General features: G+C 71.3%; 112 protein-coding genes and 1 riboswitch (2 of these 113 only partly in view). Of the genes, 55 read left to right on the top strand and 57 right to left on the bottom strand.

What is annotated here, in order from left to right; all coding sequences use genetic code 11:
• The 8 genes in view from DX116_RS17645 to glpX are tightly spaced (at most 57 nt apart) and all read right to left on the bottom strand, a layout consistent with a single transcriptional unit that may run on beyond the window.
• Positions 1-591 carry the 5' portion of a redoxin domain-containing protein gene (locus DX116_RS17645; RefSeq protein ID WP_158592027.1) on the bottom strand. 576 nt of this gene lie to the left of the window's left edge, so only the first 591 of its 1,167 coding nucleotides appear in the window; it begins with the start codon at positions 589-591; its stop codon lies beyond the left edge, outside the window.
• 28 nt (positions 592-619) lie between these two features.
• Positions 620-1,666, bottom strand: coding sequence for a sulfate/molybdate ABC transporter ATP-binding protein (locus DX116_RS17640; protein WP_119705486.1), 1,047 nt, complete (start codon positions 1,664-1,666; stop codon positions 620-622).
• Complete coding sequence (locus DX116_RS17635) at positions 1,663-2,451, bottom strand: ABC transporter permease (RefSeq protein ID WP_119705485.1); 789 nt, start codon at positions 2,449-2,451, stop codon at positions 1,663-1,665. Before DX116_RS17635 ends, DX116_RS17640 begins: the two co-directional genes overlap by 4 nt.
• Before the next feature lie 9 nt (positions 2,452-2,460).
• Positions 2,461-3,234 (bottom strand): molybdate ABC transporter substrate-binding protein, encoded by a 774-nt coding sequence (gene modA, locus DX116_RS17630; RefSeq protein ID WP_233556877.1) that lies wholly within the window; start codon positions 3,232-3,234, stop codon positions 2,461-2,463.
• Between the two features lie 11 nt (positions 3,235-3,245).
• Positions 3,246-3,650 (bottom strand): TOBE domain-containing protein, encoded by a 405-nt coding sequence (locus DX116_RS17625; protein WP_119705483.1) that lies wholly within the window; start codon positions 3,648-3,650, stop codon positions 3,246-3,248.
• A 42-nt stretch (positions 3,651-3,692) separates the two neighbouring features.
• The gene (locus tag DX116_RS17620; RefSeq protein WP_119705482.1) at positions 3,693-4,328 is read right to left on the bottom strand and encodes an FMN-binding negative transcriptional regulator; all 636 of its coding nucleotides are present in this window, start codon (positions 4,326-4,328) and stop codon (positions 3,693-3,695) included.
• A 2-nt stretch (positions 4,329-4,330) separates the two neighbouring features.
• The gene (locus tag DX116_RS17615; RefSeq protein WP_119705481.1) at positions 4,331-5,260 is read right to left on the bottom strand and encodes an alpha/beta fold hydrolase; all 930 of its coding nucleotides are present in this window, start codon (positions 5,258-5,260) and stop codon (positions 4,331-4,333) included.
• Positions 5,261-5,317: 57 nt separating this feature from the next.
• Complete coding sequence (gene glpX / locus DX116_RS17610) at positions 5,318-6,325, bottom strand: class II fructose-bisphosphatase (RefSeq protein ID WP_119705480.1); 1,008 nt, start codon at positions 6,323-6,325, stop codon at positions 5,318-5,320.
• 108 nt (positions 6,326-6,433) lie between these two features.
• Here glpX and DX116_RS17605 point away from each other — a divergent pair, with 108 nt between their 5' ends.
• Positions 6,434-6,958, top strand: a complete 525-nt coding sequence (locus tag DX116_RS17605) for a DUF4245 domain-containing protein (RefSeq protein ID WP_119705479.1) — start codon at positions 6,434-6,436, stop codon at positions 6,956-6,958.
• Here DX116_RS17605 and DX116_RS17600 read toward each other — a convergent pair.
• From DX116_RS17600 to DX116_RS17590, 3 genes are read right to left on the bottom strand one after another with little or no spacing between them, the layout of a single operon-like run.
• Entirely contained in the window at positions 6,931-7,170 is a 240-nt protein-coding gene (locus tag DX116_RS17600; RefSeq protein WP_119705478.1) for an exodeoxyribonuclease VII small subunit, read from the bottom strand. The genes DX116_RS17605 and DX116_RS17600 overlap by 28 nt on opposite strands.
• Positions 7,163-8,419 (bottom strand): exodeoxyribonuclease VII large subunit, encoded by a 1,257-nt coding sequence (gene xseA / locus DX116_RS17595; RefSeq protein WP_119705477.1) that lies wholly within the window; start codon positions 8,417-8,419, stop codon positions 7,163-7,165. Before xseA ends, DX116_RS17600 begins: the two co-directional genes overlap by 8 nt.
• 35 nt (positions 8,420-8,454) lie before the next feature.
• Complete coding sequence (locus DX116_RS17590) at positions 8,455-8,955, bottom strand: C40 family peptidase (protein WP_199716116.1); 501 nt, start codon at positions 8,953-8,955, stop codon at positions 8,455-8,457.
• Between the two features lie 11 nt (positions 8,956-8,966).
• Positions 8,967-9,117: riboswitch (cyclic di-AMP (ydaO/yuaA leader) on the bottom strand.
• 171 nt (positions 9,118-9,288) lie between these two features.
• On the opposite strand from DX116_RS17590, the gene DX116_RS17585 reads away from it, so the two are divergent.
• Positions 9,289-10,284, top strand: coding sequence for a 4-hydroxy-3-methylbut-2-enyl diphosphate reductase (locus tag DX116_RS17585; protein ID WP_119705475.1), 996 nt, complete (start codon positions 9,289-9,291; stop codon positions 10,282-10,284).
• Between the two features lie 99 nt (positions 10,285-10,383).
• Here the strand turns inward: DX116_RS17585 and lon are convergent, their stop codons facing one another.
• Entirely contained in the window at positions 10,384-12,654 is a 2,271-nt protein-coding gene (lon, locus tag DX116_RS17580) for an endopeptidase La (RefSeq protein ID WP_233556924.1), read from the bottom strand.
• 158 nt (positions 12,655-12,812) lie between these two features.
• A complete protein-coding gene (locus DX116_RS17575) occupies positions 12,813-13,391 on the bottom strand; it encodes a uridine kinase family protein (RefSeq protein WP_119705719.1) in 579 nt (192 codons plus the stop codon).
• Positions 13,392-13,573: 182 nt separating this feature from the next.
• Here DX116_RS17575 and DX116_RS17570 point away from each other — a divergent pair, with 182 nt between their 5' ends.
• Positions 13,574-16,372 carry a 5'-nucleotidase C-terminal domain-containing protein gene (locus DX116_RS17570; protein ID WP_158592025.1) on the top strand — a complete coding sequence of 933 codons (2,799 nt, stop codon included), beginning with the start codon at positions 13,574-13,576 and terminating at the stop codon, positions 16,370-16,372.
• A gap of 112 nt (positions 16,373-16,484) precedes the next feature.
• Entirely contained in the window at positions 16,485-19,817 is a 3,333-nt protein-coding gene (locus DX116_RS17565; protein WP_119705472.1) for an ExeM/NucH family extracellular endonuclease, read from the top strand.
• 84 nt (positions 19,818-19,901) lie between these two features.
• Here the strand turns inward: DX116_RS17565 and DX116_RS17560 are convergent, their stop codons facing one another.
• The 4 genes from DX116_RS17560 to DX116_RS17545 are packed head-to-tail and all read right to left on the bottom strand — an operon-like array spanning position 19,902 to position 23,633.
• Positions 19,902-20,408, bottom strand: a complete 507-nt coding sequence (locus DX116_RS17560; protein ID WP_119705471.1) for a hypothetical protein — start codon at positions 20,406-20,408, stop codon at positions 19,902-19,904.
• A gap of 2 nt (positions 20,409-20,410) precedes the next feature.
• Positions 20,411-22,045, bottom strand: coding sequence for a phospho-sugar mutase (locus DX116_RS17555; protein ID WP_119705470.1), 1,635 nt, complete (start codon positions 22,043-22,045; stop codon positions 20,411-20,413).
• Between the two features lie 11 nt (positions 22,046-22,056).
• The gene (locus DX116_RS17550; RefSeq protein ID WP_119705469.1) at positions 22,057-22,842 is read right to left on the bottom strand and encodes an NAD-dependent epimerase/dehydratase family protein; all 786 of its coding nucleotides are present in this window, start codon (positions 22,840-22,842) and stop codon (positions 22,057-22,059) included.
• Positions 22,842-23,633 (bottom strand): purine-nucleoside phosphorylase, encoded by a 792-nt coding sequence (locus DX116_RS17545; RefSeq protein WP_119705468.1) that lies wholly within the window; start codon positions 23,631-23,633, stop codon positions 22,842-22,844. Before DX116_RS17545 ends, DX116_RS17550 begins: the two co-directional genes overlap by 1 nt.
• 18 nt (positions 23,634-23,651) lie before the next feature.
• Here DX116_RS17545 and DX116_RS17540 point away from each other — a divergent pair, with 18 nt between their 5' ends.
• Positions 23,652-24,212 (top strand): TetR/AcrR family transcriptional regulator, encoded by a 561-nt coding sequence (locus DX116_RS17540; protein ID WP_119705467.1) that lies wholly within the window; start codon positions 23,652-23,654, stop codon positions 24,210-24,212.
• Between the two features lie 187 nt (positions 24,213-24,399).
• On the opposite strand, the gene DX116_RS17535 is transcribed toward DX116_RS17540, so the two are convergent.
• The 7 genes from DX116_RS17535 to DX116_RS17505 all read right to left on the bottom strand — a co-directional run bounded on the left by DX116_RS17535 (position 24,400) and on the right by DX116_RS17505 (position 32,305).
• Positions 24,400-25,458 carry an HtaA domain-containing protein gene (locus DX116_RS17535; RefSeq protein ID WP_119705466.1) on the bottom strand — a complete coding sequence of 353 codons (1,059 nt, stop codon included), beginning with the start codon at positions 25,456-25,458 and terminating at the stop codon, positions 24,400-24,402.
• A gap of 61 nt (positions 25,459-25,519) precedes the next feature.
• Positions 25,520-26,803, bottom strand: coding sequence for an Ig-like domain repeat protein (locus DX116_RS17530; protein ID WP_119705465.1), 1,284 nt, complete (start codon positions 26,801-26,803; stop codon positions 25,520-25,522).
• A gap of 2 nt (positions 26,804-26,805) precedes the next feature.
• A complete protein-coding gene (locus DX116_RS17525; RefSeq protein ID WP_119705464.1) occupies positions 26,806-28,167 on the bottom strand; it encodes a hypothetical protein in 1,362 nt (453 codons plus the stop codon).
• A complete protein-coding gene (locus tag DX116_RS17520) occupies positions 28,157-29,293 on the bottom strand; it encodes a hypothetical protein (RefSeq protein ID WP_199716115.1) in 1,137 nt (378 codons plus the stop codon). The genes DX116_RS17525 and DX116_RS17520 overlap by 11 nt, the downstream gene beginning before the upstream one ends.
• Positions 29,272-30,102 (bottom strand): heme ABC transporter ATP-binding protein, encoded by an 831-nt coding sequence (locus DX116_RS17515; RefSeq protein ID WP_119705718.1) that lies wholly within the window; start codon positions 30,100-30,102, stop codon positions 29,272-29,274. The genes DX116_RS17520 and DX116_RS17515 overlap by 22 nt, the downstream gene beginning before the upstream one ends.
• Positions 30,099-31,199, bottom strand: coding sequence for a FecCD family ABC transporter permease (locus DX116_RS17510; RefSeq protein ID WP_119705463.1), 1,101 nt, complete (start codon positions 31,197-31,199; stop codon positions 30,099-30,101). The genes DX116_RS17515 and DX116_RS17510 overlap by 4 nt, the downstream gene beginning before the upstream one ends.
• Entirely contained in the window at positions 31,196-32,305 is a 1,110-nt protein-coding gene (locus DX116_RS17505; protein WP_119705462.1) for a heme/hemin ABC transporter substrate-binding protein, read from the bottom strand. The genes DX116_RS17510 and DX116_RS17505 overlap by 4 nt, the downstream gene beginning before the upstream one ends.
• Positions 32,306-32,478: 173 nt before the next feature.
• Between DX116_RS17505 and DX116_RS17500 the strand changes: the two genes are divergently transcribed.
• The 5 genes from DX116_RS17500 (at position 32,479) to DX116_RS17480 (ending at position 40,022) form a co-directional block, all read left to right on the top strand.
• Positions 32,479-33,135: a biliverdin-producing heme oxygenase gene (locus DX116_RS17500; protein ID WP_119705461.1), complete on the top strand. Its 657-nt coding sequence runs from the start codon at positions 32,479-32,481 to the stop codon at positions 33,133-33,135.
• Positions 33,136-33,283: 148 nt separating this feature from the next.
• A complete protein-coding gene (locus DX116_RS17495) occupies positions 33,284-34,654 on the top strand; it encodes an NAD(P)H-quinone dehydrogenase (RefSeq protein ID WP_119705460.1) in 1,371 nt (456 codons plus the stop codon).
• Positions 34,655-34,836: 182 nt separating this feature from the next.
• Positions 34,837-38,004, top strand: coding sequence for a SpoIID/LytB domain-containing protein (locus tag DX116_RS17490; protein ID WP_119705459.1), 3,168 nt, complete (start codon positions 34,837-34,839; stop codon positions 38,002-38,004).
• 9 nt (positions 38,005-38,013) lie between these two features.
• The gene (locus tag DX116_RS17485) at positions 38,014-39,648 is read left to right on the top strand and encodes an N-acetylmuramoyl-L-alanine amidase (protein ID WP_119705458.1); all 1,635 of its coding nucleotides are present in this window, start codon (positions 38,014-38,016) and stop codon (positions 39,646-39,648) included.
• Complete coding sequence (locus DX116_RS17480) at positions 39,645-40,022, top strand: phage holin family protein (RefSeq protein ID WP_119705457.1); 378 nt, start codon at positions 39,645-39,647, stop codon at positions 40,020-40,022. The genes DX116_RS17485 and DX116_RS17480 overlap by 4 nt, the downstream gene beginning before the upstream one ends.
• Positions 40,023-40,096: 74 nt before the next feature.
• Here DX116_RS17480 and DX116_RS17475 read toward each other — a convergent pair whose 3' ends face one another.
• Positions 40,097-41,872, bottom strand: a complete 1,776-nt coding sequence (locus DX116_RS17475) for an acetyl/propionyl/methylcrotonyl-CoA carboxylase subunit alpha (protein WP_233556875.1) — start codon at positions 41,870-41,872, stop codon at positions 40,097-40,099.
• A 121-nt stretch (positions 41,873-41,993) separates the two neighbouring features.
• Between DX116_RS17475 and DX116_RS17470 the strand changes: the two genes are divergently transcribed.
• The 6 genes from DX116_RS17470 (at position 41,994) to DX116_RS17445 (ending at position 47,362) form a co-directional block, all read left to right on the top strand.
• Positions 41,994-43,160: an acyl-CoA dehydrogenase family protein gene (locus DX116_RS17470; protein ID WP_119705456.1), complete on the top strand. Its 1,167-nt coding sequence runs from the start codon at positions 41,994-41,996 to the stop codon at positions 43,158-43,160.
• A 32-nt stretch (positions 43,161-43,192) separates the two neighbouring features.
• A complete protein-coding gene (locus DX116_RS17465; protein WP_119705455.1) occupies positions 43,193-43,453 on the top strand; it encodes a hypothetical protein in 261 nt (86 codons plus the stop codon).
• Between the two features lie 178 nt (positions 43,454-43,631).
• Positions 43,632-44,891 (top strand): class I SAM-dependent methyltransferase, encoded by a 1,260-nt coding sequence (locus tag DX116_RS17460; protein ID WP_119705454.1) that lies wholly within the window; start codon positions 43,632-43,634, stop codon positions 44,889-44,891.
• Positions 44,888-45,676: a glycosyltransferase family protein gene (locus tag DX116_RS17455; RefSeq protein WP_119705453.1), complete on the top strand. Its 789-nt coding sequence runs from the start codon at positions 44,888-44,890 to the stop codon at positions 45,674-45,676. Before DX116_RS17460 ends, DX116_RS17455 begins: the two co-directional genes overlap by 4 nt.
• On the top strand, positions 45,673-46,335 hold the full coding sequence (locus DX116_RS17450; protein WP_119705452.1) for a PIG-L deacetylase family protein: 663 nt from the start codon (positions 45,673-45,675) through the stop codon (positions 46,333-46,335). The genes DX116_RS17455 and DX116_RS17450 overlap by 4 nt, the downstream gene beginning before the upstream one ends.
• A 1-nt stretch (position 46,336) precedes the next feature.
• Positions 46,337-47,362: an NAD-dependent epimerase/dehydratase family protein gene (locus tag DX116_RS17445; RefSeq protein ID WP_119705451.1), complete on the top strand. Its 1,026-nt coding sequence runs from the start codon at positions 46,337-46,339 to the stop codon at positions 47,360-47,362.
• Positions 47,363-47,379: 17 nt separating this feature from the next.
• Here DX116_RS17445 and DX116_RS17440 read toward each other — a convergent pair whose 3' ends face one another.
• Entirely contained in the window at positions 47,380-47,943 is a 564-nt protein-coding gene (locus DX116_RS17440) for a dTDP-4-dehydrorhamnose 3,5-epimerase family protein (RefSeq protein ID WP_119705450.1), read from the bottom strand.
• A gap of 14 nt (positions 47,944-47,957) precedes the next feature.
• Between DX116_RS17440 and DX116_RS17435 the strand changes: the two genes are divergently transcribed.
• Entirely contained in the window at positions 47,958-49,055 is a 1,098-nt protein-coding gene (locus DX116_RS17435) for a transferase (RefSeq protein ID WP_199716114.1), read from the top strand.
• 10 nt (positions 49,056-49,065) lie between these two features.
• Here the strand turns inward: DX116_RS17435 and DX116_RS17430 are convergent, their stop codons facing one another.
• Positions 49,066-49,524, bottom strand: a complete 459-nt coding sequence (locus DX116_RS17430; RefSeq protein WP_147393707.1) for a hypothetical protein — start codon at positions 49,522-49,524, stop codon at positions 49,066-49,068.
• A gap of 42 nt (positions 49,525-49,566) precedes the next feature.
• Between DX116_RS17430 and DX116_RS17425 the strand changes: the two genes are divergently transcribed.
• Positions 49,567-50,679 (top strand): glycosyltransferase family 4 protein, encoded by a 1,113-nt coding sequence (locus DX116_RS17425; RefSeq protein WP_119705448.1) that lies wholly within the window; start codon positions 49,567-49,569, stop codon positions 50,677-50,679.
• On the opposite strand, the gene DX116_RS17420 is transcribed toward DX116_RS17425, so the two are convergent.
• The 3 genes from DX116_RS17420 to DX116_RS17410 are packed head-to-tail and all read right to left on the bottom strand — an operon-like array spanning position 50,636 to position 55,001.
• Positions 50,636-51,667, bottom strand: coding sequence for a glycosyltransferase family 4 protein (locus tag DX116_RS17420; RefSeq protein ID WP_199716113.1), 1,032 nt, complete (start codon positions 51,665-51,667; stop codon positions 50,636-50,638). The two genes, DX116_RS17425 and DX116_RS17420, sit on opposite strands and share 44 nt — an antisense overlap.
• Positions 51,664-53,565 carry a glycosyltransferase gene (locus DX116_RS17415; RefSeq protein ID WP_119705446.1) on the bottom strand — a complete coding sequence of 634 codons (1,902 nt, stop codon included), beginning with the start codon at positions 53,563-53,565 and terminating at the stop codon, positions 51,664-51,666. The genes DX116_RS17420 and DX116_RS17415 overlap by 4 nt, the downstream gene beginning before the upstream one ends.
• Positions 53,562-55,001, bottom strand: coding sequence for a flippase (locus tag DX116_RS17410; protein WP_119705445.1), 1,440 nt, complete (start codon positions 54,999-55,001; stop codon positions 53,562-53,564). The genes DX116_RS17415 and DX116_RS17410 overlap by 4 nt, the downstream gene beginning before the upstream one ends.
• 101 nt (positions 55,002-55,102) lie before the next feature.
• Between DX116_RS17410 and DX116_RS17405 the strand changes: the two genes are divergently transcribed.
• The gene (locus DX116_RS17405) at positions 55,103-56,170 is read left to right on the top strand and encodes a glycosyltransferase family 4 protein (RefSeq protein WP_119705444.1); all 1,068 of its coding nucleotides are present in this window, start codon (positions 55,103-55,105) and stop codon (positions 56,168-56,170) included.
• On the opposite strand, the gene DX116_RS17400 is transcribed toward DX116_RS17405, so the two are convergent.
• Entirely contained in the window at positions 56,167-56,865 is a 699-nt protein-coding gene (locus DX116_RS17400; RefSeq protein ID WP_147393706.1) for a GNAT family N-acetyltransferase, read from the bottom strand. The genes DX116_RS17405 and DX116_RS17400 overlap by 4 nt on opposite strands.
• 68 nt (positions 56,866-56,933) lie before the next feature.
• On the opposite strand from DX116_RS17400, the gene DX116_RS17395 reads away from it, so the two are divergent.
• From DX116_RS17395 to DX116_RS17385, 3 genes are read left to right on the top strand one after another with little or no spacing between them, the layout of a single operon-like run.
• Entirely contained in the window at positions 56,934-57,797 is an 864-nt protein-coding gene (locus DX116_RS17395; RefSeq protein ID WP_147393705.1) for a hypothetical protein, read from the top strand.
• Positions 57,790-59,139 carry an O-antigen ligase family protein gene (locus tag DX116_RS17390; protein WP_119705441.1) on the top strand — a complete coding sequence of 450 codons (1,350 nt, stop codon included), beginning with the start codon at positions 57,790-57,792 and terminating at the stop codon, positions 59,137-59,139. The genes DX116_RS17395 and DX116_RS17390 overlap by 8 nt, the downstream gene beginning before the upstream one ends.
• Positions 59,136-60,464 (top strand): glutamate-1-semialdehyde 2,1-aminomutase, encoded by a 1,329-nt coding sequence (locus DX116_RS17385; RefSeq protein WP_119705440.1) that lies wholly within the window; start codon positions 59,136-59,138, stop codon positions 60,462-60,464. Before DX116_RS17390 ends, DX116_RS17385 begins: the two co-directional genes overlap by 4 nt.
• Before the next feature lie 38 nt (positions 60,465-60,502).
• On the opposite strand, the gene DX116_RS17380 is transcribed toward DX116_RS17385, so the two are convergent.
• From DX116_RS17380 to DX116_RS17360, 5 genes are read right to left on the bottom strand one after another with little or no spacing between them, the layout of a single operon-like run.
• Entirely contained in the window at positions 60,503-60,724 is a 222-nt protein-coding gene (locus DX116_RS17380) for a hypothetical protein (protein WP_119705439.1), read from the bottom strand.
• 47 nt (positions 60,725-60,771) lie between these two features.
• Complete coding sequence (locus DX116_RS17375) at positions 60,772-61,365, bottom strand: Maf family protein (RefSeq protein WP_119705438.1); 594 nt, start codon at positions 61,363-61,365, stop codon at positions 60,772-60,774.
• A complete protein-coding gene (locus tag DX116_RS17370) occupies positions 61,362-62,027 on the bottom strand; it encodes a hypothetical protein (RefSeq protein WP_119705437.1) in 666 nt (221 codons plus the stop codon). The genes DX116_RS17375 and DX116_RS17370 overlap by 4 nt, the downstream gene beginning before the upstream one ends.
• Before the next feature lie 19 nt (positions 62,028-62,046).
• Positions 62,047-62,304 carry an acyl-CoA carboxylase subunit epsilon gene (locus tag DX116_RS17365; protein WP_119705436.1) on the bottom strand — a complete coding sequence of 86 codons (258 nt, stop codon included), beginning with the start codon at positions 62,302-62,304 and terminating at the stop codon, positions 62,047-62,049.
• Positions 62,301-63,893: an acyl-CoA carboxylase subunit beta gene (locus DX116_RS17360; RefSeq protein ID WP_233556873.1), complete on the bottom strand. Its 1,593-nt coding sequence runs from the start codon at positions 63,891-63,893 to the stop codon at positions 62,301-62,303. The genes DX116_RS17365 and DX116_RS17360 overlap by 4 nt, the downstream gene beginning before the upstream one ends.
• Positions 63,894-63,944: 51 nt before the next feature.
• Between DX116_RS17360 and DX116_RS17355 the strand changes: the two genes are divergently transcribed.
• The 5 genes from DX116_RS17355 to purE all read left to right on the top strand — a co-directional run bounded on the left by DX116_RS17355 (position 63,945) and on the right by purE (position 68,049).
• Positions 63,945-64,751 carry a biotin--[acetyl-CoA-carboxylase] ligase gene (locus DX116_RS17355; RefSeq protein ID WP_119705435.1) on the top strand — a complete coding sequence of 269 codons (807 nt, stop codon included), beginning with the start codon at positions 63,945-63,947 and terminating at the stop codon, positions 64,749-64,751.
• Between the two features lie 16 nt (positions 64,752-64,767).
• Positions 64,768-65,280 (top strand): PH domain-containing protein, encoded by a 513-nt coding sequence (locus tag DX116_RS17350; protein WP_119705434.1) that lies wholly within the window; start codon positions 64,768-64,770, stop codon positions 65,278-65,280.
• Positions 65,267-66,271 carry an adenylate/guanylate cyclase domain-containing protein gene (locus DX116_RS17345; RefSeq protein ID WP_119705433.1) on the top strand — a complete coding sequence of 335 codons (1,005 nt, stop codon included), beginning with the start codon at positions 65,267-65,269 and terminating at the stop codon, positions 66,269-66,271. Before DX116_RS17350 ends, DX116_RS17345 begins: the two co-directional genes overlap by 14 nt.
• Positions 66,272-66,281: 10 nt before the next feature.
• Positions 66,282-67,397 (top strand): 5-(carboxyamino)imidazole ribonucleotide synthase, encoded by a 1,116-nt coding sequence (locus DX116_RS17340; protein ID WP_119705432.1) that lies wholly within the window; start codon positions 66,282-66,284, stop codon positions 67,395-67,397.
• A gap of 133 nt (positions 67,398-67,530) precedes the next feature.
• Positions 67,531-68,049, top strand: coding sequence for a 5-(carboxyamino)imidazole ribonucleotide mutase (gene purE, locus DX116_RS17335; RefSeq protein WP_119705431.1), 519 nt, complete (start codon positions 67,531-67,533; stop codon positions 68,047-68,049).
• A gap of 60 nt (positions 68,050-68,109) precedes the next feature.
• Here the strand turns inward: purE and mqo are convergent, their stop codons facing one another.
• Together mqo and DX116_RS17325 are read right to left on the bottom strand one after the other, a co-directional pair.
• A complete protein-coding gene (gene mqo, locus DX116_RS17330; protein ID WP_199716112.1) occupies positions 68,110-69,642 on the bottom strand; it encodes a malate dehydrogenase (quinone) in 1,533 nt (510 codons plus the stop codon).
• Between the two features lie 144 nt (positions 69,643-69,786).
• Positions 69,787-70,383, bottom strand: a complete 597-nt coding sequence (locus tag DX116_RS17325; RefSeq protein WP_119705430.1) for a hypothetical protein — start codon at positions 70,381-70,383, stop codon at positions 69,787-69,789.
• An 84-nt stretch (positions 70,384-70,467) separates the two neighbouring features.
• Here DX116_RS17325 and DX116_RS17320 point away from each other — a divergent pair, with 84 nt between their 5' ends.
• The 6 genes from DX116_RS17320 to DX116_RS17295 all read left to right on the top strand — a co-directional run bounded on the left by DX116_RS17320 (position 70,468) and on the right by DX116_RS17295 (position 75,132).
• Positions 70,468-71,367, top strand: a complete 900-nt coding sequence (locus DX116_RS17320; protein WP_233556872.1) for an aminoglycoside phosphotransferase family protein — start codon at positions 70,468-70,470, stop codon at positions 71,365-71,367.
• A gap of 40 nt (positions 71,368-71,407) precedes the next feature.
• On the top strand, positions 71,408-72,100 hold the full coding sequence (locus tag DX116_RS17315) for a VOC family protein (RefSeq protein WP_119705712.1): 693 nt from the start codon (positions 71,408-71,410) through the stop codon (positions 72,098-72,100).
• 4 nt (positions 72,101-72,104) lie between these two features.
• The gene (gene dapE, locus DX116_RS17310; protein ID WP_119705429.1) at positions 72,105-73,166 is read left to right on the top strand and encodes a succinyl-diaminopimelate desuccinylase; all 1,062 of its coding nucleotides are present in this window, start codon (positions 72,105-72,107) and stop codon (positions 73,164-73,166) included.
• Positions 73,163-73,894, top strand: a complete 732-nt coding sequence (locus tag DX116_RS17305; RefSeq protein WP_233556870.1) for an LOG family protein — start codon at positions 73,163-73,165, stop codon at positions 73,892-73,894. Before dapE ends, DX116_RS17305 begins: the two co-directional genes overlap by 4 nt.
• 3 nt (positions 73,895-73,897) lie before the next feature.
• A complete protein-coding gene (locus tag DX116_RS17300) occupies positions 73,898-74,461 on the top strand; it encodes a DNA-3-methyladenine glycosylase I (protein WP_325048625.1) in 564 nt (187 codons plus the stop codon).
• A 77-nt stretch (positions 74,462-74,538) separates the two neighbouring features.
• A complete protein-coding gene (locus DX116_RS17295) occupies positions 74,539-75,132 on the top strand; it encodes a hypothetical protein (protein WP_147393704.1) in 594 nt (197 codons plus the stop codon).
• 33 nt (positions 75,133-75,165) lie between these two features.
• Here DX116_RS17295 and DX116_RS17290 read toward each other — a convergent pair whose 3' ends face one another.
• On the bottom strand, positions 75,166-75,960 hold the full coding sequence (locus tag DX116_RS17290) for an enoyl-CoA hydratase-related protein (RefSeq protein ID WP_119705425.1): 795 nt from the start codon (positions 75,958-75,960) through the stop codon (positions 75,166-75,168).
• A 103-nt stretch (positions 75,961-76,063) separates the two neighbouring features.
• Between DX116_RS17290 and DX116_RS17285 the strand changes: the two genes are divergently transcribed.
• A complete protein-coding gene (locus DX116_RS17285; protein WP_119705424.1) occupies positions 76,064-76,225 on the top strand; it encodes a DUF3117 domain-containing protein in 162 nt (53 codons plus the stop codon).
• A 13-nt stretch (positions 76,226-76,238) separates the two neighbouring features.
• Positions 76,239-76,598, top strand: coding sequence for a hypothetical protein (locus tag DX116_RS17280; RefSeq protein WP_119705423.1), 360 nt, complete (start codon positions 76,239-76,241; stop codon positions 76,596-76,598).
• 48 nt (positions 76,599-76,646) lie between these two features.
• Here DX116_RS17280 and DX116_RS17275 read toward each other — a convergent pair whose 3' ends face one another.
• Positions 76,647-77,174, bottom strand: coding sequence for an O-methyltransferase (locus DX116_RS17275; protein ID WP_325048628.1), 528 nt, complete (start codon positions 77,172-77,174; stop codon positions 76,647-76,649).
• A 236-nt stretch (positions 77,175-77,410) separates the two neighbouring features.
• Between DX116_RS17275 and sigE the strand changes: the two genes are divergently transcribed.
• Positions 77,411-78,007, top strand: a complete 597-nt coding sequence (gene sigE, locus DX116_RS17270; RefSeq protein WP_119705421.1) for an RNA polymerase sigma factor SigE — start codon at positions 77,411-77,413, stop codon at positions 78,005-78,007.
• Positions 78,007-78,855, top strand: coding sequence for an anti-sigma factor family protein (locus DX116_RS17265; protein WP_119705420.1), 849 nt, complete (start codon positions 78,007-78,009; stop codon positions 78,853-78,855). The genes sigE and DX116_RS17265 overlap by 1 nt, the downstream gene beginning before the upstream one ends.
• A gap of 4 nt (positions 78,856-78,859) precedes the next feature.
• On the opposite strand, the gene DX116_RS17260 is transcribed toward DX116_RS17265, so the two are convergent.
• Together DX116_RS17260 and DX116_RS17255 are read right to left on the bottom strand one after the other, a co-directional pair.
• Positions 78,860-79,168, bottom strand: a complete 309-nt coding sequence (locus DX116_RS17260) for a sec-independent translocase (RefSeq protein ID WP_233556868.1) — start codon at positions 79,166-79,168, stop codon at positions 78,860-78,862.
• Between the two features lie 18 nt (positions 79,169-79,186).
• Positions 79,187-80,326, bottom strand: a complete 1,140-nt coding sequence (locus DX116_RS17255; RefSeq protein ID WP_119705418.1) for an Mrp/NBP35 family ATP-binding protein — start codon at positions 80,324-80,326, stop codon at positions 79,187-79,189.
• Positions 80,327-80,420: 94 nt separating this feature from the next.
• Here DX116_RS17255 and DX116_RS17250 point away from each other — a divergent pair, with 94 nt between their 5' ends.
• Together DX116_RS17250 and DX116_RS17245 are read left to right on the top strand one after the other, a co-directional pair.
• Complete coding sequence (locus DX116_RS17250) at positions 80,421-82,124, top strand: ABC-F family ATP-binding cassette domain-containing protein (protein ID WP_119705417.1); 1,704 nt, start codon at positions 80,421-80,423, stop codon at positions 82,122-82,124.
• Positions 82,121-82,744 carry an SAM-dependent methyltransferase gene (locus DX116_RS17245; protein WP_119705416.1) on the top strand — a complete coding sequence of 208 codons (624 nt, stop codon included), beginning with the start codon at positions 82,121-82,123 and terminating at the stop codon, positions 82,742-82,744. The genes DX116_RS17250 and DX116_RS17245 overlap by 4 nt, the downstream gene beginning before the upstream one ends.
• A gap of 52 nt (positions 82,745-82,796) precedes the next feature.
• Here the strand turns inward: DX116_RS17245 and DX116_RS17240 are convergent, their stop codons facing one another.
• Both DX116_RS17240 and DX116_RS17235 read right to left on the bottom strand, forming a co-directional pair.
• Entirely contained in the window at positions 82,797-83,303 is a 507-nt protein-coding gene (locus DX116_RS17240) for a DUF1003 domain-containing protein (RefSeq protein WP_119705415.1), read from the bottom strand.
• Positions 83,296-84,558, bottom strand: coding sequence for a magnesium transporter MgtE N-terminal domain-containing protein (locus DX116_RS17235; RefSeq protein ID WP_199716111.1), 1,263 nt, complete (start codon positions 84,556-84,558; stop codon positions 83,296-83,298). The genes DX116_RS17240 and DX116_RS17235 overlap by 8 nt, the downstream gene beginning before the upstream one ends.
• 104 nt (positions 84,559-84,662) lie before the next feature.
• On the opposite strand from DX116_RS17235, the gene DX116_RS17230 reads away from it, so the two are divergent.
• Positions 84,663-86,180: an OFA family MFS transporter gene (locus tag DX116_RS17230; protein WP_119705414.1), complete on the top strand. Its 1,518-nt coding sequence runs from the start codon at positions 84,663-84,665 to the stop codon at positions 86,178-86,180.
• Positions 86,181-86,259: 79 nt separating this feature from the next.
• Here the strand turns inward: DX116_RS17230 and DX116_RS17225 are convergent, their stop codons facing one another.
• A complete protein-coding gene (locus DX116_RS17225; protein WP_147393703.1) occupies positions 86,260-87,090 on the bottom strand; it encodes a hypothetical protein in 831 nt (276 codons plus the stop codon).
• Between the two features lie 311 nt (positions 87,091-87,401).
• Here DX116_RS17225 and DX116_RS17220 point away from each other — a divergent pair, with 311 nt between their 5' ends.
• Complete coding sequence (locus DX116_RS17220) at positions 87,402-90,461, top strand: amidase family protein (RefSeq protein WP_119705412.1); 3,060 nt, start codon at positions 87,402-87,404, stop codon at positions 90,459-90,461.
• Between the two features lie 133 nt (positions 90,462-90,594).
• Here DX116_RS17220 and DX116_RS17215 read toward each other — a convergent pair whose 3' ends face one another.
• The 4 genes from DX116_RS17215 to DX116_RS17200 form a co-directional block, all read right to left on the bottom strand.
• Entirely contained in the window at positions 90,595-91,041 is a 447-nt protein-coding gene (locus DX116_RS17215) for a DUF1810 domain-containing protein (protein WP_119705411.1), read from the bottom strand.
• Entirely contained in the window at positions 91,038-93,428 is a 2,391-nt protein-coding gene (locus tag DX116_RS17210; protein WP_119705410.1) for an FdhF/YdeP family oxidoreductase, read from the bottom strand. The genes DX116_RS17215 and DX116_RS17210 overlap by 4 nt, the downstream gene beginning before the upstream one ends.
• Before the next feature lie 65 nt (positions 93,429-93,493).
• On the bottom strand, positions 93,494-93,931 hold the full coding sequence (locus tag DX116_RS17205; RefSeq protein ID WP_119705409.1) for a hypothetical protein: 438 nt from the start codon (positions 93,929-93,931) through the stop codon (positions 93,494-93,496).
• A gap of 19 nt (positions 93,932-93,950) precedes the next feature.
• A complete protein-coding gene (locus DX116_RS17200; RefSeq protein ID WP_119705408.1) occupies positions 93,951-95,009 on the bottom strand; it encodes an alpha/beta hydrolase in 1,059 nt (352 codons plus the stop codon).
• A 144-nt stretch (positions 95,010-95,153) separates the two neighbouring features.
• Between DX116_RS17200 and DX116_RS17195 the strand changes: the two genes are divergently transcribed.
• On the top strand, positions 95,154-96,530 hold the full coding sequence (locus DX116_RS17195; protein ID WP_119705407.1) for a WS/DGAT/MGAT family O-acyltransferase: 1,377 nt from the start codon (positions 95,154-95,156) through the stop codon (positions 96,528-96,530).
• 70 nt (positions 96,531-96,600) lie between these two features.
• On the opposite strand, the gene DX116_RS17190 is transcribed toward DX116_RS17195, so the two are convergent.
• The gene (locus tag DX116_RS17190; RefSeq protein ID WP_119705406.1) at positions 96,601-96,972 is read right to left on the bottom strand and encodes a DUF3592 domain-containing protein; all 372 of its coding nucleotides are present in this window, start codon (positions 96,970-96,972) and stop codon (positions 96,601-96,603) included.
• A gap of 107 nt (positions 96,973-97,079) precedes the next feature.
• Here DX116_RS17190 and DX116_RS17185 point away from each other — a divergent pair, with 107 nt between their 5' ends.
• From DX116_RS17185 to DX116_RS17155, 7 genes are all read left to right on the top strand, one after another.
• A complete protein-coding gene (locus DX116_RS17185) occupies positions 97,080-98,015 on the top strand; it encodes a TIGR01777 family oxidoreductase (RefSeq protein ID WP_119705405.1) in 936 nt (311 codons plus the stop codon).
• 97 nt (positions 98,016-98,112) lie between these two features.
• A complete protein-coding gene (locus DX116_RS17180; protein ID WP_119705404.1) occupies positions 98,113-98,985 on the top strand; it encodes a DMT family transporter in 873 nt (290 codons plus the stop codon).
• 122 nt (positions 98,986-99,107) lie between these two features.
• Entirely contained in the window at positions 99,108-100,301 is a 1,194-nt protein-coding gene (locus DX116_RS17175; protein WP_119705403.1) for an acyl-CoA dehydrogenase family protein, read from the top strand.
• 38 nt (positions 100,302-100,339) lie between these two features.
• A complete protein-coding gene (locus DX116_RS17170; RefSeq protein WP_119705402.1) occupies positions 100,340-100,825 on the top strand; it encodes a general stress protein in 486 nt (161 codons plus the stop codon).
• Positions 100,822-101,856, top strand: a complete 1,035-nt coding sequence (locus DX116_RS17165; RefSeq protein ID WP_119705401.1) for a MaoC family dehydratase — start codon at positions 100,822-100,824, stop codon at positions 101,854-101,856. Before DX116_RS17170 ends, DX116_RS17165 begins: the two co-directional genes overlap by 4 nt.
• Positions 101,853-102,437 (top strand): histidine phosphatase family protein, encoded by a 585-nt coding sequence (locus tag DX116_RS17160; protein ID WP_119705400.1) that lies wholly within the window; start codon positions 101,853-101,855, stop codon positions 102,435-102,437. The genes DX116_RS17165 and DX116_RS17160 overlap by 4 nt, the downstream gene beginning before the upstream one ends.
• 9 nt (positions 102,438-102,446) lie before the next feature.
• Complete coding sequence (locus DX116_RS17155) at positions 102,447-103,274, top strand: PHP domain-containing protein (RefSeq protein WP_119705399.1); 828 nt, start codon at positions 102,447-102,449, stop codon at positions 103,272-103,274.
• Positions 103,275-103,376: 102 nt separating this feature from the next.
• Here the strand turns inward: DX116_RS17155 and DX116_RS17150 are convergent, their stop codons facing one another.
• From DX116_RS17150 to DX116_RS17135, 4 genes are read right to left on the bottom strand one after another with little or no spacing between them, the layout of a single operon-like run.
• Complete coding sequence (locus tag DX116_RS17150; RefSeq protein ID WP_119705398.1) at positions 103,377-104,114, bottom strand: FAD-binding oxidoreductase; 738 nt, start codon at positions 104,112-104,114, stop codon at positions 103,377-103,379.
• Entirely contained in the window at positions 104,111-104,722 is a 612-nt protein-coding gene (locus DX116_RS17145; RefSeq protein ID WP_233556866.1) for a sulfite oxidase-like oxidoreductase, read from the bottom strand. Before DX116_RS17145 ends, DX116_RS17150 begins: the two co-directional genes overlap by 4 nt.
• Complete coding sequence (locus DX116_RS17140; protein WP_119705396.1) at positions 104,722-105,558, bottom strand: alpha/beta fold hydrolase; 837 nt, start codon at positions 105,556-105,558, stop codon at positions 104,722-104,724. Before DX116_RS17140 ends, DX116_RS17145 begins: the two co-directional genes overlap by 1 nt.
• 18 nt (positions 105,559-105,576) lie before the next feature.
• Entirely contained in the window at positions 105,577-106,335 is a 759-nt protein-coding gene (locus DX116_RS17135) for an SDR family NAD(P)-dependent oxidoreductase (protein WP_119705395.1), read from the bottom strand.
• A 68-nt stretch (positions 106,336-106,403) separates the two neighbouring features.
• Here DX116_RS17135 and DX116_RS17130 point away from each other — a divergent pair, with 68 nt between their 5' ends.
• The gene (locus tag DX116_RS17130) at positions 106,404-107,171 is read left to right on the top strand and encodes a ParA family protein (RefSeq protein WP_119705394.1); all 768 of its coding nucleotides are present in this window, start codon (positions 106,404-106,406) and stop codon (positions 107,169-107,171) included.
• A gap of 29 nt (positions 107,172-107,200) precedes the next feature.
• Positions 107,201-107,878 carry a L,D-transpeptidase gene (locus DX116_RS17125; protein ID WP_158592024.1) on the top strand — a complete coding sequence of 226 codons (678 nt, stop codon included), beginning with the start codon at positions 107,201-107,203 and terminating at the stop codon, positions 107,876-107,878.
• A gap of 62 nt (positions 107,879-107,940) precedes the next feature.
• On the opposite strand, the gene DX116_RS17120 is transcribed toward DX116_RS17125, so the two are convergent.
• A complete protein-coding gene (locus DX116_RS17120; RefSeq protein ID WP_119705393.1) occupies positions 107,941-109,437 on the bottom strand; it encodes a DEAD/DEAH box helicase in 1,497 nt (498 codons plus the stop codon).
• A gap of 136 nt (positions 109,438-109,573) precedes the next feature.
• On the opposite strand from DX116_RS17120, the gene DX116_RS17115 reads away from it, so the two are divergent.
• Entirely contained in the window at positions 109,574-110,272 is a 699-nt protein-coding gene (locus tag DX116_RS17115; protein WP_119705392.1) for a ferritin-like fold-containing protein, read from the top strand.
• 86 nt (positions 110,273-110,358) lie between these two features.
• On the opposite strand, the gene DX116_RS17110 is transcribed toward DX116_RS17115, so the two are convergent.
• Complete coding sequence (locus tag DX116_RS17110; protein ID WP_233556864.1) at positions 110,359-110,616, bottom strand: DUF3107 domain-containing protein; 258 nt, start codon at positions 110,614-110,616, stop codon at positions 110,359-110,361.
• The gene (locus tag DX116_RS17105; RefSeq protein WP_233556862.1) at positions 110,613-111,272 is read right to left on the bottom strand and encodes a TetR/AcrR family transcriptional regulator; all 660 of its coding nucleotides are present in this window, start codon (positions 111,270-111,272) and stop codon (positions 110,613-110,615) included. The genes DX116_RS17110 and DX116_RS17105 overlap by 4 nt, the downstream gene beginning before the upstream one ends.
• Before the next feature lie 127 nt (positions 111,273-111,399).
• Between DX116_RS17105 and moeZ the strand changes: the two genes are divergently transcribed.
• The 3 genes in view from moeZ to DX116_RS17090 are tightly spaced (at most 29 nt apart) and all read left to right on the top strand, a layout consistent with a single transcriptional unit that may run on beyond the window.
• Positions 111,400-112,572 carry an adenylyltransferase/sulfurtransferase MoeZ gene (gene moeZ, locus DX116_RS17100; RefSeq protein WP_119705391.1) on the top strand — a complete coding sequence of 391 codons (1,173 nt, stop codon included), beginning with the start codon at positions 111,400-111,402 and terminating at the stop codon, positions 112,570-112,572.
• A 10-nt stretch (positions 112,573-112,582) separates the two neighbouring features.
• A complete protein-coding gene (locus tag DX116_RS17095) occupies positions 112,583-112,882 on the top strand; it encodes an MGMT family protein (protein WP_119705390.1) in 300 nt (99 codons plus the stop codon).
• A gap of 29 nt (positions 112,883-112,911) precedes the next feature.
• Positions 112,912-112,921, top strand: partial view of an ATP-dependent helicase gene (locus DX116_RS17090; RefSeq protein ID WP_119705389.1) — the start only. It continues 3,215 nt past the right edge of the window; only the first 10 of its 3,225 coding nucleotides appear in the window; the start codon lies at positions 112,912-112,914; its stop codon lies beyond the right edge, outside the window.

Raw genomic sequence — 112,921 nt, 5'->3', positions numbered from 1 at the left:
GCTCCGGTAGTCGGTCAGGGTCGCGAACCCCTCGTCCTGCAGCACCGGGAAGGTGATCCCGAGCTCGTCGAGCGTGGCCGCGAGCTGCTGCTCGTCCGTCTCGAACGAGAACTGCGGCGAGTGGACGCCGACGACACGCAGGCCGGCGTCGCGGTAGCGCGTCTGCCACGCCGTGAGGTAGCGGGCGGCGCGACGACAGGCGATGCACGAGGCCGAGAAGATCTCGACGAGCACGACGGAGCCCCGAAGGTCGTCCAGGCTCACGGGCGCGCCGCCCGGAGTGCCCAGCCACGTCCCTCGACCGAGCGGCGGGGCCTGCCCGCACCGCGCCAGCTGCGCGCGTCCGGGGGTGCAGCGGTCGAGCTGCTCGTTGACGGACGTCGTCAGGCTGCTGAGCCCTCCGGCACCGACGGTGGCGGTCGGCGACGGTCGTGCCGTGGGCTCGGCCGGCGCGTAGGAGGGGGCGAGGGCCGAGAGGCGACCGGGGACGTCGGCGACGGTGGCGACGACCATGGCCACGACGACGGCGGCCAGCACGAGGGCGCGGCGAGACCGTCGAAACCTCTCGAGCAGCTCGCGGGGCGTGGGCACGGGGTCAAGCATGACCCCGGGACGGCCATCACGCCGAGTAGATCGCGACCTCGCTGGCCTTCACGGCGAGGAAGACCTCGACACCGGGCGCGAGGCCGAGCTCGGCGACGACCGGTACCGTCACGTCGGCCGCCAGCTCGTCGGTGCGGACGCGCACCTGCGACCCGCGTGGCTCGAGCTCGCGGACCGTGGCCGCGTAGACGTTGCGGGGGCTGCCGCCGGGCCGCTCGAGGTGCACGCTGACAGCAGCCGGCGAGAACACCCCGACCGCGGTGACGCCCTCGTGCACGGTCTCGTCGTCAGGCATGCCGGCCACGAGCAGGCCGCCGGGCGTGCGGACACCGGAGCCCTCGGCACGGCCGCGGACGAGGTTGAGCCCGGCGATGCCGGCGGCGAAGGTGCTGCGCGGACGGGCGAGGATGTCGCGGGTCGCGCCCTGCTCGACGATGCGGCCGCCGTCCATCACCACGACGTGGTCGGCCAGGAGCAGCGCGTCGAGCACGTCGTGGGTGACGATGACGGCAGTGCGGCCGTCGAGCACCCGACGGAGGGTCTGGCGCATCGCGGGGACCACCGTGACGTCGAGCGCGGCCATCGGCTCGTCGAGCAGCATCAGCCGCGGCTCCGCCGCGAGCGCCCGTGCGATCGCCACCCGTTGGGCCTGGCCGCCCGACAGCGCGGACGGTCGACGGTCGGCCAGGTCGGCGGCGTCGACCTGCCGCAGCCAGGTCATGGCCGTGTCGCGGGCGCGGGCGCGACTCGCACCGGTGCTCCGTGGGCCGAAGGCGACGTTGTCGAGCACGTCCAGGTGGGGGAACAGCAGGGCGTCCTGGGCGAGCAGGCCGGTGCCGCGCTGGTGCGGCGGCGTCCACGTGCCGCCGGCGAGGTCGAACAGCGTCGCGCCGTCGAGCGTCGCCCGACCCGCGTCGGGGCGCAGGATGCCGGCCACGACCGACAGCACCGTCGACTTGCCCGAGCCGTTGGGCCCCAGCAGAGCAACGGTGCAGCCGTCGGCGACGTCGAACGAGACGTCGACGTCGCGGTCGGCCACGGTGGCGGTCAGGTGCAGGCTCACAGCGCGTTGCTCCTGCCCCGCACCAGGCCGATGACCAGCACCGCGACGACGACCAGCACCAGCGAGAGGGCCACGGCGGCATCGGGATCGGTCTCGCGCTGCAGGTAGATCTCGAGCGGCAGGGTGCGGGTGACGCCCTCGAGGCTGCCGGCGAAGGTGATCGTGGCGCCGAACTCGCCCAGGGCGCGCGCGAACGACAGCACCGCACCCGCGGCCAGCCCGGGCAGCACGAGGGGGAGGGTGACGCGTCGCAGGACGGTCGTGGGCCGCGCACCCAGCGTCGAGGCGACGACCTCGTACCGCTGCCCGGCGGTGCGCAGCGTGCCCTCCAGGCTGACCACGAGGAACGGCAGCGACACGAACGTCTGCGCGATGACGACGGCGGTGGTCGAGAAGGCGATCTGCAGGCCGAGCACGTCGATCGTCTCGCCGAGCAGCCCCTGGCGGCCGAAGGTGTAGAGCAGTGCGATGCCGCCGACGACGGGCGGCAGCACCAGCGGCAGCAGCACCAGCGAGCGGATGAGCGCCTGCCCGCGAAAGGACGTCCGGGCCAGCACCAGCGCCATCGGCACGCCCAGGACGACGCACAGCACCGTCGCCGTGCCGGACGTCCGCAGGCTCAGCAGCAACGCCTCGCGGGACGAGTCGGACGTGACGAGCGACCAGAAGCTGCCCCACTGCACGCGCGACGCCAGGGCGACGAGCGGCAGGACGATGAACAGCGCGCCTGCCGCCGCTGGGACGAGGACCCAGCGCGGCAGCCCTGACGTGCGCGCGGAGGCCATGACCCGACCCTACGGCGCGCCGAAGCCTGCGGCGGCCAGGACGGCCTGGCCCTGGTCGCCGGCGACGAAGTCGGCGAACGCCTTCGCGACGTCCGGGTGCTTGCTGCCGGTGAGCGCGGCGATCGGGTAGGTGTTGACCACGCGGGACGACTCGGGGAAGGTGACGCCGCGGACCTTGTCGCCCGCGGCCTTGACGTCGGTGACGTACACCAGCCCGGCGTCGGCCTCGCCCGAGACGACCTTGCCCAGCACGTCGGTGACGGACTGCTCCTCGCTGACCGGCGAGATGCTGATGCCTGCCGCCTTCTCCACACCGGCCGCCGCGGCACCGCACGGCACCTCGGGGGCGCACAGCACGACCTTGACATCGGGGTCGGCCAGGTCGTCGATCGAGTCGACGCCGGCGGGGTTGCCCGGTGGGGTCGCGATCTCGAGGGTGTTGGTCGCGACATCGGTGGGAGACCCGGCGACGAGGTCGTCGGCGGTCGCCTTGTCCATGTTCGTGGTGTCGGCGGACGCGAACACGTCGGCCGGTGCGCCCTGCTGGATCTGAGCCACGAGGTCGGAGGAGCCGGCGAAGTTGAAGGTCACGGTGACGCCGGGATTGGCCTTCTCGAAGGCCGAGCCGAGCTCGGTGAACGAGCTCTTGAGCGAAGCCGCGGCGAAGACCGTGATGCTCGTGTCCTGCGGCGCGGACGAGGTGGCGGCGTCATCTGAGCCGTTGTCGTCGGACGTCCCGCACGCCGTCGTGGTCGCGAGCAGAAGGATGGATGCGGCTGACACGACGATACTTCTCATGAGTGGCCCTCCAGGGACTCGACGATGACGTTGGTGGACTTGATGACGGCCACGGCAACGGAACCGGGCTCGAGCCCCAGCTCGTCGACGGCCTCGCTGCTCATCAGCGACACGACGCGGAACGGTCCGCACTGCAGCTCGACCTGCGCCATGACGGTGTCGGTCTTGACCGCGGTGACGAGTCCCACGAAGCGGTTGCGCGCCGAGCTGGAGGTGCCCGACGTGTCGGCGGCGGCGCGGGCCTGCTGCTGCGAGAACGCCGCCAGCTCGCGCCCCTCGACGGCCATGCGGCCGGACGCGTCGGTGGTGGAGGTGAGCGATCCGGCGCTGATCCAACGTCGGACGGTGTCGTCACTGACGCCGAGGAAGCGAGCAGCATCGGAGATCCGGACATGCGTCATGGATCCGACTCTAGATCATCACCTGCGGCACTGCTGAGCCAGTCAGCCCGCAGATGCGTCTTTGATCCGCGTGGTGCGGGCACGCTCCATGTCGTCCGCCAGCTCGGGCTGCCGGTAGGGGCCAGGCGCCCGCAGGTGGTCGATGACGCTCTGCACCGACGCCGGCGGCTTGTCCTGGCTCATCTTGACCTTGCAGGTGAACCGCGCGACCGGGATGCGCAGCCCGACGGTGCCGCGGGCCAGTGGGGCGGCAGCGACGGGGTCGAGCCACATCGGCTCGTCGACGTGCTGCTCGAAGTGCGCCGTGAGCCGGGTCAGGACGGCGAGGTTCTCGTCGGCGTCGAGCACCTGCGGGACGCCCCAGCAGTGGACGGCGGTGAAGTTCCAGGTGGGCGCCACGCTCGTGCCCGGCTCGTACCAGCTCGGCGAGACGTAGCCGTGCGCTCCTTGGAACACCACGAGCACCTCACCGTCCTCGAAGTCGTGCAGCCGGTCGTCGGGTCGCCCGACGTGGGTGACGAGGGCGAGCTCGTCGGTCGAGTCGTCGAGCAGGACCGGGTAGTGCGAGGCCACGGGCACGCCGTCGCGCTGGCTGACCAGCAGGGCCCACGGGTGGTCGGCGATGATGCGCCGGACGGTCTGCTCGTCGGTCGTCGCGTGCTGCGGGTTGTGCCGCACCGTCAGGCGCCGTCGGCCGTGGTGACGCGCGCCGCGGTGCGCACGATGGCATCGATGTAGGTGGAGTAGAGCTGGGCCGGCATGTCGTGGGCCATGCCGGCGATCTCGAGGTGCTCGGCGCCGGGGATCGCGTCGGCCGTCGCCTTGCCGCCCGACTTGTGCACCAGGGGGTCGTTGAGGCCGTGGATCACGAGGGCCGGCAGCTCGAGCTCGCCCAGCGCCTGGGTGCGGTCGCCCTGCGTGAGCACGGCGAGCATCTGCCGGGTCACCCCGCTCGCGGTCCATCCGCGGTCGTAGGTCTCGTAGGCACGGTCGCGGGCCATGACGTCGTCGGACGGGAACGCGGGGGAGCCGATGACCTTCGAGCCCTTGAGCGAGCGGGCGACGTACGAGTCGCGTGTGCGTCCGGCCGACGACAGCATCACCGGCAGCACCTTGGGGTGCTGGAACCCGACCGTGCGGCGTCCGGTCGTCGACATGATCGACGTCAGGCTGAGCGCACGGCCGGGGTGCTCGATCGCGATGGTCTGGGCGATCATGCCGCCCATCGAGACGCCCACGACGTGCGCGCGCTCGATGCCGAGGTGGTCGAGCAGGCCCGTGGCGTCGCCCGCCATGTCGCTCAGCGAGTAGGGCGCCCGCACCCGTCCGACGACCGGCAGGCCGGTGAACGCCCGCACGATCGCGCCGCGGCCGACCTGGTGCTGACGCAGCTTGGTCGACCGGCCGGTGTCGCGGTTGTCGTAGCGGATGACGAAGAAGCCGCGCTCGGCCAGCTGCTCGCAGAACGGCGTCGACCACCAGCCCATGGGCCCGCCGAGCCCCATGATCAGCAGGATCGTGGGATCAGTGGGCTCGCCGAACGTCTGGTGGCAGATGTCGATGCCGGACGGCAGCGAGGCGAAGAGCTCGTCGGAGATCGTGACTGGCATGTCCTCGATCGTACGACCCGGCAGGACCGGTTGCCGCCCGTGCGGGCGTGAGGGGCGTCAGCGCTCGTAGTCGATGGCGGAGTAGGCCTTGAGCTTGCCGAGCTGGTGCTCGCTGGTGATCTTGCGGATCGTGCCGCTGCGCGAGCGCATGACCAGCGACTCGGTGTAGGCCTTGCCGGCGCCGTAGCGCACGCCGTTCATCAGCTCGCCGTCGGTGATGCCGGTCGCCACGAAGAAGCAGTCGTCGGCGTCGACCAGGTCGCCCGTGTGCAGCACGCGGTCGAGGTCGTGACCGGCGTCGATGGCCCGCTGGCGCTCGTCGTCGTCGACGGGCCACAGCTTGCCCTGGATCGTGCCGCCGATGGCCTTGATCGCGCACGCCGTGATGATGCCCTCGGGAGTGCCGCCGATGCCGACCAGCAGGTCGACGCCGGTGTCGGGACGGGCCGCGGTGATGCCGCCGGCGACGTCGCCGTCGATGATGAACTTGATGCGGGCGCCGGCCGCGCGGATCTCGTCGACCAGGCCGGCGTGGCGCGGACGGTCGAGCACGCACACCGTGACGTCGCTGTGCGAGATGCCCTTGGCCTTGGCGACGAGGGCGATGTTCTCGGCGACCGGCAGGCGGATGTCGACCACGTCGGCGGCCTCGGGCCCGGCGATGAGCTTCTCCATGTAGAACACGGCCGACGGGTCGTACATCGAGCCACGCGGCGCGACGGCCATGACCGAGACGGCGTTGGGCAGGCTCTTGGCGGTCAGCGTGGTGCCGTCGATCGGGTCGACCGCGACGTCGCAGGCCGGCCCGGTGCCGTCGCCGACCTCTTCGCCGTTGAACAGCATCGGGGCCTCGTCCTTCTCGCCCTCGCCGATCACGACGACTCCGCTCATCTGCACGGTGTTGATGAGCGAGCGCATGGCGTTGACCGCGACGCCGTCGGCGCCGTTCTTGTCACCGCGACCGACCCACCGGCCGGCGGCCATGGCTCCTGCCTCGGTCACGCGGACCAGGTCGAGGGCGAGGTTGCGGTCGGGCGCCTGGGCGGCGGGCTTGAGGCTGTCCACGGGGTCAGCCTAGCGGTCGGGTGCTGCGGCAGGGACACCCCGAAGGTCGGCACCGTAAAGTGGCCTCGCAGCGTCGCCCGGGCGCCGACGAGGTGAGGACGTACTGGCATGAGCTCGACCGGATCGTCTCGCGGCAATCCCGCGATCGGCGACATCATCCGATCGGTCGTCGTGATCGGGGCCGTCATCGTGGGTCTCTACGGCATCGGTCAGCTGTTCACCGCCAAGCCCGAGGCGACGGTCAAGCCGATCGACTACGCCTCGGTCGTCGCGCAGGCCCGGCCCGCGGCGACGTTCCCGCTGCTGGCTCCCGCCGACCTGCCGAAGGGATGGCGGGCCACGTCCGCCCGCTTCCAGGAGAACGGCTGGCACCTCGGGGTGCTGACCGATTCCGACGACTACGTCGGCCTCGAGCAGCTCAAGTCGACCCCGGCGCGCGCGATCGACCGGTTCGCCGCCGACAGCAAGAGCGCCGGCACCGCCGACGTCGCGGGGCAGACCTGGGACGTCCGCACGGGCCCGGACGGACGACTCACGTACGTCCGCGACGAGGACGGTCTCACGACGCTGCTCAACACCTCGGCGTCGCGCCGGGTGCTCGAGGGCTACATCGCGTCGCTGTCGACGTCCTGACCGGCCGCGGTCGCCGCGGCGAGGCGAGCCCGCGCGCCGTCCAGCCACTGCTGGCAGATGCCGGCCAGGTGCTCGCCGCGCTCCCACAGCGTCAGCGACTCGTCGAGGCTCGTGCCGCCCTGCTCGAGGCGGGCGACGACGGCGATGAGCTCGTCGCGGGCCTGCTCGTAGGGGATCTCGGGTGTCTCGGGGGTGGTCGTGGCGTCAGGCATGGGAGTCCTCGGTGGGGTCGGTGGTCGACGTGGTCTCGGCGGTCGCCGTGGTGACGACCCGGGTGGCGACGGTGCCGTCGGCGACGCGGATGGTCAGCTCGTCGCCGACGGCGACCTGGCGCACCGACGTGACGACGGTGCCGCCGGGCAGCTGGGCGACGCCGTAGCCGCGCTCGAGCGTCGCCAAGGGCGACAGCCCCCGCACGCGGGCCAGGTGGTGGACGATCTCGTCGCCCGCGCGGTCGAGCCGGTGGCCCAACGAGCGACGGGAGCGGTCGCGCCAGTCGTGCACGAGCGACTGCTGGGCGTCGACGAGCGTCGACGGCTGCGACAGCACCGGGCGCGAGCGGATGTCGTCGAGCCCGCGGACCTCACGATCGAGGATCGAGCGGATCGCCACCGAGGCGCGCTCGCGCATCATCGCGACACCGGCGAGCTCTTCGCGGACGTCGGGGACGATGCGCTTGGCGGCGTCGGTCGGGGTGGACGCCCGCAGATCGGCCACCAGGTCGAGGATCGGGGTGTCGGGCTCGTGACCGATGGCACTGACGACCGGCAGCGTGCAGGCGTGGACGGCGCGGACGAGGGCCTCGTCGGAGAACGGCAGCAGGTCCTCGACCGATCCGCCGCCGCGGGCGATGACGATCAGGTCGATCGACCGGTCGGCCGACAGCTCCGCGAGCGCGGTCATGACGTCGCGGGCGGAGTCGTTGCCCTGCATCAGGGCGTGGCGCACGACGAAGCGGACGTCGGGCCAGCGCAGCCGCGCGTTCTCGAGGATGTCGCGCTCGGCAGCGGAGGCGCGTCCGGTGATCAGGCCGATGCCGCGGGGCAGCAGGGGCAACGGCTTCTTGAGGCGGGGGTCGAACAGGCCCTCGGCGGCCAGCAGCTGTCGCCGCCGCTCGAGCTGGGCCAACAGCTCGCCCTCGCCCTGCGGACGGATCTCGCGCAGGTCGAGCGAGAGGCTGCCGCGCGGCGCGTAGAAGGCGGGCTTGGCGTGCACCACGACGCGCGAGCCCTCGGTCACGGGGATCGGCGACGCGTCGAGGATGCTCACGTGGCACTTGGCGTCGATCGAGATCTTGGCGCCGAGGTCGCGCAGGGTCAGGAAGCAGATGCCCTGCCTGCGGGTCAGCTGGGCGATCTCGGCCTCGACCCAGACGGCGCCGAGGCGGCCGATGTAGCCGTCGAGCAGCTGCGAGATCTGTCGCAGTGGTGCGGGGGAGTCCGCACTGGTGTCGAGAGCCATGCCCCCAGCCTAGGGGCCAGGGGCATGGCCCCGGACTAGTTGGCCAGGCCGGCCGTGGCGGTCGAGACCGTCAGCCCACCGGCGGGGCGACGGACGACGTAGCCGTCCGACCAGATGCCGTGCTTGCCGACCGGGACGCCGGTCTTCTGGGCTTCCCACATCTTGCCGTCACCGGCGTAGATCGCCGAGTGGTAGGCGGTGCTGCCGTGCATGAAGATCAAGATGTCGCCGGGCTTCTTCTTGCTCTTCGGGACGCTCTTGCCCGAGAGCTGTGCTCCCGACGTGCGGCCGATCTTCTTGCCGGCTTCCTTGTAGACGTACTGGACGTAGCCGGAGCAGTCGAAGCCGCTGGGCGTCGCGCCGCCGTAGCGGTACGGCTTGCCCTTGAGCTTCTTGGCCTGGTCGATGATCTTGTCCGAGCGATCGACCGTCGTGGTCTTGACCTTGACCGAGTCGTCAGCCAGGGCCGGAGCCGAGAGGCCGGTCAGGACGAGGGCCGAGCCTGCAAAGAGGCTCGCAGAAACGCGTGCGTACATGCGCATAAGAGGGGTTCCTTCGTGCACGCCTGTGAAAGATGACCTGTCGGGTTCAGGCGCGAAGGATGCCTGTCGGTTGGTGCCGATTAACCCCAAGACTCCGTGGGAGTCGCACTGCTGGGTCTTCCATGCCCGTCGCGATTGTTTCGGTGACTGCGGACGTGACGGGCCTCGGCGCGTACGCAGTGCCGGCCTGGTGAGGCCAACGCCGCAGAACGTTACAGACCGATGTCGAATCATGCGCGCCCGGGTGGTGTGAGGTTGATCGCCCTGCGGTCCCAGGACCTTTGGCAGTTTCGGGCCGCCATGGCCCCATCGCCTACCATGGCAACCATGTCCTCCCAGGTCACTCTCGGCATGCCCTCCGTCGGCGGCAGCGTGCTGCTCGCCGACCCGCGCGGCTACTGCGCAGGCGTCGACCGGGCCGTCATCACGGTCGAGAAGGCGCTGGACCTCTACGGGGCGCCGGTCTACGTGCGCAAGCAGATCGTGCACAACAAGCACGTCGTCAACAACCTGGCGGCCCGTGGCGCCGTGTTCGTCGAAGAGCTGGACGAGGTCCCCGAGGGGGCCACCGTCGTGTTCTCGGCCCACGGCGTCTCGCCGATGGTGCATGCCGAGGCCGCCGAGCGCAGCCTCAAGACCATCGACGCCACCTGCCCGCTGGTCACGAAGGTCCATCACGAGGCCAAGCGCTTCGCGAGCGAGGGCAAGCACATCCTGCTGATCGGGCACATCGGCCACGAAGAGGTCGAGGGCACCGCCGGAGAGGCGCCCGACGACATCACGATCGTGCAGACGCCCGACGACGTCGACGACCTCGAGTTCCCCGAGGGCGCGCGGCTGTCGTGGCTGTCGCAGACCACGCTGAGCGTCGACGAGACGATGGAGACCGTCAGGCGCCTGCGCGAGAAGTTTCCCCAGCTCGAGGACCCGCCGAGTGACGACATCTGCTACGCCACCCAGAACCGTCAGGTCGCGGTCAAGGAGATCGCCAAGGACGCCGACCTGGTGATCGTCGTGGGCTCGGCCAACTCGTCCAACTCCGTGCGTCTGGTCGAGGTCGCCCTCGAGGCCGGCGCCAAGGCGTCCTACCGCATCGACGACATCTCCGAGATCGACGAGGCGTGGCTCGTCGGCGTCGAGAAGGTCGGCGTCACGTCGGGCGCCTCGGTGCCCGACGACCTCGTGCAGGACGTGCTGGGGTACCTCAGCGAGCACGGCCACCCCGATGCCGACGCCGTCCGCACGGCCGACGAGAGCCTGATCTTCGCGCTGCCCCCCGAGCTGCGCAAGGACATGAAGGCCGCCGGCGTCCCGTACAAGTAGGCCCTCGCCGATCGAGCAACGGACCGATCGGACGAGCAACGCGCAACGAGCCCCGAGACCTGGTTGGTCTCGGGGCTCGCTCGTGCGTGGCGCGACACGTCAGCCGGCGAGGCGCATTTCGTCGGTCGTCGCGTCCTCGAGGGCGTAGGCCAAGATGTCGGCGACGTCGGCGACCGGACGCACGTCCAGCTCGGCCAGCACCTCGCCCGGCACGTCGGCGAGGTCGACCTCGTTGCGGGCGGGGATGAAGACGGTCTTCAGCCCGGCACGCTGCGCTGCCATGAGCTTCTGCTTGACGCCGCCGATCGGCAGCACCCGGCCGTTGAGGGTCACCTCACCGGTCATGCCCACGTCGGCCCGTACGTTGCGGCCGAGCGCCAGCGACGTGAGTGCCGTGACCATCGTGACGCCCGCGGAGGGGCCGTCCTTGGGCACGGCGCCCGCCGGCACGTGCAGGTGGATCGACCGCTCGAGCGTCGCCGGGTCGATGCCGATCTCGGCGGCGTGCGAGCGGACGTACGTCAGCGCGATGTGTGCCGACTCCTTCATGACGTCGCCGAGCTGCCCCGTGATCGCCAGGTTGCGCTCGCCGTCGTAGGCGCTGGCCTCGATGAACAGCACGTCGCCGCCGAGGCCCGTCACCGCGAGACCCGTCGAGACGCCCGGCACCGCCGTGCGCTCCTCGACCTCGGGGATGAACCGGGGACGTCCGACGAAGTCGACGAGGGTGGACTCGTCCACCACGACGGGCCGGGCGACCTCGGGATCGGCGAGCCTGGTGGTGACCTTGCGGAACACCTTGGCCAGCAGGCGCTCCATCTGCCGCACGCCCGCCTCACGGGTGTACGACGCGGCGATCTGGCGCAGGGCCTCGTCGGTGACCGTGACCTCGTCGGCGGTCAGCGCAGCGCGCTCGAGCTGGCGGGGTGCCAGGTACTTCTTCGCGATCTGCACCTTGTCGTCCTCGGTGTAGCCGTCGAGCTGGACGAGCTCCATGCGGTCGAGCAGGGCCTCGGGGATCTGCTCGACGACGTTGGCCGTCGCGAGGAACAGCACGTCGGACAGGTCGAGGTCGAGATCGAGGTAGTGGTCGCGGAAGGTGTGGTTCTGCGCCGGGTCGAGCACCTCGAGCAGGGCGGCCGCGGGGTCGCCGCGGTAGTCGGCGCCGACCTTGTCGATCTCGTCGAGCAGCACGACCGGGTTCATCGAGCCGGCCTCGCCGATCGCGCGCACCAGGCGTCCGGGCAGCGCGCCGACGTACGTGCGACGGTGGCCGCGGATCTCGGCCTCGTCGCGCACGCCGCCCAGGGCGACGCGGACGAAATTGCGCCCGAGCGCGCGGGCGACGCTCTCGCCGAGCGACGTCTTGCCGACGCCGGGAGGGCCGACCAGGGCCATGACGGCGCCCGATCCACGACCGCCGACGACCTCCATGCCGCGCTCGCTGCGCCGGGCCCGGACGGCCAGGTACTCCACGATGCGGTCCTTGACGTCGTCGAGGCCGTGGTGGTCGGCGTCGAGCACGGCACGGGCGGCCGCGATGTCGGCGCTGTCGTCGGTCGTCACGCCCCACGGCAGCTCGAGCACCGTGTCGAGCCACGTGCGGATGTAGCCCGCCTCGGGGTTCTGGTCGCTGCCGCGCTCGAGCTTGCCGACCTCGCGCAGCGCGGCCTTGCGGACGTCGTCGGGCAGATCGGCCTCCTCGACGCGCTCGCGGTAGTCCTTGGTGTCCTCGGGCTCGTCGTCGCCGAGCTCCTTGCGGATCGCGGCGAGCTGCTGGCGCAGCACGAACTCGCGCTGGTTCTTGTCGATGCTCTCCTGCACCGACTCCGAGATCTTCTCGTTGACGTCGGCCTCGGCGAGGTAGTCGCGGGCCCAGCCGATCAGCAGGGTCAGGCGCTCGCCGACGTCCTCGGTCTCGAGCAGCTGACGCTTCTGCTCGTTCTCGAGGTACGAGGCGTAGCCGGCGGTGTCGGCGAGCTGGCCGGGGTCGGTCAGCCGCTGCACCGAGTCGATGACCTGCCAGGCGTTGCGCTTCTGCAGGATCGTGACGAGCAGGCCCTTGTAGTCGCGTCCGAGGTCGAGGACGTCCTCGGTGGGCTCGACGTCCTGGACGAGCTCGGCCTCGACCCAGAGCGCAGCACCGGGACCCGTGACGCCGCCCTGGATGTGAGCGCGCTGCTCGGCGCGCAGCACGGCCCCGGGCCCGCCGCCGGGGAGCCGGCCGACCTGCTGGATCGTCGCGATGACGCCGTGCGTGGCGTAGCGGTCCTCGAGGCGCGGGGCCACGAGGAGGCGGTCGTCGTTGCTGGTGCGTGCGGCGTCGACGGCGGCGCGTGCGGCGTCGTCGAGCTCGATCGGGACGACCATGCCCGGCAGGACGACGACGTCCTCGAGGGCCAGGACGGGGAACTGCTGCAGTGTGCTCACGATGCTTCCTCCAAGTTGAGTCTGATGGGCTCAACCCGGTGGACGAGGGCCTTGTTCCGCCGGTTGCGTGCTGTTCGCTGAGGGCGGACGAGCGGACGTCAGGCGGTCAGTCGGGCGCGCGCCTGCCGCGGCGTGACGGGGGCGCACCCGTGCGCGACGGCCTCGGCGACGATGCGGGGCTCGTCCTGCATCAGTCGCCAGCCGCGGCGCACCAGCACCCACGGCGACTTGCGTCCCTCGCGCAGGTCGCGGAACAGCCGCAGCCCGAACGTCACGACGCGGTGGCGACGCAGGCAGATGGCCACGTCGAGCAGCCCGGCCTCCCGACAGGCGTCGACGATGACGGGCGCGAACAGGCCCTCGGCGATGAACCGCCCCGACGGGACGTCCAGCACGTGCGACCCCGTGCGCCGGCTCGTCGCGATGTCGTACACGGGCACCTCGGCGGTGCCGGACGCGCACAGCTCGGCGATGGCACCGACCGCGGCCACGGCGTCCCACGAGCCGGGGTGGTCCCAGTCGACGATGCCGAGGCTCGACCGCGGCATGTCGGGGGCGTCGGCGTCGCGATAGAAGTCGTCGAGACGCAGCACCGGCCAGCCGAGGCGCGCGGCGAGGTGGGACTTGCCCGAGCCCGACGGCCCGGCGACGATCACGACTCCCGAGGATGCGGCCACCGGACGAGGATAGTCGTGGCAGAACTTCACCGACTCGTCACATGGTGTCCTCGCGAACGGCATTGACTTCGTCCGGATCACGAGATGTGCTGTGCTCACGACTTCCTGAGAGCTCTCTCAGGTGGCACACCATCGGGGGTGAGCCGTGAGCGGTGCCTCCGACATTCTCGGAGGTAACCTGCGTGAGCTCACCGTCCCGCCGCCTTCTGGCCGTCGCCACCGCGACGCTGCTGGGGGCACCCCTGCTGACCGTCACCCCGGCCGTCGCCGCCGACGACGTCACCGTCAACCTGGTCGGCATCAACGACTTCCACGGTCGCATCGACGAGAACACGGTGCAGTGGGCAGGCACGATCAAGCAGCTCGAGGGCGAGGCGCCGGGCAACTCGTTGCTGGTCTCGGCCGGCGACAACATCGGTGCGTCCCTGTTCACCTCGGCCGTCGACGACGACAACCCCACGATCGACGTGCTCAACTCGGTCGGGCTCGACGCCACCGCGACCGGCAACCACGAGTTCGACAAGGGCTACGACGACCTGGTCGGCCGCGTCATCCCGAGGGCGGACTTCCCGATCCTCGGCGCCAACGTCAAGAAGTCCGACGGGTCAGCCGCGCTCGACGCCTCGGCGACCTTCGACATCGACGGGGTCAAGATCGCTGTGATCGGCGCGGTCACGCAGGAGACGCCGGCGCTGGTCAGCCCCGCCGGTATCGAGGGCCTCACGTTCGGCGACCCCGTCGCGGGCATCAACGCCGAGGCCACCCGCCTCAAGGGCCTGCCCGAGGCCCAACGCCCCGACGTCATGGTCGCCTCGTTCCACGAGGGAGCCCCCGACGGTGCCCTCACCCTGCCGCAGGCCATCGAGGGAAGCATGGTGTTCCGTCACCTCGTCGAGGACACCTCGGCCGACGTCGACGCCATCTTCATGGGCCACACGCACCAGAAGTACGCCTACTCGGCTCCGGTGCCGGGTGCCTCGGGCAAGACCCGGCCGATCATCCAGACCGGCAACTACGGAGAGAACGTCGGCCAGATCAAGCTGAAGGTCAACCCCGACACGGGCGACGTCACGAGCTTCACGCTCAAGAACACCGCACGGCTGACGACGCCCGACGCCGACCTGATCAAGCTCTACCCCGAGCTGGCCGAGGTCAAGACGATCCGCGACGACGCCGTGACCGCCGCCGACAAGGTCGGCAGCGTGCCCAAGGGCACGATCACGGCCGACATCACCAGGGCCTTCGTCGACGGCACCACCGAGGACCGCGCGTCGGAGTCGACCGCCGGCGGACTGGTCGCCGATGCGCTGCTCGAGACGGTGGCGGGCCAGCCCGCCGGTGCCGACCTCGGCATCGTCAACCCCGGAGGCCTGCGTCCGCCGGACCTCACCTACAAGGGCGTGGCGGGCAGCCAGACCAACACCGACGGCGTCGTGACGTTCGCCGAGCTCAACTCGGTGCTCCCGTTCGCCAACAACCTCAACTCGGTGCGGCTGTCGGGTGCGTCGCTCAAGAAGGTGCTCGAGCAGCAGTGGCAGCGTGACGCGTCGGGCAACGTCCCGACACGTCCGTACCTCCAGCTCGGTGTGTCGAAGAACGTCCACGTCACGTACGACGCGACGCGGCCAGAGGGTCGTCGGGTCACCTCGGTGACGATCGACGGCAAGCCGCTGCAGGCCGACCAGCAGTACAAGGTCGCCACGTTCTCGTTCCTGGCCACCGGCGGCGACAACTTCCGCGCGTTCAAGGAGGGCGTCAACACCGACACCGGCCTGGTCGACCGTGACGGGTGGATCACCTACTTCGAGAAGAACAGCCCGATCTCGCCCGACTTCGCACGGCGCACCGTCGAGACCCGAGGCCTCGAGGACGCCTACGAGCAGGGCGAGCGCGTGTCCGCGACGTTCCCGAAGCTCGACCTCACCTCCCTCGGCAGCCCCAAGAACACCACCGTGACCGCGACCCTCACGTCCGGCGGCACGACCACCGCGCTGGGCTCGTTCCCGGTCTCGAACGGGTCGGCGACCGTCGGGTTCGACGTGCCGGCGGGAGCCACGGGCTCGGCGACGCTGTCGGTCACGGCAGCACCGACGGGCACCACGGCGTCGGTGCCCTTCGCGATCAAGATCCCGTCGACTGTCACCGGCACGGTGCCGGCCAAGGCTCGCACCGGCACCTCCTTCACGGTCGACGCCGTGGTCGACTCCGCGGCCGAGGCAGCTCCGTCGGGCACCGTCTCGGTCAAGGACGGCGACACCGTCGTCGGCACCGGCACGCTCTCCGGTGGCACGGCCACCGTCTCGGTCGACGCCAGCAAGCTCACGGTCGGAGAGCGGGCACTCACGCTGTCGTACTCCGGCGACGACGACACCGCGTCGTCCAGCAGCGCGGCCGGCACGATCGAGATCGTCAAGGGCAGCTCGGGCATCGCCGCGTCGCCGGCGTCCGGCACCTACGGCAAGGCCACCACGATCAGGCTGACGGCCGACTCCGAGGCGTCCGGCCTGGTCTACGTCACCCAGGACGGGCGGATGGTCGGTCTGGGCTTCTTGTACGCCGGTGCCGGTGGGGTCACGCTCGACGGCGTGGCGCTGGCACCCGGCTCGTACGGCCTCGAGGTGTACTACGGCGGCGACGAGAAGTTCGATCCGACGACCGTCACCACGTCGGCGACGATCGCCAAGGGCGCCACGTCGCTGCGCAAGGCCTCGGTCAGTCCCGCCAAGATCGTCCGCAACCGCACCAAGCCGTTCGTGACGGTGTCGGTCAGGGGTGACGGATTCACCGTCGACGGCGGCACGGTCACGCTGCGCCAGGGCGGCAAGAGCTACCGCGCGACCGTCAACGACGGCAAGGCCCGTGTGCGTCTCGGCCGGTTCACCAGCTCGGGCGCCAAGAAGAAGGTCACGGCGAGCTACTCCGGCAACAGCGTGGCCAACGGGTCCTCGAGCACCTTCACGGTCAAGGTCCTCAAGAAGTAGGGGCCGGCGATCCGGGGTGACGGCGATCAGCTGATCGCCCCGGGCCTGGCCGCGTCCCGCACGACCTCCAGCACGTCCACCGCACCGCTTCCACCATGAACTCGGGGACCACATGAAGAAGTCGATCGTCATCCGTTGGGCGGCCGCCGCGGCCGTGTCCGCTGCCTCGCTCGTGGCCCTGCCGTCAGGCCCGGCCTCGGCCGCCGCCGGTGGCGTCGTCATCAACGAGGTCTACCTCAACGGCGGCTCGTCGGGCGCCAGCTACACGAACAAGTTCGTCGAGCTGTACAACCCGTCGACCGATCCGGTCGACCTGTCGGGCTGGTCGGTGCAGTACAAGGCGGCCACGAGCACGACGATCACGGCGACCAACATCGCCGAGCTGGGCGACCGGACGATCCAGCCCGGCGGCACGCTGCTCGTCAAGGGCGCCAGCAACGGCGCCGGGGGCCAGCCGCTGCCGGCCTTCGACGTCGAGTCGACGATCAACCCGAGCGGCAGTGCCGGGGGAGTGGTCGCCCTCGCCAGGTCGACCTCCGCGCTCGACAGCGCGAGCCCGACGGCGATGCTCGCCGACACCGACCTGGTCGACCTGGTCGGCTACGGCACGGGCGACACCTTCGAGAAGACGGCCGAGCCCGCCGGCGGGTACGGCCTGACGGCATCGCTCGCGCGCGCAGCCGGTGGCATCGACACCGACGACAACGCCGCAGACTTCGCGCCGCTGTCGCCGCCCACGCCGCTGGCCTGCGGGGAGGCGTGTGCCCTCGACGACACCCCGGCCGACCCGGTGGTCAAGACCATCGCCGAGGTGCAGGGCACCGGCACCACCAGCCCGCTCGTCGGCACGAACGTGACGGTCGAGGGCGTCGTGACGGCCTCCTACGCGTCGGGCGGCTTCGACGGCGCCTACATCCAGACCGAGGGCACGGGCGACGTCGACATCGCCGGCCACACGGCGTCCGACGGGGTCTTCGTGTCGTCGGCGGCCTTCGCGAAGAACGTGACCACGGGCGACTTCGTCTCGGTCACCGGCATCGTGTCGGAGTCGTTCGGGCTGACGCAGATCGCGACGCCCACCGGCGGTTGGTCCGTCATCGACGGACAGCAGCACGACCCTGTCGAGCCGGCGACGGTCACGTTCCCCCTGACAACGGCCCAGCGCGAGTCGCTCGAGGGGATGCTGCTCGACGTGCGGGGCACGTACACCGTCACCAACAACTACACGACCGACCGCTTCGGCGACATCGGTCTGGTCGACGGGACGAAGCCGCTCGACTCGCCCACCAACGTGGTGTCGCCCGGAGCCGAGGCGGCCGCGCTCCAGGCCAGCAACCAGGCCCGGCTGATCACGCTCGACGACGGTGCCGACGTCGACCGCTTCACGGCCGACAAGGACGTCGACCTGCCGTGGCTGACCAAGGACAACCAGGTGCGTGTCGGCGACACGGCGACGGTGACCGAGCCCGTCGTGCTCGACTTCCGCCGCAGCCTGTGGCGCCTGCAGCCGACCGGTCGCATGGTGGCGGGTCAGGAGACCGCGACCTTCTCGGGCTCGAGGCCCGCCCGGCCGGTCGACGTCGGCGGAGGCGTGAAGATCGGCACCTTCAACGTCCTCAACTACTTCACCCTCACGGGCGAGGCCTACGACGCCCAGCCCGGCACGACGTGCGAGTTCTTCCGCGACCGCGCCGGCACCCCGATCGCCGTCGACGACTGCGGTCCCGGGCCGCGCGGGGCCGCCACGGACGCCAGCCTGGCCCGCCAGCAGGCCAAGATCGTCACGGCGATCAACCGGCTCGGGGCCGACGTCGTCTCGCTCGAGGAGGTCGAGAACTCCGCGACCCTGGGGCGTCCGCGCGACACGGCCCTCAGCGCGCTGGTCGAGGCGCTCAACGCTGAGGCCGGAGCAGGCACGTGGGCGTTCGTCCCGAGCCCGGCGCAGGTGCCGACGGGTGAGGACGTCATCCGCACGGCCTTCATCTACCAGCCGGCCGCGGTGCAGACCGTCGGTGCGCCGAAGATCCTGGTCGGCAGCTCGGCGTTCGACAACGCCCGCGAGCCCTTGGCCCAGGCGTTCAAGGTCGCCGGTGGCTCGGGTGCCTCGACGTTCGCGGTCATCGTCAACCACTTCAAGTCCAAGTCGCCCGGCTCGGGCCTCGACGCCGACCAGAAGGACGGGCAGAGCGGCTCCAACGCGTCGCGCAAGGCGCAGGCCACGGCCCTGGTCAGCTTCGCCGACACGTTCGCGCAGGACGCGGGCACCGACCGGCTCTTCCTGACCGGCGACTTCAACTCGTACGACAAGGAGGACCCGGTCGACATCATCGAGAAGGCCGGCTTCGTCAACATCACGGCGCAGAAGACCGACAAGGAGACGTACCAGTTCGAGGGGCAGGTCGGCTCGCTCGACCACGTGTTCGCCTCGCCGGCCGCGTACTCCGACGTCACCGGCGCGGATGTCTGGAACATCAACGCGTACGAGTCGCCGGGGCGCGAGTACAGCCGCTACAACTACAACTCGGTCGACCTGTTCGACGGCACGACGCCGTTCAGGGCCAGCGACCACGATCCCGAGATCATCGGCTTCGACGCCGAGCAGGGTGAGAGCACGTCCACCGCGATCGACACCCGCCGCTCGATCCGCGACGGCGAGGACCTGACCGTGAAGGTCTCGGTGACCGGCGACGGAACGACTCCGACGGGGCCGGTGACGGTGTCGGACGATGGACGGGTGCTCGCCTCGGGCGAGCTGACGGCTGGGGCCGCGACGCTCACGGTGCGGGGCCTCGGCATCGGGACCCACGAGCTGACCGTCGCCTATGCGGGCGATGCGACGCATGCCTCGTCGAGCGCATCGGCGACGACGACCGTGCTGAGGGCCGTCGCGGGTCTGACCGCCTCGGTCACGCCCGGCACCTACGGACGCGGCGCCCTGCTCACCGTGACGGGCGCGCCGGGGGCCGCGGGCGTGGTGTACGTCGAGGCAGGCGGACAGCTGGTCGGGATGGGTCTGATGTCGGCCGGCACGGCCACCATCTCGCTCTCGAGCACGCTCCCGGTCGGCACCACGCCCCTGACGGTGCACTACGCCGGCAGCCAGTCGTTCGACCCGACCTCGACGACGACGTCGGTGACGGTGGGCAAGGCTGCGACCGTGACCAGGAAGATCGCGATCAAGCCGTCGACGATCGTCCGCGGGCGCACCAAGCCGTTCGTGACGGTGTCGGTCAAGGGCAGCGGCTTCGTGGTCGACGGCGGCACCGTGACCGTCCGAGCCGGCGGCAGGACGTCGACCGGGACGGTCAGGGACGGCAAGGCTCGCGTACGTCTCGGCACTTTCTCGACGTCCGGTCCTCGCAAGAAGGTGACGGTGACGTACGCGGGCAACGCCGTCGCGGAGGGCTCGTCGACGTCGTTCACCGTGAAGGTGCGGCGGCGGTAGCGGTTCACGCCGCATCTGGCGGTGAGCCAGCGACGTATCCGGGCCGCTGACAGGTCGCCAGGTCACCGGCCCAGAAGGAGCGGGTCAGCCGGTCGTGGGCCTGCGGCGCAGCGCCGTCACCAGGGCGAGGGTGAACGCGGTCAGCACGAGCAGCACGGCGGTGCCGCCCAGTGCCACGCCGAGCACGACGTAGCGCGTCAGCCGAGGGTTGTCGGCCGTCCCGATCGCGAGCCTCGACTCAGCGGTGCACGAGAGCCGGTGCTTCGATCCGGAGCGCCCCTCGACGACGCCGACCCGCTTCCACGAGCCGCCGCCTGTCGTCACCGACAGCGAGGCCCGTCCCGACGAGAGCGATTCCCGCCCGGAGCCGACCTGCCGCGACGTGCAGTAGGTCGTCGCGGTCGACGGCCGCACCCACACCGCGAGCGGACGGTCGCCGACCGTGACGGACGCGCTGGTGGGGTCGGCGACGGGCGTGATGTCGTAGCCGGCGATCGCGCGCGAGACCACGAGCCCGAAGATCGCGCCGAGCGCCACCGCGACCACCACGAGCCCTCCGGCGAGGACGTAGCGCCGCTGGGACGTGCCCACCCTCAGAGGCCGAGGGTCTCGGCGAGATCGGCCTTGATGCCGGCGAGCTGCTCGTCGGCGGCGTGGCGTGCCACCTCGATCGAGTCGGTCACCTCGATGACGACCTCGATGTAGCACTTCAGCTTGGGCTCGGTGCCCGACGGCCGCGCGATGATGCGGGCCCCACCGTCGAGCCCGAGCCGGATGCCGTCGGTGGGGGGCAGCCCGTGGTAGCCGCTCGCGAGGTCGTCGACCGACGTCACGGCGAGTCCGGCGAGCTCGGTCGGCGGCGACGTGCGCAGGACGTCCATGGCCCGGGCGATGATCGACAGGTCGTCGACCCGCACCGACAGCTGACCGGTGCCGTGCAGGCCGTGCTCGCGGTAGATGTCGTCGAGCCGGTCGAGCAGCGAACGACCCTCGGCCTTGAGCTCGGCGGCCATCTCGAGCACCGTGACGATCGCCGAGACGCCGTCCTTGTCGCGCGCGATGTCGGGCGCGACGCTGTAGCCCAGTGCCTCCTCGTAGCCGAAGACCAGCGTCGGGATCTTGCCGAGCCACTTGAAGCCGGTCAGCGTCTGCTCCCACGGCTGTCCGAAGGCCGCAGCCTGGCGACCGAGCAGGTCGGACGACACGATCGACGATCCGTACGTGCCCTCGACACCGCGGCGCAGCAGGAAGTCGGCCAGCAGTACACCGACCTGGTCGCCCGTCAGCATGCGGTACGACTCGCCCTCGCGGACGCCGACGGCGCACCGGTCGGCGTCGGGGTCGTTGGCGACGATGACGTCGGCCGCGACCTCGGATGCCAGCTTGAGCGCGAGGTCCATCGCGCCGGGCTCCTCGGGGTTGGGGAAGGCGACGGTCGGGAAGTCTGGATCGGGGTCGCCCTGCTCGCGGACGACGTGCAGCGGCGGGAACCCGATGCGCGCCACCGCCTCGACGAGGGTGTCGCGACCCACGCCGTGCATCGGCGTGTAGACCGCCACGACGTCGCGGGGGCCGTCGCCGGGCAGGGCGACGACCGCGTCGACGTAGGCGCGCGCGACGTCGTCGCCCAGCACCTCGTAGGCGTCGCTGCGGGGCATCTGGTCGACCCGGCCGACGGCGTCGATCGCCGCCGAGATGTCGGCGTCGGCGGGCGGCACGATCTGGCTCGAGTCGTCGAGGTAGACCTTGTAGCCGTTGTCCTCCGGCGGGTTGTGCGAGGCCGTGACCATGACGCCGGCGCTGCACCCGAGGTGGCGGATCGCGAAGGCCAGCACGGGCGTCGGCAGGTGGGTCGGCAGAAGGAAGGCGTGCACGCCGGCGGCCTCCATGATCTCGGCCGTGTCACGGGCGAACACGTCGGAGTTGTGGCGGGCGTCGTAGCCGACCACGACGCTCGGCCTGCCGGTGTCGCCGCGCGTGCCGTGCTCGAGCAGGTAGGCGGCCAGCCCGGCCGCGGCCTGCGCGACGATCACGCGGTTCATGCGGTTGGGACCTGCGCCCAGCGCGCCGCGGAGCCCGGCGGTGCCGAACTGCAGACGCTGCGAGAAGCGGTCCTGCAGGGCGTCGGTGTCGCCCGCGTCGATGAGCGCCTGGAGCTCGTCGCGCGTGACCGGGTCGGGGTCCTGGCTCAGCCAGTCCTGCGCTCGGGTGAGGAGGTCGTCGGTCACGGTGGGTCCCTTCAGAAGGCGGATCGGACAAAGTCGGACGTCACGTGCGGACCGCCGACGAAGGCGTTCTCCACGTCGTCCTCGGGGCGGGTCTGGATCGACGTGGCGTAGCCCTCGGCGTCGTCCTGGGGGTCGAAGCCGATCGACCGGCCGGGCGTGAGGTCCCACCAGCCCCGGGTGTTGGCACTGATGCCGTTGACGACCGTGTACCCCGGAGCAGGATGGTTGATCGCGGCGTCGACCATCCGCACCGCGTCGTCGGGCGAGAGCCAGGTCGAGAGCTGTCGGACGGTCTCGGGGGCGTCGGCGAACGTGCCGATGCGCATCGCCACGGCACCGAGGTCGAAGCGGTCGACGTAGAGGCTCAGCAGAGCCTCGGCGGCGACCTTCGCGGTGCCGTAGAACGTGTCGGGCCGAGGCCGGACCGCCGTCGTGAGCTCGCTGCCGCTGGGCGTGCGCCCGACCGCGTGGTTGCTGCTGGCGTAGGCGATGCGCCCGACACCGTGCGCGAGCATCGCCTCGAGCAGACGGGCGGTGGTGTGCACGTGCGACTCGAGGGCCGCGGGCAGCGAGTCCTCGTCGGGATTGCCCGCGAGGTGCACCACCGCGTCGACACCCTGGACGGCGGCATCGGCGGTGCTCGGGTCGAGGCAGTCGCCGACGACCCAGTCGTGCTCGTAGCCCGCCGCGGGCTCGCTCACGAGGTCGAGGCCGCGCAGCTCGTGCCCGAGGCCGGGCAGCCCACGTCCGAGCGCGCGACCGATCGAGCCCGCGGCACCCGTGACGAGCACCTTCATCAGATGCGCGGCAGGATGTCGCCGAGGAGGCTGCCCATGCGGGTGGCCGCCGACCGTCCGGCCTCGAGCACCTCCTCGTGGTTGAGGGGCTCGCCGGTCATGCCGGCCGCGGCGTTGGTGACCAGCGAGATGCCGAGCACCTCCAGGCCCGCGGCGCGGGCGGCGATGGCCTCGAGCGTCGTGGACATGCCGACCAGGTCGCCGCCGATGGCGCGGACCATGCCGATCTCGGCGGGCGTCTCGTAGTGGGGCCCCGGAAGCTGCACGTAGACGCCCTCGTCGAGGCTGGGGTCGGCCTGCTTGCACAGTGCGCGGAGACGGCTGGAGTACAGGTCGGTGAGGTCGACGAAGTGCGCTCCCTCGAGCGGCGAGGTGGCGGTCATGTTGATGTGGTCGCTGATCAGCACCGGGGTGCCGGGCGACCAGGCCGGGTTGAGCCCGCCGCAGCCGTTGGTGAGCACGAGGGTCTTGACGCCGGCAGCGGCGGCGGTGCGCACGCCGTGCACGACGGCGGCCACGCCCTTGCCCTCGTAGAAGTGCGTGCGGCCGAGGAAGATCAGCAGGCGCTTGTCGCCGAGTCGCACCGAGCGGACGGTGCCGCCATGGCCTTGGACGGCGGGGGCGCTGAAGCCGGGCAGCTCGGCGAGGGGGACCTCGTGCTCGGCCGTGCCCAGCGCGTCGGCGGCAGGCAGCCATCCGGACCCCATCACGAGAGCGATGTCGTGATCGCCACCGCCGGTGCGTTCACGGAGGGCGTCGGCGGCCTGTCGGGCAAGTTCGGAGGAGGTCACCTGCCGTACATTACGACAATGCCGAAGATCATTGGTGGCTCGCTCGAGCAGCACCGCGAGCAGACCCGCCGCCGGGTCTTCGACGCCCTCACGTCGCTGCTGGCGGAGCGGTCGTTCGACGCCCTGTCGATGGCCGACCTGGCCGCGCAGGCCGGCATCGGTCGCACCGCGATCTACAACCACTTCGCCGACAAGGACGCCGTCGTCGTCGCGTTCGCGAGCGCCGAGACCGACCGCTACCTCGACCGGCTCGGCCAGGCGCTCGCGGGTGCCACGGGGCCGGCCGACGCGATGCGCATCTACATCCGCGAGCACGTCAGCTCGTCGGACGAGTTCCACTTCGGCTTCGGGCCCGAGCTGTACGCGATGCTGTCGCGCGAGTCGATCGCCGAGATCCGCGAGCACGTCGTGGCGGTCGAGTCGGTGCTCCGCACGATCATCGACGACGGGATCGCGGCGGGGGAGTTCGCGATCGACGACGTCGCCTCGACGATGGCCCTGGTGCACTCGTCGCTGGCCACGCGTCGCGCCACCCCCACCGCGGTCGAGCAGTACGTCCTGCGTGCCCTCGGCGCCTGACCCCGCCCGCCGCCCGCCAGCGCCGCCCACCCCCGCCCGCCCCGCGAGTGGCGCAGTTCCGCGATTCTGGGACGGCGTGTCGCGCAGGACTGCGCCACTCGCGACCCGGTTCGCGCCACTCGGGTGGCCGTCGGACGCACGACGGCCCGACCACGTCGTCGTGGTCGGGCCGCTGCGTGCGTTGGTGTTACTTGATGACGCGGAACGCTCCGGCGTCGACCGTGGCGGTGCGCGCGAAGGCCGCGTTGCCGAGGTACTTGACGGAGACCGTCCACTTGCCCCTGGCGAGCTTCGGGACCGTGAGGACGCGCGTGCCGGCCGACAGGTAGGCGGTCTTCGTCTTGGTCTTCTGGCCCTTCTGCTTGAACGTGACCTTGACCTGGCCGGTGACGGCGGCGCCGGTCGACGACGTCACGGTGACAGTGGTCGTGCCGGTCTTCCTGGTCGTCGGCTTCGTGGTGCTGACGCGCTTGATCGACGCGATCTTGACCGGCTTGGCGGCCGGCTTCGGGGCGATCTTGGCCTCGGCGGTCGCCGTGAACGGCGACGGCGCCTTGGTGTCGTTGGTGTTCGACGTCTGGTAGAAGAACGCGCCTGCTCCGGACGGCTTGAGCAGGGCGACGAAGGCCGGGTCCCAGCTCTTGCCCTCGGTCGGCCGACCGGCGGTGGTGCCGTATCCCGCTGCGTCCGACGCCGCGGTGTCGGTGAACGGCGTCTGCACGCCGGCCCATCGGGGCGTCTTGGTCAGTGAGCGCAGGGCGCCGCTGGTCGTCCAGTCGGCGCCGGCAGCGGCGGTGTCGAACGTCGTGAGGTTGACGCGGGTGGGGCCACCAGCGGTGGGGGTGGGCACGCTGAGCGTCCACGACACGTCGGCGGAGATGGTTCCCTTGCCGGCCGCGTCGACCGACACCGTCGGCTTGGCGATCGTGATGGCGTACTGGTCGTGGCCGCCCATCGTGATGGAGCCGGCGTAGGTCACCGAGGCGATGCCGGTCGTCGGGTCGACCGAGCCGACGCCGTTCGGGAACGTCACGGTGCGGTCCGTCTCGACGGCCCCTCCTGCGACGGAGTGGTCGGCGAGCTGGCCGCGGTCGCCCTCGACGGCGGCATAGCTCGAGATCTTCCAGGTCAGCGACGGTGTGGCGACGTCTGCGGCCTGAGCCGGGGCGGCCAGGGCGAGCCCCGACGTGACGACGGCCGCGGAGACGAGGCCGGCTGCGGCGCGCCGCGCGATGGTGATGGACATGTGGTGCCTTTCAGGAAGCCCGGCGGGTGACCGGGGTGGGGGGAAATCAGGGAGTCGCGACCTAGGAGGACTTGACCTTGTAGGTCTTGGACGTCGCGGGGGCCTGCGTCGTGCTGCCGGCGTAGGCGATGCGCAGCTTCCAGGTCCCCTTCTTGAGCTTGGGAAGCTTGACCGTGGCCTTGCCGTTCTTGATGGTCACCGTGACGGTCTTCTTGCTCTTGCCCTTCGTGATCGTCACCCGGGCCCGACCGGACGGCTTGGTGCCCGATGCCGTGGACCTCACGGTGATCGTCGCCTTGCCTGCCTTCTTGCTCGTCGGGCGCTTCGAGACCTTGACGACGGGCTTGGCTGTGCCGGCCTTGACCGCCGGCGCGGGCGCCGGAGCGGGAGCGGGCGTCGGGGTCGGCGTGGGGGTGACGACGATCGGCGCGGTGTCGGCCGGCAGGGGCTCCGGGGTGCCGAAGGTGACGGAGACCGGGCCTGCCGGCTTGGCTGCGTCACGCGGACCGCCCGAGCTGTACCAGTAGGACGACTGGCCGGTCTGCTTCTGGAAGTCGACGAACTGCTGGGGGAACGAGCCCCAGCCGGAGACGGTCGTGTTCTGCGCGGTGCCGGTGCCGGTCTCGACCGGCACGCCCCGGTAGGCGGTCGTGCCCGTGAAGCCGTTCGCGGTGATGTTGGCCTCGGTGAACGTGGCCAGCGTGACGGTGCGGGGTGCGAGCGTCTCCCATTTGGTGGGGTCGGCGCCCGGGTCCTGGCTGGAGGCGGCGCCGTAGCCGCTCAGGTCGGCCGTCAGCGTCGCGGTGTCGTTCGGAAGGACGACCAGCTTCGGGTTGGTCGCCGTCCAGTAGGTCATGCCGCCGTAGAACGCCGAGGTGAAGGAGCCCGTCCAGCTGATCGTGCCCGATCCGTCCGAAGCGTCGAAGGAGCCCGTTCCGGCGGAGAGACGAACGCGGTTCTCGGTCTTCGATGCGGCGTTCGACGCCGAGACGGCCGTGCCGTTCCTGTCGAGGCACTTGGTTTGCCAGATGGGGGTGACCCACGGGCTCGTCCGTCCGGGCTTCTCGATGCGGACGTTGCCGTCGATGGCCTTGTAGAAGCCGTCGGCGGCGGTCCACATCCGGCTCGACTGGGTGTTGCCGGCCGTGCCGGCCGACAAGAAGTTGCAGCCGCCGGCGAATGCGCCACCGCCCTGCTCGTCGTTGAGGTTCCAGACCAGCGAGGCGTCGGTGACGTCCTGCGGGGCCGCCTGCGAGGGTGAGGCGAGGGCGATGAGACCGCTGGAGGCGAGGACGGTCGCGATCGCGCCAGCGAGCCCGCGACGGGTTCGAGTGGTGAGGGACATGACTACCTTTCGGTTCGGGTGGCGGAGTAGACGAAGGGTGCGACGCCCACGAGGGCGGAGGCGGCGAGCAGAGCACCGCCGAGGATCCAGACGCCGGTGGTGTCGGTCGACCGGTCGGGAGCGGCTCGCAGTCCGTGGACGGCCGAGACGGGCCGGGTCTGGAGCACCGGCGCGGCGCCCAGCACCGCCTCGGGGGCCACCGGGGCAGGCAGCGCAAGCGGCGACGCGGGCGCGGTGGCCGGCTGCACGGGCTGGGCCAGCGGACGGTCGGCGCCGGGGCCCGAGCCGGACGACTTCTTGCGCTGAGTGACCGGCGGCTTGACCGTGAGGGGTGAGCCCGCGGCGTAGCTGACGGTCACCGGCTTGGCGACCTTGTGGGCGTCGGCGGCGCCGCCGCTGGAGTACCAGTACGAGCCGGTGCCGGACGCGTTCTGGAAGGCGACGAACGTCTTCGGGAACGACCCCCAGTCGGGCGAGCTCTTGGTCTGGACGGAGCCTTCAGGGGCGTCGACTCCCCTGTATTCGGGGGTCACCGAGAACCCGAGGTCAGCCGAGAGATCGACTGTGCGGAGGTCGGCGAGGACGACGCCGGGCTGGGGCGCGACCGGTTTCCACTGTGAGAGGTCGTCCATCGACGAGCCGTAGCCGCTGAGCGTGGCGGTGAGGGTGCCGATGCCGTTCGCGACGGTGAGCTGCGGATCGGTCACGTAGAAGAAGCTGTAGCCCGAGTAGTAGAGCACCGTGAACGAGCCGCTCCACCGGATCGTCGCCGACCCCTTCGTCGGATCGACCGTGCCGGTACCGCCGCCGATGACGACCTCGTGACCGCTGAACGGGCCGTTGGTGCTGGTCATGGTCCTGCCCTCGGTGTCGGTCTGCAGCCCCGCCCACGTCGCCGGCGTCCAGGAGCCCTTCAGGTACTTCTTGATGGCGACGTGTCCGTCGGTCTGCTTCCAGCCCGCCGACGTGAGCTTGGTGTTGCCCTTGCCCGGGTCGGCGATCTTGCCGGCCGAGAAGAAGTTGAACGTGCCGGGCGCGAAGGCCTTGTTGTTGGACTCGTCGTTGAGCCCCCAGCGCAGCTGCGCATCGGAGACGGAGAACGCGCCGGTCGGTACCGGTGGGGTGGTCGGCGCAGGAGTCGTCGGCGTGTCTGTCGGCTCGGACGTCGGGGCGTCTGTCGGCTCGGACGATGGCGAGGGCGTCGGCTCGGAGGTAGGGGCCGACGTGGAGGGGCTGGCGGGCTCCGACGCGATCGGGCCGGGCGTACCGGGATCGCCATCGGCGGCCAGCGCCATCGTGGCCGAGCCCAGGAGCACGGCGGAGGTGACGAGCACCGCCAGGGCGGTGCGGATCTCAGACCGCATGGGCTGCTCCTGCCGTCGGTGCGGCGTCGACCGACGACCTGCGCGTGCGGCGGATCGCGCGCACCCGCATCGTCGCGAACGTCACCGCGATCAGCAGGGCGATGACGGCCAGGGCCAGGAAGGCCCAGGGCAGCCAGGCCGCCGGTCCGTCGTCGTCCGAGGCGTCCGCCGCCGCGGCCGGATCGGCGGCGATCGGGAAGTTGACCTTCGGAGTGGCGCCGGAGGCCGCCCCCGTCAGGCGCAGCACGTGGGTGCCCGCCGCGGTGCCGGCCGGCAGCTGCAGGACGCCGGCGATCTCGCCGGACGGGCCCGCGCTGAGGGGGCCGACCGCGGCGCGTCCGTCGTCGAGGGTCGCCACGACCTGCTCGCCCGGGCTGAAGCCGGCTCCGGTGAACGACAGGACACGGCCCACGACCGCGGTGCCGGGGTCGACGGCGGCGGCCGCGTCGGCCGCCTTGGTGACCGGAGCCGTCGGGCTCGGGGCGGGCGCCTGGGCCGAGGGGGCCGCGACGGCACCGCTGCCGGTCGCGGGGGCCGCCGTGCTCGGCTGCGCGGCGGGCGCCTGGCCGGTCGCCGCGGCCTTGAACGACACGGGCGTGAAGGTCTCGTTCCTCGCGTTCTTGACCCCGTGGGCGCCGATCGTCATGACGCCGCAGGTGACCTTGGTGCAGTCGATCGTCACCGACCTGCCCGCGCGGTCGACGGTCTTGAACAGTGCGCCGGGCACGGTCATCTCGGTCGACCACGTGCCGTCGGCCTTGATCGTCCCGCCGTTGGCGGCGTCGGCGGTGTCGCTGCCGGGAAAGGCCACGAACCGCTGGTAGCCCTGGTTGTTCTTGCTCTCGCTGTCAGGCACATAGCTGTAGTTGTTGCCGACCTGGCCGCCCTTGCTGGGCTGCCAGGTGCCCTTGACGGTGCCGAAGAAGACGTAGATGCCGCCATGGCCGCCCTTGATCGACTGGAAGCCCGAGCCGCTGACCCGGATGGTGGTGGCACCGCTCGGGTCGACCGTGGCGGAGCCCTGGGCGTTCGTGACGCTGACGCGTGCCGCGGCCTGGGCGGGCGCGGGGACGAGCAGGGCGCCGGCCGTGAGAGCGGTGATCATCAGGAGCGCGCGGATCCGCATGCTGCCTCCTCGGTGCTGGAGCGGGGACGGGTGTCGATCAGGTGGGGCAGGACGACCAGGCGTCCGTGGTGGTCGATGACGTCGACGGGATGGCCGTAGACCTCGCCGAGGACGTCGGGTGTCAGGACGTCGCGCGGCGCGCCGTCGGCCTGCAGACGGCCGCCGGCGAGCACGCAGACGCGATCGGCGTGGGCGGCGGCGACCGTGAGGTCGTGCAGCACCGCGACCACGGCATGACCCTCGGCGGCCAGCTGCCGGGCCTCGGACAGCACCTGCTCCTGGTGCCGGATGTCGAGGGCGGCGGTGGGCTCGTCGAGCAGCACCAGCGAGGTCTGCTGCGCGAGCACGCGCGCGAACGAGGTGCGTGCCTTCTCGCCGCCCGACAGGGTCGGGAACGAGCGCTCGGCCAGGTCGAGGACGTCGGTGCGCTGCATCGACTCGGCCACCACGACGTCGTCGAGGTCCTCCTCGGGCCGCCGGGCCCAGGGAGCCCGGCCCATGCGCACGACGTCGACGGCACGGAAGCCGAACGCGAGGCGCTGCTCCTGGGGCAGCACGGCCCGGCGTCGAGCGAGCGCGGCCACCTTCCAGCGGTGCAGGTCGATGCCGTCCAGCTCGGCCCGCCCGGACGCGGGCTCGACGTCGCCCGACATGACGCTCAGCAGCGTGGTCTTGCCGGCTCCGTTGGGGCCCACGAGCGCGACGAGCTCGCCGGGCACGACGGTCATGGTGACGTCGTGCAGGATCGGGTGCCCGCCCAGCCGAGCGGACACGCCGGTCAGTCGCAAGCACAGGTCGCCGTGGCTCATGCCCACCCTCCCGCGGTCCGGCGGGTGCGCCGCAGCAGCCAGAAGAAGAACGGCCCGCCGACGAGCGACGTGAGCATGCCGATCGGCAGGTCGGCGCCGGTCATGGCCGTGCGGGCGATGAGGTCGGCGCCCAGCAGGAGCACGGCACCCGCGAGCGCGCTGGCCGGCACGAGCACGCGGTGCCCCGGCCCGACCAGCATCCGGATGAGGTGGGGCACGACGAGGCCCACGAAGGCGATGATGCCTGCGAACGAGACGGCCGCCGCGGTCAGCAGCGCGACCAGCACGATCGCGACCAGGCGCAGCCGCTCGACGTCGATGCCGACGTGGCGGGCCGCCCGGTCGCCCAGGGCGAGCACGTCGAGCCGGCGGGCCATCAGCATCGCCCCGACCAGCCCGACGACGACCAGCGGCGTGACCACGCCGACGTACTCCCAGCGGCTCCCGTTGAGGCTGCCGAGCTGCCAGAACACGATCTGCTCGCGCTCCTGCGTGTCGCCGAGGAAGATCATGAGTGCGAGGCCGGAGGCGCAGACCGCGTTGACCGCGATGCCGGTCAGCACGAGCGTCACGACCTCGGTGCGGCCGTCGGCGCGTGAGAGCGCGTAGACCAGCAGCGTCGTGATGAGGCCGCCGACGAAGGCGAACAGGGCCGTCGTCCACGTGCCGATGAGCTGGATCTGGAAGACGATCACGATGGCGGCGGCGAAGGCCGCTCCGGTCGAGACGCCGACGACGCTGGGCTCGGCCAGGGGGTTGCCGAAGATGCCCTGCATCAGGGCGCCGGCCGTCGACAGTGCTGCCCCCACGACGACGGCCAGGGCGATCCGCGGGAAGCGCACCTGCCACAGGGTGTTGTCGCCCTGCGGATGCGTCGGCATGGTGCCCCAGTCGAGGCCGATGCGGTGCATCAGCGAGCCCCACACCTCGTGGGCGGGGATCGCGAGCTGCCCGCGGCCGGCCGCGTAGAGCGTCAGCAGCACGAGCGTCACGCCCAGCACGGTGAACAGCGCGGTGGCGCGGGCGCCGTGACGGCGGGGGAGTGCGGGCGGCTGCTCGCTGCCTGACGCGGCGCGGGCCGGGAGGGTCGCGGTCACCTCACGGACTCCGGGGCGTAGATGGCCACGGCCAGCGAGTTGAGCACCTCGGCCGTGCGCGGGCCGAAGCTCAGCACCTGGCTGTCCTGCATGTCGACGATGCGGCGGTGCTGGCCCGCGGGGGTGTTGGCGATCGCGGGCAGCCGGTCGAGCAGCCCGTCGACGCCGCCGACCGACTCCAGGCCCTTGGTCATCATGATGATCAGATCGGGCTGCGCGGCGATGATGGCCTCGTCGTTGACCGGCTTCATGCCGTTCCAGCCGATCTCCTTGGTCACGTCGTAGCCGCCCAGGGCGTCGATCAGCCCGTCGGCGCCCGAGCCCTCGCCGAACATGTAGTAGACGCCGGCCTGGCCGCGGACGTACAGGAAGACGGTCCGCAGCTTGTCCTGGACGGTCTTCGGCGCGACCTCGGCGATGGCGGCCCGCGTCGAGTCGGTCTCCTTCTCGATGCGCTGACCCAGCTGCCTGCCCTCGGCCGGCACGCCCAGGGCGTCGGCGACCTGCTGGGTCAGCGACGCCACGTTGTCGAGGCTGCGCTTCGAGTCGGTGACGACGACCGGGATGCCGGAGTCGCGCATCTGCAGGATGACGTCCCACGGCCCGAGCGAGGTGTCGGTGAGGATCACGGTGGGGTCGAGCGCCAGGATCGACTCGGCGTTTAGGTCGTGGCCGTTGCTGGTCACGAGCGGCAGCTTCGTGGCCTCGTCGAACTGGGTCGAGACGTCGCGGCCGACGACCTGGTCGCCGAGCCCGAGCTCGAAGACGGTCTGCGAGAGCGTCCCGTAGATGTCGAGCGCCAGGATGCGGCTGGTGTCGGTGATGGTGACCTTGGTGCCCTGGGCGTCGGTGACGGTGACCGGCAGGGACTGCTTCGGCGACGTGGCGATCGGGTCGATCGCCGTGTCGGCGAGAGAGGCGTGCGTCTCGCCCTCGTACGCCTTGGGGTCGGGGAGGATCTTGGCGGTCGCGAGGTCGACCGCGGCGACGTCCGAGCTGCCGCCGTGACCCGTGCCGCCGGGCGTGGCGCCGCACGCCGCGATCAGGGCGGTCGCGAGGGAGAGGGCGGCGAGGCGGCGGACGGTGGGGAGGGCAGGGCGGCGCACGGGGATCCTTCGGGGTGAGGCGCTGAGCCATTTCCTGCGTCAGCGTGGCAAGGGCAGGCTAACATTAGTGAGGGTTGCCTACCCATAGTGTGATGTATGTCATGACACATTGTCAGATCAAGATGACCATGTGTCATAATCGATCCACCCCTCTCAGTCACCCAGGAGCCGTCATGACCATCACCGCCGAGACGCAGGACGCGTCCCTGTCGGCCCTGCTGCGCTCGGGCTCGCAGGCCGAGCACACCGCGGCCGAGGGGTCGACCTTCATGTCCGAGCTGCTCGCCGGCCGCATCGACGCGGCCGGCTACGCGCACTTCCTCGGTCTCCTCCGCCGTGTGTACGAGGCGCTCGAGGGCACGGCGGCCGAGCTGGCCGCCGATCCTCTCGCGTCCGCGGTGATCGACCCGGCCATCGAGCGGCTCGCCGCGATCGACGCCGACCTCGACCACTGGGGGCGCGTGACGGTCGACAGCCCGGCCGCCGACGCCTACGTCGCGCGCATCCGCGAGTCGGCGTCGTGGGGCGGCCTGTTCGTCGCGCACCACTACACGCGCTACCTCGGTGACCTCTCGGGCGGCCAGGCGATCGGACGCATCATCGCCCGCGAGTTCGGCCTGGTCGACGGGGTCGGCACGGCCTTCTACGCCTTCGAGCACGTCCCCAAGCCCAAGCTCTACAAGGACGCCTACCGTGCCCGGCTCGACGCGCTGCCGCTCGACCACGCCGAGCGCGAGCGGGTGCTCGACGAGGTCAAGACGGTGTTCTCCCTCAACGGCGGCCTCTTCGCCGAGATGACCACCCACCTCGACACCTACCGCCGCCCCTGACGTCGAGGAGGGACTCACGGACCTCTGAGGAGAGACTCCGCGGCGCCGGAGACGCGCCGCCAGTCTCTCCTCGGGCCACCACGAGTCTCTCCTCGGCATCGGGGTCGGCGATTGGCTTCCGGGCCGTGCCGTGCGGGAGGATGGGGCCGTGGCTCATGTGACGATCGTCGGCGGCGGACCCGGAGGCTACGAGGCGGCGCTGGTCGCCTCGCGACTAGGGGCGGAGGTCACGCTGGTCGAGCGTGACGGCATCGGCGGCTCGACCGTCCTGACCGACTGCGTCCCCAGCAAGACGCTGATCGCGACGTCCGACCTGCTCACCGACGTCAGCACGGCCGGCGAGCTCGGAGTCCAGGTGCCGGCGTCGATCCGCGCCGACCTGGCCGCCGTCGACTCGCGCGTGCTGGCTCTGGCGCAGGCGCAGTCCGACGACATCGCCCACCGTCTCGCGCTCAGCGACGTCGTCATGATCGACGGCACCGCGACGATCGAGACCGCCGGATCGGTGCGGGTCGACACCGCCGACGGATCGCAGGTCATCGAGACCGACGCGATCCTCGTCGCCACCGGCGCCCACCCGCGTGTCAGCCCGACCGCCCAGCCCGACGGCGAGCGCATCCTGACCTGGGAGCAGGTCTACTCCCTGCAAGAGCTGCCCGAGCACATGATCGTGGTCGGCTCCGGCGTCACCGGCGCGGAGTTCGCCAGCGCCTACAACGGTCTCGGTGCGGCCGTCACGCTCGTGTCGAGCCGCGACCGGGTGCTGCCGGGCGAGGACGTCGACGCCGCCAACGTCATCGAGGACGTCTTCACGCGGCGCGGCATGACGGTCATGGGCAACTCGCGCATGGCATCGGTCGAGCGCACCGCGTCCGGCGTGCTGGTCACGCTGACCGACGGCCGGACGGTCGAGGGCTCGCACTGCCTGCTGGCGCTGGGCTCGATCCCGAACACGGCAGGTCTCGGGCTCGACGAGGTCGGCGTGCTGCTCGACGATGCCGGCTTCATCAAGGTCGACCGCGTCTCGCGCACCACCGTCCGCGGCATCTACGCCGCCGGCGACTGCACGGGCGTGCTGATGCTGGCCTCGGTCGCGGCGCAGCAGGGACGGATCGCGATGTCGCACCTGCTGGGCGACGCCGTGCACCCGCTCGACCTCAACAAGGTCTCGAGCAACGTCTTCACGTCGCCCGAGATCGCCACGGTCGGCATGTCGCAGAAGCAGGTCGAGGACAGCGACCTGCAGATCGACGTCGCGATGCTGCCGCTCGCGTCCAACGCCCGGGCCAAGATGCAGGGCGTCCACGACGGCTTCGTCAAGATCTTCTGCCGCCGGGGGATGGGTGTCGTCGTGGGCGGAGTCGTCGTCGGGCCTCGGGCCAGCGAGCTCATCCACGCGCTGTCGCTCGCGGTGTCGGCGTCCTTGACGGTCGACCAGGTCGCCGACGCCTTCACGGTCTACCCGTCGATGTCGGGATCGGTCGCCGAGGCGGCACGGCGTCTGCACCGCCTCGACTGACGGTCGTCCGGAGAGTCCGGCGAGGTCCTGGGACGGTCCTGCCTGCAACCGCAGGAATGACACGCTTGTAGTTCGCGCGATTGCCGATTTCCGGTCGCATTTCAAGAAAAACTGTGGGCATAATCGTCCGGCGACCACTCTGGTCACACCAGTCACAACAGTCACAGGAATGGACTTCCCCCATGCTTTCCTGGAGCCCGGCTCGACGCACGTCCGCTGTCGCGATCACGCTCGTGGTCGCGGCCGGCCTGCTCGCGCCCTCGTCGGCGCAGGCCGCCGGCACCGACGTGACGACGTCGCCGGTCGCACCGACCGACGCTGCCGCCGCGACGCCGGCGCCGGACGCCGAGGTCACGTCGACCCCGGTTCCGGGCGTGGTGGGGGTCGCCGAGGCATCGGGCAGCGCGAGCAGCGATCTCGTCGCCGAGCTGCCCAAGACGTCGACGTCCGACTTCCGCATGGTCGGCGTGACGTGGACCGCGGGTCCGACGACGGGCGTCCAGGTCGAGGTGCGCACGCGCACGGCCGGCACCTGGTCGTCCTGGACGCCGCTGGGCCTCGAGGTGCAGGACGGCGAGGGCGGCCGGCCCGGCACCGAGCCCCTGTGGGTCGGTGACGCCGACGGCGTGGCCGCACGGGTCACGAGCACCGGGGGAGCGCTGCAAGGCGTCCGCATCGACACGATCGACCCGGGATCAGACGACGCCGGCACCGGCACCGGTACGACGAGTGCCGCGTCCACGACCGTCGCTTCGTCTCCCTCTGCGGCCACCGCAGCGTTCAGCACGAGCTCGTTGGGCACGGCCGCCTCGCGCACGACCTCGCTGGGCACGGCGTCGCTCGGCGCAGCGGCCACCGCGGCCGACGGCGCCCCGTCGTACACGCCGCAGCCGGCGATCATCTCCCGCAGCGCCTGGGGCGCCGAGCCCGGCACGCCGTGCGACACCCCGGCGGCCGGCGACCGCACTCGCGGCGTCGTGGTGCACCACACCGCGGGTACCAACTCGTACACCGCCGACCAGTCGGCGCAGATCGTCCGTGCGACCCAGGCGTACCACGTGAAGTCGCGCAAGTGGTGCGACCTCGGCTACAACTTCCTGGTCGACAAGTACGGCCAGATCTTCGAGGGCCGCCGCGGCGGCATCGACCGTGCGATCCGCGCCGCCCACTCGGGCAACGCCGAGGTCAACACGTACGCCATGGGCGTCTCGATGATGGGCAACTACGACGAGGTCAAGCCCACGCCGGCTCTCAAGGACGCCATGGTGAGGCTGATCGGCTGGCGCCTCGGCACCAACTACCTCAAGGCCAAGGGCACCTACTCGATCGGCGGCAAGACGCTCAACATGATCGCGGGACACCGCGACGTGCTCAGCACGGCGTGCCCGGGACGCTACGGGTACGCGTGGCTGTCGGAGGCCGGCGGGCTGCGCGACCGGGTCGAGGCGTACATGGCGGGCTACTCCAGCACCGTCAAGTCGCGCTACGCCGCGATCGGCTCGGCCACCGCGGGGCCGATCTTCATCGGCGAGGCGCAGACCTCGACCGGCAGCCGCCTGCGTGCCAAGTACCTCGATCTCTACGCCAAGGGCGCCGCCGGCACGGGGACGGTCTTCGCCATCTCGGGTGCGGCGCGCGACGAGTACGACCGCCTGGGCTCGCGCACCGGCGTGCTCGGCTACCCCGCCGGCGAGGCCGTGGCCGTCACGGGCGGCACCCGCCAGAACTTCGACGGGGGCTACGTCCTCACAGCCGCCGCCACGGGCCGGGCCACCGCGTACAACGCCGCCGGCGCCGTGATCACCGGCAGCGGACAGGCCGCTCCGGCACCGGCCGCCAAGCCGGCCAAGGTCGGACGCATCAGCGTCACGCCGGGCAAGAAGTCGGCCCGCCTGCGCTGGTCGGGCGTGGCCGGGGCGACCTCGTACGAGGTCTGCCTGGTCGCCACCAAGACCAACCGGTCGTGCGACCGCGTCGCACGCGGCGTGACGTCGCCGACCGCGCTGATGTCGAAGCTGAAGCCGACCCGCGACACCGACTGGTACGCCAAGGTCCGCGGCGTCAACGGCAGTGCGAAGGGCGCCTACTCGTCGCTCAAGGGGTTCAACCTGAAGAGCTCGAGCTCGCGCACCAAGCAGTCGTCCGTCTCGTCGGTCTCCACGGCCTCGTTCGCGTCCACGGCGTCGTCGGCGTCCTCGGTCTCGTCGGCCTCGACGACGCCGGCGGCCTCCGACCGCGTCACCGTGCCGGCATCGGGATCCATCACGGTGATGGGTCACGGCTACGGGCACGGCATCGGCATGAGCCAGTACGGCGCCCAGGGCGCCGCCCGCGCCGGCGTGGCGTACGCCGGCATCCTGGCGACCTACTACCCGGGCACGACGCTGGCCACCCGCGGTGGCTCGATCCGGGTGCTGATCTCGCAGGACACCTCGGACGCCGTCGACGTCCGCGCCGCCTCGGGCCTGAAGTTCCGCAAGACCGGCACGTCCTACCGCAAGTCGCTGCCGACCCGCATCGGCGGCCGTGCGGTCAAGAGCTGGCGGATCGTGCGGGTCTCCTCCAAGAAGACCCAGTCGACGCTGCAGTACCGCACCTCGACGAAGTACCGCTCGTACAAGGGCATCCGCTGGACCGGTGACGGCCAGTTCGAGGGTCCGTCCCGCATCGGCCTGATGCTGCCCGGCGGCACGGTCGCGTACCGCGGGGTGATCCGCTCGGCCGTCCCGTCGAAGGGGTCGACGGCGCGCGACACCGTCAACGTGCTGCCGGTCGAGCACTACGTGCGCGGCGTCGTGGCCGCCGAGATGCCCGCCGGCTGGGCCCCCGAGGCGCTGAAGGCACAAGCGGTGGCGGCCCGGACGTACGGCGTGCGCAGCCTCAACCCGTCGCGCTACTACGACATCTGCAGCACCACCGCGTGCCAGGTGTACGGAGGTGCCTCGCGCGAGACGGCGGCGACCGATGCCGCGGTCCGGGCGACGAAGGGCCAGTACGTCTCCTACCAGGGTGCGCCGGCGATGACGCAGTTCTCGTCATCCTCGGGCGGGCGCACCTCGGCAGGATCGCAGCCCTACCTCGTCGCCGGGGACGATCCGTACGACGGCTGGGCGGGCAACCCCAACCACGCCTGGACGATCTCCGTTCCGGCGAGCACGATCCAGAAGGCGTACCCGTCGATCGGGACGCTCAGGTCACTCACCGTCACGCGTCGCACGGGTGGCGGCGACTGGGGTGGCCGCGTCGCCAGCGTGACGCTGCAGGGATCGTCGCGGAGCGTGACGATCAGCGGCAACGACGCCCGGTGGGCATTCGGTCTCAAGTCCAATTGGTTCAGCTTCGGCAGTTAGGTTCTTCACATGCGTTTCATCTCGGGGGCGATCGTCGGGGCCGTGCTGGCCACGTCCATGACGTACGTCGCAACAGGCTCGGCCCAGGCCGACGACATCGTGGCTCCGCCGGCGTCCGCCGGCGCAGCCGACGTGTCGAGCACGACGGTGCCCGCCGCACCGCAGGCACTCTCCGCGGCCAGTGCCGACGGCTCCGACCTGGTGGCCGAGCTGCCCGCCCGGGGCACCGACGACTTCGGTCTCGTGGGCGTGACGTGGGACAGCGGCTTCGACGCCACCGGCATGGTGGTCGAGGTCAGGATGCGCACGAACGGCACCTGGGGCACCTGGCAGGAGCTGCACATCGAGGGCGTCGACGACACCGAGGGCGGTCGTCCCGGCACCGAGCCCCTGTGGGTCGGCACGGCCGACGGCGTGGCGGTCAAGGTGACCAGCCCCACCGGTCTGCGTCCTGCAGGCCTCAAGGTCGACACGATCGACGCGGGCGCGACGCCGAGCGACCCCGCGGCGGCGAGCAACGCGGTCTACCGCACGTCGTCGGCCGGCACGGTGACGGCGGCCGCCGCCACGGCGCAGCCCCCGATCATCCTGCGCTCGGGATGGGGTGCCGCACCCAACACCAAGTGCGACACGCCGACCGTCAGCAGCGGCATCATGGGCGCCGTCGTCCACCACACGGCGGGCACCAACTCGTACACGGCGGCGCAGTCGGCGCAGATCGTGCGCGCCACGCAGGCGTATCACATGAAGTCGCGCAAGTGGTGCGACATCGGCTACAACTTCCTGGTCGACAAGTACGGCCAGATCTTCGAGGGACGCAACGGCGGCATCACCCGCGCCGTCCGGGCCGCTCACTCCGGCAACGCAGCCGTGAACACCTACACGATGGGCGTCTCGATGATGGGGACGTTCGACAAGAGCGCCCCGACGCAGGCCACCAAGGAGGCCGTGGCCAAGCTGATCAGCTGGCGCTTCGGTCTGGCGGGCATCCCGGCCACCGGCACCTACTCGCTCGGCGGCAAGACGCTCAACCGCATCGCGGGACACCGTGACGTCGTCGGCACGGAGTGCCCGGGCGCGGCTGCGTATGCCTGGCTCGGCGAGCCGGGCGGCCTGCGCGCGAGCGTCGCCTCGGGTGCCGGCTCGTCGACGCCGATCACGCAGATGGCGTCGAGGCTGGGCGCCGGGATGACCGGCTCGCTGGTCGCCGCCGAGTACCCGTTCTACACCGCGCCCAAGGGCACGAAGGCCCGCTACCGCAACCTCGACATCATCTCGTCGCGCTTCGGCACGTACGCGGTCAAGGACGTCGTCCGGTCGCGCTACAAGTCGCGCGGCGCCCAGTCGGGCGTCCTCGGCGTGCCCACGACGTCGCAGATGGCGTCGGCGCGTTCGCAGGTGCGCCTGCAGCGCTTCCACCACGGCACGATCTACCGGGTCAAGCGCAAGAACAAGCCGCTCGTCGCCGTCGCCGTCTACGGACGTCTCGAGAACAAGTACATCTCGCGCGGCGAGCTGAGGGGCAAGCTCGGCGTGCCCACCAAGACGCAGCGCAAGATCTCGGGCGGACGTGAGCGCGTCTACTTCAGCAAGGGAACCTTGACCCTCGAGGCGAACGGTCGCATCACGGTGTCCGTGAAGTGATCGCCCTGGCACGGGCCGCCGCGATCTGCGCGGCGGCCAACGCGCTGTCCCTGGCCGTCGCGGCCTGGGTGTTCGACCGCTTCGACGTCCGGCTGGGTTGGTTCGTCGTCGCCGTGGTGCTGTTCACGGTGCTGACGATGGTGCTGCGGGGCGTCGTGGTGAGCACCGTCAACCGCTTCGCGCGCGGCTACACGATCGCCGGCGGCCTGGTGCTGACGCTGCTGGTGCTCGTGCTGACGGAGGTCGCGGTGCCGCGCGACGGCTTCTCGATCGACGGGTGGGGCACCTGGGTGGGCGTGACGCTCATCGTCTGGGCGGCGAGCGTCGCCTTCGGCGAGGTTGACAACGTCGCCCCGGTGGCACAGCGCCGCTGACCGTCCTGGACATGCGGAGAACCGCACCTCTTTCCGACCGGAAAGAGGTGCGGTTCTCCGCATCTCTGGGCTGGTTATTCGGCGGGGGCGTCCTTGATCTCGGCGACGACCTCGCCCGAGCCGATGGGTCCGCCGACCTCGACCGTGAGGCCCGTGACGACGCCGGCCTTGTGGGCGTTGATGGGCTGCTCCATCTTCATGGCCTCGACGACGATGATCTGATCGCCCGCGGCGACGGTCTGACCCTCGGCGGCGGTGACCTTGACGACGGTGCCCTGCATCGGCGCGACGAGCGAGTCGCCCGATGCGGCCGCGCCGGCGGCCTTGCCCGCCTTGCGCTTGGTCTTCTTGGCGCCGCCGGCCGAGGCAGCCGATGCGCCCAGGCCGCCGGGCAGGACGACCTCGACGCGCTTGCCGCCGACCTCGACCACGACGCGCTCGCGCTCGGCGGGCTCGTCGGCATCGGCGGACGCGCCCGAGTAGGGCTCGAGCTGGTTGTCGTAGTCGGTCTCGATCCACGTCGTGTAGACGTCGAACGAACCGCCCTCGGCGGTGAACGCGGGGTCGTCGACGACCGAGCGGTGGAACGGGATGACGGTCGGCATGCCGTCGACGACGAATTCGTCGAGGGCGCGACGCGAGCGGGCCAGCACCTGCTCGCGGCTCGTGCCGGTGATGATGAGCTTGGCGATGAGGGAGTCGAACGCTCCGGGGATCGTCTCGCCCTCCTCGTAGCCGCCGTCGAGACGGACGCCGGGGCCCGACGGGGGAGCCCACTTGGTCAGCGTGCCGGGCGCGGGCAGGAAGCCGCGTCCGCCGTCCTCGGCGTTGATGCGGAACTCCATGGAGTGGCCGCGGATCTCGGGATCGCCGTAGCCGAGCTCCTCGCCCGCGGCGATGCGGAACATCTCGCGCACCAGGTCGAGGCCCGTGACCTCCTCGGAGACGCAGTGCTCGACCTGCAGGCGGGTGTTGACCTCCAGGAAGCTGATCGTGCCGTCTGCGGCGACGAGGAACTCGCACGTGCCGGCGCCGACGTAGCCGGCCTCGGTCAGGATCGCCTTGGACGAGGTGTAGAGGCGCTCGATCTGGTCGTCGGTGAGGTTCGGCGCGGGCGCCTCCTCGACGAGCTTCTGGTGACGACGCTGCAGCGAGCAGTCGCGGGTCGACACCACGACGACGTTGCCGTGGCTGTCGGCCAGGCACTGGGTCTCGACGTGGCGCGGCTTGTCGAGGAACTTCTCGACCAGGCACTCGCCGCGACCGAAGGCGCTGACGGCCTCGCGCACGGCCGACTCGTACAGCTCGGGGATCTCCTCCATCGTGCGGGCGACCTTGAGGCCGCGACCGCCGCCGCCGAAGACGGCCTTGATCGCGACCGGGAGGCCGTTCTCCTGCGCGAACGCAGTGACCTCGCTGGCGTCCTTGACCGCGTCCTTGGTGCCGGGCGCGAGGGGGGCGTTGGCCTTCTGCGCGATGTGCTTGGCCTTGGCCTTGTCGCCGAGGGCCTCGATGGCGTGCGGCGGGGGGCCGATCCAGATCAGTCCGGCGTCGATGACGGCCTGGGCGAACTCGGCGTTCTCGGCCAGGAAGCCGTAGCCGGGGTGCACGCTGTCGGCGCCCGAGCGCTTCGCGACGTCGATGATCTTCTCGATCGACAGGTACGACTCGGCGGGCGTCGAGCCCTCCAGCGAGTAGGCCTCGTCGGCGATGCGCACGAAGACGGCGTCGCGATCGGGCTCGGCGTAGACCGCGACGCTGCCGATGCCGGAGTCCTTGCAGGCTCGGATGACGCGGACGGCGATCTCGCCGCGGTTGGCGATCAGGACCTTGGCCAGGGGCTTGCTCACTGAGTCTTCTCCTTGTGCGACGGAATCCTGCCGCAGTCTAGGGCGTCGATTAGTTGGACGTCATATGAGGTTGCTTACGTCCCGATTGCCGAGAGAGGTTAACGGTTGTTAACATCGGGACATGACCTTCGCCTTGTCGCCCGAGCACGAGACCTTCCGTCGCAGCGTCCGCGAGTTCGCCGAGAGCGAGGTCGCGCCGCACGTCGCCGAGTGGGACAAGGCGCACCACTTCCCGCTCGACGTCGTCCGCTCGATGGGTGACCTCGGTCTGTTCGGCCTGACGGCGCCCGAGGAGTTCGGCGGCTCCGGCGGCGACTTCACGTCGCTGTGCGTGGCGATCGAGGAGCTCGGACGCGTCGACCAGTCGATCGGCATCACGCTGCAGGCCGGGGTGGGCCTCGGCATCACCCCGATCCTCGAGTACGGCACCGACGAGCAGAAGCAGCGCTGGCTGCCCGACCTCGTGGCCGGCCGCGCGCTGGCGGGATTCGGCCTGACCGAGCCGGGGGCCGGATCGGATGCCTCGGCGACCAAGACCAAGGCCGTCCTCGACGGCGACGAGTGGGTCGTCAACGGCTCCAAGCAGTTCATCACCAACTCGGGCAGCGAGATCACGTCGGTCGTGACGGTCACCGCCCGCACCGGCACCCGCGAGAACGGATCGCCCGAGATCTCGGCGATCATGCTGCCGGCCGGCACGCCGGGCTTCGTCGCCGAGGCGCCCTACGACAAGCTCGGCTGGCACATCTCCGACACCCACCCGTTGTCGTTCAGCGACGCCCGGGTGCCGGCCGACCACCTGCTGGGCGAGCGCGGGCGCGGCTACGCCCAGTTCCTGGCGACGCTCGACGACGGACGCGTGGCCATCTCGGCGCTCGGCGTCGGCTGCATGCAGGCCTGCCTCGACCTGTGCGTGCAGTACGCGGGCGAGCGGACGACGTTCGGCAAGCCGATCGGCACCAAGCAGGGCGTCGCCTTCCAGATCGCCGACATCGCCACGATGCTGAGGGCAGGGCGGGCGCTGACCTACCAGGCGGCCGCGCTGAAGGACGCCGGCGCGCCGGCCAAGGAGTTCAAGCAGGCCGCTTCGATCGCGAAGCTGTTCACGTCCGAGTCCGCCGTGACGGCCACGCGCATCGCGACGCAGGTGTTCGGCGGCTACGGCTTCATGGAGGAGTACCCGGTCGCCCGCTTCTACCGCGACGCCAAGATCCTCGAGATCGGCGAGGGCACCTCCGAGGTGCAGCGCATGCTCATCGCCCGCAGCCTCGGCCTGCCGGTCGAGTAGGTCGGCGGCCGACCCGGCGCTACGATCGCCCGATGTCGTTCGTCCGCGCCGTGCGCAGCCCGCTGGTGCTGTCGGTCGTCATCACCGTCCTGCTGGTGGTGACGTCCCTCGGGCTGACCCTGGTGCCGCCCGACGCGAGCGAGCCGGGCACCGACGAGCTGTCCGCGCTGCGACCGACGGGCGGCGAGGTGGCGATCTGGGCCCTCGCGGTCGTGGTGCTCTACGTGCTCGTGCTGGCGGGCGTCATGCTCGTGCGCTGGCTGCGGCGCCCCGGCCGGACGGCCGGCGAGTAGCCGAGGGCGTCGCCCCGCGTCTCGCCTCCCGCGACGGTAGGTCGAGCGACCGGGTCACCGCGCACGACGGGACGGCACACGGTGTTCACCGGAGCCCGCCGTCATAGGAGACGTGGTGCAGCCTCTCGTCTGGTGAGCGGCACCGGATCGCTCGACCAACGAGTGCTCGGAGGCTGTCGTGTCGTGTCGTCTGTGCGGGTCCGCCCGCCTCAGGAGCGTCCTCGACCTCGGGGCCACCCCTCCGTGCGAGCTGTTCCTCACCCAGGACGCCCTCGACCTGCCCGAGCCGACGTACCCCTTGCACCTGCGGCTGTGCGAGGACTGCCTGCTGCTGCAGATCCCCGCGCTGATCCTGCCCGAGGAGACCTTCGTCGACTACGCGTACTACTCCTCGTTCTCCGACTCCTGGGTCGAGCACGCACGGGCCTTCGTCGCCGACGCGATCGAGCGCCTGGGCCTGACGTCCGACAGCTCGGTGATCGAGGTCGCCAGCAACGACGGCTACCTGCTGCAGCACGTCGTCGCGGCCGGCATCCCGTGCCTCGGCATCGAGCCCTCGGTCAACGTCGGCGAGGCGGCGCGCGAGCGCGGCGTGCCGACGCTGACGACGTTCCTCGACGAGAACGTGGCCGACGAGGTCGTCGCCGAGCGGGGTCCAGCGTCGCTGGTCGTGGCCAACAACGTCTACGCCCACATCCCCGACCTGCTCGGCTTCAGCCGGGCGTTGCGGACGCTGACCGCCGACGACGGCTGGGTCAGCATCGAGGTGCACCACGCGCTCAACCTCGTCGCACTGGGTCAGTTCGACACGGTCTACCACGAGCACTTCCAGTACTACACCGTGCTGTCGATCAGCCGTGCGCTCGCGACGGCGGGCCTGACGGTCGTCGACGTCGACCTCGTGCCCACGCACGGCGGCTCCATCCGCGTGTGGGCCCAGCCGGCGGAGGTCGCCGGCGAGCCGAGCCGGGCCGTCGCCGACGCGCTGGCCGAGGAGGAGGCGGCCGGGCTGCACGCCGTCGAGGGCTACCTCGACCTCGAGCCGCGCTCGCAGTCGGTGCGCCAGGAGCTGCTGCGCTACCTGCTCGACGCGAAGGCCGACGGCAAGCGGGTCGTCGGATACGGCGCCCCGGGCAAGGGCAACACCCTGCTCAACTACTGCGGCATCCGGCCCGACCTGCTCGAGTACACGGTCGACCGCAACCCCTACAAGCACGGCCGGTTCACCCCCGGCACGCGCATCCCGATCCACGCGCCCGAGCGCATCGCGGACGACCGTCCCGACGTCGTGCTGGTGCTGCCCTGGAACCTCGAGACCGAGATCGCGGCCCAGCTCTCGTACGTCCGCGAGTGGGGCGGCGAGATCGTCGTGCCCCTGCCGCACGTCCACACGGTCCCGGCCCCTGCGGCCACCACTCCCACGGAGGTCCTGTCATGAAGGTCGTGCTCTTCTGCGGCGGCTACGGCATGCGCATGCGCAACGGCGACGCCGACGTCATCCCCAAGCCGCTCCAGATGGTCGGTCCGCGACCGCTGATCTGGCACGTCATGCGCTACTACGCGCACTTCGGCCACACCGAGTTCGTGCTGTGCCTGGGCTACGGCGCCAAGCAGATCAAGGAGTTCTTCACGACGTACTCCGAGACCGAGTCCAACGACTTCGTGCTGCGCGACGGCAAGGTCGAGCTGTTGTCGACCGACATCAGCGACTGGTCGATCACGTTCGTCGACACAGGCCTCGAGACGCCGATCGGCGAGCGTCTTCGTCGCGTCCGTCCGCACCTGAAGGGTGACGAGTTCTTCCTCGCCAACTACGCCGACGTCCTGTGCGACGCGCCGCTCGACGCGATGATCAAGGAGTTCCACGACTTCGGTGCCGCGGCGTCGATGATCGTCGTGCCGCCGCAGTCGTCGTTCCACATCGTCGACGTCGCCGACGGTGGCGGGGTCACGGGCATCTCGCCCGTCAGCGACCTGCCGCTCGGCGAGAACGGCGGCTACTTCGTGCTGTCGCAGGAGGTGTTCGACCACCTGCCCGAGAACGGCGACCTGGTCGCCGACGCCTGCACGGCGCTCGCGGCGCAGGGCAAGCTCTACGGCTACCGCTACGACGGCTTCTGGAAGCCAGCCGACACGTTCAAGGAGCGGGCCGAGCTCGACGCCGCGTACTCCGACGGAACGCGCCCGTGGGCCGTGTGGGAGGACCGCGGTGTGACCGCATGATCGGTCTCGGCCTGGGCGACGTCCGCGAGGTCGCCCTGCTGGCGGCCCACTGCGACGACCTCGCGATCGGCATGGGCGGCACGCTGCTGACCCTCAAGCAGACCTACCCCGACGTGCGCGTGCGGGCCCTGGTGCTCGGCGGTGCGGGCACGCCGCGCGAGGCCGAGGAGCGCGCCGCCCTGGCCGCCTTGGCCGGCGATGTCGACCTGACGATCCTCGACCTGCCCGACGGCCGGGCGCCCGCCCACTGGGATCGCATCAAGGACGCGATGGGTGAGTTCGCCCGCGCCGGCGACGCCGACCTGGTGTTCGCGCCGCAGCGCAACGACGCCCACCAGGACCACCGGCTCGTCGCCGAGCTGGCACCGACCGAGTTCCGCGACCACCTGATCCTCGGCTACGAGATCCTCAAGTGGGAGACCGACACCCCGCAGCCCGTGCTCATCCACCCGCTCGAGCCCGCCGTCGCCGCCGAGAAGCTGCGCGTGCTGATGTCGTCGTACGCGTCGCAGCAGTCGAAGGACTGGTACGACGAGGCTGCCTTCGCCGCGTTGATGCGCCTGCGCGGCGTGCAGTGCCACCACGAGCACGCCGAGGCGTTCGTCGTCGAGAAGCTCGTCCTCACCCTCACCGATCGTCGTCTCACAGGAGCCAGCTGACATGAAGGTCCTTCTCACCGGACACCAGGGATACCTCGGCACCGTCATGGCGCCGCTGCTCGCCGAGGCGGGGCACGACGTGACGGGCCTCGACACGGGTCTGTTCGCCGACTGCGTCATCGGGCCGGCCCCGCACGACCCCGAGACCCTCGCGGTCGACCTGCGCGACGTCACGCCCCAGCACCTGGCGGGTTTCGACGCCGTGATCCACCTGGCGGCGCTCTCCAACGACCCGCTCGGTGCGCTGGCCCCCGAGATCACCTACGACATCAACCACGCGGCCTCCGTGCGCCTGGCCCGGGCCGCCAAGCAGGCGGGCGTCTCGCGGTTCCTCTACGCGTCGACCTGCTCGGTCTACGGCTCGGCCGGCGACGACCTCGTCACCGAGGACGCCCCGCTGCGTCCGCTGACCCCCTACGCCGAGAGCAAGGTGCGCGTCGAGGCCGACGTCAGCGCGATGGCCGACGACGGCTTCCACCCGTCGTACCTGCGCAACGCGACGGCGTTCGGCTTCTCCCCGCGGCTCCGTGCCGACATCGTGCTCAACAACCTGGTCGGGCACGCGGTGCTCACCGGCGAGGTCAAGGTGCTGTCGGACGGCACGCCGTGGCGTCCGCTGGTGCACGCCCGCGACATCGCCTCGGCCTTCATCCGCACCCTCGACGCGCCGTCCGGCGACGTCCACGACCGTGCCTTCAACGTCGGCACCGAGGCCAACAACGTCACGGTCGCCGAGATCGCACAGGCCGTCGCCGACACGGTGCCCGGCTCACGCCTGTCGATCACCGGCGAGACCGGTGCCGATCCGCGGTCGTACCGCGTCGACTTCTCGCTGATCCGCTCGATCCTGCCGGGGTACGACGCCACCTGGTCGATCGCCGACGGCGCCGCCGAGCTGTTCGAGCACTACACGCGCCACGGCCTCACGCAGGAGTCGTTCGACCAGCGGTTCACGCGGCTCGCCGTGCTCACCCGTCGTCAGGCCGAGGGCACGCTCGACGAGAGCATGAGGCCCACGCTCCCATGAGGGCCGGAGCCACGAGGTCAGACGAGCGTCGCCCGCAGGGTCGCCCACGAACCGGCCGACCGGTCGCGCTGCGACACCACCGTGACCGGGTCGGGCCACGCGATGCCGAGGTCGGGGTCGTCGTGCGCGACCCCGAGGTCCTCGCCGGGCTCGTGCGGGCGGTCGATGCGATAGCAGACGTCGGCCCACTCGCTCGTCACCTGGAACCCGTGCAGGAAGCCGGGCGGGACGTACAGGTGCGCGTGGAGTTCGTCGTCGAGCTCAAACATCGCCTGCTGGCCGAAGGTCGGCGAGCCCGGCCGGATGTCGACCAGCACGTCGACGACCGAGCCGCGGGCACACCGCACGAGCTTGGCCTCACCGCGCCCGCCCCGTCCGTGCATGCCGCGCACGACGCCGCGACGCGACCGCGACTGCGAGTCCTGGGTGAAGTCGCCCGAGCGGACGTCGATGCCGGCGTCGACGGCGGCCTGGTCGAAGATCGCGGTGTCGAAGGTGCGGGTGAACCAGCCGCGGTCGTCGTGGAACGCCTCGGGCGTCATCAGCAGGACCTCGTGCAGGGACGTGCCGTCGACGCGCATGGGGTCATGCTGCCATGACGATGCCTCCCACGTGCTGCGCGTGCGGCTCGCACGAGACCGCGATCGTGCTCGACCTCGGCAGCGTCCCGGCCGCCGACACCTTCCCTCCGGTCACGAGGGCGCCCGAGGGCGATCCCGCGGCCGACGAGCGTCACCCGCTCGCGATGGCGCTGTGCCGTTCCTGCGGCCTGGCGCAGATCGCCCACGACGACACCGCCGCCGAGCAGCCGCTCGGCGTCGAGCCCCGCGCCCTCGTCGAGCAGGCCGAGCGCGCCGTGGCGGTCGCCGCGAGTCGTGGCTGGCTGCCGGGTGCGACGGTGCGCGAGTTCCCGAGCCCCCACGGCGGCACGTGGGTGCCGCTGGTGACGGGGCGCGGGCACGTCGAGACGTCCGGCCGCGCATCGGTGGTGCTCGACAGCTTCGGCGTCATGCACGAGCCCGACCAGCGGGCCGCGTGGCAGGCGCGGGCCGAGGCGACCGAGCCCGACGGCGTCCTGCTCGTGCAGTTCCACTCCCTCGCCGCGATCGTCCGCCTCGAGCAGTGGACGTCGCTGCGGCACGGCCACGCCGCCTACTACTCGCTGACGTCGCTGCAGCGGCTGCTGTCCGACGTCGACATGTCGCTCGCGGGCGTCGAGTCGTTCGACCTCTACGGCGGCACGGTGCTCGCCGCGGCGCGCCACGGCCGGCACGCGGCACCGTCCGACGTCGCGGCGATGCTGGACGACGAGAGCCGGCTCGGCGTCACCGACCCCGACGTGGTCTCCGGCCTGCAGGACGTCGTCGACCGCGACGTCACGGGCCTGCGGCAGTGGCTCGCGTCCCGCAGCGAGGAGGGCCAGCGCGTCATGGGCTACGGCGCCGCCTCCGTCGCCGTCGCACAGCTGGGTCTGGCGCGGGTCGACAGCCGGCTGCTCGAGGCCGTCGCCGACGCCTCGCCCGGCAAGCAGGGGCGCCGGATGCCCGGCACCGACGTGCCGATCATCTCGCCCGACGAGCTGGTCGCCGCATCGCCCGACCTGGTGCTGCTCACGCTGCCCGACCTGCTGCCCGAGCTCGAGACGTCGTACCCGCAGCTCGCGGGACGCTGGGTCGTGCGGGGGCGGTCGTGACGTCGTCCGGTCAGGTGAGCAGCGCCCACTGCCGGTGCGGGCGCCGGTCGCCCACCGGGGGAGCGGCCCAGCCCTCGCAGGTGAAGCCGGCCGCGACCAACGTCGTCTCGAGGGCGGCGTCGCCGACCGGGACGAACCAGGCGACCCGTCGGACGATCTCCCGGACCGACGACACCACGAGGTCGACGACGTCGGCCACGAGGTCGTCGGGCACGTCGCACTCGCACTCGGCCGTCGCCGTGCCCCCGTCGACACGGCACGCCACCCGCCCGACGAGCAGGTCAGCCAGCAGCGCCTGCGCCTGCGCGGGCCTCAGCTCGAGCACCCCGCGTGAGGTGTCGGCCGACCAGACGGGCTCGGGCACGGGGCGCGCGGTGGTGCGACGGCGCGCTCGGCGTACCCAGATGCGGGCCGCGGCCGGCACCATCTCGACCGCGTGCCCGGCTCGTCGCGCAGCCGTCCGTCGCATGGGTCCCATGCTAGGTCGGCGCTCACAAGGGGGGACGAGCCGATGAGCGACCCGCGACCCGTCAAGGTGCTGACGATCGGTCCCGCACCCCTGTCGGCCCACAGCCGCGGGGGGATGGCGTCGGTGCTGACCCTGATGGCGGCCCACCCCGATCCGCGCGTCAGCATCCGCGTCGTGCCGACGTACGCCGACCACGGGAGGTTCCGTCGCACGCTGCTGGGCGTGCGGGGGATGATGCTCGCCTCGGCCCTCATCGTGTGCGGCCGCGTCGACGTGCTGCACGTCCACCTCGCCCACGGGGGCAGCGTGGTGCGCAAGTCGCTGCCGCTGGCGGTCGCCCGGCTGCGTGGCACGGCCACGATCGTCCACGAGCACAGCTACGACTTCGCGGGCTGGTTCGACGGCCTGCCGCGCGTCGTCCAGGCCTTGGTGCGCCGGGCCGTCAGGGCCGACCGCTGGCTCGTGCTCGCGACCCGGCACGTCGACGAGTTCGGCTCGCGGCTGGCGATGGACGTCGAGCGCATCCGGGTGCTGCACAACCCCGTCGTGGCGCCGGCGGTGCCGGCCAGCTCGGTCTCGTCCGACGACGTCGTGCGTGCCGTCTCGCTGGGCAGGCTCGGCCACCGCAAGGGCAGCTACGACGTCGTCGCCGCGGTCGCCCTGCTGGCCGCCGACGTCCGCTCGCACCTGCACGTCGTGCTCGCCGGGGACGGGGAGGTCGACGAGGTGCGGGCGGCCGTGCGCGCCGCCGGCGTCGACGACGTCGTCGAGGTCCGCGGCTGGCAGTCACCCGTCGAGCGCGACCTCCTCATGCGCACGTCGCAGGTGTTCCTGCTGCCCAGCTACGAGGAGGGGCTCCCGATGGCGATGCTCGAGGCGATGGCGCACGGGCTCGCCCCGGTGGTCAGCCCGGTCGGCGGCATCCCGAACGTGGTGGGCGACGGGGTCGAGGGGCTGCTCGTCGCACCCGGCGACGTCGCGGCCCTCAGCGACGCGATGCGGCGGATGGTCGTCGACGTCGAGCTGCGCCGGAGCATCGCGACCGCGGCCCAGGTGCGGTCGCGCGCCTTCGACGTCAGCCACTGGTACGACGACCTGACCGAGCTGTGGCTCAGCCTCGACGCGACGAGACGGCGAGTCCGACAGCGGCGCTGAGCGCCTGGGCGACGTGCGGACGGCTGTGCCGCCGCAGGTAGGCCTCGCGGGCGGCCCGCCCCTGACGCGCGGCGTGCTCGGGATCGGCCAGCGCGTCGATGACGCCGGCGAGCGAGCGGACGTCGTCGACGTCGACGACCGGTCCGCCCAAAGGCTGCAGCTCGGGCAGGGCGCCCTCGGGCGAGACGATCGGCATGACGCCGAGCTGCATCGCGAGCACCTGCACCCCGCTCTGCGTGGCTCGGCGGTAGTGCACCAACGAGGCCTTGGCCCGGGCGAGCGTGTCGAGCTGGTCGGCGTACCTGAACGGCCCACGCTGCCACCGCACGCCGGGCGGCAGGTCGTCCGGCAGCTCGCCGTCGCCGATCAGCACGAGCTCGTCGCCCCGGAAGTGGGGCCCGTCGCGGTGCAGGCGCCACGCCTCGAGGGCCACGGGGATGTTCTTGTAGCCGTTGAGGCGTCCGCTCAGGACGAAGTCGCGGCGGCCGGCGGCATCGACGAGGCCCGGGACGTCGGCGTCGGCGACGTCGCTGCTGAGCGGCACGAGCGCCCGGAGCGGACGGTCGACCTGGTCGGCGACGAACTCGCTGAAGAAGATCGTCAGGTCGGCGCGGGAGCGCCAGCGGTCGAAGAGTGTCCGCTCCCACCGCGGCAGCTGCTCGCCGGCGTCGTGGGGCCGGTCGTCGTGGACCACGTCGATGCGCGGCGCACCGGTGGCCAGCGCGAGCCAGCGCGGGTCGCGCACGAGCTCGGCGACCACGACGTCGGGGGCGTAGGCACGCACCTCGCGCTGCACCCGCCAGAACGGCCGGTACGTCGAGGCCTGCTTGGGCCGGGGGTCGAGCACCCACTCGTCGTCGCGGGCCGGGCCCGACTCGGGGTGCTGGTCGGACGTCACGAGGCGCACCTCGTGGCCGACCGACCGCAACGCGTCGGCGTGGATGCGCGCCAGGGGACGCATCCACGGGGACAACCAGAGCACCCTCATGACAGCACCTCCGTGATCGCCTGCTCGTAGGCATCGGCCATCGACTCGATCGTGTAGTGGTCGCGCATGCGCTCCAGGCCGCGTGAGGCGATGGCGGAGAGGTCGGACGGGTCGTCGAGCACCGTCGCGAGGGCGGCGCGCCAGCCCTCGACCGTGACGTCGTCGACCACGATCCCCGCGCGACCGTGGTCGAGCATGTCGGGCACGGCGCAGGTCGCCGAGGCCATCACGGGCAGGTGGCGGGCCATGGCCTCGAGGATCGTGAGGGGGAAGGCCTCGGAGCGGCTGGGCAGGCACACGAGGTCGGCGTCGGCGAAGGCGTGGTCGGGGCCGGGCGACCAGCCGCGCCACCGGACGCGGTCGCGCAGGTCGGGAGGGGTCAACGCCTCGAGACGAGCGCGATCGGGTCCGTCGCCGAAGATGTCGAGGGTCCAGTCGCGGTCGCGGAGACCGTCGAGGGCCGCCACGAGCAGGTGCGGGTTCTTGAGCTCGACGATGCGCGACATCATGACGAGTCGGAGCGGGCCCTGGTGGGCACGGCGTGCGGGCACGTCGGCCAGCCCGCCGACGTGCGCGACGCCGTTGGGGGCCACGAACCAGCGCCGGGCGACCCGCTGGTGCGCCGACACCTCCTCGCGGTGGCGCGGCGAGAGGGCGACGAATCCGTCGGCCCGCCGCATGGCGCGCGCCAGCCCGGGGGAGTACGTGGCACCGGACGGCTCGGGCGGGACGTGCGCGCCGACGAGCCAGCGCCGGTCGACGCGACGCCGCCGCCACAGGGTGCCGAAGCCGGTCTCGGTGTTGGTGTCTCCCGTGATGACGACGGCAGGCCCCGGGGGCAGGTCGACGGCGGGGGCCCACCACGGCTGGCGGACGACCCTGACGGCGTGCGGCACCTCGGCGATCAACGGGCCGAACCGCTGCATCGCGACGATCGTGACGTCGTAGCCGCGGCGCACGAGCTCGGTCGCCAGGACGACGTGGTGCCGTTCCGCACCGCCGTAGACCAGGCGGTTGATCGTCAGCACGACCGCCGGCCGGTCGCCGGGCGCGGTGGCCGCGCGGGTGCGGCGCTTCGACCGCTGCAGGCGGTCGAGGACCGAGGTGCCGGCCAGGTAGAGGTCGCCGCGGCGGGCGCTCGAGGCCTGCTCGATCTGCAGGGCGACGTTGGTGCGCAGCAGGTCGCGCGACCGTCCGGTGGCGACGGGGTCGGAGGCGACGGTGCCGGCGGCCTCGTGCAGCACCCCGGGCTCGTCGGCCAGCACGAGCCGCCATCCTGCGGCGCGGGCCCGCTGCTGCCACTGGGCCTCCTCGCCGTAGAGGTAGTACTCCTCGTCGAAGGGCCCGAGCGCGTCCCAGGCCTCGCGGCCGATCGCGAGGCAGGCACCCGTGAGGTAGCCGCCGACGTCGCCCGGGCGGTCGGCGTAGAGGTCGGACAGCGGGGTGCGCCGCAGCTGCTCGGCGTAGCCCGCCGCCGACACCAGGGCCCGCACGACCCCGCCGCGACGGTGGGCGACGTCCCACGGACGTCCGTGGGCGGTGGTGGGCGGCGTGAGCGGTGCGGACGCGGCGACGCCGGGCGTGCGGATCGCGGCCAGCGTCGCCGTCAGCGGGCCCTGCAGCACGGCGTCGGGGTTGACCAGCAGCAGGTCGTGCCCCGGTACCTCGGCGGCGAGCGCGTTGACGGCCGCGGCGAAGCCGATGTTCGGACCACCCCGGTTCCAGGTCGCCTCGGGGTGGTCGCGCACGACCTCGTCGAGCTCGGCGGCGTGGGCCGCGGAGTTGTCGTGCACGTGGACGGGGACGTCGGGCAGGTGACGTGCCAGGGACTCGAGGCATGTGCGGAGCGCCTCGGGCGTCCGGTAGGCGACGCAGCACACGGCGAGGGGACGGGTCACGGCACCGGCACCTCGTCGTCGGACGCGTCGTCGGACGCCGCGTCGAGCATGTCGCGGATCGTCCGGACCTTGACAGGGCCGAGGACGACGTTGACCAGCACGTACGCCACTCCGGCCGCGGCGAGAGCGGCCAGCACGGGCGCCGGCCGCAGCAGCGCGGCGACGCCCGCGGCGGCGGCCAGCGACAGCAGCAGGCGGACGGCGAAGGCCCAGGGGGTGCGGTAGGCGCTGTGACGCGAGAGCTTCCACGAGGCGACCAGCTGGCCGATCAGCTCGGTCACCAGCAGGGCAGCGGCCGCGCCGACGGCTCCCCAGAGCGGGATCAGCACCAGGTTGAGACCGATGTTCATCGCGAGGTTCACGACGTTGAGGCGCACGAGGAAGGCCTGCTGGTGCGAGGCGAACAGCGCCTGGCTGACCGTGCCGTTGAGGAACGTGACGCCCACCGCGGCGAACAGCACCGCCAGCGTCGGCGTGCCGTCGGCGACGAACTCCGCCGAGCCGATCACCCGCATGATGGGTTCGGCCAGCACCAAACCGACCACCGCGATCGGCGCGCCGACGAACATCATCGTCTCGACGCTGCGGGCCGTGAACGTCGCGAAGCGGTCGCGGTCGCGGCCCCACAGCCCGGTCATCGTCGACAGCGTCGACGTCGCGAAGAACGTGGGGATGATCGAGAGCGTGAAGGCCAAGGTAGTGGCGAGGTAGTAGGTGCCGACCTGGGCGGGCGTGTCGAGCAGGCTGAGCATCACGCCGTCGATGCGCCAGTACAGCACGCCGATCACCAGCACCGCGGTCTGCGGCAGGCTCTCGCGCAGCAGGTCGAGGCTCTCGCGCAGCGCGAAGACCGGCCGCCAGCTGACGATGCGCGACGCGGCCACGCCCTGCACCACAAGCACCACCAGCGGGGGGACGACCTGCACGACCGCGAACCACACGATGCCCGCCCCCGTCTGCAGCAGCACCAGGGTCACCGCGAGGCTGAGCAGGCGGCTGACGACGTCCGACCAGGCGACGGCCTTGAACCGCACCGTGGCGAGGAACACGGGCTGGACGCACGAGCTGACCGTGGTGAGCGCCAGCCCGGCCGCGACGATCGGCAGCACCATCACGACCTGGCCCTCGCCGGAGTAGACCACGAGGCCGCTGATGGTCGCGATGATCGTGAGCGGGACGCCGTAGACCAGCGACAGGCCCGTGTTGATGCGCACGAGACGCTCGAGGTCGCCCCCGCCCGACGTCACGCGGCGGACCACGACGGCACCGATGCCGAGCTCGGTGAAGCTGGTCCAGAGGCTGATGAACACGATCGCCGTCGTGAGGTGGCCGTACGAGCCGGCACCCAGGTGACGGACCGTCAGGGCGACCGTGACGATCGAGGCCACCATGCCCACGACGCGGAACACGAGCTGGTAGCCGAACGCTTCGGCCATGCGCCGGACGGACGGCAACGAGACCCCTGGATGGCCTGCCGGGGCGGTAGTGTCTGAGCCGGACGACTCTGAGCCGGACGACGACGAGGGGAGCTCGGCTGATGCGCGTGTTCGTGCCGCTGCCCCACGGGACGGTCGCGGCCGACTGGGCTCGTCGCTCGGAGCGGGGCGAGGTTCCCGATCAGTCGCCATACGGACTCCACCACCTCCGGGATCACGGTCTCGACGTCACCTTCGGTGACCATCGTCTGACGGGCCCCGTCGGCCGGGTCGCGCAGTCGTTGCGCTACCGGACGTCAGGGCTCGAGCCGGTCGAAGCGTTGCTGGATCTGCGCCGGATGTCACGTGGCAAGAGTGACGTGGTGCTCGCCTATGACGAGCGCACGGGGGTGCCGGCCGCGTTGGCTGCGCCACAGTCGCGACTGGCGCCGGTGGTCACCGGCATCGGGTGGCTCACGACGCGCGACGCGGCCGATCCGTGGCAGCGCCGGATGGCCGCCCGCGCGCTGCCGCGGGCGGCGGCCGTCTGGACCCAGTGCAGCGCGATGGTGCCCGTGCTGGCGCGGGAGTGGGAGGTTCCGGCCCACCGGGTGCACTACGTCCCGCTCGGCATCGACACCGCGTTCTACCCCGAGCAGCCGTGGCACCTGGCGACCCCGACCGTCGCCAGCGCGGGGGAGGACCGCTACCGCGACCACGACCTGCTGGTCGAGGCGGTGCGCCGCGTGCGCGCCGACGTGCCGGCCGCCCGCCTCGAGCTCGCCACGGGGCTGCCGGTCGACCTGCCGGGCGATCTCGGAACGCTCTACACCGGCCGCATGGGTGGTCGCATGCGCGACCTCTACGGACGCTCGACGGTCGTGGCGGTCGCGCTCAAGCCGACCTCGACGGGCTCGGGCCTGACGGTCGTGCTCGAGGCGATGGCCAGCGGGCGACCCATCGTCGTGACCGACAACCCCGGTATCGACGACTATGTCGAGCACGGCGTCACGGGCCTGCTGGTGCCGCCCGACGACGTCGACGCCTTCGCGGCCGCGCTGCGCAGCCTGCTCGCCGATCCCGACCGGGCCGGCGAGATGGGGCGTGCCGCCGTCGAGCGGGCCCGGCAGCAGTTCACGTCCGCCGGCATGGGCGCGGTGCTCGCCGGCATCCTGCGCACGGCGGCCTAGCGGCGTCGCGCCCCGTCGCTCGGGGGCGACGCCTGGTAGCGGTCGAGCACGCCCCGCAGGTGCGCGCGCGTGCGGGCGGTGTTCTCGAGCCGCCAGACCACGTGATCGGTGGGCTCGCCGTCGTAGAGGCGCAGCCGGCGTGCGGTGGCGCCCGGCTCGAACCCGGCCTCCGCGAGCAGGCGGGCCGGGCCGGGATTGACCGAGGCGACCGGTGCGACCATCCACGGCACGACGGGCGGGTGCTCGAACATGCGCAGGACGCCCTGGGCGGTCGCGGCGGTCGAGACGCTGTGGGGCACGGCGCGACCGGTCCACAGCGACAGCTCGGCGAGTCCCGACCTGGCGTCGATCGAGAAGACGCACTCGCCGAGGAACCGGCCGTCGGTCGTCGCGAACACGAACGGCACCATCGCGCCCGCCCGGGTCGCCTCGCGCAGCGCGTGCACCCGGTCGGCCCAGGCCGTCAGCGAGCTCTGCTCGTCCCAGCCGGCGTCGCCGTGGCCGAAGGCCGGTCTCAGCCGTGACGCGTCGGCGAGGCGGACGCGGCGCCACTCGGGGCCGTCGGTGAGCCTCGGGCGGCGGAGCACGACGTCGATCTCGCCGATCCGCTGGGGGCCGATCGTGTCGAGAGCCACACGGCGCGTCGGACGAAGCCGGCTCGTTCGGCCGTCATGGTTGCGACGCGCGGTACTCATGCAACACGAGGGTAGCCATCGCCGGCGAACGCGGACGGTGGACCGACGTCACGAGTGGAGGACGAGCTGTGAGGGTTGACGAGCTGGTGCGATCGCTCACGAGGCGACCCGTCGCGCTGCTGCTCGTCGCGCTGATCGGTGTGCTCGGGGCGGCCTACGGGTGGTCGTCGGCCTCGACGACGTACGAGAGCCGCGCCGTGGTGCTGATCATCCCGCCCGCCGGCACCGCGGCCGGCGACCAGGGCGGTCCGGCCGCCAACCCGCTGGTCAACCTCGACTACAGCATCAGCCAGCTGGCGCTGACCGTCAGCAGCCAGCTGCAGGGCGACGAGGTGCGCACCGCGGTGGTGGCGGCAGGCGGCGACGGCGTCTACTCGGCCGACACCCTCAGCAGCGACAACGCCGCCGTGGCGCAGCTGACCCCGCTGATCTCGTTGACGGCCTCAGGCCCCAGCGCCGAGGGAGCGCAGCGGGCGGCCGCGGCGCTCGTCGAGCAGTCGTCGACGCAGCTCGCGGCGATCCAGACCGCGGCGAACGTCCCGGCGACCTCGCAGGCCCGGGTCGTCACCTCCGCCGCCCCCACCACGGGCGTCGCCGCGGGCAACGCCCAGGTGCGGGCCGCCGGCGTCACCGGGCTGGCGGCCGGCTTCGTCGCGCTGCTGGCCCTCGTCGCGCTCACCCCGCTGCTCGGCGGTCGTGCAGGCAGCGGCCGCAGTGCTGGCACCGCCCGCGCCCGCAGCGGGGTCTCGCGCGCCGACGTCCGGGCCCTGCTCGAGGACGAGTGGCAGCGCAGCGGCCGCAACGTCCCGCTCACGCGGGCCGAGGCCCGTCAGGCGTGGCGCAGCGCCGAGGCCCGGCTCGAAGCGGCCCAGCGGTCGGGGTCGCGGCAGATCGAGGCCCCTCGCACGGTCCGCCACCAGGGTCGTGGCTGACCCGGCGGCCGTCCGAGCCGCCTCCGTGCTGCGCGACCGGGTCGTCGTCGACGACCGCGTCGGCACCGGCGCGACGATCGTCGCGGTGGTCTGCGGGTGGCTGCTGGCCACGCGCCAGTCGATCGTCGTGCCGTTCACGCTCGGCCTGACGCCGGTCGCGATCGCCTGGTACGCGGGCGGCCTGCTGCTGCTCCTGTGCTGGCTGGGTCGTCAGCAGGTCAGGCGGCCCCACCGGCCGACCGTGCTGCTGGTGATGGGCATGCTCGCGGCGACCCTGGTGTCGTCGGCGGCGCTGATGGTGCGTGGGCCGGCCGGCGACCAGGCGTCGCAGTCGCTGCAGCTGGTCGGCCGCGAGATCGGGCTGCTCGCGGCGGCGCTGCTCGTGATGGTCGTCATCGGCAGCGTCGCCGACCTGGCACGGGTCGTGCAGGGCATCGTCGTCGGCGCCGCCGTCAGCGCCCTGCTCGCGCTCGTGCAGGTCGCCACGGGCGTCGACCTCGCCGGCTCGCTGGTGCTGCCGGGCTTGATCGACCAGGGCACCGCCGCGGCGGGCGAGCTGTTGCGGGCCGGAGCGGTCCGGCCCGCCGGCAGCGCCGGGCACCCCCTCGAGCTCAGTGCCGTGCTGACGGCGGCCTTCCCGCTGGCCGTGGGCCTGACGCTGTCGCGGCGGGCCCGGGGCGAGGCGGCCGGGGTGTGGGTCGCCGCGTCGGCGGTCATCGGCCTCGGTGCCGTCTCGACGATCTCTCGCTCGGCCTTCGTCGGCATCGCCGCGGCCCTGGTCGTCATGGCCTGGCGCTGGCCGGTCAGGCGCGTCGTCGTCGGGGGCGGGGTCGTCGTCGTGGCCGTCCTCGGAGCGGTCGCCGCGGGGGTGCCGCTGGTCTCGCGCCTGGCCGACGTCCTGGTCGAGGGCACGGGTGACAACTCGGTCGGATCGCGGTCGTCGGGCCTGTCGTACGCCCTGCAGCGCCTGCCGCAGCACTGGCTCGTCGGCCAGGGGTCGGGCACGTACGACGTGTCCAAGCAGCCCGTGCTCGACAACTTCTACCTGACGCGACTCGTCGAGTCGGGCATCGTCGGTCTGCTGGCCCTCGTGCTGATGGTCGGCGGTGCGTGGACCATCGCCCTGCGGGCGTCGCGACGCGCCGTCGTGTCGCCCGGCGCCGGCGACTTCGAGCTGGTCAACGGCATCCTGGGGTCGATCACGGCCGTCGCCGTCGTCGCCGTCATCCTCGACCTCGGCGGCTTCGCCCAGATCTCGACCCTCCTCTACGTCCTCGTCGCGCTGGCCGGCGCGGCCGCCCTTGTCACCCTGCCCACCCCGCCCACCCGGAGTGACCCATGACCGAGCCGTTCCTGCCCGTCTCCACGGCCCGCCAGGCACGCCTGCACGAGCTCGTGCCGGGCGGCGCCCACACCTACGCCCGCGGCTCCGACCAGTACCCCGACGGGATGGCTCCCGTGCTGACCCACGGCGAGGGCGCCCGCGTGTGGGACGTCGACGGTCGCGAGTACGTCGAGTACGGCATGGGCCTGCGCTCGGTGACGCTGGGCCACGCCTATGCGCCGGTCGTCGACGCCGTCGCCGCGGCGATCGGCCGGGGCACCAGCTTCAGCCGCCCGACCGAGCTCGAGCTGACGGCCGCCGAGCGCTTCCTCGAGCTCGTGCCCACCGCCGACATGGTCAAGTTCGCCAAGAACGGCTCCGACACGACCACCGCCGCCGTCCGGCTGGCACGCGCGGCCACCGGGCGCCACAAGGTCGCGATCAGCGACCAGCCCTTCTTCTCGGTCGACGACTGGTTCATCGGCACGACCGACATGGCCGCCGGCACCGACCGCCTGGCGCGGCCCCTGACGGTCCGCTTCGCCTACAACGACCTCGACTCGCTCGAGCAGGCACTCGCCGGCGACGACGTGGCCTGCGTGTTCCTCGAGGCCGCCACCGGCTCGGCCGAGCCGGCGCCCGGCTTCCTCGACGGGGTCCGCGCTGCGTGCGACCGGCACGGCACCCTGATGGTGCTCGACGAGATGATCACGGGCTTCCGCTGGTCGGCGCACGGTGCGCAGCACGTCTACGGCGTCCGGCCCGACCTGTCGTGCTGGGGCAAGGCGATGGGCAACGGCTTCGCCGTCTCAGCCCTGGCCGGCCGTCGCGAGGTCATGGAGCTCGGCGGCCTCAACACCGACGCCGACCGGGTCTTCCTGCTGTCGACCACGCACGGCGCCGAGTCGGCAGGGCTCGCAGCCTTCCTCGCCGTCGCCGAGGCCTACACGTCCGGCGACCCCGTGGGGCTGATGGAGCGTGCCGGGCGCGACCTCGCCGCCGGGGTCCGTGCCGCGGCCGAGGCCGCGGGGGTCGGCGAGCACGTGACGGTGTCGGGACGACCGTCGTGCCTGGTCTTCGGGACGCGCGATCCCGAGGGGCGTCCGAGCCAGGCCTGGCGCACCCTGTTCCTGCAGGAGCTGATCCGCCGGGGCGTGCTCGGGCAGTCGTTCGTGACGTCCGCGGCACACACCGAGGCCGATGTCGCGCAGACCGTCGCAGCGGTCGCCGCAGCCTGCGAGGTGTACCGCCGTGCCCTCGACACCGGATCGGTCGACGGATTCCTGGCCGGCCGCCCCGTGGCGCCGGCGCTGCGTCGCACCGCCGCCCCGCGTCGTCTCTGACGGCTGCGGGGCGGCGGGACGCGGTCAGACGGTCGCGGTCAGAGCGCGCTCATCTTGGCGCAGGGCAGCGGGATGTGCTTGGCCCCCTCGCCGAAGTCGACCTGGGCCGACGTGGTGCCTTGCAGGCTGATGATGCGACCCATGCCGTAGGTGTCGTGCGAGACGCGTGCACCGACCTCGTACACCTCGTGCTCAACCTCCGGTCCGGCCTGGAAGGGACTGGATGCGTGGTAGCGGCGCTTGCGCGGTGTGGTTGCCATCGTCCGTCCATCTTCGCACCTTCGGGTGCCAGGCACCAACAATCGGCCTAGTTTGTCTGCCGCCACAGATCGGTCCAGGCGATGCCGAGATCGCCCACGAGCAGGCGCAGCAAGGGCAACGACAGCCCGACGACGTTGTGGTGGTCGCCCTCGATGCCTGAGACGAACGCTCCGCCCAGGCCGTCGATCGTGAACGCCCCGGCCACGTGGAGCGGCTCGCCGGTAGCGACGTAGGCGTCGATCTCTGCGTCGGTGACCTGAGCGAAGTGGACGATCGTGGAGGCCGTCTCGAGGAACTCCTCGCCGCCGCGGCGGACGCAGTGACCCGTGTGCAGCACGCCGCTGCGCCCGCGCATCCGTCGCCACCGCGCGCTGGCGTCGGCGGGCCCGTCGGGCTTGCCCAGGATCTCGCCGTCGAGGGCCAGCACCGAGTCGCAGCCGATGACGAGGGCGTCGTCGTCGCCCAGGCGCTCGGCCACCGCGCGGCACTTCAGCTGCGCCAGCGCGGCCGCGAGGTTGCCGGCGTCGGTCGAGGTGATGAGGTCCTCGTCGACGCCCGACACGATCACCTCGGGCTCGATCCCCGCCGATCGGAGCGTCGCGAGGCGGGCCGGCGACTGCGACGCGAGCACGATCCTCACCGCAGCGCCTGCTCGTCGTAGCGCTGCCGCACGGTCTCCAGACGCCGGTCGTCGAGCAGCGAGGCGATCAGGGCCGCGGAGCCGCCCACGCCCGTCCAGGTGCCCTCGACCCCCGTGGTGACGAACCAGGCGTGATCGGCCGGCCACATCAGGTTGGGGCTGTTGATGTCGCGGGGGGCGCCGCTGCCGTAGCTCGCGGCCCCCCACCGGCCGGCGTCGGCCAGAGCGCCGGCGAACAGGAAGTGGCTCTCGCCGTTGGCCGTGAGCAGCGGACCGTCCATGACGTGGGGCGGGAAGGCCGGCGGCGGGGGAGCGGCGGGCTTCTCGCGGGTGAAGATGCGTCCGGGCCACTTCGGCGAGCCGGAGAACGCCGTCAGGAAGCCGGCCGCCTCACCGCCGTGGATGTCGCCGTAGCCCTCCCACAGCGCGAAGAAGCAGTCGTGCGGCGTCGTGGTGTGGAGGGCGAGGTCGTCGACGAGTGCCGCGAGCAGCGGCGCGTCGAGGTGGCCCTCGAAGCGGTCGCCGTCGGCGCCGGCGGTGTGCAGCACCCGCACGTAGGCCTCGAAGCCCGACGGCCCGAGCCGTGCGCGGAGACCGGCCGGCGCGGGGTCGTCCGCGAACCAGTCGGCCGCCGACACCTCGGCCAGCGGACGCAACGTCATCGCCGCCACCGAGAGCCGGTCAGCGGCCGAAGGAGGAGCGGCGCCACTGGTCGGGGCCGAACGTGTGCGGTGTGCGGACCTGGCGGGCGGGGTGGCCCCACTCCGACCTGAGCCGGGGCGTGGTGCGCGCTGCCGCGTGGGCCGCGGCGGCGTTGCGGGCCGCCACGACGGCCACGAGGGCGGCGAGCTCCTCGGGCGTCAGGTCTCCCTTGACGACCCGCAGCACGGGGGTGGGCGATGCCCCTTCGACAGGCTCAGGAGCCGCTGTGTCGCTCACAGCGGGATGTTCCCGTGCTTCTTGGGGGGCAGCGTCTCGCGCTTGGTGCGCAGCAGGCGCAGCCCCTTGACGATCTCGGCGCGGGTCTGCGAGGGCTCGATGACCGCGTCGACGTAGCCGCGCTCGGCCGCCAGGTACGGGTTGCAGAGCGTGTCCTCGTACTCGGTCATGAGCTGGGCGCGCAGGGCGTCGGGGTCGTCGGCGGCCTTGAGCTCCTTGCGGTACAGGATGCCGACCGCGCCGGACGCGCCCACGACCGCGATCTGGGCCGACGGCCACGCGATGTTGAGGTCGGCGCCGAGGTGCTTGGAGCCCATGACGTCGTACGCGCCGCCGTAGGCCTTGCGGGTGATGACCGTGATGAGCGGCACCGTGGCCTCGGCGTAGGCGTAGATCAGCTTGGCGCCGCGGCGGATGATGCCGTTCCACTCCTGGTCGGTGCCGGGCAGGAAGCCGGGCACGTCGACGAACGTCAGCACCGGGATGTTGAAGGCGTCGCAGGTGCGCACGAAGCGGGCGGCCTTCTCGGAGGCGTCGATGTCGAGGCAGCCGGCAAGCTGCATCGGCTGGTTGGCCACGACGCCGACGCTGCGGCCCTCGACGCGTCCGTAGCCGATGACCAGGTTCTGGGCGAACAGCGGCATGACCTCGAGGAAGTCGCCGTCGTCGAGCACCGACTCGATGACGGTCTTGATGTCGTACGGCTGGTTGGCCGAGTCGGGGATGAGCGTGTCGAGCGCGTAATCGGTCTCGGTGCGCTCGAGGTCGGCGTCCTCGGCGTAGACCGGGGCCTCCTCCATGTTGTTCTGCGGCAGGAACGAGATGAGCGCCTTGGTGTACTCGATCGCGTCCTGCTCGTCGGCACCCATGTAGTGGGCGTTGCCCGACTTGGTGTTGTGCGCGCGGGCGCCGCCGAGGTCCTCCATCGAGACCTCCTCGCCCGTGACGGTCTTGATGATGTCGGGGCCCGTGATGAACATGTTGGACGTCTTGTCGACCATGATCACGAAGTCGGTGACGGCGGGGGAGTACACGTGGCCACCGGCGTTGGCGCCCATGATCAGCGAGATCTGCGGGATGACGCCCGAGGCGTGCACGTTGCGCTTGAAGATCTCGCCGTACAGGCCGAGCGAGACGACGCCCTCCTGGATGCGCGCGCCGGAGCCCTCGTTGATGCCGATGATGGGGCAGCCCGACTTGATCGCGAGGTCCATCACCTTGGTGATCTTCTCGCCGTAGACCTGGCCGAGGCTGCCGCCGAAGACGCTGAAGTCCTGGCTGAACACGCACACCTGACGGCCGTCGATCGTGCCGTAGCCCGTGATGACGCCGTCGCCGAGGGGACGGTTCGCGTCGAGCCCGAAGTCGGTGGCGCGGTGTCGGGCCAGGGCGTCGAGCTCGACGAACGAGCCCTCGTCGAGCAGCTGGTCGATGCGGTCGCGGGCGCTCTGGCGTCCTCGCGCGGACTGCTTCTCGTGGGCTCGCTCAGCCATCTCGACCAGCGCCGTGTCGCGCCGCTCGATGAAGTCTGCGAGCTTGCCGGCGGTGGTGTGGAGCTCGGGCTTCTCGACGATCTCGTGTTCGGTCACGGGGGTCAGCGTAACGATGGTCACGCTGGATGGATATGTGAGTCTGTTCTCATGCCCTTCCGCGACCTCGACCGTCCGCCCCTCGACGCCGCGGCCCTGAGGTCCGCCCTGACGGGGCCCGGACGGTTCTGGACCGAGGTCGTCGTGACGTCCGAGACCGGCAGCACCAACGCCGACGCGGCGGCCGCCGCACGTGCCGGGGCGCCGGAGGGAGCGGTCCACACGACCGACTCGCAGACCGCGGGTCGTGGACGCCTCGACCGCACGTGGAGCTCGCCGGCCGGATCGGGCGTCCACGTCTCGGTGCTGCTGCGCCCCGACGCCGTGCCCGCGGCCCGGTGGGTGTGGCTCCCGCTGCTGGTCGGCCTCGCCGTCGACGCCACCGTGCACGAGTGCGGCGTGGAGTCGGGCCTCAAGTGGCCCAACGACGTCCTGGTCGACGGACGCAAGCTCGCCGGCATCCTGCTCGAGCGCGTCGAGACCGACAGCGGCCCCGCGGCCGTCGTCGGCGTGGGCGTCAACGTCTCGATGCGCCGCGACGAGCTGCCGGCCGAGACGGCCACGTCGCTGGCGCTCGAGGGTGCCACCGAGACCGACCGCACGATCGTCATCCGGTCGCTGCTGCGCAACCTCGAGGCGTTGTACCGGGCCTGGTCGGCGTCCGGCGGCGACCCCGCTGCGGGCATCCGCGACTCGTACGTCCGCCGGTGCGTCACGATCGGCCAGCGCGTGCGCGTCATGCTGCCGCTCGACGAGACCTGGGTGGGCCAGGCGACCGGTATCGACGACCTCGGACGACTGGTCGTCGACGGCCGAGCGATCAGCGCGGGCGATATCACCCACCTGCGTCTGGCGTAGTGACAGAATCAGCCTCATGAGCCTCCCCCGCAAGCTGATGATCGACGGCGAGCAGACCGTCGAGACCACCCGAACCCACGTCAAGCGGCTGTTCCTGCCGTTCGTGGTCCTGCTGGTCGTGTGCGTGGCGGCCGGCTTCCTGATCGCCCAGATCGGTGACAAGGGCGACGGCAAGGCGGGGTGGGTCATCGTCGCGATCGCTGCGGTGCTGGTCGTCTGGGGCTCGCTGATCCCCTTCCTGAGCTGGTACCTCTGGACGTACACGCTGACCAACAAGCGCATCGTCGAGCAGAAGGGCATCCTGACCCGCACGGGCCGGGTCATCCCGCTCAGCCGCATCAACGACGTCGCCTACGAGAAGAACCTGAACGACCGCATCCTCGGCTGCGGCACGCTGATCATCCACGACGCCAGCGAGCAGGCCGGTCTCGAGCTCGACGACATCCCGCGCGTCGAGGCGTTCCACCGCACCGTCACCAACCTCGTGTTCGAGCGGCACGAGTCGCAGAGGAACGATGAGTCCGTCTGATCCCGAGCGCGCCGAGCTGCGCGACACCCTCGCGCGCCTGATCCTGCGCCACGACCTGACCCTGACGAGTGCCGAGGTCACCGAGAAGGGTGGGCTCGACCACGCGCGGGGCCTGCGCCTGTGGCGCGCGCTCGGCTTCCCCGAGACCGGCGACGGGCTCGCGTACGGCGAGCCCGACGTCAAGGCGCTCGCCGCCGTCGCCGAGGCGCTCGACGGTGACCTGCTCGACGAGTCGACCGTCCTGCGCATGACGCGGGGCCTCGGCTCCACGATGGCTCGCCTGGCCGACTGGCAGGTCTCGGCCCTCGTCGACCAGATCGAGCGCGACGTCCAGCAGGGCAAGGCGCGCACCCGGCTCGAGGCCGCTGCCGCGCTGGCGCGGTCGACCGCGCCCGGATTCGAGCACCTGATGGTCTACGCCTGGCGCCGGCACCTCGCCGCGGCGGCGGCACGGGTCGAGGCGCTCGGCGCCGCCGACGCCGAGCTGCTGTCGACGACCATGACGGTCGGGTTCGCCGACCTGTCGCGGTTCACGGCCCTGTCCAACGGCCTCGACGACAACAGCCTGGGCGACCTGGTCGAGAACTTCGAGACCCGTTGCGCCGACGTCATCACGGCGCACGGCGGACGCGTCATCAAGACCCTCGGCGACGCCGTCCTGTTCGTCACGGAGGACCCGCGCGAGGGCACCCGCACGGCGCTCGACCTGGTCAAGCAGATCGCGTCCCGCACCGAGCTGCCCAACATCTGCGTCGGCCTGGCCACGGGCTCGGTCATCAACCGACTGGGCGACGTGTACGGCCCGCCGGTCAACCTCGCCGCCCGTCTGTCGCACGTCGCCCGCAGCAACCGGGTGCTCGTCGATGCCGCGACCGCCGAGGCGCTCGGCGACGAGTTCGACACGCGGACGCTCCCGCCGCGACCGCTGCGCGGCTTCGGCAACCTGTCGCCGATCACGGTGAGCGAACGGCGCGCCTTCCGCTCCCGATAGGCTTCGAGCCGTGCCTTCTCCAGACCTCGCCGTCATCGGCGGTGGACAGCTCGCCCGCATGATGCAGCCGCCCGCGATCGCGTTGGGCCTGCGCATCCGCCTCCTCGCCGAGGGGCCCGACGTCTCGGCGGCCCAGGTCGTGCCCGACCACGTCGTCGGCGACCACACCGACCTCGCGTCGCTGCGCGCCGTCGTCGCCGACGCGCCCGTCGTCACGTTCGACCACGAGCACGTCCCGCCCGAGCACCTGCGTGCCCTCGACGCCGAGGGGCACGCGTGCCGTCCCGGCCCGCACGCACTGCTGTTCGCCCAGGACAAGGCCGCGATGCGTGAGCGGCTGGGCGAGCTGGGCGTGCCGTGCCCCCGCAACGCGCCCATCGCGTCTCGCGACGACCTCGAGGCCTTCGGCTTTCCGGCCGTGCTCAAGACGACGCGCGGCGGCTACGACGGCAAGGGGGTGTGGGTCGTGCGGTCGCAGGCCGACGCCGACGACGCCTTCGCGGCCGATCGTCCGCTGCTGGCCGAGGAGCTCGTCGACTTCCGACGTGAGCTGTCGGCGCTCGTGGCCCGGTCGCCGTCGGGCGAGATGCGCACGTACCCGGTCGTGGAGTCACGGCAGGTCGGCGGCGTGTGTGCCGAGGTCGTCGCCCCGGCCCCCGGGCTCGACCCCCGCCTGGCCGACGAGGGCCGCGCTCTCGCCGAGCGCATCGCGAGCGAGCTCGACGTCACCGGCATCCTGGCCGTCGAGCTGTTCGAGACCGCCGACGGACGCCTGCTCGTCAACGAGCTCGCGATGCGGCCGCACAACACGGGCCACTGGTCCATCGACGGTGCCGAGACGAGCCAGTTCGAGAACCACCTGCGGGCCGTGCTCGACCTCCCGCTCGGCGGCACCCGCGCACGCACGCCGTGGACCGTCATGGTCAACGTGCTCGGCGGTGACGTCGACGACCTCGAGGCGCAGCGCGCGGTCGTGCTCGCGGCCGAGCCCGACGTCAAGGTCCACCTCTACGGCAAGTCGGTCAAGGCCGGTCGCAAGGTCGGGCACGTGACGGCGTACGGCGACGACCTCGACGACGTCCTCGCGCGAGCCCGGCGCGCGGGCGCGCTGCTCACCTCCGGTTAGGGCGCGCGACTCGCTGCGCTCGTCGCTCCGACGGCTCGTTCCTCGCCGTCGCCGGGCTGCGCCCGGGCGCCTGCCATCGCTCGCTGCGCTCGCTCGGCCCATGCTTGCGGTCGGCGCTCGATAGGCTGGGCGCATGACTGAGCAGCCGCGTGTCGGCATCGTGATGGGGTCCGACTCCGACTGGCCGACGATGGAGGCCGCGGCGACGGCCCTCGCCGAGTTCGGCATCGCCTACGAGGCCGACGTCGTGTCGGCCCACCGCATGCCCGACGAGATGCTCGCCTACGGGCGCGACGCGCACGGGCGCGGCCTCGAGGTCATCATCGCGGGCGCCGGCGGCGCGGCCCACCTGCCGGGCATGCTGGCCGCCGTCACGCCGCTGCCGGTCGTGGGCGTCCCCGTGCCCCTGAAGTACCTCGACGGCATGGACTCGCTGCTGTCGATCGTCCAGATGCCCGCAGGCGTGCCGGTCGCAACGGTGTCGATCGGCAACGCGCGCAACGCCGGACTGCTGGCCGTCCGCATCCTGGCCGCCGGTGATCCGGCGCTGACCGAGCGGATCGTCGCCTTCCAGGCCGAGCTGGCCGACGCGGCGCGCGCCAAGGGCGAGAAGGTCCGCAACCCGGCCAAGGGCGTCGCCGGCTTCCGCTGACCCCGTGCCGGAATCCCACGGCCTCGTGGGATTCCGGCACCAGATCGGCCGAGGGACGGCTCAGGCCTCGATGTGGTCGTCGCCGACGAGGCGCAGGGTCTTGTCGGACCAGCGGCGCAGATCGGCCAGCAGCGTGGTGTCCTGCATCAGGTCGGTGCCGTACGACGGCATCATGTCGACCAGGCGGGGGCGCCAGGCGGCGATGCGGTCGGGGAAGCACGTCTCGAGCACGTCGACCATCGCCGCGACGGCCGTCGACGCACCCGGCGAGGCGCCGAGCAGGCCGGCGATGGTGCCGTCGCGGTGGCTGACGGTGCAGGTGCCGAACTCGAGGGTGCCCGACATGCCGTTGCGGCGGATCGTCTGCACGCGCTGGCCGGCCGTGATCAGCTCGAAGTCGTCGCCGTCGATGCTCGGGGCGAACTCGAGCAGGCCCTCGACCCGCTGCTCGCGCGACTTGAGCAGCTCCTTGACCAGGTAGACCGTCAGCGGCATCGAGTTGAGGCCGACTCCGAGCATCGAGAAGAGGTTGTTGGGCTTGACCGACCGGACGAGGTCGGTCAGGTGCCCCTCCTTGAGGAAGCGCGGCGAGAACCCGGCGTAGGGCCCGAACATCAGGCTGTGCTGGCCGTCGACGACACGCGTGTCGAGGTGCGGCACCGACATCGGCGGGGCGCCGACCGGCGGCTTTCCGTAGACCTTGGCGTGGTGGCCCTTGGCCAGGTCGGCGTTGGTCGTGCGCAGGAACTGACCGCTGACGGGGAAGCCGCCGAATCCGCGGATCTCGGGGATGCCCGACTTCTGCAGCAGGTGCAGCGCGCCGCCACCGGCGCCGACGAAGACGAAGCGGGCGTTGACGCGGGTCTTCTGGCCGGTCCGCAGGTCCTTGACCGTGACGGTCCAGGTGGAGTCGCTGTTCTGCTTGAGGTTGCGCACCTCGTGCTCGTAGTTCAGCTCGGCGCCGTGCGACTCGAGGTGCCCGAGCAGCTGGCGCGTGACCGAGCCGAAGTCGACGTCGGTGCCGCCGTCGCTCCAGTTGAGCGCCATCGTCTCGTCGTCGTCGCGCCCGGCCGACATCAGCGGCAGGCGGCGGGCGATCTCGTCGCGGTCGTCGACGTACTCGATGCCCGCGAACAGGGGGTTGTCGACGAGCGCCTCGTGACGGGCCTTGAGGTACGCCGCGTCGTCGGCCCCGCGCACGAAGCTGACGTGCGGCACGGGGTTGATGAACGTGGCCGGGTCGCCGAGCACGCCCTGCGACACGCCGTGGGCCCAGAACTGCCGCGACAGCTGGAACTGCTGGTTGACCGTGATCGCCTTGGAGACGTCGACCGAGCCGTCGGCGCGCTGCGGCGTGTAGTTGAGCTCGCAGAGCGCCGAGTGACCGGTGCCGGCGTTGTTCCACGGGTCGGAGCTCTCGCGAGCCGGGCCGCCGAGGCGCTCGAAGAGGCTGATCGACCAGTCGGGCTCGAGGCTCTTGACCAGCGTGCCGAGCGTGGCGCTCATGATGCCGCCGCCGACCAGCAGGACGTCGGTGTGCACGACCGCCGGGGTGTGGCGGTTCGGGAGGACGAGGGAGGAGCGTTCGGTCACGCGACGATCACCGCAGATTCAAGTCGTAGGTCTGGTGCGGATGGCTCTTGTGAAGCCATGCACAAGCCTTACGCGCCGACGCGGTCGATGCCGCATCCAGACGATGTGATGTTGTCGAAAAGCAGTGTGACGTGCGTCTCGCGCCTACGCCTCGCGGACGTACGACGTCAGCGAGGTGAGCGTCGGCTGGGCCGGCGACGACGCGAACCCGAAGCGGACGGCCGGGGTGACGGGGGCCAGCTCCCCCAGCTCGGCGCCCTCCCACGTGGCCCGGGCGAAGGTGAGGTGTCGGACGTGGCGCGCGGCGTACCACTCGGTGCGCCCTCCGCCCGCGGAGCCATAGGTCTGCACGCCCGGCATGAGCCGGCTCGCGAACGGGTTGCAGATCCGGGCCCAGACCGGCGTGCGGCGCAGCCAGCCCGGGACGAGGCCCAGCACCGGCGACACCCTCAGCGCCTTGCCGGGCGTGAACCTGACCTGCAGCGACCGGGTGTGCACCGACCACTCGTCACCGCGCTCGACCGAGACCGGCTCGATGCGCACCTCGTCGAAGGAGTAGGTCGAGGCGACGAAGTCGGCGACGTCCTGACGCGGCGCGATCAGGATGCGGTGGCCCGACGGCTGCTCGATCATCGTGTCGGCGAACGAGCCGAAAGGGCTGACGTCCCACATGCCCACCACGATGCGGGTGCCCGACGCCGTGCCGATGCCGGCGATGTGACCCTCGAACGAGCTCGTCATCTCGCCAGTGTGTCCGGACGGGTGAAATGGCGGCCTCGGCGCCACCCGGCGGGACGGTCGACGAACCGTGGCAGGCTGGCGGACGTGGCGCTCCTGCCGTTCGACCTCCCCGACGAGCTCGTCGCCCGAGCCTCGTCCGACGAGGTCTGGGCCGCGTGGCTGCGCGGCGTCCCTCGCACGGTCCGCGACCTGCTCGACGAGTGGCAGCTCTCGCCCGACGGCGCCCCGATGCACGGTCGCACCGCCCTGGTCGTGCCGGTCCGGTCGGCCGAGGGGGCAGCGGTGCTCAAGGTCGTCCTGCCCCACGAGGAGGGGCAGCACGAGATCCTCGCCCTGCAGACCTGGCACGGACGCGGAGCGGCCCGGCTGCTGCGGGCCGACCCCCGGCGCGACGCGATGCTGGTCGAGCGCCTCCACGCCCGCGACCTGACCCGAGAGCCTGTCCTCGCGGCCTGCGAGGCCGTGGCGGGCCTCTACGCACGTCTGCACGTCCCCGCACCACCGCAGCTGGTGCCGCTGACGCGCTACGTCGAGCGGTGGACCGACGACCTCGAGCGTCTGCCGCGCGATGCCCCGATCCCTCGTCGTGTCGTCGACCAGGCCGCGCACCTCGGGCGGTCCTTCGTCTCCGATGCCGCCAGCGTGGGCCGGCTGGTCCATGCCGACCTGCACTACGAGAACGTCCTGGCGGCCGATCGCGAGCCGTGGCTGGCGATCGACCCCAAGCCGGTCTCGGGCGACCCGCACTACGAGGTCGCGCCCCTGCTCTCGAACCGTTGGGACGAGGTCGTCGCCACGGGTGACGTGCGCACCGCCGTGCGGCGTCGCTTCCACACCGTCGTCGACGTGGCAGGCCTCGACGAGCAGCGTGCTCGCGACTGGGTCGTGGTGCGGGAGGCGCACCACGCCATGTGGGCGATCGAGGACGACGACCGCGACCGGGTCACGGCGGCGATCGCGATCCTCAAGGCGGTCCACGACTGACCCCTCGCCCGTGTCCGCGGGCGCCGCTAGCGTGGTCCGCATGTCTCTCGTGACCTTCAAGGACCTCTGCCTCGACGCCAACGACGTCTCCGCCCTCGAGGGCTTCTGGGCGCGTGCGCTGCACCTCGACGGCGAGATCTCCGCCGACGACGGCAGCGGCGTGCTGCGTGGCGGGTCGCCGGGCCAGACCGTGTGGATCAACCCGGTGCCGGAGCCCCGCACGGTCAAGAACCGCGTGCACCTCGACCTCGTGGCCACCTCGCTCGACGACTTCGGCGGCCTCGAGCAGGTCACGGCCGACGGTGAGTTCCCCTGGACGACGTTCCTCGACCCCGAGGGCAATCAGTTCTGCGTCTTCGTCGGCGGCAGCCGCCCCCCGGGGCTCAAGGACCTCGTGATCGACTCGGCCGACCCGATCGCCGTCTCGTCGTGGTGGGCCGATGTCTGGGGTGGCACGCTCGCGCACGACGAGAGCGGCTACTCCTACATCGACGACGTACCGGGCGCCCCCGTCGAGTCGTTCGACTTCGTCCCGGTGCCCGAGCCCAAGACCGTCAAGAACCGCCTGCACTGGGACGTCACGCTCCGGCCCGGCGTCACGGTCGGCGACCTGTCGGCCCGCGGCGCCCAGGTGCTGACCCCGCCGTCCGACGACGCCCGGTGGACGGTCATGGCCGATCCCGAGGGCAACGAGTTCTGCGTCTTCGAGCCCTCGGCCGACGTGGCAGAGTGAGCGCGTGGCCACCATCGACCTGACCTCCGACGTCGTCGCGCTGACCGGCGCACTCGTCGACATCGCGTCCGAGAGCCTGTCCGAGCAGGAGATCGCCGACGCCGTCGAGCAGGCGCTCGTGGCGGTGCCGCACCTCGACGTGGTGCGAGACGGTCACACGATCGTCGCCCGCACGTCGCTCGGCCGCGGTGAGCGGGTCGTGATCGCCGGACATCTTGACACCGTGCCGGCCAACGACAACTTCCCGTCACGGCTCGAGGACGGCGTGCTGCACGGGCTGGGGTCTTGCGACATGAAGGGCGGCGTGGCCGTGGCGCTGCTGCTCGCGGCCACGGTGTCCGAGCCGGTCCGCGACGTCACCTATGTGTTCTACGACGCCGAGGAGATCGCCGCCGAGTTCAACGGCCTGGGCCGTCTCGCCCGCGAGCGTCCCGACCTGCTGGCCGGCGACTTCGCGATCCTCATGGAGCCGTCCGACGCCGGCGTCGAGGCCGGGTGCCAGGGCACCATGCGCGTCGACATCCGCACGGCCGGCGAGAGGGCCCACGCAGCACGGTCGTGGATGGGCAGCAACGCCATCCACGCGCTGGCTCCGGTGCTCGACCGTCTCGAAACCTACGTGCCGCGCGAGGTCGACATCGACGGGCTGGTCTACCGCGAGGGCCTCAACGCCGTGGGCATCCGCGGGGGAGTGGCCGGCAACGTCGTGCCCGACGAGGCCGTCGTCACGGTCAACTTCCGGTTCGCCCCCGACCGCTCCGAGGCCGACGCCCACCAGCACCTGCAGGAGGTGTTCGAGGGTTTCGGCCTCACCGTCACCGACTCCGCGCCCGGCGCGCTGCCGGGTCTGTCCCAGCCGGCTGTCGCCGCGTTCGTCGCCACCGTCGCGGCATCGCCTCGGCCCAAGTTCGGCTGGACCGACGTCGCCCAGTTCACCCAGCTCGGCATCCCGGCGCTCAACTACGGGCCCGGCGACCCGATCTACGCCCACAAGGCCGATGAGCACGTCCCCGTCGAGCACCTCCAGCGGGTGCACGCAACCCTCACGAAATGGTTGACCGCATGAGTCCCAGCCGTCCGTCGCACCACAAGGGGCCGGTGCGCCTCAAGGGCCGCCAGCTTCCCGACACCACCACCGACCAGCGTCTGCTCGACTCGCGCGGCGATGCCGACTGGGTGCACACCGACCCGTGGCGGGTGCTGCGCATCCAGGCCGAGTTCGTCGAGGGCTTCGGCGCCCTGGCCGAGCTCGGCCCCGCCGTCAGCGTGTTCGGCTCGGCCCGCACCCGGCCCGACGACCCGATGTACGCCGCGGCCACCGATATCGCGGCCAAGCTGTGCGAAGCGGGCTACGCGGTCATCACCGGCGGCGGCCCCGGAGCCATGGAGGCGGCCAACAAGGGAGCCAGTGAGTGCGGGGGAGTCTCGGTCGGCCTCGGCATCGAGCTGCCGCACGAGCAGGGCATGAACGAGTGGGTCGACCTCGGGGTCAACTTCCGCTACTTCTTCGTCCGCAAGACGATGTTCGTCAAGTACGCCCAGGGCTTCATCGTCCTGCCGGGCGGATTCGGCACGATGGACGAGCTCTTCGAGGCGCTGACGTTGGCCCAGACCGGCAAGGTCACCTCGTTCCCGATCGTCCTGTTCGGCAGCTCCTACTGGGGCGGACTGGTCGACTGGCTCCGCGCGACCATGCAGACCGACGGCAAGATCAGCCCCGGAGACGTCGACATGCTCCACGTCACCGACGACGTCGACGAGGCGATCTCGTACTTCGTCGCGAAGGACCGCTGACACGTGGCCGCCGGTGCAGACGTCGTCCGGTGCCCATGGGGCGACGACCCGGCCATGACGGAGTACCACGACACCGAGTGGGGCCGCGAGCTGCGCGGCGACGCTCCGCTGTTCGAGCGGATGTCGCTCGAGGCGTTCCAGTCCGGCCTGTCGTGGGCGATCGTCCTGCGCAAGCGCGACCGGTTCCGCGAGGTGTTCGCGGGCTTCGACCCCGAGGCGGTCGCCCGGTTCGGCGAGTCCGACGTGCTGCGCCTGCTCGACGACGCGGGCATCATCCGCAACCGGCTCAAGATCGAGGCGACGATCGCCAACGCCCGCAGCCTGCTCGACCTCGACGAGTCGTTCAGCGACCTGCTCTGGTCGTTCGCGCCCGAGCCACGTCCGGCCCCGACGTCGTACGCCGACGTGCCGGCCACGACGGCCGAGTCGGTCGCGATGGCCAAGACGCTGAAGAAGAAGGGCTTCCGCTTCGTCGGTCCCACCACGGCCTACGCGCTGATGCAGGCTACCGGCATGGTCGACGACCACCTGGCCGACTGCATCGCGCGGGGAGCCGCTCGCCGCTGAGGCCCCGGCTCATCGGTTTCGGGCCCCTTCAGGCGTGGCTCCGCAGGATCGGGCCGTTCGCGGCCTACGATCCGAGCATGTCGAACCGGAGAATTCCCCGCTCCCGCCGCGCTGTCTGCTCCGTTGCGCTGCTGCTCAGCGCCGTCGTGGTCGCGCTCGTCGGCATCGTCGTCGGGACGGTGCCCGTGCTCGTGGGCACCACCGTCTACGCCGTCGTGGTGGGCGTGGCCTCGGCGCGCCTGCTGTCCGACGAGATCGCCCAGGTGCGCCGCGACTGGGCCCGGGATCGTGCCCAGCTCGCCGACAGCAACCGCACGGCCGCCGTGGCGCGCTCCCGTGAGCACATCGCCTTCGCCGAGCAGATGGGTCAGCGCGTGAGCCTGCGCGACGCCCAGATCGCGACCCTGCGAGACGCCATCGTCACCGCCGAGATCGAGCTGGCCCAGGCGCGCGAGCGCGTCTACGCCGAGCGGGCACGCAGCGCGGCGCTCGAGGCCGACGCCGACTCGGCCCAGTCCGACCTCGAGTCGGCCCGGGTCGACCTGCTGCGCGCCAACGACGCGCTGGCCGCCAGCGAGAGCGCCGAGCTGCAGGTGCGTGCCGAGCTGCTCGCCTGGGAGGAAGCCGCCACCGAAGAGGCGCGCCGCCAGCACGACCGCAAGCTGGCCTGACGCACCACCCACGCTCGGCCCAGCGTGTTGGGGTCAGCGACCCGTGTAGACGGGCTTCTGCTTGGACAAGAACGCCTCGACCGCGACGACGTGGTCGGACGAGGCCGCCGTCAGCGCCATCTTCTGGCCCTCGTGCTCCAGCGACGTCGGCAGGTCGTGGGTCGCCGAGAAGGCGACGGCCCGCTTGATGGCGCCGTAGGCCAACGTGGGGCCCGTCGCGAGCTCGGACGCCAGGGCGGCGACGGCGTCGTCGAAGTCGTCGTCGTCGACCACAGACGTCGCCAGGCCGATCGCCAAGGCCTCGTCGGCGGAGATCGTGCGGGGCCGCATCAGCAGGTCCATCGCGCGTCCATGGCCGACCAGGCGGGGCAGCGTCCACGACGCGCCGGTGTCGCACGAGAAGGCGATGGCCGCGAAGGCGGTGTTGAAGCCGGCCGACCGCTTCAGCACGCGGAAGTCCGAGGCGAACGCCATCGACGCCCCGGCTCCGGCGGCGATCCCGTTGACGGCCGCGACGACCGGCTTCGGCATCGTCGCGATGGCCGTGGCGATCGGGTTGTAGTGATCGGCGACCGTGGTCGAGCCGCCGAAGTCCTTCTGGCCGGACAGGCCGGACACGTGCTCCTGCAGGTCCTGACCCACGCAGAACGCGCGTCCTGAGCCCGTCAGCACGACCGCCCGGACGGCGCTGTCGGCGGCGGCCTCGTGCAGCGCGTCGCGCAGTGCCACCTTGGCCGAGAGCGTCAGGCTGTTCATCGACTCGGGACGAGCGAGCGCCACGGTGGCGACCCCCTCGGTCACGTCGTAGCTGACGGGTGTGGTGCTCATGGGGGGCTCCTGTGGGACTGAGGTCGAATCCGATCCGGGCATAGGCGATAATGGTAGACACGCTTGCACCGTCGGGTTGAGCGCCAGACCGAGAGGGGAACTGATGGCCGCCATGAAGCCACGGACCGGAGACGGACCGATGGAGGTCACCAAGGAGGGACGCTGCATTGTCATGCGGGTCCCGCTCGAGGGTGGAGGTCGTCTCGTCGTCGAGCTCAACAACGAAGAGGCCACCACGCTCGGCGACGCGCTCAAGGCCGTCTAGGAGCGGCCGGCCGATGTATGGACTGACCGTCCGCTGGTCGCTGGCCGACGCCCCCAAGGGCACGCTGAAGGCTCTGCGGGCCTACGTCGAGGACGAGTCCTACGCCACGTTCGCGGGCCTCGAGGGGCTCCGGGTCAAGACCTGGCGCGCCGTCAAGGGCCAGTGGTTCGAGGGCAGCTACATCTTCGTGTCCGACGAGGCGCGCGCGGCGTTCCAGAAGTCGTTCGAGAAGACCGCCAAGGAGTCGGCCGGCTCGACGATCATCGGCTCCGCGCCCATCCTCATCGAGGCGTGCGAGATCGTGGCCGTCGTGCGCGGACCCTCGGGCTTCCGCTCGTCGAGCCACTTCGAGCACGGACGCAAGGACGACTGACGCCCGCGAGCGGCTCGTGCACTGCTCGAGCGACTCGCGGGCGGTGTGTCAGGGCAGCAGCTGGGCGACGAGCAGGCCGTCGCCCAGCGGCAGCAGCACGCTGCGCAGGCGATCGTCGGTCGCGACGTGCTTGATGACGTCGCGGATCGCGGCGGTCTCGGGATCGCGCTGGGCCGGATCGGCCACGCGGTCGTGCCACAGGGCGTTGTCGAACACGATCAGTCCGCCGGGGCGGACCAGCCGCACGGCCTGCTCGAGGTACTCGCCGTACTCGACCTTGTCGCCGTCGAGGAACACCAGGTCGTAGCCGTCGTCGGTGAGGCGCGGCATGACGTCGAGGCCGGCGCCCGCGATGAGCCGGAAGCGCTGCGGTGCGAGCTCGGCGGACGTGAACGTCTCGCGAGCCAGGCGCTGGTGCTCGGCCTCGAGGTCGACCGACGTCAGCACGCCGCCCGCCTGCATGCCGCGCAGCAGCCACAGGCCCGAGACGCCGGTGCCGGTGCCGATCTCGGCGACCGCCTTCGCGCCGATCGCGGACGCCAGGAACGACAGTGCCGCGCCCGCGCCGGGAGAGATGGGGACGACGCCGACCTCGTCGGCGCGACGCCGTGCAGCGGCGAGGTGCTCGTCCTCGCTCTGGTGGTGCTCGGCGAATGCCAGGCTTGCTGCGGTGGTGATGACGGCTCCTCGGTCGATGGTGTGGTCACAGCCTATCGGCGCGCGGCCGCCAGACCGTGGAGGCCGCGACGAAACCGGGGGAACGGTCAGGCGGTTCTGTGCGTTCTCTCAGGTGAAGGCACAACGATCGACTCATGAAGGTAGATGACGTGGTCACCTCGACGCTCCCGCAGGCCCCGGCCGACACGCCGCTGCCCGACTGGGAGGGCATCGTCGCCGAGCACTCGGCCCGGGTGTACCGGCTGGCCTACCGGCTCACCGGCAACCGCCCCGACGCCGAGGACCTGACGCAGGACGTGTTCATCCGGGTGTTCCGCTCGCTCGACACGTACGAGCCGGGCAACTTCCCGGGCTGGCTGCACCGCATCACCACCAACCTGTTCCTCGACCGCGTCCGTCGCAAGTCGCGGCTCCGCATGGACGGCTTCGGCGAGGGCGCCGAGGAGCGCCTGCTGAGCGCCGAGGTGCTGCCCGAGTCGGCGGTGCACGACGCCAACTTCGACCCCGACATCGAGGCCGCGCTGGCGTCGCTCTCCGACGAGTTCCGCGTCGCTGTCGTGCTGTGCGACATCGAGGGCCTGTCGTACGAGGAGATCTCCGACGTCCTGGGCATCAAGCTGGGCACCGTCCGCTCGCGCATCCACCGCGGACGCACGCAGCTGCGCGAGACGCTGGCCCACCGCGCCCCGACCAAGGGTCGCACCAGGTTCGTGGGTCCGGTCGGCATCTGATGCCGCACCTGGGTGCCGACGTCGCCGCGTACGTGGACGGACAGCTGTCCGGCGCCGCGCAGCGTGACGCGTCCGCGCACCTGGAGTCGTGCGAGTCGTGCGAGAAGGCGGTCCGTCAGCAGCGGCTGCTGAAGTCGCGGATGTCGACCGTGGCGACGCCCGAGCCCCCTGCCGCCCTGCTGGCCTCGCTGGCCGGTCTGGCGGCCGATCCGCCGAGGCGCGAGACGTGGTGGGTGCGGCTCGGACGGTCGGTGCCGCTGCGCGCGGGCATCGTGCTGGCCAGTGCCTCGTTGGCGGTCGTGGCGACCGCCTACGCCGTCGGCGGGTCCGAGCAGTCCGCCGACGCGGTCGAGCCGCCGTTCAACGCCTACGCCGCCGACTTCACGGCACCGTCGCCGCCGTCGTCGACCAGCGCGGGCACGATCATCACGGCAGCGGCGATGGACGACCTGAACGACTTCGGCTGGCCGTGCCACGACACCCTGGCCGGCGACCTGCACCGCGTGTCGGGCGCCTACACCGGCGACGGCGACACGATCGCCCTCGAGTACACCGACGGCACCTCACGGCTCAACCTCTTCGAGCAGACCGGGGTGCTCGAGCAGGCGCACCTCGACGGCTTCCGGTCGGAGAAGATCGCCGGCACCACCGTGTGGGTGCGGCCCGGCACCCCGACCGTCGTCACGTGGGACGACGACTGGACGGTCTTCACGATCGTGACCGACGTCGACCGGCCGCGGCTCGAGCAGGCGGTGGCGCAGCTGCCGACCGGCGCCTACGAGCCGGGTGTCGCCGAGCGGGTGGGCGACGGCCTCGGACGCATGTCGTCGTGGATCGGCGCGGCCTGACCCGTCAGGTCGCCTCGCTGTCGAACGGCGGACGCTCTCCGGGACGCAGGATGCGCGTCTCCTTGGTGGCGGCAGGCGTGGTGTCGTCGTCGAGGAAGTTGCGCCGCACGATCTCGCGCGGATCGAGATCGCGCAGGTTGAGGTCGGAGAAGTCCTCGCCCATCTCGCGGCCGAGGTCGTTCTTGGCGTTGTCGGCCATCCGCCGGACCGTGCGGACGAAGCCGGCGGCCTGCTTGGCGAGCTCGGGCAGCTTCTCCGGGCCGAACAGCAACAGGGCGACCACGAGGATCAGTCCGATCTCGGGGACGCCCATGCCAAGCACGGTGCGACTCTACAGTCGTCCGGCGGGAGCCAGCCCCAGCTGCATGCCCACCAGACCGCGCGAGCGGCCGCTGAGCTGGTCGGCGACGCCCTGGAGGATCTTGGCCGACTCGGAGTCGGGATCGGACTCGACGATCGGGTCGCCGGCGTCGCCGCCCTCGCGCAGCTTCTGGTCGAGGGGGATCTGGCCGAGCATCGGGACGTCGTAGCCGAAGCGTCCGCTGAGGGTCTCGGCGACCCTGGCGGCGCCGCCGGACCCGAAGATCTCCATGCGCTCGCCGCCGGGGACCTGCAGGTACGACATGTTCTCGATGACGCCCGCGACGCGCTGGTGCATCATCGAGGCCATCGTGCCGGCGCGCTCGGCCACGTCGGCGGCGGCGGGCTGCGGCGTCGTGACGACCACGATCTCGGCGTTGGGCAGGTGCTGACCGAGGCTGATGGCCATGTCGCCGGTGCCGGGGGGCAGGTCGAGCAGCAGCGCGTCGAGGTCGCCCCAGTAGACGTCGCTGAGCATCTGCACGAGGGCGCGGTCGAGCATGGGGCCGCGCCACGCGACGACCTGGTCCTTGCGGGGCTTGAGCATGCCGATGCTGATGACCTTCAGGCCCTTGATCGGGACCGGCATGATCATGTCCTCGACCTGGGTCGGACGGATGTCGCCGACGCCCAGCATGTCGGGGATCGAGTGGCCGTAGATGTCGGCGTCGACGATGCCGACCTTGAGCCCGCGCTTGACCATCGCGAGCGCCAGGTTGACCGTGACGGTCGACTTGCCGACGCCGCCCTTGCCCGAGGCGATCGCGAACACCTTGGTGAGCGAGCCCGGCTGGGCGAAGGGCACCTCGCGGTCGGCGCGACCGCCGCGCAGCATCGTCTGCATGTCCTTGCGCTGCTCGTCGGACATGACGCCCATGTCGACGACGACCGCCGCCGCGGGAGCCACGGTGCCGACCGCCGCGGTGACGTCGCGGGTGAGCGTGTCCTTGAGCGGGCAGCCGGAGACCGTCAGCAGGATGCGCACCGTGATCTGGTGGTCGTCGATCGTGATCGTGTCGACCATGCCGAGCTCGGTGATGGGCCGCTTGATCTCGGGGTCGTTGACGCCTTCGAGGGCTGTGCGGATCTGCTCTTCGGTCACTGCTGCCATGGTCCCATCGTACGGGGAGGGCGGGCAGGACGAGCCTGAGTGTGACCTAACCACGGGCGGGCCGGGGGACGCGGCACCCTGAGAGGATGGTCGCGTGGGACACCTCGACCTCAACTCCGTGAGCTACACCCTGTCGGACGGACGTCCCCTGCTCGACGACGTCAGCCTGCGCGTCGGCGAGGGGGCCAAGGTCGCGCTGATCGGTCCCAATGGCACGGGCAAGACCACCCTGACCCGCATCGCCACCGGCGATCTCGCCCCGCACGCGGGTGCCGTGACGGTCACGGGCGGGCTGGGCGTCATGCGCCAGTTCGTCGGCTCGGTGCGCGACGACACCTCGGTGCGCGACCTGCTGGTCTCGGTGGCACCCGCGGCCGTGCGCGAGGCGGCCCTCGAGGTCGATCGCACCGAGCTGCTGATGATCGAGCGCGACGAGCAGGACGACCAGATGGCCTATGCCCAGGCGATCGCCGACTGGGGCGACGCCGGGGGCTACGAGCACGAGACCGTGTGGGACGCCTGCACGATGGCGGCCCTCGGCATCCCGTTCCAGCAGGCGCAGCACCGCCAGGTCTCGACGTTGTCGGGCGGCGAGCAGAAGCGCCTCGTGCTCGAGGCGCTGCTGCGCGGACCCGAGCAGGTGCTGCTGCTCGACGAGCCCGACAACTACCTCGACGTCCCGGCCAAGCGGTGGCTCGAGCAGCAGCTGGTCGAGTCGCCCAAGACGGTGCTGTTCGTCAGCCACGACCGCGAGCTGATCGAGCGGGTCGCCGAGCGCATCGCGACGCTCGAGCCGGCCGCCGCGGGCAGCACGCTGTGGGTGCACCCCGGACGCTTCTCGACGTACCTGCAGGCGCGCATCGACCGCAACGCCAAGCTGGAGGAGCGCCGGCTGCGATGGGACGAGGAGCGGGCCAAGCTCAAGGCGCTGGTGATCATGTACCGGCAGAAGTCGGCGTTCAACTCCGACATGGCCTCACGCCTGCAGGCCGCCGAGACCCGGCTCGAGCGCTTCGAGCGCCAGGGCCCGCCCGAGGCCGTCCCGATCGCGCAGAACCTGCGGATGCGGCTCGAGGGCGGACGCACGGCCAAGCGCGCCGTCGTCGCCGAGCAGGTCGAGCTGACCGGGCTGATGCGGCCCTTCGACCTCGAGATCTGGTTCGGCGAGCGGGTCGCGGTGCTGGGCAGCAACGGATCGGGCAAGTCGCACTTCCTGCGTCTGCTGGCCGCCGGCGGGTCGCGTCCCGACATCGAGCACGAGCCGGTGGGCGACGTCGTCCCGCCGCCGGTCGAGCACACCGGCGTGGCCCGGCTCGGGTCGCGCGTGCGGCCCGGGTGGTTCGCGCAGACGCACGAGCACCCGTCGCTGATGGGGCGCACGCTGCTCGAGGTGCTGCACCACGGCGACGGCCACCGCAAGGGCATGGGGCACGAGGGATCGGCCAAGGCGCTCGACCGGTACGGCCTGGCCAAGGCCGGCGACCAGGTGTTCGAGCAGCTGTCGGGTGGTCAGCAGGCGCGGTTCCAGATCCTGCTGCTCGAGCTGGCCCACGCCACGATGCTGCTGCTCGACGAGCCGACCGACAACCTCGACCTCGAGTCGGCCGAGGCGCTCGAGGCGGCGCTGTCGACGTTCGAGGGCACCGTGGTGGCCGTGACGCACGACCGCTGGTTCGCCCGCGGATTCGACCGGTTCGTCGTGTTCGGGGCCGACGGCCTACTGTACGAGTCCGACGAGCCGGTGTGGGACGAAGGACGGGTGGATCGGGTGGCCAGGGTGGAGAGGGGACGGTCATGAGCGAGGACGTGTTCAGCGAGGGGTTCTGGGACGAGCGCTACGGCGCCGACGACCGCATCTGGAGCGGGCAGCCCAATCCGCAGCTCGTCGACCGGGTTGCCGGCATGACCCCCGGCCGGGCGCTCGAGGTCGGTGCCGGCGAGGGCGCCGACGCCGTCTGGCTCGCCCGCCAGGGCTGGGAGGTGACGGCGTTCGACGTCTCGCAGGTCGCGCTCGACAAGGGCGCCCGGCACGCCGTCGAGGCAGGCGTCGCCGATCGCATCACGTGGGAGCGGGTCGACCTGTCGACGTGGGTGGGCCGGCCGGGCGCGTTCGACCTGGTGTCGGCGCAGTTCATGTACCTCGACCAGCCCGGCCTGGCGACGCTGTACCGCCAGCTGGGCGACGCGGTCGCGCCCGGTGGCACCTTGCTGCTCGTGGGTCACCACCCCGTCGACGAGCGGCACGGCGGTCACGACTTCCCCGACGTCCGGTGGACGCCCGAGCAGGCCGCGGGCTGGCTCGACCCGGGCGACTGGACGTCGATCGAGCTCGCGACCGTCCAGCGTCAGGGACATGCCGGCAGCCCCCACAGCGGCACCGTGCACGACGGCATCGTTCAGGCGACCCGCGACGTGTGACGCTCACGGCGTCACGACCGGGTGGTGACGCCGCAGGCGTCACAGACCGTGGTCAGTCGTCCTGGGGCTGGTCCTCGTCGTCGCGGCGTTCGAGGTCCTGCACGAGGTTGCGCAGCTCGCCGCGGATGAAGTCGCGGGTCGCGACCTCGCCGATGCCGAGGCGCAGGCTCGCGACCTCGCGGGCCAGGAACTCCATGTCGGCCGTGGTCTGGGCCGCCGCTGCGCGGTCCTGCTCCTGCGTGACGCGGTCGCGGGCCTCCTGCCGGTTCTGCGCCAGCAGGATGAGCGGGGCCGCGTACGACGCCTGCAGCGACAGGATCAGCGTCAGGAAGATGTACGGGTAGTCGTCCCAGCGAGGACGGTCGGGACCGTACGGCATGTTCCAGCCGATCCAGACCGTCACGAAGACCGTCATCCAGGCGATGAACGTCGCCGTGCCGAGGAAGCGCGCGGTCGACTCGGCGAAGCGGCCGAAGCGCTCGGGGTCGACCTCGCCCCGCCGCGGCCGGAAGGAGCGACGGACCTCGCGAGGCTGGTCGAGACGTGCGCGCTCAGCCACGGGCGACCACCTCCGCCTCGTCGGGGTCGCTCTCGCGCCACCCCTCGGGCAGCAGGTGATCGAGGACGTCGTCGATGGTCACCGCCCCGAGCAGGTGGGCGTTCTCGTCGACGACCGGCAGCGCCACCATGTTGTAGGCGGCGAGCAGGTTGGCCACGTGCTGGAGCGAGGCGGTGGGACGAGGCCAGTCGATGTCGTTGTCGACGATCGTGCCGACCAGCGTCGACGGGGGCTCGCGCAGCAGCGCCTGGAAGTGCACGATGCCGAGGAACCGCCCGGTCGGCGTCTCGAGCGGCGAGCGGCACACGTAGACCATCGAGGCCAGCGCCGGGATCAGGTCGGCGTTGCGTACGCGGGCGAGCGCCTCGGCGATCGTGGCGTCGGCGGGCAGCACGACCGGCTCGGTCGTCATCATGCCGCCGGCGGTGCGCTCCTCGTACGACAGCAGGCGGCGCACGTCATCGGCGTCCTCGGGCTCCATCTGCGTCAGCAGCTGCTCGGCCGTGGCGGGCGGCAGCTCGCCCAGCAGGTCGGCGGCGTCGTCGGGGTCCATCTCGGTGAGGACGTCGACGGCACGGCCCGGGTCGAGCACCCCGAGGATCTCGATCTGGTAGCGCTCGGGCAGCTCTTCGAGGACGTCGGCGAGCCGCTCGTCGTCGAGCTCGGAGACGACCTCCATGCGCCGCTTGGGCGGCAGGTCGCGCAGGGCGTTGGCGACGTCGGCCGCGCGCATCTCGTCCATCGTGGCCAGCAGGTGGGTCGCACCCTGGGTGGTCTCGGCGCCGGTGAGGCCCTTGACCTCGTCCCACTCCAGCACCTGGTGCGGGCCGCGGCGGCCGAAGCGCTTGCCGGCGGCCTGCACCGCGAGGGTCGAGATGTACCAGTCGCGACGAGGGTCCTGCTCCATCGCGAGGTCGTAGACCGTGCCGGGGGTGCCGTCGGGCAGCGTGACCGTGCGGTCGAGCAGCTGGTGGATCGCGAGGGTCTCGGTGCTGCGCTGCTCGAAGCGGCGGACGTTGAGCACGCCGGTCGTGATGATCTGGCCCGACCCCAGCGACGTCACGCGGGTGATCGGCAGGAAGACCCTGCGGCGGCCCAGCACCTCGACGACGATGCCCAGCACGCGCGGACGCTGGGTGGCCGATCGCACGGCGACCACGACGTCGCGCAGCTTGCCCACCTGATCGCCCGCGGGGTCGAAGACCGCCTGCCCGACGATGCGGGACAGGAAGATCCGACCGGGGGTTGCACTCACATCTCGAACCCTACCGGGGGCGCCGACGTGCGCGCCGCGGACGACCGACCTACGGTGAGACGCAGTCGTTGAGACGCGCATCACGTGCGCCACGAGGGGGACCGATGTCACTTGCCATGCTCGACCGTCAGAGGACGGTAGCCAAGCCCGGCTTCAACCGCTGGCTGATCCCACCGGCCGCGCTGGCGGTGCACCTGTGCATCGGCCAGGCGTACGCGACCAGCGTCTACAAGGCCTCGCTGGTCAAGAACTTCGACGCGAGCCTGACGCAGGTCGGCATCGTGTTCTCGATCGCGATCGTCATGCTCGGCGTCTCGGCCGCGGTGTTCGGCACCTGGGTCGACACCGGTGGTCCCCGACGGGCGATGTTCACCGCGGCGCTGTTCTGGTCGGGCGGCTTCCTGATCGGCTCGGCCGGTATCGCGACCGACCAGCTGTGGCTGCTGTACCTCGGCTACGGCTTCATCGGCGGCATCGGCCTGGGCATCGGCTACATCTCACCCGTCTCGACGCTGATCAAGTGGTTCCCCGACCGTCCGGGCCTCGCCACCGGCATGGCGATCATGGGCTTCGGCGGCGGCGCGATGATCGCGAGCCCGCTGTCGGCCAAGCTGCTCGGCATCTACGACGACTCGTTCGACACCGCGACCGGCATCGCGTCGGGGTCGGCCGTCGCGAAGCTGTTCGTGACCCTCGGCGTGCTCTACCTCGTGCTGATGCTGTTCGGCGCCTGGCTCATCCGTGTGCCGGCCGACGGCTGGAAGCCCGAGGGGTTCGACCCCTCGACGGTGAAGTCGAAGGCCTTGGTCACGACCGACAACGTCTCGGCGGCCAACGCGATCCGCACGCCGCAGTTCTGGCTGCTGTGGATCGTGCTGTTCTGCAACGTGACGGCGGGCATCGGCATCCTCGAGCAGGCCGCGCCGATGATCCAGGACTTCTTCCGCGAGGGGGAGACGTCGACCGTCGCCGCAGCGTCGGCCGCCGGGTTCGTCGGCCTGCTGTCGCTGTTCAACCTGACGGGACGCTTCGTCTGGTCGTCGACGTCCGACCTCGTCGGTCGCAAGAACATCTACGTCGGCTACCTGGGTCTCGGCATCCTGCTGTACGGGTTCCTGGCGTTCCAGGGCTCGTCGTCGACGATCCTGTTCGCGCTGGTCGCCGGCGTCATCATCAGCTTCTACGGCGGCGGGTTCGCGACCGCCCCGGCGTACCTGCGCGACCTCTTCGGCACCTATCAGGTCGGCGCGATCCACGGACGGCTGCTGACCGCGTGGGCCGCTGCGGGAGTCGTCGGACCCCTGATCATCAACGGGTTCCTGGACGCTCGTGGCGAGCCGGGGCAGCTCAACGCCGGTGACTACCGCCCGGCGCTGCTGACGATGGTCGGCATCCTCGCGGTCGGCTTCGTGGCCAACCTGGCGATCCGTCCCGTCGCCGCGAAGTTCCACGAGGAGAAGAAGCCCGTGACCGATGACCAGTCGTCCCGCAGTGCCGAGGTCGGCCACGACGTGGCGGTCGACAAGGCCGGACCGCTGCTGGTCGTCGCCTGGATCGTGGTGCTGGTGCCGTTGCTCTACGGCATCTACGAGACCGTGGTGAAGGCCGCCGACCTGTTCTGAGTCCCGCCCGTGGCGGTGGACGTGCAACCTTCTGGAGCCGTTTGTGGTTGCCGATCCACCGCCCCGGACTCGGGAGGCGTCAGCCGCGCCCGATGACGTCGAGGAGCGCGGCACCGGGGTCGAGGACTCCCTGCACCTCGCTGACGAGAAGGAGCGTCAGCGCGACGGCCGAGACCGCCGCGACGACACCTGTCGTCGTCAGCATCGTCCGTCGCTCCCTCGACGCGGTGCCTGCCCGCCGGTGCCGCCACGTGTGAGCCGCGGTCGCCGCCGATGCGACGACCACGGCTCCCACCACGACCACCATCACCAGGTGGTAGACGCGCACGTCGTGCGCCAGGTGCTGCACCGGTCGTGACCAGCCGGCCGAGTCCGGTGACGCTAGGACCTGGCGCTGCACCTCGGTGAGCGCAGTGCCGAGTGCTCCGCCCGCGTCGCGCGGCACCAGCTGCAGGAGGGCGACCGACGGCGCGGCCGTGGACTGGATGTTGGCTGCCAGCGCGACCGCGACCAGCGGCACGAGGACGGTCACTCCGGTGGCGGCCCAGCGCACCGACGCCACGGCCGTCCCGTGCTCGTACCGTCTCCACAGGTCGCGGGCCAGCATCGCCAGTGCCATGAGCGCGAGCGCGCAGATGACGATCTTCGACGCGTGCCAGGCTCGCCAGTAACCAGTCAGCTCGGCGAGATCGGCACCGAAGGACGAGCGACCGGCACGGGTGTACGCGACCAGGTCGTCGCCGAGTGCCGTCTTCAGGGAGGAGATGTCGCGCGAGCCGTGGAGGGCTCCTGCGACGAGGGCGGGCACCGTGGTGAACGCGAGCACCAGGCCCGCCAGCACGGCCGTGAGCAGCGCGGGCCGCCGACGAGACGGCGGGTCGAGGGGGCGAGGTGTGCCGGATGAGGCCACGGTCGATGTCCTTCCGTAGGGCCGTCGGGGTGTCGGCCGCGAGGAAGATCGTCCCGCCCCGGACCGGTGCGTGTCATCGGGGTGGCCACCCCGTCCGACCCCGGGGCAGGTGAGCGCGGTGACGGGGGTTCCCCCTGACGCCGCCGCCAGGACTCGCCTCGTTCGCGGCCCTCGCCCGCATGCGGCTAGGTGACGATTCGGTGACGGTCGACGTCGTTACCACCCGGAAATGATGGGGGAGCCGAAAAGTTACACGGTCTGCATAGAACGAGGGCGCAGATTCCCCCCACCAGAAAGCGGTCCCCCCACCCATGAGCTCCGCCTCGTCCGGACGCCGTCTCGCGCGTCTCGTCTCCCTCCCCCTCGCCTCGGCGCTGGGTGTCGGCCTGCTGGCCTGCACACCCTCGGCGCAGGCCCTCACCAGCGTCACCACCGGCAACGGTGCGACCGTCAACATCAACGACGCCCGCAGGCCGGGCATCGACACCGGCTCGATCCGCAACGTCTCCGGATCGCGGATGGAAGGCTTCGGCAACATCTTCGTCCACGTCGACACGCCTGCCGGTGACGCTCCCCGCATGAACGACCAGATGATGAGGGGGTTCGGCCTGACGGCGTCCGCGCCCGGCACCTACACCTCGACCAAGTCCGTCCGGCTCGACGACCTGCTGATGACCCGCAAGGTCCAGGTACAGGCCTCGACCAGCACGACGAGCTTCTTCGACACCTTCACGAACACGTCGGACAAGCCCCTGACCTTCAAGGTCTCGTTCGGTGGGTCGCTCGGTTCGGGGTTCACCACCACCGGCTCGAACCCCAGCCCGAACAAGGCCACGGTCACGGCGACGAGCAGCGGTGACGCGACGGTCGACACCGCCGACACGTGGATCGCCGCGACGACTCCGGGCAGCACCCGTCCCACGGGCGTCGTCGTCGGCTCCGGTGTCGACGCGCTGGCCGACCAGCAGTCGGACCCGTTCACGACCGCGTACGTGCCGACCGGCAGCCGCGCCAACGACCTCGGGTTCGTGCGCACGCTCACGGTCGACCCGGGCGAGACGACGTCCCTGATGCAGTACGTCGTGGTCGGCGCCGTCAGCGACGCTCAGATCGCCGCGACGACCGCGAGCGCGGCCGCAGCCCCCGACTTCGGCGGTCTGACGCTCGACGAGCTGTGCACGGTGTCGAACTGGAAGCTGTCCGACTCGACCCTGGCGGCCTGCGCCGGTGCGCAGCCGCTGGCGGTGCCCGCGGCCGACGCCGACGTCGCGCCCACCACCGCCGTCGGCTACGACGTGACGGGCAAGACCATCGCCCAGCTGCAGGCCGACATGGTCGACGGCACGGTCACGTCGGTGCAGGTCACGAAGGCCTACCTCGACCGCATCGAGGCCTACGACGGGGGTGCACTGGGCTTCAAGGCGTTCATCACCGTCGCGAAGGACGCCGTCGCCCAGGCGCTCGCCGCCGACAAGGCTCGGGCGTCCGGCGCGAAGGGCGACCTGCTCGGCGTCCCGATCGCGCTCAAGGACCTGTACGAGACCAAGGACATGCCGACCTCGGGCGGCACGCTCGCGCTGAAGGACTGGATGCCCGGCGTCGACGCCTGGCAGGTGCAGAAGCTGCGTGCGGCCGGCGCCGTCATCATCGGCAAGACCAACCTGTCCGAGTTCGCCAACTCGGGATCGTTCAGCGAGAGCGGCTTCAAGCAGACGTGGAACGCGCTGTACCCGTCCAAGACGTCGTTCGGCTCCAGCGGTGGATCGGCCACGGCCGTCGCGACCGACATGGCCGCGGCAGCGATGGGCACGCAGACTGGTGTCTCGCTGTACGCGCCGTCGACCGGTGCCGGCCTGACCTCGTTCCGCGGCACGGACGGCCTGACGAGCACCAACGGCGTCATGCCGCTGACGTGGGCGACCGACTACGCAGGCCCCATCGCCAAGTCGGTCACCGATGTCGCCTCGATGCTCGACGCCACCGCCACGCAGGCCACCGGCAACAACCCGGACGACCTGCTGACGTCCCGCGTCGACAACGCCAAGCGGCCGGTCGAGTGGAAGTCCGCGTTGAAGGCCGACGCGCTGCAGGGCAAGCGGATCGGCTACGTGCCGGCCGCGTTCGAGTCGACCGCCATCGCCGACGACAAGGCCGGTCTGGCGGCACTCGCCCAGCTGAAGAAGGCGGTCGAGGCCGCCGGAGGCACGCTGGTCCCGCTGCTGACCGGTGCCGCGTCGGCGCCGACGAACCCGCCCGCGAGCGGCTACACGTCCACCGGCGGCAGCGTCGGCGGAGAAGGATGGGAGCGGTACATCGCCGAGAAGCGGCCGAATCCGTTTCCGTTCTCGACGGCGACCGAGCTGCTGCGCAGCCCGCTCAACCTGCCGTACAACCAGTCCGGCAGCGGCGGGACCGGCATGGACGACACCAGCCTCGACAACCAGCTGCGTCGACGGGACGACTACAAGACCAACGCGGCCTCGTGGATGGACTCGTCGTTCGGCGCGACGGCCGAGACGGTCGCCCCGGTCGACGCGGTCGTCTACCCGGGCTTCCTGACCAGCGTCGGCAACAACGACGCGTCGTCGCCGATCTTCAGCTCCGACCGGGCGTCCGGTGTCATCACCCAGAGCATCGGACTGCCCACGGCGATCCTGCCGATCGGCTCCAACGACGAGGGCCAGTCCAACAACGTCCAGATCGTCGGACGGGCGTGGGACGACGCGAAGGTGCTGGGGCTCGGCTACGCGCTGGAGCAGCAGGCGAAGGCGAAGGTGCACACGGCGTTCGCGCCGGCACTGGCCTGGAGCGGTCCGGCGGCGTCCGCGACGTCCCTGCAGCTGAGCGACACCGCCGCGGTCTTCGGGCGGTCGGTCTCGGCGACGGTGTCGGTGGAGTCCGATCCGGCTGCGACGGGTGACGTCGAGGTCGAGGTCGCGGGCACCACGGTCCGGGGCACGCTGACGGGTGGGCGTGCGACGGTGACGCTGCCGTCAGACGTCCCGGTGGGCAGCCACCTGGTGACGGCGACGTACCAGGGATCCAAGACCGTGGCCGGCAGCAGGGCGACGGCCATGCTGAAGGTGGCCAAGAGGGGCACCACGGCTCGTATCCGTCTGGCCAAGACGACCGTGCGCAAGGGACAGCGAGCGCTCCTGCGCGTCGACGTCGATGCCCCGGCGCGCAGCACCGTGCTGATCTACGACGGGTCGAAGATCATCCGCACCGTCTCGGTCGGCAGCGGGAAGTCGTTGCGTCTGCCGAAGCTGTCCCCGGGACGTCACACGATCCGCGCCTACGTCGTGGCGGGGGAGCAGTACACGCCAGTGTGGACCTCGAAGGTGAAGCTGCGGGTGTCCAAGAAGAAGTAGTCCGGCGACCCGCCCCCTGGCGGTGGATCGTCCACGTTCTCGGTTCTTGTCAGGCCGGATCCCGTGGACGATCCACCGCTGCGGCTCGCAGCGGGGGTGGGTCAGATGAGCGCGAGCGTGGCTCGGCCGGACCTCAGACCAGCGAGAGCGTGGCTGGATCGGGACGACCGTCGAAGTGGCGCGTCAGCAGCATCTCGAACGTCGCCGTCTGGGGTACCGCGGCGCTGAACAGCGTCAGCGACGAGTGCAGCTTCTGGACGTCGATCGTTCCGAGCACGTCGGTCATCGAAACGTCGCCGAGGTCGAGCAGCGCCCGGCAGCACTGCTCGTAGCGCGGACCGAGCACGGGGTGCGCCCAGTAGGCGGCTGCCTCGTCGACGCCCGACAGCGCGTAGAGCACCGACATCTCGCTGCGCCCCAGTCCGCCGACCTGCGGGAACACGAACCACATCCAGTGGCTCGTCTTCGCCCCTGTGGTCAGCTCTCCGAGCGCCTGCTCGTACGTGCCGCCGGCCTGGGCGTCGACGAACCGCTGCAGGCCGTAGGGGTCTGCGGGATCGGCGGCGTCTGCGTCGGTCACGACAGGTGGGCGGGCTGCGGGTGCTTCTTGTGCCCCTCGTCCGACCCCTCCGCGTCCTGTCCGTCGTCGGTGTCGTCGGGCTGCTGCGTGTCGTACGACCCGTGCCGGGTGCGGGACGTGTCGGCTGCGGCCATCGAGATGATGACGGCCTTCGACGTCGGCGTGTTGCTGCCCTCGGCCGTCGAGTCGAGCGGCACCAAGGGATTGGTCTCGGGGTAGTACGCCGCTGCCGTGCCACGCGGCGTGTCGTACGAGACGATGCGGAAGTCGGGAGCCATGCGGACGATGTCGTCATCGTCCCACCGGGCCGTGAGGTCGACGAGGTCGCCGTCGGAGAAGCCCAGGTGGGCGATGTCGTCGGGGTGGACGAACACGACGCGACGCCCGCCCTCGATGCCGCGGTAGCGGTCGCTCTTGCCGTAGATGGTGGTGTTGTACTGGTCGTGGCTGCGCAGCGTCTGCAGCAGCAGGTGACCCTCGGGCACCTCGAGCACGTTGATCGGCGACGCCACGAACTCGGCCAGACCCGACTCGGTCTGGAAGGTGCGGGTGTCGCGAGGCGGGTGCGGCAGCACGAAGCCGCCCGGACGGTCGACCTTGGCCGTGTACTCCTCGCAGCCGACGACGACCCGCGAGATGTGGTCGCGGATGACGTCGTAGTCGTCGCGCATGGCGGCCCAGCGGATGCCGTAGCGGTCGCCCAGGGTGGCCTCGGCGAATCCGCACACGATCGCTGTCTCCGAGCGCAGGTGCGGGCTGGCCGGGTCGAGCACGCCGCGCGACGCGTGGACCGCGCACACCGAGTCCTCGACGCTGATGAACTGCTCCTTGCCGCCCCGGATGTCCTTCTCGGTGCGCCCGAGGGTCGGCAGGATCAGCGCCGTCTCGCCGCAGCGCAGGTGCGACCGGTTGAGCTTGGTCGAGATCTGCACCGTCAGGCGCGTCTTGGTCATCGCCTCGGCGGTGACCGCCGTGTCGGGCGAGGCGTGGACGAAGTTGCCGCCCAGCCCGATGAAGACATGGGCCTTCCCGTCGCGCATCGCGCGGATCGAGTCGACCGTGTCGAGCCCGTGCTCGCGCGGCGGGTCGAAGCCGAACTCGGTCTGCAGCGAGTCGAGGAACGCCTGCGGCGGACGCTCCCAGATGCCCATCGTGCGGTCGCCCTGCACGTTGGAGTGGCCGCGCACGGGGAACAGGCCCGCACCGGGCTTGCCGATGTCGCCGCGCGCGAAGGCGACGTTGCAGACCTCCTTGATCGTGGCGACGGCGTTGCGGTGCTGCGTCAGGCCCATCGCCCAGCAGTAGATCGTCTTGCTCGACGCGCGGATCATCTCGGCGGCCTGGGTGATCAGCTCGCGCGACAGACCCGTCGCGTGCTCGACCGTCGCCCAGTCGACCGACCGGACGTGCTCGGCCCACTGCTCGAAGCCCGTCGTGTGACGGTCGATGAAGTCGTGGTCGAGCGCGTCCCACTCGACGAGCAGCGAGCCGACCGCCTGGAAGAAGGCCAGGTCGCCGTTGATCTTGATCGGCAGGTGCAGGTCGGCGATGTCGGTGCCCTTGCCCACGATGCCGCGCGGCACCTGGGGGTTGCGGAAGTTGTGCAGGCCGGCCTCGCGGAGCGGGTTGACGGCGATGATCTTGGCGCCGCGGCGCTTGGCGATCTCGAGCGCCGACAGCATGCGGGGGTGGTTGGTGCCGGGGTTCTGACCGGCGATCAGGATCACGTCGGCCTGGTAGACGTCGTTCATCGAGACGCTGGCCTTGCCGATGCCGATCGACTCGGCCAGCGCGATGCTGGTCGACTCGTGGCACATGTTCGAGCAGTCGGGCATGTTGTTGGTGCCGAGCGCGCGGACGAACAGCTGGTACGCGAAGGCGGCCTCGTTCGAGGCGCGTCCGGACGTGTAGAAGATCGCCTCGTCGGGGGAGTCGAGCGCCGTGAGGTGCTCGGCGATGATCGCGTTGGCCTCGTCCCACTGGATCGGCTCGTAGTGGGTTCCGCCGGGACGCTTGACCATGGGGTGCGTGATGCGTCCCTGCTGGCCGAGCCAGTACTCGTCGTGGGCGTCGAGCTCGGCGATGCTGTAGCGGGCGAAGAGCTCGGGGGTGGCGCGGTCCTTCGTGGCCTCCTCGGCCACGGCCTTGGCGCCGTTCTCGCAGAACTCGGCGGCGTGGCGGTTCTCCGGGTCGGGGTCGGGCCAGGCGCAGCTCATGCAGTCGAAGCCGTCGGCCTGGTTGAGCTTGAGCAGGGTCTTGGCGGTGTTCTTGACCCCCATGTGCCCCACGGCGCGCTTCATGGAGACAGCGACGGCGGTGACGCCTGCCGCGTGATCCTCCGGTCCGTGAACCCTCAGGTCTGCCTCGTCGATGCTGTCCTTGCCCATGATGGCCTCCTGCCGTCGATGTCCAGTCTCTCCCGGGCACCGCCGCGCCGCACGCCGCGGGGGTCTCAGCGCGCGAGTCGCGGTGAGGTGTGGCCGATGTCGTCCGAGATGGCGGCCGGCGTTGACGCCGGGGCGTCGGGCACGAGCCGGACCACGACCGACTCGGCCGCCCACCGCTCGACGGCGGTGGCGCTGTCGGCCAGGTTGAGCCGCCCGGCCCGCAGTGCCGAGGTGACGGTCTCCCAGTGCTCGGAGCCCGGGGCGACGACCTCGACGCGAGCCTCGACACGTGCGGCGAGTGCCCGGGTCGACTTGCTGCGCAGGCTGATGGTGACGGCCCGCTGCTCCGCGATGCCGGGCAGCGACTGCTCGGCGCCCCCGCTGACGACGCACACGGCGTCGCCGACCCACTCGTGCCAGACGGCGTGGTCGCGGCCGGCGTAGGTGACCCAGACGAGCCCGGACTTCTTGGCCAGGTCGGCGACGAGGTCGGTGGTGCTCACCTGGTCAGGACATCACACGTCAGAGCTGCGCCGCACGCGCGGTGCGCAGCGTCGTCACGGGAGCGGACGTGACGACCGCGGCCGGGACGCTCGACGGCATCTCGCGCTCGGCGAGGCCGCGCACGAAGGAACCGATCTCGTCGATCGCGAGCCGGGCCTCGGGGACCCACGACGCCGCGGCCTGGAAGACGTGCACCTGCTTCTCCCACACCTGCAGGTCGCAGGGCACGCCCGCCGAGACCAGCCGGTTGGCCATCAGCTCGGCATCGGCCATCAGCACCTCGCGCGATCCGACGTGGATGAGCGCGGGCGGCATGTCGGCCAGGGGCATGTTGACGGGGTCGACCCGGCGGGCCGTGACGCCCCGGCGGGTGTCGACGCGCAGCGAGACGTCGCTGAGCCGCGCGACCGCGCGGACCGGGAACGTCTGGCAGCGGTTGGCGTTGCGGTGCGCCTGCTTGCCCGTGGGGTCGAAGTCGAGCAGCGGCGACAGGGCGACGACGCCGGACGGACGTCCCCACCCGCGGTCGATGACGGCGCGGGCGACGCTGAACGCGAGGTAGCCGCCGGCCGAGTCGCCGGCGATCGTGATGTTCTCGGCGCGGTAGCCCTGGTCGAGCAGCCAGCGGAAGCCGTCGACCCCGTCGGCGACCGACTCGTTGATCGGCTCGTAGGGCATCTGCCGGTAGCCGACGTTGAGCACGGGCTGCCGCGCGGCGTACGAGATGCGCGACACGAGCCGGCGGTGGGTGTTGAGCCCGCACGTCAGGAAGGCGCCGCCGTGGAAGTACAGGATCGCTCGCTCGTTGCCGCCGCCCAGGTCGCTGACGCCCTTGGCCTGCAACCACTCGCTGGTGGTGGTCGGCAGGTCGACCGGACGCCACATCGTGCCCTCGTGCACGGGCAGCAGCTTGGCCGCGTGCTCGACGACGTTGGGCGGGAAGACGTCGAACGGCAGGTGCGTCCAGAGGCCGAGCAGCGGTCGGACCGTGTGCCGCAGGGTGAGTCCGAGAGCCTTCGACCGCAGGCTGGAGCCGCGGAAGTACTGCGGCTCGGCGGCCAGCGACAGGTGCGCCATGGTTGCTCCTCGGACGGCTCGGCGGTGCTCGCGATGCGTTCACCGAAGTTTCACATAGAGTGACCTGCGCCACACGTGGATGTCAGCGTACTGCCGGTACGTCCACTGCGCAGCCGCAGGACCACTCCCGCAGAGAGACCGCCCATGTCATTCATGCCGCCCACCGACTCGATGTTCCTCCTGGCGGAGTCGCGCGAGCACCCGATGCACGTCGGCGGGCTCCAGCTGTTCACCCCGCCGGAGGGGGCCGGCCCCGACTTCGTCCGCGAGCTCATCGAGTCGTTCCGGGCGCACGAGGTGTCGCCGCTGTTCCGCAAGCGGCCGGCCGAGCCGGTGGGCTCGGTCGGCAACACGTGGTGGAAGGTCGACTCCGAGATCGACCTCGAGTACCACGTGCGTCACTCGGCGGTGCCGCAGCCCGGACGCATCCGCGAGCTGCTGCAGCTCACGTCGCGCTGGCACGGATCGCTGCTCGACCGCCACCGTCCCCTGTGGGAGGCGCACGTCGTCGAAGGTCTTGCCGACGGCCGGTTCGCGGTCTACAGCAAGGTGCACCACTCGATGCTCGACGGCGTCGGGGCGCTCGGTCTCATGAAGCGATCGCTGAGCGTCGACCCCGACGCCCGTGACTGCGTGCCCCCGTGGTCGCTCCCGTCGCGCGGCGGGTCGGGGGCGGCCTCGCGCAAGGACCGCGACCCGAGGTCGATGCTGCGAGCGGGCGCCGACGTCGTCGGCGACCTCGCGGGGCTGGTGCCGGCGACCCTGCGCATCGCCAACCAGGTCATCCGGGACGGCGACGTGACCCTGCCGCGCGCACCGAAGACCATCCTCAACGGACCCGTGGGCGGTGCGCGGCGGTTCGCGGCTCAGTCGTGGGAGATCGAGCGCATCCAGCGTGTCGCCAAGTCGTCCGCCACGACGCTCAACGACGTGGTGCTCGCGATGGTCTCGGGCGCTCTGCGCCAGTACCTGCTCGACCAGCACGCGCTGCCCGACGACCCCATGACCGCGATGGTGCCGATCTCGCTGGCGCTGCGGGCCGACTCGGCCGGAGGCTCCGACGGGGGCAACTCGGTCGGCGCGATCGTCGTCAACCTGGCGACCGACCGCGAGCACGGGGCCACCCGTCTGGAGGAGATCGCGTACTCGTCGCGGTCGGCCAAGAAGATCATGGGCGATCTGACGCCGACGCAGATCCTGGCGTTCTCGGCCGTCCAGATGCTGCCGCTGGCCATGACGCCGATCCCGGGCTTCGTGCGCTACACGCACCCGCCGTTCAACGTCATCATCTCGAACGTCCCGGGGCCCAAGGAGCAGATGTACTTCAACGGAGCCAAGCTCGAGGGGATGTACCCCGTCTCGATCGTGCTCGACGGGCAGGCGCTCAACATCACGCTGACGAGCCGCGACAAGTACCTCGACTTCGGGCTCATCGGCTGCCGCCGGTCGGTGCCGTCGCTGCAGCGGCTGCTGACCCACCTCGAGGCGGCTCTCGCCGAGCTCGAGCAGAGCTGGGGCTGACGCCGACCCGGACGTCGTCACGTGTGTACGTGGAGGAGCCCACTCGTGGTGACGTCCGAGGTGGGGTGGGTCAGAGGACGAGCATCAGGATGCCGGCGACGGCCACCAGGTCGGCGATCGCGATGAGCACGAACACCTGCGTCAGGGGAGTGGCGGTGCGGGCCGTCGAGGGGCTCTTCGGGTCGTAGCGCACCTGGACCGTCCCGCCGACGCCGTCGCCCGTCGAGGTCGCGTCGGGCGACCAGACGGTGTGCTCGGTGCCGTCGCCGGACGTGTACGTGAACGAGGCGCCTCGGTGGGGAGCCCACGGCGGGGCGCTGCTCGACAGGCCGACGATCGTGCCCGTCGTGCGGGCCCACCCGGTCGGACGGACGATCAGCGACGTCGCGAAGAGGCTGAGGGCGGCGCCCACGACGATGAGGGCGATGGCGACGAGGGTCATGCGCGCATCGTTTCACGGCCGAGCAGAACCCTCTGACGACCACCTAGTTGAACATGTTCAAATAATCGTCCAGGTTGAAATTGAACACGTTCAACAAAGGAGTCGACATGCAGGACCACAGCGCGCGGACCGCCGTCGTCGCGGGGGCGTCGGGCTACATCGGTCGACACGTCGTGGAGGCGCTGAGCGGTCGGGGCATGCGGGTGCTCACCATCGGTCGGGACGCGCCGGCCGACGCCACGTGGGACGACCCGGCATCCCTCGACCGCGTGCTCGCCGATGCCGATCTGTTGGTCAACCTCGCGGGCCGCTCGGTCAGCTGCCGCTACGGCAAGCGCAACGCCGACGAGATCCTGGCGTCGCGGATCGGCACGACCGCCGCCCTGGGGCGGGCTCTGCAGCGCGTGGCGTCGCCGAGCCTGCTGTGGATCAACGCCAGCACGGGCACGATCTATCGCGACGCCCGCGACCGGCCGATGGGCGAGGCCGACGGCGAGATCGGGTCGGGCTTCTCGGTCGAGGTCGCCCGTGCCTGGGAGCGCGAGCTCTTCGACGCCCCGGCGGACGTCCGCAAGGTCGCGCTGAGGATGTCGATCGTGCTGGGCTCCGGTGGAGGCGCCATCAACCCGATCATCAACCTGGCGCGCCTCGGATTCGGCGGTCGGATGGGCGACGGCGGGCAGAAGGTGAGCTGGGTGCACGTGGACGATGTCGTCGGCGCGGTGCTGCACCTGGTCGACCATCCCGAGATCTCCGGGCCGGTCAACGTGGCGGCGCCCGAGGTCGTGACCAACTCCGAGCTGATGGCCGGGGTGCGCGCCGCGATGGGACGACGAGTGGGCCTGCCGGAGCCTGCCTGGGTCCTCGAGGCCGGCGCGAGGATCATCCGCACCGAGGCCGAGCTGGTGCTCAAGAGCCGGTGGGTCGCGTCGGACGTCCTGATGGCGTCGGGGTACTCGTTCGTCCACGAGACGTTGGAGTCCGCGCTCGACGAGATCGCGGCCCGCACGCCGCGCGGGTTGCTGCCGGTCGCCCTCGGATGACTGTGAGGCCTCGTCGGGTGGGCGTCCGGCGTCGTCGCGGAGCTGGTCCGACGGAGGCTGAGCACGCGCCGCTCCATGGGGAGGCCACACTGATCCGGTGAACGTCTTCCTCGTCGTCGTGGCGATCCTCGGAGTCTCGGCGTCCGGCCCGCTCATGGCAGGGGCGTCCGCACCGGCGCTGGCGATCGCGTTCTGGCGCAACGCACTCGGCACCATCGCCATCGCGCCCGTGGTGGCGCCCCGCGCGCGCCACGAGCTCGCCACGCTGGGACGGGACGGGTGGCGCACCACGGTGTTCGCGGCCGTCATGCTCGCGCTGCACTTCGGCACGTGGGTCAGCGCGCTCAAGATGACGTCGGTCGCCGCCGCCACGGCGATGGTCAGCATGCAGGTCGTCTTCGTCGTCCTGATCGACCGCTTCCGCGGCGAGCGCACGCCCCGGTCGGTCGTCGGCGGCATCTCGCTGGCGATCGTCGGTGTCCTCGTCATCACGGGGGTCGACTTCTCGCTGTCGGCCCGTGCACTCACCGGCGACCTGCTGGCGCTGGTCGGCGGTCTGACGGCCGCCCTCTACATGATCGCGGGCAGCCAGGTGCGCGAGCGCGTCTCGACCGGCTCCTACACCGTCGCCTGCTACGGCATCTGCGCCGCGACCCTGCTGGTGGCGTGCGTCGTCGCGCAGGTCGAGCTGGTCGACTTCAGCGGACGCACGTGGCTCGCGATCGTCGGCGTCACGATCTGCGCCCAGCTGCTGGGGCACTCGGTCCTCAACCACCTGCTGGCCGTCATGAGCCCGGGCCTCATCTCCCTGCTGCTCCTGCTGGAGGTGCCGGGGGCGGCCATCCTGGCCGGCCTCTTCCTCGACCAGACGCCGCCCGCGGGCGTCTACGCGGGCCTCGCGCTGATCCTCGCGGGGCTCGTCGTGGTGGTGCTCCGCCGGCCGCCGTCAGCACCCGCCCTCGCCGACTGAGAGTCGCGCCAGGTTAACGTCTTGTAACGCAGGTCACCTGGCGCTCGTGGGGACGGGCCCGTTTCTTGTCGGTACATTCAGCAAGTCGTCGAAGGCCGCACGCCAACCGTTGGAGGATCACGATGGGTCGTCTTGTCAGCACCGAAGGTCTCACCGAGGATCAGCAGGAGATCCTGAAGCTGGTGCGGCAGTTCGTGGAGAAGGAGATCATCCCGGTAGCGACCGAGCTGGAGCACAAGGACGAGTACCCGACCGACATCGTCGAGGGCCTCAAGGAGCTCGGCATCTTCGGCCTGATGATCCCCGAGGAGTTCGGCGGTCTGGGCGAGTCGCTGCTGACCTACGCCCTGGTGGTCGAGGAGATCGCCCGCGGATGGATGAGCGTGTCCGGCGTCATCAACACGCACTTCATCGTCGCCTACCTGCTGATGCAGCACGGCACCGACGAGCAGAAGCAGAAGTACCTGCCCAAGATGGCCACGGGCGAGGTCCGTGGTGCGTTCAGCATGAGCGAGCCCAGCCTCGGCTCGGACGTCTCGGCCATCAGCACCAAGGCCACCAAGACCGACGACGGCTCGTACGAGATCACGGGCCAGAAGATGTGGCTGACCAACGGCGGCTCGTCCACGCTGGTCGCGGTCCTGGTCAAGACCGACGAGGGCGACGACAGCGTCTACAAGAACATGACGACCTTCCTCATCGAGAAGGAGGCCGGCTTCGGCGAGACGGCCCAGGGCATCACGATCCCGGGCAAGATCGACAAGATGGGCTACAAGGGCATCGACACCACCGAGATGATCCTCGAGAAGCACAAGAGCTCGGCCGACCAGATCCTCGGCGGCAAGCCCGGCCAGGGCTTCTACCAGATGATGGACGGCGTCGAGGTCGGCCGCGTCAACGTCGGCGCCCGCGCCGTCGGCATCGCCAACCGCGCCTTCGAGCTCGGCATCGCCTACGCGCAGCAGCGCGAGACGTTCGGCAAGCCGATCGCCCAGCACCAGGCGATCTTGTTCCGCCTGGCCGAGATGGCCACCAAGGTCGAGACGGCGCACGCGATGGTCGTCAAGGCCGCCCGCCTCAAGGACGCCGGCAAGCGCAACGACGTCGAGGCCGGCATGGCCAAGATGATCGCCAGCGAGTACTGCAACGAGGTGGTGCAGGACTCGTTCCGCATCCACGGTGGCTACGGTTACTCCAAGGAGTACGAGATCGAGCGGCTCTACCGCGAGGCGGCGTTCATGCTCATCGGTGAAGGCACGTCCGACATCCAGAAGATGATCATCGGCCGCGCACTCCTCAAGGACTACAAGCTCTAAGACCGATCCACCGAGCACCCACCGAGCAAGGGGCAGACATGGCCGAGATCTTCTCACTCGAGTACCCGCAGTCGCTGGGGGTGTTCGACAAGTACGCCGACGCGCAGAAGGCCGTCGACTTCCTGTCCGACCACGAGTTCCCGGTCCAGAACGTGCTGATCGTCGGCACCGAGCTCAAGCAGGTCGAGCGGGTCACCGGACGCCTCACCTGGGGCAAGGTGCTGTCGGCCGGCGCGTCATCGGGCTTCATGCTCGGGCTGCTGATCGGATTGGTCGTCAGCCTGTTCACCGACGGCAGCTCGGCCGTCTCGACGATCCTCGGCGGCATCCTGCTCGGCCTGGCCTTCGGCATGATCTCCGGCGCACTCGGCTACGCGGCGACGCGGGGACAGCGAGACTTCAGCTCGGTGCAGAAGGTCGTCGCGACGAAGTACGAGGTGCTCGTCGAGCACAAGTTCCTGGCCGACGGCACGGCGCTTCTCGCCACCATGCCCGGCTCGCCCTCGGCCAACCCGTTCGCATGACCAAGACCGATCCCGGCAACTTCTTCGAGGACTTCTCGATCGGCCAGGTGCTCGAGCACGCGACGCCGCGCACCGTCACCGAGGGCGACCGGGCGCTCTACCAGGCGCTGTACCCGACGCGGTTCGCGGTGCCGTCGTCGGCCGAGTTCGCCGCCTCGGTGGGCCTGTCGCCCGCTCCGGTCGAGGAGCTCGTCGCCTTCCACATCGCGTTCGGCAAGACCGTCCCCGACGTCTCGCTCAACGCGGTGGCCAACCTCGGCTACGCCGAGTGCCGCTTCCATCGTCCGGTCGTGCCGGGCGACACCCTGCGCACGTCGTCGGAGGTCATCGGACTCAAGCAGAACTCCAACGGCAGGACCGGTGTCGTGTACGTCCGCTCGACGGCCACCAACCAGCGCGGCGAGGTCGTGATCGACTGGGCTCGCTGGGTCATGGTGCACAAGCGCGACGCCGCCGCGCCCGCGCCCGAGACGGTCGTCCCCGACCTGGCCTCCGCCGTCGCCGCCGACGAGCTGGTGCTGCCCGAGGGCCTCGACTTCACCGGCTACGACGTCGGGGCGGCGGGCGAGCCGCACCGCTTCGACGACTACGAGATCGGCGAGACGATCGACCACGTCGACGGCGTCACGCTCACCGATCCCGAGCACATGCTCGCGACGCGGCTGTGGCAGAACACCGCCAAGGTCCACTTCAGCACCGATGCGCGTCCCGACGGCAGTCGCCTGGTGTACGGCGGGCACATCATCTCGATGGCTCGTGCGCTGTCGTTCAACGGCTTGGCCAACGCCCAGCTGATCGCTGCGATCAACGCCGGCGCCCACGTCGCCCCGGCCTTCGCCGGCGACACGGTCTACGCGTGGTCCGAGGTGCTCGACAAGGCCGAGACACCGGCGCCCGGCGTGGGCGCCCTGCGGCTGCGCCTCGTGGCCACCAAGGGGCGCGACGAGACGACCACTCTGCGCGGCGACGACGGGAAGTACCGGGACGGCGTGCTGCTCGACCTCGACTACTGGGCGCTCGTCCCCCGATGAGCGGCGATGCGACGCCCACCGAGCTGTGGCTGGTGCGTCACGGTGAGACGGAGTGGAGCCGTTCGGGCCAGCACACGTCCGTCACCGACCTCGGGCTGACGCCCGACGGCGAGTCCGTCGCGACGCGGCTGACGCACCCCTTGGCCGAGTGCTCGTTCGCCCAGGTGCTGACGAGCCCGCGCCGACGGGCCAGGCGGACCGCCGAGCTCGCCGGCTTCGCGCACGCCGAGCCCGACGCCGACCTGGCCGAGTGGGCCTACGGCGACTACGAGGGCCTCACGACGCCGCAGATCCACGAGTCCGATCCCGGCTGGTCGATCTGGACGGGCTCGACGCCCGGCGGCGAGACCGCCGCGCAGGTGGGAGAGCGGCTCGACCGCGTCGTCGCCCGCGCGCGTGCCGTCGACGGACGCACGCTGGTCTTCGCGCACGGTCACTCGCTGCGAGTGCTGGCCGCCCGCTGGCTGGGGCTCGAGGTGTCGGAGGGACGTATCTTCGACCTCGACACGGCGACGGTCTCGGTGCTCGGCGACGACCGCGGCACCCCGGTCGTCCGCCGCTGGAACGTGGCGCCTCGATAGCCTGACCCCGTGCGCATCGACCTCCACACCCACTCGAACCGCTCGGACGGCACCGACTCACCCGCCGAGCTGGTCGAGAAGGCTGCGGCCCAGGGCCTCGACGTCGTCGCCCTGACCGATCACGACTCGACGGCGGGCTGGGACGAGGCGCGGGAGGCCGGCGAGCGGGCCGGCATCGAGGTGATCGGCGGCATCGAGATCTCGACGATGCTCGACGGCGTCAGCATCCACCTGCTGGGCTACGGCTTCGACCCCGACGACCCGGCGCTGCTGGCCGAGCTGGGACGCGTCCTGGGTGGGCGCGACGACCGTCTGCCCGCGCTGCTCGAGCAGCTGGCGTCGCACGACATGCCGCTCACGGTCGCCGACGTCGTGGCGCAGTCCGGTGCCGCCGCCGCGTCAGGGCGTCCCCACGTGGCCGACGCCATGGTCGCGGCGGGCTACGTGCGCGACCGGGACGAGGCGTTCCGGCACTGGCTGTACGACGACGGGCCGGTCTACGTCGCGCGCTACGGCACGCCGCTGACCGACGCGATCGACCTCGTGGCGCAGGCCGGTGGCGTCTCGGTCGTCGCACATCCCTGGGCGCGCAAGGCCCGCCGCGTGCTGACCCCCGAGGTGATCGCGGGTCTCGCCGAGAAGGGGCTCGGCGGCATCGAGGTCGACCACCTCAACCACTCGGACGAGACGCGCGCCGAGCTGCGGGCGCTGGCGCGCGACCTCGATCTCGTCGTGACGGGCTCGAGCGACTACCACGGCGCCGGCAAGGGCCCCGAGTTCCACCTCGGCGCCCACACCACGGCCCCGGCCGAGTTCGAACGGCTGCTGAACCGCTGAGCACCCCGCCCCACCGCCCCCACGCTCTGGCGGTTGGAGCCCGCCAGATGTCGCGGGTCGTGCGGTGTGGCGGGCTCTACCCGCCGAAACTCGGGGGGCGGGTCAGCCCGTCGGGCCGAACTGCTCGACGCGGACGGCGTCGCTGCGCACGCCCGCCTCGCCCAGGATGCGTCCGACGAAGCTCACGAAGCCGACCGACCCGCACACGTACGCGCGCTCGATGCCCTCCGACAGCGGCACCAGCTCGTCGGGGTAGATGTGCGCGGCGACGCGCTCGGAGCCGTCGGCCTGCGGCTGGTTCTCGCGGGTCAGCGCGATGAACGCGCCGTACGCCTCGAGCTCGTCGGCGTACGGCAGCCGGTCGCGGGTCTGGGCCGACGCCGCGATGCGCAGCAGCGGCTCGGTGCCGGTGCGCCGCGCGTACCGCAGCATCGACACGAACGGGACGACCCCCGATCCGCCGGCGACGCACAACGACGGCGTGGTGCCGCCCCAGACGAACCAGCGCCCGATCGGACCGCGCACCTCGAGCTCGTCACCGACCTCGACGACGTCGTGCAGGAAGCCCGAGACCTCGCCGCGCGGCAGGCACTCGATCATGATCTCGACCAACGGGTCGGCCGGGTCGGACGCGATCGAGTACGACCGCTGGGCCGTGTAGCCGTCGGGCGCGCGAAGCCGCACGACGTAGTGCTGGCCCGGCACGTGGTCGTGCCGGTCGGCGACCTCCATGCGCAGCTTCACGAACGAGTCGCCGAGGTGCTCGACCTCGCGCACCGTCGCGGTCGTCCACGAGCTCGCGACGGGCTCGGGCAGGACCTCGTCGGGGGAGGACGTCATGCGTCGCCCTGGTAGCGCTGCTCCAGCCACGGGTCGCCGCGGTCGTGGTAGCCGTTGCGCTCCCAGAAGCCCTGCTCGTCGTGGTCGCGCAGCTCGATGCGGGTGATCCACTTGGCGGACTTCCAGAAGTACAGGTGCGGCACGAGCAGGCGCACCGGTCCGCCGTGCTCGGGCGTCAGCGGCTTGCCGTCGAACTCCCACACGAGCCACGCCTTGCCGCCCGTGATGTCGGCCAGCGGCAGGTTGGTCGTGTAGCCCGTGGTCGCCGTCGCGAACACGTGCGTCGCCTCGGGACGCACACCGGTGGTCTCGAGCAGCGTGTCGACGCTGACCCCCGTGAACGTCGTGTCGAACTTGGTCCACGTCGTGACGCAGTGGATGTCGCCGAAGTACGACGAGCCGGGCAGGGCGTGGATGCCGCGCCAGTCCCACGTGGTGGGGGTGTCGACGAGCCCGTCGACCGTCATCGTCCACGTGTCGACGTCGACCTGCGGGGTCAGCTCGGCGGTGAGCGTGGGCCAGCCGGCACCCGTGTCGTACTGGCCGGGCGGCAGGCGGTCGTCGCCGCCGCGTCGCGGGCGTCCGGTGAATCCTCGGGTGACGGCCATCAGCGCAGCTCCTCGTGGTGGTCTTGCAGGAAGGGGACCCAGGCGTCCATCAGGCCTGCGGGGTTCTCGACGGCGGGGGAGTGCGCGGAGTCGGCGACGACGTGCACCTGCGTGCCGAGCCGCTCGGCCATGCGCGCCTGCACGTCGTGGGGCCAGGCGTCGTCGTCAGCGCCCCGGCCGACCCAGGTGGGCACGTGCGTGGCCAGCACGTCGTCGACGATGTCGGGGGCGTCGATCAGGTGCTGCGTCATCGCCTTGAGCGACCTCGGGTCGTTGGACGTGAAGCGCCGGGCGAGGAATCCGGTGATCTGGGCCGGACGCTTGACGCCCTGCTCGCGGATCTCGTGCAGCTGCAGCAGCGGCACCTTGCCGATCGCCGTGACGAGCTTCTTGAGCGGACGGACGTCGGAGTCGCCGAGGGCCCCCGGTCCGGTGCACAGCAGGCTGAGGGTGCGCACCTGGCCGGGGGCCAGGACGGTGGCGTGCTGTGCGACGAGCCCGCCGAAGGAGTGACCCATGAGGTGGGTGCGGGCACCGGTCTGTTCTGCCAGGTGCAGGGCGTCGCGGGCGAAGCCCTCGAGCGAGTAGTCGCCGCCGCCGTCGCTCTCGTACTGGCCTGCGTGGTCGTAGGCCCGCGCGTCGTAGCCGGACGCCGCCAGCAGCGGGAGCAACGGGAGGAAGTCCTCCTTGCTGCCGGTCCAGCCCGGCAGCAGCAGCACCTGCCCCTTCGCGGTGCCGACCGCATCGGCCGACAGCATCGCGAGCCGGCCGTGCAGGCCGTCCTCGAACGAGGAGACCACGCCGGGCGGCAGGTCGAGGAACTTCGGGACGCTCATGCCGCGGACTCCCGGACCTCAGCGGCCACGCTTGGCCATCCGGGTGACGAAGGGGGCCGGCAGGTGGCGTGCCAGGGCCGCGAGCACCTTGTAGCGCGCGGACGGCACCGAGACGGCCTTGTCGCGGGCCAGGTCGGCCAGCGACGCGGTGACGACCTTGTCGGCCTTGAGCCACATCCAGCGCGGCACGCCGGACACGTCCATCTCGCCCCGCTGGTGGAACTCGGTGCGGACGAATCCGGGGCACAGGGCCTGCACCGAGATGTTGACGTCGTCGTAGTGCACGTCGGCCCAGCGCGAGAGGTTGACGAGCCACGCCTTGTGGGCCGAGTAGACCCCGCGGGGGGTGAAGGCCGCGACGCTCGCGACGTTGATGATCTGACCGCCGCCGCGCCCGGCCATCGTCTTGATCGCTGCGTCCATCAGGTGCATCGGTGCGCGCACCAGCAGGTCGAGCTGACGGTCCTCGTCGGCGATGTCGGTCGTGCCGAACCAGCCGGCCAGCGAGGCGCCTGCGTTGTTGACCAGCAGGTCGACCGGGCGGGTCGTGTCGGTCAGGGCGTTCGACGCCACCTGCATGCCCTGGTCGGTCGACAGGTCGGCGGTGACGACGTCGACCTCGACGCCGCTGCGGTCGCGGATGTCGGCCGCGACGGACTCCAGCCGGTCGGTGGTGCGGGCCACGATCACCAGGTCGTAGCCGCGCTTTCCGAGCTCCTGGGCGAAGGCGAGGCCGATGCCCGATGTCGCTCCGGTGACCAGTGCTCGATGTGTCATGGAGCAAGCATGCCAAACGGCCGCCGCAGCGGCCCCCCGGCCGTCGACATCGGTGACACAATGGCCGGGTGACGACGACGATCGCTGTGGCCAACCAGAAGGGCGGGGTCGCCAAGACCACCACGGTGGTGTCCCTCGGGGCAGCCCTCGCCGAGCTCGGCCAACGTGTGCTGCTGGTCGACATCGACCCTCAAGGCAGCCTGACGTTCTCGCTCGGCATCGACCCAGAAGACCTCGAGACGACCATCGCCCAGGTGCTGCTCGGCACCAAGCAGGCCGACGACGCGATCGTCGTCACCGACGACGGCATGCACCTGCTGCCGGCCAACATCACGCTGACGCAGGCCGAGGAGGGGCTCGTCTCGCGCACGGGCCGCGAGCAGCGGCTCAGGGTGGCGCTCGACAAGGTCGCCGACGACTACGACTGGATCCTGATCGACTGCCCGCCCACCCTCGGCGTGCTGACCGTCGGTGCCCTGTCGGCGGCGCAGCAGGTGCTGATCCCCCTGCAGGCCGAGACGCTGTCGCACCGCGGGGTCGGCCAGCTGCTCGACACGATCCACGACGTCCGGCAGTTCATCAACCCGCGGCTCGAGATCCTGGGCGTCCTGCCGACGATGTACGACGGCCGCACCACGCACGCCCGCAACGTCCTGCAGGCCATCGAGGAGACGTACGGCCTGCCGGTCGTGCTGCCGGCCATCCCCAAGACCATCCGGTTCGCCGAGGCCCCGGCGATCGGACGGTCGGTGCTGTCGACGGCCAAGAACCACAAGGGCGCCGACGCCTACCGCGAGGTGGCCGCCGGTCTGCTGGCCTCTGCCGCCACGAGCTGACGCCCCCGTCGTCCGGCTACGATGACCGGGTGTCCAAGCATCGTGCGCCCCGGCGGAAGGCCCTCCCGGCCACCCGCGTGGCCTTCGCGGCGCTCGCCCTGGGCCTGACGGTCGTCGTCGGCGGCACGGCCGCGGCGGTCCTGCCCCAGCTGGTGACGGGCTCGGCCAGTGCCGACCAGTCGGCCGCGACGCGCGACGCGACGCCGTCCGCGCTCGAGACGGCGACGATCGAGCCGCCGGCGCCGGCCGCGACCCCCGACGCTCCTGCTCTCCAGGCTGATGTCAGCAGCCAGCCCGACCCGGCCGTGCCGGCCGCATCGGGCGAAGGACGTCGCATCGTGTTCTCGCAGAGCGACCAGCGGGTCTGGCTCGTCGCCGGCGACGGCACGGTCGAGCGCACCTACCTGGTGTCGGGCAGCCGGTTCGACAACCTCGACCCCGGCTCGTACCGCGTCCAGTCCAAGACCCGCGACGCGACGGCCTTCGACGCCAGCGGGACGATGGAGTACTTCGTGCGCTTCGCGACGGGCTACAGCGAGCCGATCGGCTTCCACTCGGTGCCTCGCGACAATGCGGGCAGGCTCGAGCAGACCAAGGCGCAGCTGGGCACGCCGCTGTCGGCCGGCTGCGTGCGGCAGTGGAAGAACGATGCCGTCGCGCTGTGGGAGTTCGCCCCCGTCGGCACCCCCGTCGTCGTCACCGCCTGACGCGACACCCCGGAACGCGAAAGATCCGCCCCGGTAGGGACGGATCTCTCGACGGTGCCTGGTTACTCGGGGTTGGACGCCGCCTGGTCGCCGCGGGCCCGCGTGCGGGTACGGGTGCGCTTGCGGATGCGCGGGGCGTCCTCGCCGGTCGGCAGGGGAGCCGGTGCGTCGGGTGCGGCCTGCTGCTTGGCTCCGCCGGACGACGAGGGACGTCCGCCGCGATCGCCGCCGCCACGCTTGCTCTCGCCCCGGTTGCCGTCGCGCCCGCCGCCGCTGCGCCCACCACCGTCGCGTCCGCCGCCGTCGCGACCGCCACGGCCGCCGCCGCTGCGTCCGCCGCGGTCGTCGTCCTTCTTGGGCTCGCGCGGGGCCGCCGGCTTGAGGCGTCCCTTGACGTTCGGGTCGATGCCGAGGTCGTGGAAGAGGTGCTCGGACGTCGAGTACGTCTCCTGCGGCTCGTCGAACGGCAGGCCGAGGGCCTTGTTGATGAGCTTCCAGCGCGTGATGTCGGCCCAGTCGACGAACGTCACCGCGATGCCCGAGGCACCAGCGCGACCCGTGCGGCCGATGCGGTGCACGTACGTCTTGTCGTCCTCGGGGCAGTTGTAGTTGATGACGTGCGTGATGCCGGCGACGTCGATGCCGCGGGCGGCGACGTCGGTGGCCACGAGGATGTCGATCTTGCCCTCGCGGAACCGGGCCAGCGCCTTCTCACGCGCCGGCTGCGCCATGTCGCCGTGCAGGGGCGAGGCCGGGAAGCCGCGGTCGATCAGGTCGTCGGCGACGCGCTGCGCCGTGCGCTTGGTGCGCGTGAAGACGATGACGCGTCCGACGTCCTCGGCCTGCAGGATGCGGCCGACGATCTCGGGCTTGTCCATGTCGTGCGCCTGCCAGACGAACTGCGCCGTGGCGGGCACCATCTGGCTGTCGTCGTCGCCGGACTCGGCACGGATGTTCATGGGGTGGCGCATGTGCTTGCGCGCCAGGCCGACGATCGCGCCCGGCATGGTCGCCGAGAACAGCATGGTCTGGCGCGACTCGGGCGTCTTGGCCAGCAGCGACTCGACGTCGGGCAGGAAGCCCAGGTCGAGCATCTCGTCGGCCTCGTCGAGCACCAGGGTGCGGATGTGCGACAGGTCGAGCGCGCCGCGGTTGGCCAGGTCGAGCAGGCGTCCGGGCGTGCCGACGACGATGTCGACGCCGGCGGTCAGCTGGTCGAGCTGCGACTCGTAGGGCACGCCGCCGTAGATCGTCAGGTTGCGGGTGCCGCGTCCCTTCGAGGCCACGGCGACGTCGCTGGCGACCTGGATGGCGAGCTCACGGGTCGGGGCGACGATGAGGGCCTGCGGCTTGCCGGCGAGCTCCTCGTCGTAGTCGGCGTCGGCGGGCAGCGAGATGCGCTGGATGACCGGGATGCTGAAGGCCAGCGTCTTGCCGGTTCCGGTGCGTGCCTGGCCGATGAGATCGGTGCCCTGGAGTGCGACGCCGAGCGTCATCTCCTGGATCGGGAAAGCTTCTTCGATGCCGACGGCGATGAGCGCATCGGCGATCTCGGGCATGACGCCCAGATCTTTGAACGTAGTCAGGGTCTTCTCGAATTCTTCAGATTCGTGGGATTTCCACTGTCAGTCTAACGTCTGCGGGCCCTGCGGTTCGTGAGCCCGCCGATGCGGGCGCACGCTACGCTCCAACGTCATGGCCTCTCTCGACGATCCGACCCCCTCGACCATGGACGATCCGGTCTACCGGACCGGCGTGCTCGAGCTGCTGGGGCTGCTGGCCTACGGCGAGATCAGCGCCTGCGAGCGACTGGCCGAGGACGCCAAGATGGCCCCCGACCTGCGCAACAAGGTCGAGATCGCGGCGATGGCCACGGCCGAGTTCGGGCACTTCGAGAAGCTGCGCGACCACCTCGTCGCCATGGGGGAGGACCCGTTCGAGGTGATGCTTCCGTTCGCCGCCACCTTCGAGCGCTTCCACCGGCAGACCAGCCCGTCCGACTGGCTCGAGGGCCTGGTCAAGGCCTACGTGGGCGACGGCCTCGCGGCCGACTTCTACCGCGAGATCGCGGCGTACCTCGACGCCGACACGCGCGAGCTCGTGCTCGACACCCTCAGCGGCACGGGTCACTCCGACTTCGTGATCGACGCGATCCGCAGCGCGATCGAGCAGGACCACCGGGTGGGCGGACGCCTGGCGCTGTGGGGTCGTCGCCTGATGGGCGAGGCGCTGAGCCAGGCGCAGATGGTCGTGGCCGAGCGCGACGCGCTCAGCACCGTGCTGGTGGGTGGCGTCGACCACCCGGGCATGGACCTCGCCGGCATCGGACGCATGTTCACCCGCCTCACCGAGGCCCACGCCGCCCGCATGGAGAAGCTGGGCCTGGCTGCCTGACCCAACGCTGACGCGCGGGTTGCGACCTACCCATGCGCGACGACAAGCCGCGCGTCACGAGGACGCAACCCGCGCGTCAGTGGACGTCAGGCGGTGGCGGTGACGGCTTCGCTGGCCGCCAGCCCGAAGCCGACCTTGCGTCCGGCGTCGGAGGTGAAGTCGAGGTAGGCGACCTTCGAGGCCGGCACCGCGACGGTGCGTCCCTTGTCGTCGGTCAGCGTGAACACGCTGTCGTTCTTGAGCGCCTCGTCGAGCTGGGCGAGGACGTCCTTGGGCGCGTCCTCGGTCGACACGGACAGCTCGCGGGGCGCGTACTGCACGCCGATCTTGACCTCCACGGTCACTCAACTCCTTGGTTCTGTTGGTCGGGGACGGTGTCGTCCTCGTTGCGGGGAAAGGCTCCGATGCCGCGCCACGCGAGGGCGGCGACGAGCTGGACGGCCTCGTCGCGCGACAGGCTCGAGTCGTGCGACAGCCAGTTGCGCGCGCCGACGTGGCCCATGCCGACGAGGCTGACGGCCAGCAGGTGCGAGGCAGCGGGCGGCAGGCCCGTGTCGTCGCTGATGACCTCGGCCACGAGGGCCGCGGACTCCTCGACCACGCGGTCGACCTGCTCGCGGACGGCGGGATCGCTGGTAAGGTCGGACTCGAACACGAGCCGGAACGCGGCGCCCTGGTCGGCGACGTAGTCGTACCAGAGCTCCATCGTGGCCTTGACGCGTCGGCGGTTGTCCTGCGTCGAGGCGAGCGCGTCCTTGACGCCCTCGATCACGGTGTCGCAGGACGTCTCGAGCAGGGCGAGGTAGAGATCGAGCTTGCCCGGGAAGTGCTGGTAGAGCACGGGCTTGGAGACCCCGGCGCGCTCGGCGATCTCGTCCATCGAGGCCGCGTGGTAGCCCTGCTCGACGAAGACCTCGAGCGCGACCTGCAGCAGCTGGGCTCGCCGCGCCGTGCGCGGGAGTCGGCTGGTGCGCTGACGCATCGGCATGGCTTCGGTCACCGGGCCAGCCTACTGGGGGCGCCCACGATCCGGACGGGCGGAGCACGGGCTCGGCGTGCCGGGAACAATGGGAGCAGGACACGGCGTTGTGCCTGTCGACGCCGCACGTGCCATCAAAGGAGAACCCGTGGTCGCCCCACTCGTCGAACCAGCAAGTGAGCTCACGATCGACGAGGTGCGCCGGTACAGCCGCCACCTCATCATCCCGGACGTCGGCATGACCGGCCAGAAGCGGCTGAAGAACGCCAAGGTGCTGGTCATCGGCGCCGGCGGCCTCGGCAGCCCCGCGCTGCTCTACCTGGCCGCGGCGGGCGTCGGCACCCTCGGCATCATCGACGACGACGTCGTCGACGAGTCGAACCTGCAGCGCCAGATCATCCACGGTCAGTCCGACATCGACAAGCCCAAGGCCGAGTCGGCCGCGGCATCGGTCGCCGAGACCAACCCGTACGTCACGACCATCGTGCACAACGAGCGGCTCGACAACGACAACGTCCTGGAGATCTTCAGCCAGTACGACCTGATCGTCGACGGCACCGACAACTTCGCGACGCGCTACCTCGTCAACGACGCGGCGGTCATCCTCGGCAAGCCGTACGTGTGGGGCTCCATCTACCGCTTCGAGGGCCAGGTCAGCGTCTTCTGGGCGCAGGAGGGCCCGCAGTATCGCGACCTCTACCCCGAGCCGCCGCCGCCGGGCATGGTCCCGTCGTGCGCCGAGGGCGGCGTGCTGGGCGTCCTGTGCGCCTCGATCGGCTCGATCATGGTGACCGAGGCGATCAAGCTCATCACCGGTATCGGTGACCCGCTGATCGGACGCCTGATGGTCTACGACGCGCTCGAGATGAGGTACTCGACGCTCAAGATCCGGCGCGATCCCGACGGCGTCCTGCCGACCGAGCTCATGAGTGACTACGAGGCGTTCTGCGGCGCGATCAGCGAGGAGGCCGCCGACGCGGCCGCCGACTCGACGATCTCGGTCACGACGCTCGACGGCTGGCTCAAGGAGCGCAACGACGGCGGTCGCGACTTCGTCCTGGTGGACGTGCGCGAGCCGGGCGAGTACGAGATCAACAAGATCCCGGGCTCGATCCTGATCCCGAAGGGCGAGTTCCTGAACGGCAAGGCCCTCGAGCAGCTGCCCAGCGACCGGCAGATCGTGCTGCACTGCAAGTCGGGCGTGCGCTCGGCCGAGGCGCTGGCGGTGCTGAAGGGCGCCGGATACAAGGACTCCGTCCACGTGGGTGGCGGTGTCGTGGCGTGGGTCAACCAGATCGACCCCAGCCAGCCGACGTACTGAGCGACAGACGATGAGCCCCGACTTCGGTGATCGGGTCCTGGACCTGGTCGAGCGGATCCCGCCCGGCCAGGTCCTGTCGTATGGCGCGATCGCCGAGATCCTGGGTGAGGGCGGCCCGCGACAGGTGGGTCGCGTCATGGCCATGGACGGTGGCGCGGTCGCCTGGTGGCGCGTCGTGCGCGCCGACGGCAGCCTGACGGCCGCCCACGGCATCGGCGCCCAGGAGCACTACGCCGAGGAGGGCACGCCGATGCGCCCGAGCGGCGCCGCCGTCGACATCCGACGAGCACTCTGGCAGTTCGACGACTGACTGTCGGCGGCGTCTGGTGGGATGGGCTCATGCCGATCG

The sequence above is a fragment of the Aeromicrobium endophyticum genome, assembly GCF_003586285.1.
Lineage (GTDB): Bacteria > Actinomycetota > Actinomycetes > Propionibacteriales > Nocardioidaceae > Aeromicrobium > Aeromicrobium endophyticum.
The sequence above is the reverse complement of the archived record's forward strand: the minus strand, read 5'-3'. Positions and strand labels throughout refer to the sequence as shown.

Excerpts from the sequence above, each read along its gene's own strand:
- DX116_RS17230 (WP_119705414.1), top strand. The coding sequence starts at position 84,663 with ATGTCACTTGCCATGCTCGACCGTCAGAGGACGGTAGCCAAGCCCGGC.
- DX116_RS17515 (WP_119705718.1), bottom strand. The coding sequence starts at position 30,102 with ATGAGCCACGGCGACCTGTGCTTGCGACTGACCGGCGTGTCCGCTCGG.
- DX116_RS17285 (WP_119705424.1), top strand. The coding sequence starts at position 76,064 with ATGGCCGCCATGAAGCCACGGACCGGAGACGGACCGATGGAGGTCACC.
- DX116_RS17170 (WP_119705402.1), top strand. The coding sequence starts at position 100,340 with ATGGCCGAGATCTTCTCACTCGAGTACCCGCAGTCGCTGGGGGTGTTC.
- DX116_RS17115 (WP_119705392.1), top strand. The coding sequence starts at position 109,574 with ATGGCCTCTCTCGACGATCCGACCCCCTCGACCATGGACGATCCGGTC.
- DX116_RS17200 (WP_119705408.1), bottom strand. The coding sequence starts at position 95,009 with ATGGCGCACCTGTCGCTGGCCGCCGAGCCGCAGTACTTCCGCGGCTCC.
- DX116_RS17470 (WP_119705456.1), top strand. The coding sequence starts at position 41,994 with ATGACCTTCGCCTTGTCGCCCGAGCACGAGACCTTCCGTCGCAGCGTC.
- DX116_RS17435 (WP_199716114.1), top strand. The coding sequence starts at position 47,958 with ATGACGATGCCTCCCACGTGCTGCGCGTGCGGCTCGCACGAGACCGCG.
- DX116_RS17120 (WP_119705393.1), bottom strand. The coding sequence starts at position 109,437 with ATGCCCGAGATCGCCGATGCGCTCATCGCCGTCGGCATCGAAGAAGCT.
- DX116_RS17325 (WP_119705430.1), bottom strand. The coding sequence starts at position 70,383 with ATGACGAGCTCGTTCGAGGGTCACATCGCCGGCATCGGCACGGCGTCG.
- DX116_RS17280 (WP_119705423.1), top strand. The coding sequence starts at position 76,239 with ATGTATGGACTGACCGTCCGCTGGTCGCTGGCCGACGCCCCCAAGGGC.
- DX116_RS17450 (WP_119705452.1), top strand. The coding sequence starts at position 45,673 with ATGATCGGTCTCGGCCTGGGCGACGTCCGCGAGGTCGCCCTGCTGGCG.
- DX116_RS17540 (WP_119705467.1), top strand. The coding sequence starts at position 23,652 with ATGCCGAAGATCATTGGTGGCTCGCTCGAGCAGCACCGCGAGCAGACC.
- DX116_RS17605 (WP_119705479.1), top strand. The coding sequence starts at position 6,434 with ATGAGCTCGACCGGATCGTCTCGCGGCAATCCCGCGATCGGCGACATC.
- DX116_RS17260 (WP_233556868.1), bottom strand. The coding sequence starts at position 79,168 with ATGGGCGTCCCCGAGATCGGACTGATCCTCGTGGTCGCCCTGTTGCTG.
- DX116_RS17135 (WP_119705395.1), bottom strand. The coding sequence starts at position 106,335 with ATGACACATCGAGCACTGGTCACCGGAGCGACATCGGGCATCGGCCTC.
- DX116_RS17425 (WP_119705448.1), top strand. The coding sequence starts at position 49,567 with ATGAGCGACCCGCGACCCGTCAAGGTGCTGACGATCGGTCCCGCACCC.
- DX116_RS17600 (WP_119705478.1), bottom strand. The coding sequence starts at position 7,170 with ATGCCTGACGCCACGACCACCCCCGAGACACCCGAGATCCCCTACGAG.
- DX116_RS17370 (WP_119705437.1), bottom strand. The coding sequence starts at position 62,027 with ATGACGTTGCGTCCGCTGGCCGAGGTGTCGGCGGCCGACTGGTTCGCG.
- DX116_RS17095 (WP_119705390.1), top strand. The coding sequence starts at position 112,583 with ATGAGCCCCGACTTCGGTGATCGGGTCCTGGACCTGGTCGAGCGGATC.
- sigE (WP_119705421.1), top strand. The coding sequence starts at position 77,411 with ATGAAGGTAGATGACGTGGTCACCTCGACGCTCCCGCAGGCCCCGGCC.
- lon (WP_233556924.1), bottom strand. The coding sequence starts at position 12,654 with ATGGTCGTCCCGATCGAGCTCGACGACGCCGCACGCGCCGCCGTCGAC.
- DX116_RS17535 (WP_119705466.1), bottom strand. The coding sequence starts at position 25,458 with ATGTCCATCACCATCGCGCGGCGCGCCGCAGCCGGCCTCGTCTCCGCG.
- xseA (WP_119705477.1), bottom strand. The coding sequence starts at position 8,419 with ATGGCTCTCGACACCAGTGCGGACTCCCCCGCACCACTGCGACAGATC.
- DX116_RS17160 (WP_119705400.1), top strand. The coding sequence starts at position 101,853 with ATGAGCGGCGATGCGACGCCCACCGAGCTGTGGCTGGTGCGTCACGGT.
- DX116_RS17490 (WP_119705459.1), top strand. The coding sequence starts at position 34,837 with ATGCTTTCCTGGAGCCCGGCTCGACGCACGTCCGCTGTCGCGATCACG.
- DX116_RS17455 (WP_119705453.1), top strand. The coding sequence starts at position 44,888 with ATGAAGGTCGTGCTCTTCTGCGGCGGCTACGGCATGCGCATGCGCAAC.
- DX116_RS17185 (WP_119705405.1), top strand. The coding sequence starts at position 97,080 with ATGCAGGACCACAGCGCGCGGACCGCCGTCGTCGCGGGGGCGTCGGGC.
- DX116_RS17420 (WP_199716113.1), bottom strand. The coding sequence starts at position 51,667 with ATGAGGGTGCTCTGGTTGTCCCCGTGGATGCGTCCCCTGGCGCGCATC.
- DX116_RS17565 (WP_119705472.1), top strand. The coding sequence starts at position 16,485 with ATGAAGAAGTCGATCGTCATCCGTTGGGCGGCCGCCGCGGCCGTGTCC.
- DX116_RS17520 (WP_199716115.1), bottom strand. The coding sequence starts at position 29,293 with ATGCGGATCCGCGCGCTCCTGATGATCACCGCTCTCACGGCCGGCGCC.
- DX116_RS17145 (WP_233556866.1), bottom strand. The coding sequence starts at position 104,722 with ATGGCCGTCACCCGAGGATTCACCGGACGCCCGCGACGCGGCGGCGAC.
- DX116_RS17210 (WP_119705410.1), bottom strand. The coding sequence starts at position 93,428 with ATGGGCAAGGACAGCATCGACGAGGCAGACCTGAGGGTTCACGGACCG.
- DX116_RS17140 (WP_119705396.1), bottom strand. The coding sequence starts at position 105,558 with ATGAGCGTCCCGAAGTTCCTCGACCTGCCGCCCGGCGTGGTCTCCTCG.
- DX116_RS17550 (WP_119705469.1), bottom strand. The coding sequence starts at position 22,842 with ATGAAGGTGCTCGTCACGGGTGCCGCGGGCTCGATCGGTCGCGCGCTC.
- DX116_RS17220 (WP_119705412.1), top strand. The coding sequence starts at position 87,402 with ATGAGCTCCGCCTCGTCCGGACGCCGTCTCGCGCGTCTCGTCTCCCTC.
- DX116_RS17195 (WP_119705407.1), top strand. The coding sequence starts at position 95,154 with ATGTCATTCATGCCGCCCACCGACTCGATGTTCCTCCTGGCGGAGTCG.
- DX116_RS17430 (WP_147393707.1), bottom strand. The coding sequence starts at position 49,524 with ATGCGACGGACGGCTGCGCGACGAGCCGGGCACGCGGTCGAGATGGTG.
- DX116_RS17345 (WP_119705433.1), top strand. The coding sequence starts at position 65,267 with ATGAGTCCGTCTGATCCCGAGCGCGCCGAGCTGCGCGACACCCTCGCG.
- DX116_RS17290 (WP_119705425.1), bottom strand. The coding sequence starts at position 75,960 with ATGAGCACCACACCCGTCAGCTACGACGTGACCGAGGGGGTCGCCACC.
- DX116_RS17440 (WP_119705450.1), bottom strand. The coding sequence starts at position 47,943 with ATGCGCGTCGACGGCACGTCCCTGCACGAGGTCCTGCTGATGACGCCC.
- DX116_RS17265 (WP_119705420.1), top strand. The coding sequence starts at position 78,007 with ATGCCGCACCTGGGTGCCGACGTCGCCGCGTACGTGGACGGACAGCTG.
- DX116_RS17465 (WP_119705455.1), top strand. The coding sequence starts at position 43,193 with ATGTCGTTCGTCCGCGCCGTGCGCAGCCCGCTGGTGCTGTCGGTCGTC.
- DX116_RS17385 (WP_119705440.1), top strand. The coding sequence starts at position 59,136 with ATGACCGAGCCGTTCCTGCCCGTCTCCACGGCCCGCCAGGCACGCCTG.
- DX116_RS17485 (WP_119705458.1), top strand. The coding sequence starts at position 38,014 with ATGCGTTTCATCTCGGGGGCGATCGTCGGGGCCGTGCTGGCCACGTCC.
- DX116_RS17625 (WP_119705483.1), bottom strand. The coding sequence starts at position 3,650 with ATGACGCATGTCCGGATCTCCGATGCTGCTCGCTTCCTCGGCGTCAGT.
- DX116_RS17350 (WP_119705434.1), top strand. The coding sequence starts at position 64,768 with ATGAGCCTCCCCCGCAAGCTGATGATCGACGGCGAGCAGACCGTCGAG.
- DX116_RS17175 (WP_119705403.1), top strand. The coding sequence starts at position 99,108 with ATGGGTCGTCTTGTCAGCACCGAAGGTCTCACCGAGGATCAGCAGGAG.
- DX116_RS17305 (WP_233556870.1), top strand. The coding sequence starts at position 73,163 with ATGAGTCCCAGCCGTCCGTCGCACCACAAGGGGCCGGTGCGCCTCAAG.
- DX116_RS17590 (WP_199716116.1), bottom strand. The coding sequence starts at position 8,955 with ATGTACGCACGCGTTTCTGCGAGCCTCTTTGCAGGCTCGGCCCTCGTC.
- DX116_RS17165 (WP_119705401.1), top strand. The coding sequence starts at position 100,822 with ATGACCAAGACCGATCCCGGCAACTTCTTCGAGGACTTCTCGATCGGC.
- DX116_RS17295 (WP_147393704.1), top strand. The coding sequence starts at position 74,539 with ATGTCGAACCGGAGAATTCCCCGCTCCCGCCGCGCTGTCTGCTCCGTT.
- DX116_RS17585 (WP_119705475.1), top strand. The coding sequence starts at position 9,289 with ATGTCCTCCCAGGTCACTCTCGGCATGCCCTCCGTCGGCGGCAGCGTG.
- DX116_RS17190 (WP_119705406.1), bottom strand. The coding sequence starts at position 96,972 with ATGACCCTCGTCGCCATCGCCCTCATCGTCGTGGGCGCCGCCCTCAGC.
- DX116_RS17445 (WP_119705451.1), top strand. The coding sequence starts at position 46,337 with ATGAAGGTCCTTCTCACCGGACACCAGGGATACCTCGGCACCGTCATG.
- DX116_RS17525 (WP_119705464.1), bottom strand. The coding sequence starts at position 28,167 with ATGCGGTCTGAGATCCGCACCGCCCTGGCGGTGCTCGTCACCTCCGCC.
- DX116_RS17530 (WP_119705465.1), bottom strand. The coding sequence starts at position 26,803 with ATGTCCCTCACCACTCGAACCCGTCGCGGGCTCGCTGGCGCGATCGCG.
- DX116_RS17500 (WP_119705461.1), top strand. The coding sequence starts at position 32,479 with ATGACCATCACCGCCGAGACGCAGGACGCGTCCCTGTCGGCCCTGCTG.
- purE (WP_119705431.1), top strand. The coding sequence starts at position 67,531 with ATGACTGAGCAGCCGCGTGTCGGCATCGTGATGGGGTCCGACTCCGAC.
- DX116_RS17380 (WP_119705439.1), bottom strand. The coding sequence starts at position 60,724 with ATGGCAACCACACCGCGCAAGCGCCGCTACCACGCATCCAGTCCCTTC.
- DX116_RS17255 (WP_119705418.1), bottom strand. The coding sequence starts at position 80,326 with ATGGCAGCAGTGACCGAAGAGCAGATCCGCACAGCCCTCGAAGGCGTC.
- DX116_RS17635 (WP_119705485.1), bottom strand. The coding sequence starts at position 2,451 with ATGGCCTCCGCGCGCACGTCAGGGCTGCCGCGCTGGGTCCTCGTCCCA.
- DX116_RS17355 (WP_119705435.1), top strand. The coding sequence starts at position 63,945 with ATGCCCTTCCGCGACCTCGACCGTCCGCCCCTCGACGCCGCGGCCCTG.
- DX116_RS17400 (WP_147393706.1), bottom strand. The coding sequence starts at position 56,865 with ATGAGTACCGCGCGTCGCAACCATGACGGCCGAACGAGCCGGCTTCGT.
- DX116_RS17615 (WP_119705481.1), bottom strand. The coding sequence starts at position 5,260 with ATGCCAGTCACGATCTCCGACGAGCTCTTCGCCTCGCTGCCGTCCGGC.
- DX116_RS17405 (WP_119705444.1), top strand. The coding sequence starts at position 55,103 with ATGCGCGTGTTCGTGCCGCTGCCCCACGGGACGGTCGCGGCCGACTGG.
- DX116_RS17315 (WP_119705712.1), top strand. The coding sequence starts at position 71,408 with ATGTCTCTCGTGACCTTCAAGGACCTCTGCCTCGACGCCAACGACGTC.
- DX116_RS17410 (WP_119705445.1), bottom strand. The coding sequence starts at position 55,001 with ATGGCCGAAGCGTTCGGCTACCAGCTCGTGTTCCGCGTCGTGGGCATG.
- DX116_RS17245 (WP_119705416.1), top strand. The coding sequence starts at position 82,121 with ATGAGCGAGGACGTGTTCAGCGAGGGGTTCTGGGACGAGCGCTACGGC.
- DX116_RS17150 (WP_119705398.1), bottom strand. The coding sequence starts at position 104,114 with ATGACGTCCTCCCCCGACGAGGTCCTGCCCGAGCCCGTCGCGAGCTCG.